Source organism: Schumannella sp. GW821-FHT10F01, assembly GCF_058809295.1.
Genome location: NZ_JBXASM010000008.1, coordinates 56296 through 168388, shown reverse-complemented (window position 1 = coordinate 168388; position 112093 = coordinate 56296). Strand labels below are relative to the sequence as shown.

The following is a 112093-nucleotide window of genomic DNA, read 5'->3' as shown; positions in this document are numbered from 1 at the left end:
GCGGACCTCGGGCGTTTCGGGCTGGGCTTGAAGACCGCGTCGCTGTCTCAGGGGAGATGCGTCACTGTGCTCACTCGGGCCGAGGGCGTGACCACCGGTCTCCAGTGGGACATCGATCACGTCCGCGCTACGCGTAACTGGAGCCTTCAGCGGCTGAGCATCCTTGAGATGCGGGACGTCCCCGGGTGGGAGCGGTTCGATAGCCAGGTGTCCGGGACTCTGGTCGTCTGGCGGCGTCTGGACTTGCTTGTCGGCGATGCTTCAGACCCGGGCGAGTACATCCGGCCGAGGATCGCAGACCTCTCGGCGAGCCTGAGTCTCGTCTTCCACCGTTTTCTTCGAGGAGCCAAAGGCGGCCTCAGCATCACGGTCAATGGGCGCCGTCTGGAGCCGCTCGATCCGTTCCTGGAAGGAAATAGCAGGACCATCGTCTCGCCTACCCAGCTCGTCAAGGTCGGGGTCGCGTCGATTCCCGTGACGGCGTTTGCGCTTCCGCATCCCTCGGGTCTCTCGCCCACGGAACGACAGAGATCGGACCTCGGTCCAGGGATGCGCGATGCTCAAGGCTTCTATGTGTATAGGAACAGGCGCCTGATCGCGTATGGCGACTGGTTCGGGCTTGCGAGGCGCTCGGAGTTGAGCAAGCACACCCGAGTGCGGGTGGATCTCCCGAACACGGTCGACCACTTGTGGCAGCTCGACATCAAGAAGTCGCGAATCGAGCCGCCGGCGTCGTTCAAGCGAGAGATGCGCAGGTTGCTCGAGACCGTGTTGACCCCCGGTCATCGAGTCATCACCTTCCGGGCTCGGCCAGAAGGCCGCAGTGACACGAGCCACGTCTGGAGCAAGATGCGTGATCGCGAAGGCTCGGTCAGGTACGAGATCAATCTTGAGAACCCGATCATCGATTCGCTTCTCGCCAGCGTCGACAGTGCCACCGCGTCGCGCATCACTCGCGCTCTGGCTGTCGTAGCCAACGGGTTTCCCGCGAACGACCTCTACGCGGAGATGGCCGGCAGCGTCGAGGTGGAGAGAACTGGCGGTTCGGCCGAAGTCAGGGCGGTCCTTCGCGACATCCATCAGGCCGGCCTCATCGCTGGCACGCCTGAGCAGGTTGCGAATGCGCTCCGATTTGTCGAGCCGTTCGATCGAGTCGACAACCTCGAACAGCTGGTCGAGGAGATCTGGAAGGAGGCGTCAGATGGCGCTCGATGACACCCAGGTGAGTCTCAAACGGCTGCTGAAGCAGCAGCTGATCAATGGCGACACCGCGTTGACATTCGAGATGCTCGAAGTCCAAGCGACCCAGATCGCTTCTGTGCTCTTCAAGTCGCTCAGTCCGCTCGCCGTGCTGGACGTGGTGGCGGAGCTCACCCGTGAGGAGGAGATCGTGCTCGACGGTGGAGCGACCGTCGTGGACCCGGCGACCTTCACTCCGTGGCTCGACGACCGACGTCCGCACGTCGATCTCCGTCGCTGGAACGCGTACGAGCAGCTGCTGGTCACTCGCGACTGGTCGCATAACGTCATTCGTGAGCTGAATCGCCAGACGGATGACGTTGTAGAGCTTCTCGGAGACCCGACTCGCGAGGGATCCTGGGCGCGGCGCGGCCTGCTCATGGGCGAGGTGCAATCCGGCAAGACCGCGACCTATATCGGCGTCTTGAACAAGGCGATCGACTACGGCTACCGCCTAATCATCGTCATCGGTGGTCACACCAACGACCTCCGCCGACAGACTCAGGTGCGAATCGACTCAGACCTCACGGGAATCGATTCTGCGTACCTCGAAGACAACATCGCCGCGAATTCCATGCGCCGCATCGGAATCTCGGACTTCGACCCCGATTTCAGGCCGAAGGTGCTCACCACGGTCCGTCAGGACTTCAGCGCCAGCAGCAAGCGCGCGCGGGGGATCGACTGGGTGAATACAGAGAATCCGACGATCTTGGTCGTGAAGAAGAATGCGAAGCTGCTCGCGAACGTCGCTGACTACATCCGCAGTCAGGCCGGTCCCTCCGGGCGCGTCGATATTCCGCTTGCGCTCATCGACGATGAGAGCGACTGGGGAACGCCGAACACGCGAGAGGAGTCGGATCCGGCCGCGGTTAATCGCGCGATCCGTGGTCTGCTCGATACGTCCACTCGCAGCTCATACCTTGGCATCACCGCGACGCCGTTCGCGAACATCTTCATCGATCACGAGGCCTCGAACGAAGACGTCGGCGAAGACGTCTTCCCGGCCGACTACATCCGCGTGATGAACAGCCCGAGCAACTATCAGGGCAAGGACCAGTATTTCGGCGCGCTGGACAGTCCAATCGAGCTTAACGTCAAAGACTGTCTGCGCCTCATCCCACCGGCGCACAAGAACGGTCATCCCGTCGCCTCGCTTCCGCCGAGCATGGTCGACGCGATCGCGTCCTTCTACCTCGGTTCTGCCATCCGACGACTCCGTGGCGATGGCGCGAAGCCAGCTTCCATGCTGGTCAACGTGAGCCGTTTCAATTCGGTCCAGGACGCGGTGTCGCGGCTCGTAGGAGATCTCGTTGCCTCACTGAATGCGAGCATCGAGGCGGAGCTGCAACGCACTGGAGCGCGGTCCGTCAGCGACGTGGTCCTCCGTCTCGAGCGAGTGTTCGCGAGCTACTTCTCGCACGTGGAGTTTGATTTCTCGGAGCTGACGGACGCGCTGACGGAGGTCGCGTCCTCTATCCGACTTGAGCTGGTCAACAGCGCGACCTCGAAGGCGCGCGCGGATGCTCGCAAGAGCCTGACAGCCGATCAGCGAGCACTCGAAGACGCCCGTCCCACGATCTACGTCGGAGGGGACGTCCTCTCTCGAGGGCTCACACTCGACGGTCTGCAGGTGAGCTACTTCGTACGCGAGCCTCGCTCGATGGACACTCTGCTGCAGATGGGACGGTGGTTCGGCTATCGACCGAACTACGAGGACCTAGTCCGCATGTGGATGCCGGAGTCCACGTACGCGAACTTCAAGTGGTCTGCGGAGACGACGAATCAGCTCCGAGACAAGCTGCTCGAGATGAAGGCTCTGGAGCTCACTCCACGCGACTTCGGCTTGCTGATTCGGGCTCACCCTGCGGGATTCCAGGTCGTCGCGGCGAATCGGCGCAAGGCCGCCACGCTCGTCGAGGGCGAGCTGTCTATCCACGGCAAGACCTTCGAGTCCTACTTCCTGCCCGCCGAGCCCACCGAGCTCGGTCGCAACCTCGAAAGCGCGAGGACGCTATTCGCGCGCCTGGTCACTGCGACGGCTCGCGGTGAAGCGGTTGAGGAGTCGACCAGCGGCAAGCATCACGCATGGAGGCGGGTTCCGCGTCGCCTCGTCGCCGACTTCTTCGGCGGATTCGCGGGCCATAAGAACGATACGTGGTTCGGCGGTCCGAATGGCGTGCGGGCACCGCAGATCGCCAGCTACCTGGATCAGGCCGTCAACGGTGATTCGTGGGACGTGGTGCTCGTCAGTGGCTCCGGTCGCGTTGCCGAGATCGCCGATGGCCTCGAAGTCAAGACCAGCGTTCGCAACTCTTTGCGGCGGAATAGGGACCTCGCTTCGATCCGGCTTGGAAATCAACGTGTCGCGGCGTCGGGAAGCGTGGCAGGAGCGCTGTCCCCTGCCGAGCGCGACGCCCTTCATGCGCTCGATTCCTCCGAGAAGGAGGCGCTGGTTCCGAACGTGATCGATCGACCGCTCCTTCTGGTGTTTCCCATCACGACCGATCCGGACGTGAAAGACGGATCGAAGGACGAGCGCGGGGAGATCATCCGGATCGACCCTGATTCGCCCCTGATCGCTGTCGTGCTGATCTTCAAGGCGATCGACGCACGAATAGAGGTCGACAATCTGAGAAAAGGACGCGTTCAGCGGTTCTGGGCGAATACGGTTGCCATTGCCCGCCTCCATGGCTACGAGGACGACGGCGACGATGATGACCAGTGGGGCATCGACTCATGAGCGTCCTGAGTGACCTTGAAACCGCGCTCAGCGGTCCGAATCGTCGGGTCGTGATGCTCTCCGTACATCCGTGGATCCGTGTCCTCGCGGAGAACTGGAACGGCCGAGCCGCAGTGCTGTTCAAAGTGACGCTCGACGAGGAGCAGATCCCGCAAGACGGTCGCGGGTTCGAAGTGCACACCGAGCGCAGCGGCGTGGACGACTACGTGCGCGTATCGTCCTCGGACGTCGCGGTCGTGAGCCCTGTCTTCGTCAAGCTCGTGGAGCACCTGGTCGAGCGAACGGCGGCTGTTGAATCTGCGGAACTCGTCGGTCGCGCCCTCCTGGACGCCATCGACGAGTTCAAGCGCTTCAGTGGACGGCGGCCCGGGAGGCTGTCCGAGGAGTCGATCCGGGGTCTGTTCGCTGAGGTGACAATCCTCCTCGACCTCATCGAGGCGGGCGCATCTGTCGATTCTGTCTTCCGCGCGTGGGGCGGACCGCATGGAGCGCCCCACGACCTCGAGTTCTCAGATGGGTACTCCATCGAGGTGAAGTCGTGCCATCAGCCTCCGCGCGAGGTCCGTATCTCCCTGCCGGAGCAGGTGGTGCCGCTCGATCACGGTCTGAGCATGCTGGTACTTCCGATGGAGCAGGTCGCTGTCGGGGACCCGGGCTCGGTCGGCTTCCTCGAGCGTCTCGATGCCGCGCGTGAGACCGCGGATCTTCATGGGCCTGACACCGCATCTATCTGGCGTGACGCAATGGAGAAGCTGCGGGTCGATCTTGACGATGAGCACTATGCCGGATGGGTTTTCGCTGTCGGCGACTGGATGGCGTTTGATGTCCGGGATGACTTCCCAAGGATCCGTCCGGAGGACGTTCCCCCGGGCGTGCGTCGAGTCGGGTTCTCGCTCGACCTCGCAGAGCTCGATCGATTCGCTGCCACCCGGGAGATCGTTCTGGAGCGGGTGAACCCCGATGGACGATGAGCTTCGGAACGCGATCAAGATCCGATCGCAGAGCTCCTCGGCGTTCGAGCTCGTCGCCTTCGCAGAAGAGATCGTCGAGCGACTCGACGACGCGGAGGTGCTGTTCGATCCCGCCGTCGTAGTGCTTCAGTGCAAGGGCCGGCACGGGAAGCTGCTCGGCATGCTCGGATACGCAGAGGAGCCGACGGACGACTCGCTCACCATCATCGTCGGGAAGTACTTCGACGACCCGGCCGGCGTCTTGACCTTGGGTGATGCGAAGGACGTCATCGATCGGGGCGCGGAGTTCCTGGTGCAGTCGGCGAACGGATGGCTGATCGACAATCTCGAGCAGAGCTCTGCCGAATGGGCGCACGCCGATTACTTCCAACGAAAGCTTCGAGACGTCAAGCGGCTTCGGTTCGTCCTGATCACCGACGGCGCAATGAGCGACAAGATCCGCACGATCCCGAATCAATCGATCGCCGGACTCAACGCTTCCTTCGCGATCTGGGACCGGAATCGAATCGTCGCAGCGTCTGAGCCACTTGGAATCGCGGAGAGCACGACGATCGACCTCACGCGCTGGCTTCCGGACGGACTTCCGTGCCTCATGGCGAGTCAAGGCGGCAGCACGAGGAGCTACCTGGCCGTCCTCCCAGGACGAGTGCTGGCGGCGGTATTCGAGGAGTACGGAAGTCAGCTGCTCGAATCCAACGTCCGGACCTTCCTCAGCGCACGAGGATCGATCAATCGCGGCATCCAGCGCACTCTGGCCGACAAGCCCGAGATGTTCCTCGCGTACAACAACGGGCTCACCACCACCGCGACGAGTGTCGACTACGTTCAGACCCGTCGTGGCGATTTCATCCAGTCGATCGACAACTGGCAGATCGTGAACGGCGGCCAGACGACCGCCTCGTTGCTGCATTATCTCCGGGGCGACTCGAAGCGCGTCGTCGATGACGTCTTCGTGCAGATGAAGCTCGTGACCGTGGACTCGCGGAATGCCGCGGACGTCGTCGCTGACGTGTCCAAGTACGCGAACAGCCAGAATCGGGTCAGCCCAGCGGATCTGTTCTCCAATCACGAGTTCCACGTCCGGATGGAGCAGCTCAGTCGTCGGCTCCGGGCGCCTGCGAAGGAGGGCGAGCAGTACCAGACCGGCTGGTACTACGAGCGGTCCCGCGGGCAATGGGAGAACGACAAGGTCGCTCGTGGAACTCCGGCGGAGCAGAAGCGCTTCGAGATGGAGTATCCGAAGGCGCAACGGATAACCAAGACCGACTGGGCCAAATACGCATTCAGCTGGGGTCAGAAGCCGCACGTCGTGAGCAAGGGCGCGCAGTCAAACTTCCTGGAGTACGCACAGGATGTCGTCAAGAACTGGGACACCGACTCCGACCAGTTCGGAGACTCGTATTTCACCAACAACGTCGGCAAGGCGATCCTGTATCAGCAGGTGTACGCCGGCGTGCGCAGGTCGGACTGGTACGGGTCCGGGTATCTCGCGAACATCGTCGCCTACGGGATCGCTCGGTTCTCGGCCGGTCTGCGATCGGCTCATCCGGGTGCGGCATTCGACTTCGGTCGTGTCTGGCAACGACAAGGCCTCGACGATTTCGTGCTGTCCTCGATGGTGGACTTCTGCAGAGCCGCGCAGGAGCATCTGACGGACCCGCGACGTCGCGTCGCGAACGTGACCCAGTGGGCAAAGCAGGAGGAGTGTTGGAGGCAGTTCCAGGCTGTCCGGCTCGATCTGCCGGACCAGGTCACAGAGCTGATGATCGGTCGTGACGCTGTGGCCGCCGCGCGGACCGATGCTCGCCGGCAGCGTCAGATGGACAGCGGCTTCGAGATCGTCGAGCTTGTCATGCGGGTCCGCGCTGACGTGTGGACTTCGATCTACCGGGCCGGCAGGACAGCGAGCATCTCGCCCATGGAGACCGAGCTGATCGCGAAGTTCGGACTACGGCCGGGTCAGGTGCCATCAGAGCGGCAGGCCGGCGTGCTACATCGTCTCCTGGAGCGGATGGCGGACCAAGGAGTGATCAGCAGCTCGGACTTCTGACGGCTCCCCGGACGCGGAGTTCGACAGCCGAAGACACGCTTGCTGGATCCTCGTGCTCCCAGAACCGGAGTACCGTCCACCCCGCGCTTGTCAGCGCCGCATCGGTCGCAAGGTCCCGCTCGACGTTCCTCGCGAGCTTCGGCACCCAGTACTCGGCATTCCGCTTGGGAACGGTCGCATGTTTAGGACAGCTGTGCCAGAAGCAACCGTCGATGAAAACCGCGACTCGCGCGCGCGTGAACACGATGTCCGCGCGCGTCCGAAGCGGCGGTTCAAGACGGTAGTCGACGCGGAATCGGAGTCCGGACGCATGAAGCAGGCGTCGGACGGCGATCTCCGGTGAGGTATCGCGGCGTCGGTTGCCCTGCATGGATCGCCGCGACCCCGGAGTCGACGCCCATGACATGCGACGAGGCTACGTTGCGATCGAGGCTCTTGGAGCGGCTCGAAGAAGCTCAGCGGCTTCATGAACCATTCGCCAACCTGGGGTGAGATTCCACCCACCGCTCGCCCGCTCGTCGCCGCTACTGCGCTCGACCAGCCGATCGCCGGTCCCGCGTTGCGGTTCTGGTCGGGCGGCTACACCTGGGGGCACTCGACGCAGATCTCCACGCGGCCCTGCATCGCCCTACCGGACAGGATCGAGAACGGCGGTAGCCGCCGCAGCGAAGTATCGACCAGATGAATGGGGGCTACGGCGTTGTCAGTGACGTGACCTAACGTCAGGTCCATGGCCAGAATGATCCCCGATGTCGTGGGTGATGACGCACCACCCGGCGAGGTCGCCGTCTTCGAGGCGCTTCGGGACGCGGGAGGAACAGACGACTGGGTCGCCTTCCATTCGCTCGGGCTCGGGCGGCATCCAGATCAGTCCGAGGGCGAGGCCGACTTCGTCGTGATCGCTCCCGGTGTCGGCGTGCTCGTGATCGAGGTCAAGTCGCACGACCGGATCGAGGCCGACGGCGAGGGGCGCTGGAAGCTCGGCGCCAACGAATGGACGATCCGCAGCCCGTTCGGGCAGGCGAGTCGCGCGAAGCACGCCGTCGTGGAATACCTCGAGAACCATGGCGTCCCGCTGATCGGGTTCCCGGTGTGGCATGCGGTCTGGTTTCCGTCGGTGGCGAAGGAGCGTTTTCCGGAGTCCATGGGATGGCAGCGCTGGGAGCTGCTCGACTCCGCGGACGTGCGGACCGCGCCGGCCACGGCGGTGCGTCGCGCGTTGTCGCGAGCGGCCGAACATCTCGCCGTGACGACGGCGTTCCGTTCCGTCGATCACGCACTGGATGCCGCCAAAGTCGAGCAGCTCGTCTCCGCGCTCGAGCCGTGGTTCGTCGCCGAGGTCTCCCCGGCCGAGCTCCGGCGGCGGCGCGGCGATGAGCAGGCGCGCTTCACCGCCGAGCAGGTCAGGATCCTCGACGCCGTCACGCGAGCCGATCGGCTGCTCATCGAGGGGCCGGCGGGCTCCGGGAAGACCTTCGTCGCGATGGAGGCCGCGCGCCGTGCCGCCGGTCGCGGAGAGCGCGTTCTGCTCACTGCCTTCAACCGCCTCATCGAAGAGCACCTCATCGAGGTGCTGGCCGACGACCCGCGGATCCACGTGGCGCGCGTACATCGGCTGATGTCCGAGGTCGCCGGTGTTCCGCTGCCGGCGGCTTCGTCCCAAGGTCAACCCGAGTTCTACGGGACGACCCTGCCCGACGCGGCGCTCGAACTGGTCATGTCGAACGAGTTCGACGCGCCGTTCGACACGCTGATCGTCGACGAGGCGCAGGATCTCGCGGAGGACTCGACGCTCGAGTTCCTCGATTGCATGGTCGTCCGCGGGTTGGCTCACGGCCGTGTCATCGTGTGCGGCGACTTCGAGTGGCAGAACATCTATCGGTCCGGGGACACGCGGGCGGCCTTCGAGCGAGTGCTTGCCGCGCACACTCCGCTGACGCTGAACGTGAACTGCCGCAATACGCCTGAGGTGGGCGGATGGGCGGAGCGTCTCATCAGCGACGGCGACGTCTACTCTGACTTCCGCCGATCCGACGATCCGATCCGGTCAGTCACGGTGCTGCCCTTCAGCGATCGGGCGGAGCAGCAGAGTCTTCTCCGCAACGCTATCGAGTCCGCGTTCGCCGAGGGGCACACAGTCAAAGACATCGTCGTGCTGAGCGCGATCCGGGACAGCGCCGCGCGACGCGCCATCGGCGATCGGACACCCGGGCTCACCGGACGTCTGGGCGACGACATACGGGACCGATCGCGCATCCGCTGGGGCACAATCCACGAGTTCAAGGGAATGGAGGCGCCGTGCGTGGTCCTCACCGATATCGCCGCCGAGAACACTCATCTCGCTCGTGTGCTCTTCGCCGGCGCGTCACGGGCCACCGACCGCGTGTTCGTCCTGACCGACGACGCACGCATCGCCGACGCCGCCGCGCGGTCCCGGTTCGCGTGGGAGGGATGATCACACATGGCCTCACCTGACGAGTTCTACCGCCCATGGGAAGACACGATCTCTTCCTGGGCCGGTGCGCAGAACGCGGTGAACGTCCTCACTGAGAGGTATCCGCAGCAGCGGTTGCTGTGGCGCGGAGCCCGCGATGCCCGTTGGGGAGTCGAGAGCTCGTTGTTCCGTCACCTGAAGTCTGCGTCGGGCGGGCACGCTCCGACTGAGGATCAGATGGTGGCAGCGGAGAGTCGGATCATCCATCTTGCTCGCGAGCGTTGGCGCTTCGACGGAATGGGCGCGCTGGAGACGTTCGCTCGTCTGCAGCACCTCGGCGGCCCCACCCGGTTGCTCGACGTCTCGGAGAGCCCGCTCGTCGCTTTGTGGTTCGCGACCGAGCAGAGGTTGACCGTCGACGAGACCGAGGCGCGGCTGTTCGCCTTCGTGACGCCGGAGCGCGATGTGCGGCTGAACGCGAACTGGGGTGGTCGCTACCCGTATTGGCATGCGCGGACGAATGCAGACGATTCGGCCCGGCGGCGGAACAAGTGGGGGACTGGAACCGGTCGTCGATTCTGGCGACCACCGGCCTACGACTCACGCATCAGCGCGCAGAGCGCGGGATTCCTGATCGACGGAGTCCCGATCGATGTGCCCAGAAGCGAGCATGCGTTCGGCCGACGCGCTCCTGACCAGGAGACGTGGTGGTCTGCGGAGGAGATGCGTGATTTCGGCTCGATCCCACTGAAGCTGACGCATCAACGCGCTGGCACGCTCGCTCCGGAAGCTGCCCCGGTGTTCACCTTCCGGATCTCGATCGATGCGAAAGAGGAGATCCGCAACCAGCTGGAGCGGCGCTACGGCTATGGGGCCTCGTCGATCTACTCGGACCTCTTCGGGCTGGCTCAGTACTTGACGGAGCGCCCGGATCGATGGGCGGCGGCCCACCCGCTCTATTCGGAACGATCCTGACTCTTCGTTGAGTCGGCGGCAGCCAGCTCCGGCACCCGCACCCCGAACGCCTCGATCGCGAACAGGAACTCCGCCGCGAGGTCGAAGTCCGGCTCGTGCAGCCATCGGATCTGCAGCCCCTCGATCGTCGCCAGCAGCACGCGTGTCACCCGCGACGCGTCGAGCGACGCCGGCACGTTCCCGACCGCCTGCTGCCGTTCGACCTCCGCGACGATCGCGGGCGTCAGGTCCCGGTAGCGCTCTGCGTAGAACTCCCGCGCCGGGTGCTCCGGGTCCGTCGCCTCCACCACCGCCGTCATGTAGAGGTGGATGAGGCCCGGCGTCTCCATGTTCAGCCGCGTGCCCTGCAGCCAATCCGCGAAATGGGTGAGGCCCTCGCCACGACGCGCGTGGTCGCGGTCCCACTCCTCGATGACCTCGCGGAGCAGGTCGTCGCGGGTCGAGAAGTAGTACTGCAGCAGTGCAGGGCTCACGCCGACGTGGCGGGCGATCGCCGCCATCGACGCCTTGCCGGAGCCGAGGGTCGCGAACACGTCGAGCGTGCTGCGCAGGATCTCCTGCCGGCGCGCGACGCCCTTTGCGTAGGGACCCCGATCTGCCATGCCCGGACTGTATCCCGGATCCGCCCAAACTTGGTGTACGTTCAGGATTCACCGGCGGCGCGACCGCCCCGTTCACCGTCGAGCAGCCTGTTCACCTCGAACAGAGAGGGAGTCCCCGTGGGATCCATGGTCAGCTTCACCGCCCCGCGCGAGGCGCAGGTCGTCGAGGAGGCGCCGCGCGCGCTCGAGGCGGGGGAGGTGCGCATCCGCACCCTCTTCTCCGGCATCTCGGCCGGCACCGAGCTGACCGCCTACCGCGGCAGCAACCCGTACCTCAACAAGCGATGGGATGAGGGCCGCCGCCTGTTCGTCGACGGCTCGACCTCGTTCGAGTACCCGGTCGACGGCTGGGGCTACGAGGAGGTCGGCCGCGTCGTCGAGGTCGCTCCGGACGTGACCGCGCCCGCGGTCGGCGACGTCATCTGGGGCACCTGGGGACACCGCACGGAGACGATCCAGAAGGCGGAGCGCGCGGCGCGGAAGATCCTGCCGGCGGATGCCGACCCGCGCATCGGCATCTTCAGCCAGATCGGCGCGATCGCCCTCAACGTGACGCTCGACGCCGACATCCACGTCGGCGAGACCGTCGCCGTGTTCGGCCTCGGCGTTCCCGGGCAGCTCGTCGCCCAGATCGCCCGGCTCAACGGCGGCCGGGTCATCGCCGTCGACGGCATCGCCGAGCGCCGGGAGCTCGCGACGCGGCTGGGAGCGCACCACGTGCTCGACGCGTCCGAGGGGAACGTGGCGGAGCGCATCCGCGAGATGACCGACGGACGCGGTGCGGACGTCTGCCTGGAGGTCACCGGCAACTACCGCGCGCTGCACGAGGCGATCCGCTCGGTCGCCTACAGCTCCCGCGTCTGCGCTGCCGGCTTCATGCAGGGCGAGGGCGCGGGGCTGCGGCTCGGCGAGGAGTTCCACCACAACCGGGTCGCCGTGATCGCGTCGCAGATCTCGGGCGTCGCGCCCGTGCTGCGCCACCGCTGGGACGAGTACCGGCTCGCGTCGACCGCGGTGCAGCTCATGGTCGACGGCCGTCTCGACGCGACGTCGCTCATCTCGCACGAGGTGCCGCTGTCCGAGGCGCCGGAGGCGTTCCGGATGCTCGACGAGCGTCCGCAGGAGGCCATGCAGGTCGTGCTCCGGGTGGACGACGAGGACGCGTCGTGACGACGGGAGGCTCGACCGGGGTCCGCTGGAAGCTCGCCGCACAGGAGTCCACGCTCCACGGATCGACGCTCGAGGAGCGGTTCGAGGCGGCGCTCGCGGCCGGGTTCGACGGGATCGAGCTCGGCGCGCAGGGGGACGGGAAGTTCGCGGCGCGGGCATCCGAGCTGGCGCGTGCACGGAATGCCGGTGTCGTGATGCCGAGCGCGGTCGCGCACACGCCCCTGTTCGTCGGCGATTTCGACCCCGACCGGCGCCGCGCGGCGATCGACGAGGTCAAGGTCATCCTCGAGACGCTCCCGATCGCGGGCGCCGCCGGGCTGGTGATGCCGAACGGGTTCGCCGTGTTCAGCACCGCGCTGCCGCCGTTCCGTCCGCCGCGCGAGCGCGCGGCGTCGCGCGCGGCGCTGGTGGATGCGCTGGGCGAGCTCGGCGAGCACGGCGAGCGGGTCGGCGCGAAGGTCTACCTCGAGCCGCTGAATCGCTACGAGGACTACCTGATCAACACGCTCGCGGATGCCGTCTCGGTGGTCGAGGAGGTCGCCTCACCCGCGGTCGCGGTCATCGCCGACACGTACCACATGGGCATCGAGGAGACGTCGATCGGGGCGGCCATCCGGGCCGCCGGGGCGCGGATCGAGCACGTGCAGCTCGGGGACTCCGGGCGGCTCGAGCCCGGCAACGGGCACTACGACTGGGACGACACGCTCGACGCGCTCGAGGGCATCGGGTACGACGGCTGGCTCGCGATGGAGTGCGGGCTGTCGGGACCGGCGGCGGAGGTGCTGCCGGGGGTCGCTCGGCTGCTCCGGCGGGAGGCGTCGGCGCACCCGGTGGCCGAGGAGGCGCGCTAGCGCCACGCCGGCTTCGCGCGGCTTCGAAGCCTCGGGTCTGCGCGCGTGAGGCTTCGAGACGGGCCTGGCGGCCCTCCTCAGCCGGCGGGGTGCGCGGGCCGGGCTTCGACAGGCTCAGCCGGCCGATGAGCACGGGGCTTCGACAGGCTCAGCCATCCGGCGCGGTCCGCTCAGCGATTCGAGGACGACCGGCTTCGACAGGCTCAGCCATCCGGCGCGATCCGCTCGGCGATTCGAGGACGACCGGCTTCGATACGCTCCGTCGTCGCTACTCAGCCAGCGGGCTCTCGTCCAGAGCGCGTCAGGCGCGGAGCGCCAGGGTGAGCGGCAGGACCGCATCCGCTCCGGCCTCCCGCAGGAGACGGCTCGCGACCGTGAGGGTCCAGCGGCTGTCGGCGATGTCGTCCACCAGCAGCACCGGTCCGGACGCCGCCGCCAGCGCCGCCGAGAGCTCCGGACCGACGTGGAAGGCGTCCCACACTCCGGCCAGGCGGAACGCACTCGGTCCGCCCGCACCCGTGGGCGGCCCCTCGCCCGTGCGCGAGATCGTGCCGAGGAGGGGGAGCCGTCCGATGGACGCGAGTCCCGCCGCGATCGACGCGACCAGCTGCGGATGCGTCGTGCTCGGCATCGCGACGACGCCCACTGGGCGCTCGGCCCAGCCCCAGTCCCGGAGGACCGACACCGCGGCGTCGAGGATCGGCTGCGGCACGGGGGCGTCCGGGGTCGTCGGCGCGAAGAGCTCGCGCAGCGGACCGCCCCAGCCGAGGTCGGTGAGCCGGGCGATCGCGCGGCCCTCCTCGGCGCGCTCGGCCGGCTTGAGGTTGCCCTTGACCTGGACGCCGCGGGCGTCCGCGCCGACCGGCCACTGCTTGCGCGCCTCGATCGGCACGCCGACCCTGCGGAGCGCGCCGGCCGCGGCGTCCCGGCCCTCGCCGAGCACCTCCGTCGGGTACCAGGCCTCGGTGCACGCGTCGCAGCGTCCGCACGGCTCGGCGGTCTCGTCGTCGAGCGCGCGCTGGAGGAACGCCATCCGGCACGACTCCGGACCGCTGCCGGCGGCGAGCGCCTCGTAGTCGAGCATCGACTGCTGCTCGGCCCTGCGGGCCTGGGCGATCCGCTCGTAGCGCTCCGCGTCGTAGGTCCAGGGCTCGCCGGTCGCGACCCAGCCGCCGCGCACTCGCCGCACGGCGCCGTCCACGTCGAGCACCTTGAGCAGCAGCTCGAGCCGGCTGCGCTTCACGTCGACGAGCGCCTCGAGCGCGGGCGTCGACGTCGGCTCGTCGCGGGACAGCTCGCGGAGGACGGCCTCCGCCCGATCCTGCGTCGGCATGCTCGCCGTGGCGAAGTACTCCCAGATCGCCTCGTCCTCGGTGCCGGGGAGCAGCAGCACGTCCGCGGAGTCGGTCGCGCGGCCGGCGCGGCCGACCTGCTGGTAGTACGCGACGGGCGAGCTCGGCGCGCCGAGGTGCAGCACGAAGCCGAGGTCCGGCTTGTCGAAGCCCATCCCGAGGGCGCTCGTCGCGACGAGCGCCTTCACCTCGTTGCGCTTGAGGGCGACCTCGGCCGCCTGCCGCTCCGCCGTGTCGGTCTGACCGGTGTAGGCGAGCACGTCGTGGCCCGCCTCGCGGAGCAGCCGGGCCGTGTCCTCGGCGGCCGACACCGTCAGCGTGTAGATGATGCCGGAGCCGGGCAGCTCGCCGACGTGCTCGAGCAGCCAGCCCAGGCGAGTCGCCTGGTCGGGCAGCCGCAGCACGCCGAGGCGGAGCGAGCGGCGCGCGAGCGGGCCCCGGATGGTGAGGACGCCGTCCGCCGTCGCCGCACCGTCGGCCGGCCCGCTGTCCGCGAGCCGGGTGTCGGCGGGTCGGCCGTCGGGGTGCCCGGCCGCATCGAGCTGCTCGGCGACATCCGCGACGACCCGCGCGTTCGCGGTCGCCGTCGTCGCGAGCACCGGGACGGAGGTCGGCAGCCCCGCCACGAGATCGCGCAGCCGCCGGTAGTCGGGGCGGAAGTCGTGGCCCCAGTCGGAGATGCAGTGCGCCTCGTCGATGACGACGAGCCCGGTGCGGCGGATGAGCTCGGGCAGCTGCTCCTCGCGGAACGCGGGGTTGTTGAGCCGCTCCGGCGACACGAGCAGCACGTCGAGGTCGTCGTGCGCGAGGCGGGCGCGGATGTCGTCCCACTCGTGCTGATTGCTGGAGTCGATCGACGCCGCACGCACGCCGGCGCGCGCCGCCGCGGCGACCTGGTCGCGCATGAGGGCGAGGAGCGGCGACACCAGGATCGTCGGACCCGCGCCTGCCCGCCGCAGCAGGAGGGTGGCGACGAAGTAGACGGCGGACTTGCCCCAGCCGGTGCGCTGCACGACGAGCGCGCGGCGCCGGTCGTCGACGAGCGCGGAGATCGCCTCGAACTGGCCTTCGTGGAAGTCGGCGTCGTCGCGGCCGACGAGTGAGCGCAGGGCGTCGAGCGCGGCGGTCCTGGTCGAGGCGGGCGGGGCCGCGGAGTCCGTCATGCCTCCAGGGTGTCAGGCGCGGGCGACAGTCGGCTCGGTGCCCGCCGCATCCGTGCAGAACCGCGGAGGATCCGGGGTCGTGGACGCGATCTGCGGCCTGCTGGCCGGGATCTCCGCCGCTCTGTCCGTCGACCCGAGCACTGCGCCGACCCGATCGGGGTGCGGAGGGAATGCTTCCCCCGGCAAGCCGGATCGGTCGGCGTCGTGCTCGGATCATGCGGAGGGCGCGGGGCTTCGACAGGCTCAGCCATCCGAAGGGCGGCTCAGCCACCCGAGCGGGGCGACCTAGTGCGCGGCGTAGCCGCCGTCGACGAGGTGGTAGCTGCCGGTGATGAACGAGGCGGCGTCGGAGGCGAGGAACGCGACGAGCGCGGCGACCTCGTCCGGCTGGCCGAGGCGTCCGAGGGCGTGCTGCTGCTCGAGGGCCGCCTTGGTCGCGTCGTCGAGGTTCGCGTCGACGAGCGGGGTCTGGATGAAGCCCGGGCCGACCGCGTTGACGCGCACCTTGTCGGCGCCGTACTCGAGCGCGGCGTTCTTCGTGAGTCCGAGCAGGCCGTGCTTGGCGGTGACGTACGCCGAGGAGTTCGGGATGCCGACGCTGCCGAGCACCGACGCCATGTTGATGATGGAGCCGCCGCCGTGGGCGACCATGGCCGGGATCTGGAAGCGGAGGCCGTAGAACACCGCGGTGAGGTTGACGTCGATGACCTTGCGCCAGCTGTCGAGCGGGTACTCGCCGACGGGAGCCGACGCGCCGCCGATGCCGGCGTTGTTCACGGCAATGCGGAGCGGCGCGAGCTGCTCGGCGGCCGCGATCGAGGCCTCGACGACGGCGGGGTCGGAGATGTCGCCGACGAACGCGGCGGCGGTGCCGCCGGCGGCGGTGATCTCGGCGACGACGGCCTCGGCCGACTCGGGCTTGAGGTCGGCGACGAGCACGGCGGCGCCGCTCGCGGCGAGCGTGCGGGCGACGGCGCGGCCGATGCCGGATCCGCCTCCGGTGACGATCGCGGAGCGCTCGGAGACGTCGTAGACGGGCATGGGGTTCTCGATTCGTTCGGGCCCGCGGCGGGGGCGTCGGACGGCGTCGAGGCGGGCAGTGCATAAATCCGACGAGTGCCGGATATCCGCGAGAAGCGTACTCCTGTCCAGCCGCTCGCGCGCACCCCTGGAGCCGACAGGTGCCGTGAGGGCGGCGGCGTCCCTAGACTCGGGGCCACGCGGACGCCGGCCCCACCGGCGGCACGGGGAAGAAGGCGACGATGGACGCGAGGCAGCGACGCACGCGGGCGAGTCTCTACGGCACGATCACGAAGCTCGCGGCCGAGCGGCCGATCGGGCGCGTCACGGCGACCGAGGTCGCGAAGGACGCGGGCGTGCACCGGTCGACCTTCTACGAGTGGGCCCAGTCGCCGGCGGACCTGCTGCGCGACGCGCTGCGCTCCGAGCTCGACGACATCCGCGAGCAGCACCTCGCCGACGAGGGCACGCGCATCGAGGCGGCGGTGCGGATGACGACGCGCGACGTGCTGCGGCACGTCGCCGCCCACGACGGGATCTACCGCCGCGAGCTCAACGGCGACGGGGGAGAGGCGGGCCTCCCCGGCATGCTCGCCGAGCACTTCCGGGTGTCGTCGGCGCAGCTGCTCGACCAGCGCCGCGTGCGCGTGCCGATCCACCTCGACGGCGTCGACCCGGACTTCGCCGCGGATGCCGCGGCCCGCTACGTCGCCCACGGCGCCGTCGGCGCGCTCGCCGCCTGGCTCGAGCTCGCCGCGCCGCGGAACGAGGACGCGTTCCTCGAGCTGTTCGACCAGCTCGTGCCGGCCTGGTGGCCGCGGAGCCCCGCCGGCTGAGCCGAGCCCCGCAGCGATCGGCTCAGGACGTGTAGTACCCCGCGTCGATGTCGGCGATGAGGCCCTGGTGCGTCGGCTCCCAGCCGAGGCGCTCGCGGGTGAGGTCGTTCGAGGCCGGGATGTCCATGCCGAAGAACCGCCCCGCGAACACCGCCCGCTCGGCCGACTCCTCCGCGCTGATGGACTCGACGGGCAGGCCGAGCCGGCGGCTGATCGCCTCGGCGATCTCGCGTCCGGTCACGCCCTGCTCGCCGACGGCGTGGATCGCGGTGCCCGCGGCGCCGTCCTCGAGCGCGAGCGCGACGAGGGCGCCGGCATCCGCGACGTTGACGGCCGACCAGCGGTTCGCGCCGTCGCCGACGTAGCCGACCGTGCCGGCGCGGCGTGCGCCGTCGGCGATCATCCGGATGAAGCCGTGGTCGCCCTCGCCGTGCACGGTCGGCGCGAAGCGGAGCGCGATGCTCCGCACGCCGCGCGCCGCGAAGTCCATCGCGAGCGCCTCGGTGCCGCCGCGCATGGCCTCGGGGCCGCGTGACGGGATCGCCTGGTCCTCGGTCGCGAGGGATCCGGGCGCGATGAGCGCGACGCCGGAGGCGACGAGGAAGCCCTTGCCCGACCCCTCGAGCGCGCCGAGCATCGTCTCGACCGCCGCGCGCTCGGCGCGGTTCATCTCCGCCATGTCGGAGTAGTCGTGCTTGTTGGCCAGGTGGATGACGGCGTCGGCCTCGGCGGCACCGCGACGCAGCACGTCGAGGTCGTCGAGCCCGCCCTCCGCGACCTCGGCGCCGAGCGAGCGGAGTCTGTCGGCCGACGCCGCGGATCGGGCGAGCCCGACCACCTGGTGCCCGCGGGCCAGCACCTCGGGGGTGACGGCGGAGCCGATCCAGCCGGACGCTCCGGTGATGAACACGCGCATGGTTCCTCCTCGTGCCCCGTCGCGATCGGCGGGGCGGATGTCGATGTCAGTGGGTGACATCGGCACGCTAGCACGAGTCATGTCATTCGCTGACATGAATTCTTCACATCCGGGAATGAATCGCTGGACGACCCGCTTGGCCCTCTGCGTGACGGATGGTGTCGGCCTGCGCTCCGAGCGCGGCCCCGTGCTGCTGGCCCTGATGCTCTCGACGGGGCTCATCGCCATCGACGCGACGATCCTCGCCACCGCGGTGCCCTCGATCGTCGACGAGATCGGCGGCTTCTCGCAGTTCCCGTGGCTGTTCTCGATCTACCTGCTCGGCCAGGCCGTGTCGGTGCCGATCTACTCCAAGCTCGCCGACACGATCGGCCGCAAGCCGATCATGCTGGCCGGCATCGCGCTGTTCCTGCTCGGCTCGATCCTCTGCGGCTTCGCCTGGAGCATGCCGGCGCTCATCGCGTTCCGCGCCGTCCAGGGACTCGGCGCCGGCGCCGTGCAGCCCATGGCCATGACGATCGCCGGCGACATCTACACGGTCGCGGAGCGCGCGAAGACCCAGGGCTACCTCGCGAGCGTCTGGGCGATCTCGTCGGTCGTCGGCCCGACGCTCGGCGGCGTGTTCGCGCAGCTGCACCTCTGGCGCGGCATCTTCTTCATCAACATCCCGCTCTGCATCCTCGCGGCCGTGCTGCTGACGCGCGGGTTCTCCGAGTCGGTGGTGCGCCGGCGGCACCGGATCGACTGGGCCGGCGCCTCGCTGCTCACCGCGGGATCGACCCTCGTCATCCTCGGCGTGCTCGAGGGCGGACAGGCCTGGGCCTGGTCGTCGCCGACGAGCATCGCCGTGTTCGCGGCCGGTGCCTTCGCGCTCGTCGCCTTCGTGCTGGTCGAGCGCCGCGCGCCCGAGCCGATCCTGCCGCTCTGGGTGCTCGGCCGCCGCCTGCTGCTGACGACCACACTGCTCTCCCTCGGCGTCGGGGCGATGATCATCGGCCTCACCTCCTACGTGCCGGCCTACCTCGAGCGGACGACCGGGGCCGATCCGCTCGTCGCCGGCCTCGCGCTCGCCGCCCTCACGATCGGCTGGCCGATCGCCGCCACCCTGTCGGGACGGCTGCTCTACCTCCGCTTCGGCTTCCGCCCGACCGTGCTCACGGGGATGGCGCTCGCCGTGATCGGCACGCTCACGCTCGCCGCCGCGTCGTCGACGCCCTCCATCGCGCTCGTCGCGGCGGCGTGCTTCGTGACCGGCGCGGGCATGGGACTTGTCGCGACCCCGAGCCTCATCGCCGCGCAGTCGAGCGTGGAGTGGTCCGACCGCGGCGTCGTCACCGGCGCGAACATGTTCGCCCGCTCCATCGGCAGCGCCGTCGGCGTCGCGATCTTCGGCGCGGTGGCGAACGGCGTGCTGGCCGGACGCCCGGAGTCGAGCGTGCCGGGCATGACCCAGGCCAGCGGCGCGGTCTTCCTCGGCGTGCTCATCGCCGCGCTGCTGACGCTCGCGGCCGGCGTCGCGATGCCGCGCGACCAGCGCGCCACGGCGCCGAGCACCGGCGCGACCCCGACGGCCGACCCGGCCTGAGGCATCCGCCGGCGGTCTCCGCCGCTCCGCTACGCCGGGATGACCCCGGGTCCGGGCGCCGGCAGCACCGCGTCCGCCTCGATCTCGATGAGCATCCGCGGATCCATCAGCGGCACCTGCATCATGGTCGCCGCGGGCCGGATGCCGCCGAGCCAGCGCCGCAGCACGGGCCAGCACTCCTCGAACCGCGAGCCGTCGACGACGAGGTAGCGCACCCGCACGAGGTCGGCCATCGACGACCCGGCCTGCTCGAGCGCCGCCGCGATGTTCCGCAGAGCCTGCTCCGTCTGCTCGGCGAGGTCGTCGGAGATGGTCATGGTGGCGTAGTCGAAGCCGGTCGTGCCGGAGACCGCGACGCGTCCGTCGGCCACCACCGCGCGGGAGTAGCCGATGCGCTCCTCGAACTCGGAGCCGCTGGAGATGAGTCGTCGGGTCATGCCGCCATCCTGCACTGCGGGGCAGGATGGCGGCATGGACTCGCACGCCCCCGACCGGCTCGCCCCGCATCCGCAGCTCGAGGAGCTCATCGCCGTGCTCGCGCTGCTCCGCGCGCCCGGCGGCTGCGCCTGGGATCGGGATCAGACCCACGCGAGCCTGGTGCAGTACCTCGTCGAGGAGTCCGCCGAGCTGGTGGAGGCGATCGAGTCGGGCGACCGCGCGGAGCTCGTCGAGGAGCTCGGCGACGTGCTCTACCAAGTGCTCTTCCACGCGGACATCGCGGCGGAGGCGGGGGAGTTCACGATCGAGGACGTCGCCGCGCACATGACGGCGAAGATGGTCGGCCGGCACCCGCACGTGTTCGGGGAGGGCGTCGTGGCCGACACCCCGGACGCGGTCGCCGCGAACTGGGACGTCTGGAAGGCGCAGCAGAAGCCGGAGCGCACGAGCGTGCTCGACGGGGTCCCGGATGCGATGCCGTCGCTCGCGCTCGCCGACAAGCTGCTCGGGCGGGCGGCGAAGGTCGGCGTCGCGCCGGCCGCGGCCGAGCCGCCCGCGGTGGTGTCGTTCGACTCCGAGGAGCAGCTCGGGCACGCCCTGCTCGCGCTCGTCGTGGGCGCGCGCGGCGCCGGACTGGATGCCGAGCGCGCGCTGCGCGGCGCCATCCGCGGGCTGAAGGCGGAGATCCGCGAGGCCGAGGCCGATCGCGCGGCCGGCTGACCCGGCCCCGGCATCCCGGGGGCCTGGGCGGGAGATCCGCCACACCTCGCGGCATGGCGGACCCCGCTCCCGGAGCGACGCCCCCTGGCATCACCCGCGCCCCCGCGGTCCGCGAGCCCACCCGAAGGGCTGTGCGGCACGGGAGTGGGAGCAGCCTCGCGAGATCGCTCTCGCGGGGCCGCGGACGCATTTCCCAGATACGTCCGCTGAGCGGCTCGAGGCCGGCCGCAGCGCCTAGGGGGAGAGGCGCGGCAGGGGTCACCGCGGAACAGCCACGGCGGTCCCCCGATCCGCTCTGCGACCCATGGTAGAAGGCATGACGACCTTTATCAAAACGAGCGTGCTGGTAATCTGCCGCGAACGGCGCCCGAACGCCGCACCCGATCGCCCTTCCTCCGCACACCTCCGCATTCCCTCAGGAGACCGGATGCCCCGACGCCCCGACCCCGCACGCAAACCCGAGCTGCTCGAGCTGATCCTCGATCACCTCCTCGACAAGCAGCTCGCCACGATCAGCCTGCGCACCGTCGCGGAGGGCATCGGCGTGAGCACGTACAGCCTGAGCTACCACTTCGGCTCCAAGGCCGGGCTGATGGCGGAGATCGTGGCCGCGATCGAGCGGCGTCAGCTCGATGTCGTCGCGCCGCACGGGGTGTGGGCCGGCGACAGCCTCGAGGAGTGGATCGACCTCATCTGCGCGGCATGGACGGCGACCCTGACACCGCGAGCCCGCCAGCTGCAGCGGCTCGAGTTCGAGGCGGCGATGGTCGAGGCGCTCGAGGGCGGCGGGTCGGTGCGGCGGGCCTTCCTCGGCTGGCAGCGGATCGCCGCGGAGGCGCTCGAGTCGTTCGGCATCCCGGACGAGGTCGCCCGCGCCGAGGCGCGCATCATGATCGACCTCGTCTACGGGCTGCAGTTCGATCTGCTGCTCACCGGCGAGGTCGAGCGCGTCGACGCCGCGTTCAGCGGGGTCATCGCGGAGTTCCGGCGGCGGATGGCCGCGTCGCCGTGGGTCAGTCGCCCGCAGCCTGCCGCTCGCGGTACGCGCTGACGTTCATCCGGTTGCCGCAGCGGAGGCTGCAGAACCGCTTCGAGCCGTTGCGCGAGAGGTCGATGAACACCCCGTCGCAGCCGTCCGCCTCGCAGGTGCGCAGCTGGTTCAGCGCGTCGGCGCGGATGACGTCGGAGATCGCGAGCGACGCCTCCACCTCGATCCGCTGCGCCAGCGGGGCGTCCGGCTCGGTGGCGTGGATGTGCCAGTCGAGCTTGTCGTGGCGCACCAGCTGCGGCACGGCCTTCGCGGAGGCGAGCAGCCGGTTGATCTCGTCGACCGCCTCCACCTCGCCCGCGGTCCAGAACCGGCCGAGCCGCGCGCGGGCCGCGCGCACCTGGTCGAGCTCCTTCTCGTCGCCGTCGCGCCGGCCGGAGTAGCTGTGCTCGTCGAGCAGCCAGACGAGCTGGTCGGCGCTCGAGAGCTCGTCGTCGCCGCTCGCCGAGGCCGACGCGCGCGTGTTGACGAGCGCCGCGACGAACGCGAGCGCGTCCTCCGTGTCGTCGGTGAACCGCATCCCGGCCTCCTTCCGATCGCTCCATTATGCGGCGGAGGTCGGGTGTCCGCCGGCGTTCCGGGGGTCGGGACGCGCGACACGCCGTCAGGGTCTACCGCGTGATTGACCCCTGACTCGACGACGCCTTAATGTCAGGGGTGTCGCGCAGTATGGGTCGTGACATCGGACAGCGGAGGGAGCGGGGCATGCTGCGAGCACGGGCGACGACGGGGATGCTGGTCGCGATCGGCGCCGCCCTGACGTTCGGCGCCTCCGGGGCGCTCATCAAGCCGCTGCTCGAGGCCGGCTGGAGCCCCGCCGCCGCGGTCACCCTGCGCGCCCTCATCGGCGGCGTCGTGCTCGCCCCGATCGCGGCCGCGAGCCTGCGCGGACGGTGGTCGGCGCTGTGGCGGGCGCGCTGGCGCGTGCTCGCGATGGGTGTCGTCGGCGTCGCCGGCACGCAGCTGCCGTACTTCGCGGCCGTCGAGCGCATCCCGGTCGGCACCGCGATCCTCGTCGAGTACCTCGCCCCGCTCGCCCTCGTCGCCTGGGCGTGGGCCCGCACCCGCCGAGTGCCGAAGCGCGTCGTGCTCGCCGGGTCCGGCGTCGCGATCGCCGGGCTCCTGCTCGTCGTCGGGCCGAGCGCCCTCGGCGGCGGCGACGTGCTCGGCCTGATCTTCGCCGGCATCGCCATGTTCTGCTGCGCCGGCTACTTCGTGATCGCCGCGAAGCCGAGCGAGGGCCTGCCGCCCGTCGCGCTCGCGTCGTCCGGCCTCCTCGTCGGCGCGGCGGTGCTCGCGCTCGCCGGCGCCATCCGCGTGGTGCCGTTCGCGACGAGCGACGCTTCCGTCCAGCTGCTCGGCTCGACGGTGCCGTGGTTCGTGCCGCTGCTCGTCGTCGGCGTCGTGGCCACCGCGTTCGCCTACGTCGCCTCGATCTCCGCGAGCGAGATGCTCGGCAGCCGCCTCGCGTCGTTCCTCGGCCTGCTCGAGGTCGTCGTCGCCACCGTCTACGCCTGGCTGCTGCTCGGCGAGGCGATGACCCCGGTGCAGCTCGCCGGCGGCGGCCTCATCCTGGCGGGCATCGCGCTCGTGCGCAGCGACCGGTCCGGCGACGCGGTCGAGGAGATCGCGGTGGCGGATGCCGGCGCGCTCGAGCCGGCGGCGGTCACCGCGCCGATCGACCTGCTCGCGACCTCGCCGTCCGTCACGCCGGACGAGCTCGCCGCCGCCGCGCACGCACGCGGCCGCACCCGGAGGCGCCGCGCGTCCGCTTGAATGGTGGGCGATGGCCTCCCAGGTGAACCCTCCCCGCGGGATGCGGGACTTCCTCCCCGTCGACAAGGCGCGCCGCGAGCGGCTGCTCCGCATCGTCAGGGACAGCTACCGCGCGCACGGCTTCGACGAGATCGAGACGCCCGTCGTCGAGGACTGGTCGCGGCTGAACTCCGGGCTCGGCGGCGACAACGAGAAGCTGAGCTACGCGATCCTCAAGCGCGGCGTCGCCGACGAGGAGCTGCGGGCGGCCGCGTCGCCGCTCGATCTCGCGGACCTCGGGCTGCGCTTCGACCTCACCGTGCCGCTGACCCGCTTCTACGCCAGTCACCGCGGCGAGCTGCCGACCGTGTTCCGCGCCATCCAGATCGCGCCGGTCTGGCGCGCCGAGCGCCCGCAGAAGGGGCGCTACCGCCAGTTCATCCAGTGCGACATCGACATCATCGGCGAGGCCGGCCCGATCGCCGAGATGGAGCTCATCACCGCGACCCTCGCAACGCTGCGTGCGCTCGGGCTCGACGGCGCCGGCATCCGCATCAACGACCGGCGGCTGCTGATCGGGATGCTGGACACCCTCGGGTTCCCGGCCGACAGCCACGACTCGGTGCTCATCACGATCGACAAGCTCGACAAGGTCGGCCACGACGGCGTGGTCGCCGAGCTGCGCGAGCGCGGCGTGGAGCCGGTCGCGGTCGACGCGCTCGAGTCGTACTTCCGCACGCCGCGCACGATGGAGTTCCTGCCCTTCGGCGAGAAGGCCATCCGCAAGTTCCTGCCGGGAGAGCCGGATGCCGCCGTCGTCGCCGAGCTCGCCGCGATCGGCGAGGGCGTCGCCCGCGCCGCCGGCACGACCTCCGGCGCCGGGGGCGTCGAGGTGACGACCGTGCCGCTCACGTTCGACCCGTTCCTCGTGCGGGGGATGGGCTACTACACGGGCCCGATCTTCGAGGTCTCGCACCCGTCGTCCACGTCGTCGATCGGCGGCGGCGGGCGCTACGACGGCATGGTCGGCCGCTTCCTCGGCACCGACGTGCCCGCGGCCGGCTTCTCGCTCGGGTTCGAGCGGCTCGTCGATCTCGTCGAGCTGCCCGCCGAGGAGAGCGAGGGCGGCGTCGCGCTCGTCTACGACGCGGAGCTCGATCCGGCCGCGCTGGTCGCGCTCAAGGCCGCGGTCATCGCGACGGATGCGCGCGTCCGGCTCGTCCGCCGAACCAAGAACGTGACCGGGCTGCTCGATCAGCTGAAGGCCGACGGCTTCACGAGGTTCGCGTTCGTCGACGCGGCGACGACCTCCGACAACCTCGGCCTGCGCCCGCTCGACTGAAGCGCCCCGTCTCGTCGGGGTCATCCACCGATGCTGCGCATCGGTGCGGATGCGGCCGAACATCGTGGCGCGGTCGCGACATTCTGCCGCAGTTCCGGGTTTCCGAGCCCCGAGTAGGCTACGGACCGTTCACCACCCCCCTACTGAGGAGCACATCCCGTGTCTGCAATCGAGGCCGTCGGCGCCCGCGAGATCCTGGACTCCCGAGGCAACCCGACCGTCGAGGTCGAGGTCCTGCTCGATGACGGCACCGTCGCGCGTGCCGCAGTCCCGTCCGGTGCGTCCACCGGCGCCTTCGAGGCCTACGAACTTCGCGACGGCGACAAGGACCGCTACCTGGGCAAGGGCGTCGAGAAGGCCGTCGAGGCCGTCATCGACGAGCTCGGCCCCGCCATCGAGGGCTTCGAGGCCTCCGACCAGCGCCTCGTCGACGCCGAGCTGAAGAACGTCGACGGCACCGAGAACAAGTCACGCCTCGGCGCGAACGCGATCCTCGGCGTCTCGCTCGCCGTGGCGAAGGCCGCGTCCGACTCGGCCGACCTGCCGCTGTTCCGCTACCTCGGCGGACCGAACGCCCACACCCTCCCGGTGCCGCTGATGAACATCATCAACGGCGGTGCGCACGCCGACAACGGCATCGACATCCAGGAGTTCATGATCCTGCCGATCGGCGCGCCGACCTTCCGCGAGGCGCTGCGCTGGGGTGCCGAGACCTACCACGCCCTCAAGGGCGAGCTGAAGAAGGCCGGCCAGGCGACCGGCCTCGGCGACGAGGGCGGCTTCGCCCCCGACCTCGGCTCCGCGCGCGAGGCGCTCGACTTCATCGTCGCCTCCATCGAGAAGGCCGGCTTCACGCCGGGCACCGACATCGCGCTCGGCCTCGACGTCGCGTCGACCGAGTTCTTCGAGAACGGCGTCTACAAGTACGAGGGCAAGGAGCTCTCGGGCACCGAGCTCATCGCCTACTACGACGGCCTCGTCGCGGACTACCCGCTCGTCACCATCGAGGACCCGCTGGCCGAGGACGACTGGGACGCCTACGTCGCCATCACCGAGGACCTCGGCTCGAAGGTGCAGCTCGTCGGCGACGACCTGTTCGTCACCAACCCGGAGCGCCTGGCCAAGGGCATCGGCCTCGGCGTCGCGAACAGCATCCTCGTCAAGGTCAACCAGATCGGCACCCTGACCGAGACGCTCGACGCCGTCGCGCTCGCGCAGCGCTCGGGCTACACGGCGATCCTCTCCCACCGCTCCGGCGAGACCGAGGACACAACGATCGCGGACCTCGCGGTCGCGACGGATGCCGGCCAGATCAAGACCGGCGCGCCGGCCCGCTCCGAGCGCGTCGCGAAGTACAACCAGCTGCTCCGCATCGAGGAGGAGCTCGGCGAGGCCGCGGTCTACGCCGGCCGAGCCGCGTTCCCGCGCTTCACGAAGTAGTCCGCGCTTCACGAAGCAGTCCGTCCGAGACGGAGCCGCCGCGCCCGGGCGCGTGCGTTCCGCGGGGTGCCGACACCCCGCCGTGCGCACACGCCCGGGCGCGCGGCGTACCGGGCGTCGTCCTGGTCGGCCACGTACCATCGGACCCGACATGAGCAGACGAGTGCGCACCGTGCGGGTCCCGGTGGTGATGGACGGGGAGACCCGCGCGGCCGCATGGCTGCGCAGCTTCCGGCTCTCCGGCTTCGCGTTCTCGATGCTGCTGCTCGTGGTGGCCGCGCTCGTCATCCTCGCGCCGGGCCTCCGCACGTTCGTCGAGCAGCGCCAGGAGATCGCGCAGCTCGAGAGCCAGGTCTCCGACGCGAAGACCTCGGTCGACGACCTCAAGGGTCAGGTCGCGCGCTGGGACGACCCGGCCTACGTCGAGGCGCAGGCCCGCGGCCGCCTCTACTACGTCTTCCCCGGCGAGGTGAGCTACCTCGTGACCGGGCAGCCGGACACCCCGACCACCTCCGACGGGCAGCCGATCAGCCAGGACATCCAGACCACCCAGGTCGACTGGGTGCGCACGCTGCTCGGCTCGGTGTTTCAGGCCGGCACGACGACGCAGACCCCGGGCGCGATCGACGGCTCGAGCACCACCGGCTCCGGCACGGGCGGCTGAGATGACCCGCCCGCCCTACCCGCCGGCGACCGAGGCGGAGATCGCCGTCGTGTCGTCGCAGCTCGGACGGCCCGCCCGCGGCGTCGTCGGCATCGCCGCGCGCTGCGTGTGCGGCAACCCGACCGTGGTCGCGACCGCGCCGCGGTTGGACGACGGCACGCCGTTCCCGACGTTCTATTACCTCTCGCACCCGGCGGCGACGTCCGCGATCTCGACGCTCGAGGCGGAGGGCGACATGGTCGGCCTCGCGGCGCTGCTCGAGGACGAGGACACCGCGGCCGCGTACGCGGCGGCGCACGAGCAGTACCTCGCCGACCGCGAGAGCGTCGGCGACGTGCCGGAGATCGCCGGGTACTCGGCCGGCGGGATGCCGACCCGTGTGAAGTGCCTGCATGCGCTCGCGGCCCACAGCCTCGCGGCCGGGCCGGGCGTGAACCCGATCGGCGACCTCGCCCTCGAGCGCGCCGACTGGAGCCCGGACCGGTGCCGGTGCGCCGAGCCCGCCGCCGTCTGATCGCGGCCGCCGCGGCTCTCGCCGTGGTGGCGCTCGCCGGCGTGCTCGTGCCCGCCCCCGCCGCGCGGGCGGACAGCATCCGCGACCGGGAGTACTGGCTCGACGAATACGGCATCCGCCAGGCGTGGGCGACCACCCGCGGCGCCGGACAGACGATCGCGGTGATCGACTCGGGCATCGGACGGCACGCCGACCTCGGCTCGGCCGTCGTGGGCGGCAAGGACTTCTCCGGGCTCGGGTCGGCGGACGGGCGCACCCCGGTCGGTGCGACGGAGTCCGATCACGGCACGCTCGTCGCGTCCCTCGCGGCGGCCCGCGGCACCGGCACGAGCGGCGGCGTGATCGGCGCGGCCCCGGCCGCGAACCTGCTGTCGGCGTCGATCGGCTTCGGCGAGGGCACGAGCTCCGACGACGACCAGATCGCGGCCGCCGTGCGCTGGGCGGTCGACTCCGGCGCGACCGTCATCAACATGTCCTTCGGCCGCAGCACCCCCGACTGGCCGACCAGTTGGGACGACGCGTTCGCCTACGCCGAGGAGCAGGACGTCGTGATCGTCGCGGCCGCCGGCAACCGCGGATCCGGCACGGATGTCGTCGGCGCGCCCGCGACCATGCCCGGGGTGCTCACCGTCGGCGGACTCGACCGGAGCGGCGCCGCGTCGCAGGACGCCTCCTCGCAGGGCATCACCATCGGGGTGTCGGCGCCGAGCGAGCAGCTCGTCGGCGACCTGCCGGGCGGCCAGTTCGCGCTGTGGGCCGGCACGAGCGGCGCGGCGCCGATCGTCGCGGGGATCGTGGCCCTGGTGCGCGCCGCGCATCCGGATCTCGACGCCGCGAACGTCATCCAGCGCATCGTCTCGACCGCGCACGACGCGGGCGATCCGGGCCCGGACGTGCTCTACGGCTACGGCCGCGTCGACGCGGCGGCGGCGGTCGCGGCGAGCGTGCCGGCCGTGCGCGAGAACCCGATGGGGAGCCTGAAGGACTGGATCGCGCTGTACCGGCCGGCGGCCGCCGATCCGGCCGTGGCGGGGGAGCCGGGATCGACGCGCGCGCCGGTCGCCGCGCCGAGGCGCATCGCGGCCGGCGGGGTCGGCATCCCGCAGCTGCTCGTCGGCGGGATGCCGTGGGTGGTGGTCGGATCGATCGCGCTGGTCTGGCTCGTGCTGGGTGGAAGCGTTCTCTGGACGGTCAGAAGGGCTCGGCAGACGCGGTAGCGTTAAGCACGTGCAGAGAATCCTGATCGTCGGCGGCGGCTACGCCGGCTTCTACACCGCGTTCAAGCTGGAGCGGCTGCTCCGCTCGGGCGAGGCCGAGGTCACCATGGTCGACCCGCTGCCCTACATGACCTACCAGCCCTTCCTCCCCGAGGTCGCGGCCGGCTCCATCGAGCCGCGCCACGCGGTGGTGCTCCACCGCCGCCACCTCAAGAAGACCCGCGTCATCACGGCGAAGGTCACCGGGATCGACCACGCGGCGAAGACCGCGACGATCACCCCGGAGACCGGCGAGCCGTGGACCGAGTCGTACGACCAGGTGGTCGTGACGGCCGGCGCCGTGTCGCGCACGTTCCCGATCCCGGGCGTCGCCGACGAGGCCATCGGGCTGAAGACCATCGAGGAGGCCACGAGCATCCGCGACCGCCTCGTCGACAACTTCGACAAGGCGTCGAACCTGCCGGCCGGCCCGGAGCGCGACCGCCTCCTGACCGTCGTCGTGGTCGGCGGCGGCTTCGCGGGCATCGAGATCTTCGCGGAGCTGCGCTCGTTCGCCAGCTCGCTGATCGCGCGCTACCCCGCGCTGAAGTTCGACGACGTCAAGTTCCACCTCATCGAGGCGATGGGCCGGATCATGCCGGAGGTGTCGCTGCCGACGAGCCACTGGGTCATCAAGAACCTCGCCCAGCGCGGCGCCGAGATCCACCTCGACACGCAGCTCTCGAGCGCGGTCGGCGGCAAGATCGAGCTGTCGACCGGCGAGAGCTTCGAGTCGGACCTCATCATCTGGACCGCCGGCGTCATGGCGAACCCGGTGCTCAAGGGCACCGACCTCCCGCTCGAGCCGCGCGGCCGCATGACGGTGAAGGCCGACCTCCGCGGCGTCGACGCCGACGGCAACGTCGTGCCCGACCTGTGGGGCGCCGGCGACGCGGCCGCCGTGCCGGACATCTCCGGCGGCAGCCCGCTGCCCGACAAGACCTGCGTGCCGAACGCGCAGCACGCCGTCCGCCAGGGCAAGCGCCTCGCGAAGAACGTCGTCGCGTCGCTCCGCAACGAGGACCCGAAGGACTACTTCCACAAGCCCGCGGGTGCGGTCGCGGGTCTCGGCGTCGGCATCGGCGCGTTCCAGAAGGGCAAGATCGGCATCACCGGCTTCCCGGCCTGGGTCATGCACCGCGGCTACCACGGCCTCGCGATGCCGATGTGGGAGCGCAAGTTCCGCGTCTTCGGCGACTGGGTCGGCGGGTTCTTCCTGGGCCGCGACCAGCTCGGCATCCCGTCGCGCGACTTCCCTCGCGTCGCGTTCGAGACGTTCGCATCCCGCCCGAAGCCCCCGGCTCCGGCCGAGGAGGCCCCGGCCGCCGCGCCGGCGCCCGCCGCCGAGAAGCCGGCCGAGCCGGGTCTCGGCAAGGAGGCCGCGAAGGCCGAGGCGGAGGCCGCCACGGCCGCGCCGAAGGCCCGCGCCCCGCGCAAGACGGCCGCGCAGAAGGCCGCGGAGGCCGCGGAGTCCGACGGCAAGTAGTCGCGCGTCACACGCGTCCGGACGGGCGCCGGAACCGGGGAACCGGATCCGGCGCCCGTTCGGCGTTCATGTGTACGATGTCCACATTCCGGCGGCGTGGTGGCCGTCGGAGTATCCGAGGAGCTCCCGGGCGCCGGTCCGGACCGTCATGACCGGTCCGGACCGGTGGCGCTCCGGAGACGCCGAGCGGAGGATCCATGGGCAGCCTGATCGTCATCCAGTTCGTCACGCTCGACGGCGTCGTCGAGGATCCCGACGGCAGCGACGGCACTGCGTTCGGCGGCTGGGCCATGCGCTTCGGCGTCGAGGCGATCGGCGGAGACAAGTTCCTGCTCGGCGATCGGATGACCACCGGGGTCCTGCTGTTCGGCCGGCGCACCTGGGACCACTTCGGCCCGCTCTGGTCGCCGCGCACGACCCCGTTCGCGCGCGCGATGAACACCGCGGCGAAGGCGGTCGTCACGAGCCGCCCGCTCGACGACCGGCGGTGGGCGAACTCGACGGCCGTCGCGGGACCGCTCGCGGACTGGGTGCGCGAGACGACGCGCGAGCGGGACGTGGTGGTGATCGGGAGCGGGTCCGTGGTCGATGCGCTGCGGGTCGACGGCCTGGTCGATGAGTACAGGCTGCTCGCCTTCCCGACCGCGGTCGGCGTCGGCCGCACGCTGTTCCCCGACGGCGTCGAGCTCGAGCTGGTCTCCGCCGAGGCCTCCGGGCCCGGCACGCTGTCCGTCTACCGGGCGAGGTAGCCGCCGCGGCGGATCCGGCCCGCGCTCCCGCTAGCCTCGACCCGGAGCCTCGAGGCCCCGCCCCCGTAGCCCAATCGGCAGAGGCGGCCGACTTAAAATCGGCGCAGTCCGGGTTCGAATCCCGGCGGGGGCACGGTCGAGCCGCTCCGGCCGGTTTCCCGGAAGCGCGCCGTCCGGCGCGCATCGCGGCTAGCGTCGGAGCGTGTCAGCGACGACTCCCGATCCAGCCTCCGCCTCCGCCTTCGACCGCATCGTCTACGGGCGGCGCCCGCGCGACACGGGGATCGCGCTCGTCGAGGAGCTGCCGCCGCCGACGATCGACGCGGACCCGGATGCCGTGGCGGTCGCCGTGGAGCTCACGACCGCGGCACCGCGGCTCCGCTTCCGGGTCGCGCTCGCGCTGCCGCCGGGCGCGTCGCCCGAGCGGCCGGCGCCCTGCGTGCTCGGGCTGCACTTCCTCGGCGACGACCACGCCTTCGGCCCGGCTGCGGCGGACGCGCCGGAGCCGTGGCCCGTGCGCGAGATCCTGGCGCGCGGCTGGGCGGTCGCGACCGTGCGGGCGTCCGCGGTCGTGCCCGACGATCCGGACGGGGCGCGCGACGTGCTGGCCCGGTTCGACGAGAGCGGCGACCCGGCGTCCGCCACAGCCACGATCGCGGCCTGGGCGTGGGGGCTGTCCTGTGCCATGACCTACCTGAGCGGACGGCCGGACCTCGACGCGGACCGGATCGGGCTCATCGGCCACTCCCGGCTTGGCAAGGCGGCGCTCGTCGCGGCCGCCCGCGACCCGCGGGCCGCGTTCCTGCTCTGCGCCCAGTCGGGCGCCGGGGGAGCGGCGCCGTGGCGGCTGCCGCCGGAGGAGGGCACGCCCGGACCGGACGGCCGCACCCGCGCCGAGACGCTCGAGTCGATCACCGGGCAGTTCCCGCACTGGTTCGCGCGGGCGCTCGACGAGTACCGCGGCCGGGTCGACGAGCTCCCGATCGAGCAGTCGGACCTGCTCGCGCTGTGCGCACCGCGACCCGTGCTGCTGCTCAACGGCGCAGACGACGCGTGGGCCTACCCGGACGGGCAGCTCGCGATGCTCCGTGCGGCGGCGCCGGCGTACGGGGGCGACGCCGCGGCGTCGCTGCCGGCGCGGTACGACGAGCGGATCGGCGAGCTGCTGGGCGGCGACCGCCTCGGCTGGTTCCTCCGGGCGGGCGGCCACGCCCTCACGGCGGAGGACTGGCGCGCCGGCCTGGACTTCGCGGAGCGCGCGACGGCCCGGTGATCCGGGTCGGGGCCCGGATCCGGATCCGGGTCCGGGCCCGGGCCCGGCCGGCCACGGCCGGTCAGGACTCGGCGTCCTCCCCGAACTCGCGCAGCTCCTGGTCGCAGCGGCAGGCCGCCGCGATCCGCGCCGCCCACTCGAGCGCGTCGGCGCGGTCCGGCAGGTCGAGGATCGTGTACCCGCCCTCGATGGTGCGCGTCTCGGGGTAGGTGCCCTCGGTGACGGACCCGTCGGCGGCGACGCGGACCGGCGGCACGCTCCCGTCGATGCCGCCGCCGAACACCCACACGCCCGCGGCCTGCGCCTGGCGCACGACCTCGTGCGACTCGGCGACGACGGTGTCGAACTCGCCGTCGGGGATCACCATCGCGGCGCTCGGGAACGAGATCAGGTACTTGGTCACGGCGGCTCCTCACGGGATGTGGACGATGTTCACATCGAGGATGCCGGACGGCACCGGCCTGGGCAAGCGGTCAGCTGACCGGCGACGCCTGGTTCTTCGCCGGCGGGTTGTGCGCGGCGTCGTGGATGTCGAGTCCGCGGCTCGAGTTCGCGCCCATCATGAGGCTCTCGAGGAAGGTGGGGTCCAGCTCGATCGGGCGGCTGCCGTCCCACTCCCAGGTGAGGTCCGCGTTGTTGTGGATCCACACCGCGCGTCGGCCGGAGCCGCGATCCGACGCCTCCGACCAGCCGAGCGAGAACGACTCGCCCCGGCGGAGCTTCGACGACACGATCGCGTGCAGGTGGGCGAGCAGGCGGTCGTCGATGTCGATCCGCACACCGCGCGCTCCGTAGAACAGCCGACCCATGGACTCCTCCTGTACTCGCCGTGGGCATCTGGCGCAAGGCCGTGACACCTCGCGCCGGTAGAGCGAGAGTAGCCCCATGATGCGCATCTCCTACGCCGGCGGCTCCGTGACGACCGGCGTCGCGATCGCCGACGCCGTGCTCGACCTCGCAGCCGCGCTCGCGAACTCGGGACGCGCGCTGCGGATCGACGTGCCCGTGCTCGATCAGGACGATCGCCGCACCGAAATGTCGCTCGTGATCGGCCCGGCCTCGCAGCTGGCCGGCGAGCGGGTCGACCGCGCCCTGGACGTCACGGACGAGGCCTTCGTCGCCCGGGTGCGGCACCTCATCGCCCAGCTGACCGAGATCATGCCGCTGCCGTTCGCCGCGACGCAGGATCCCGGCGACTTCACCTGAGGCGGGTCCAGAGATCCTCGGCGCGTCGCCCGCGGCGGAAGCCGAGCGCCTCGACCATAGCCATCGCCTCCGGGAACCCCGCGGCGAGCGCGTCGGCGGAGTGCGCGTCGCTGCCGAACGAGATCGCCTCGCCGCCCTCCTCCGCCCACCACTGCGGGATCCACGACCACAGCCGCCGCGTGTTCATCTCGAGCGCGCGTCCCGATCCGGCGATCGCCCGCATGCCCGCCCGGAAGCCCTCCTCGAACTCGCGGGGATCGAACGGGCCGAGCTCCCAGGTCGGCCACGCGCGGACCGCGTAGTCGATGTGCGTGAACACGGCGAACGAGTCCGAGCCCGCGACCATCCGCGGGATCTCCTCGAGGTAGGCGGTCATCACGTCGGCGGCGCGCCGGTGCCGGTAGAGCGTGATCGGCTCGCTGCGGTCACCGTCCGGCTCGTCGGGGTCGATCGGCAGCATGTGCAGCGACCCGTTGACCCGGTCGATCACGCCGCTCGCGAGCAGCGGCGCCGCCAGGTGGTCCCAGAGATGCGGCTGGCCGAACTCCACGCCGGTGAGGATGCGGAGCGCCGGATGCGCATGCCGGGCCTGCTCGATCGCCTCCAGCCAGCCCTCCGCGTCGAAGGTCGGCAGCCGCACGAACCCGTCCGCGTCGACGTAGCGGTGGGCGTGCTCGCCCATGTCGCCGTCGTCGACGTGCCAGCGGTCCTCGAAGTCGAGGTGCTCGGTGAAGACGAGGGCCGGCAGGCCGATCCGCTCGGCGCGGGCGCAGATGCGCTCCATCGAGCCGACCGAGGCGGGATCGGATCCGGCGTCCCACGACCACTCGCTGTGGACGTGGGCGTCGGCGGGGAGCTCGGTCACGAGTCGACGCTAGACCGGCCGTCCGCCGTCGGCATCAGCGGATCGTGACGAGGCGGTCGAGATCGTCCTCCGGCAGGTGCTCCGCCGTGGCGGCGACCTCGAGGTCGACGAGCCGGACGAGACCCGACCGGGTGGTCAGGAACGCCGTGTCGGCGGCGTCCCGACCCGTCGCGATGCGGACGAGCGACGAGCGCGGCGCGAGGGCGGTGGCGTCGACCGCCTGCCAGGCTCCGTCGACGAGCGCCTCGGTCACGGCGTGGAAGTCCATGGGGTCGAGGCCGGGCGCGTACACCGACACGATCCGGGCCGGCACATCGACGGCGCGGAGCAGCGCGGCGGTCAGGTGCGCGAAGTCGCGGCACACCCCGCGACGGGCGAGGAGCGTGGCGACTGCGCCGTCGATCGGGGTGCTCGATCCGGGGACGTACGACAGCCGCGTGCCGACCCAGCTGCTCACCGCGGCGAGCAGGTCGCGTCGCTCCAGCCCCGCGAACTCGGAGCGCGCCACCGGCCGCAGCGTGTCGGCCTCGCAGTAGCGGCTCGGTCGCAGGTAGGTCCAGGCGTCGAGCGGATCGATGGCCACCGGGGCACCGTCGTGCACCTCGGCCGAGTAGCGGATCTCGACGGTCCCGGATCCCGCGCGCACGGCGTGCAGGCGCGAGCCGAGACGATCCGTGAGGACGTCGGCGGCGAGCTCCCGGCCGTGCTGACGGATCTCGAGCCGCTCGTCCCTCGTCTCGTGCGAGTCGGCGACGGCGACGGCGAGCAGGAACTCGGCGTCGCCCTCGCACTCGAGTTCGATCGAGGCGGAGACGCGCCGGACCCCGTGGTCGTCGGCCGGCGTGGTCGAGGAGCGCGAGGAGGCCATCTCGCGACCGTACCCCGGTGCGCGGATCGTCGCGTCCGCGCCGCGGTCCCTCCCAGGCGCCCCCGAGCCGCGGCGCTAGGAGGCGGTGCGGAGGGACCCGCGGGCGACGTCCTCGACCGCCGCCTTGGCGAGCGCCGCGGTCGCGAACAGGCCGAGCGGCTCGGCCGTGCCGTACTGGGCGAACCAGCCGGACACGTGCGAGGTGGCGCGGCCGACCAGCCGGTCGTCGCGGCTCGCGATCCAGAGTCCGTCGTGGATCTCGACCCAGCGCAGCGCGCCGTCGGGCGTCGGCGCGAAGTAGGTGGTGCGCGGGTCGGCGGGCTGGTTCGTCATCGGGTCTCGTCTCGGGTCGCGGACCGGCGCGGCCGATCCTCACCCGGTATTCGGAGCGGAACGGCCGGGGGACGGGACGCCGGCTCCCTCCTGCCCCGGCGCCCCGTCCGGCTCAGTGCGGCAGCGCCCGGTGCGAGCTCGCCCGCACCGAGGGCAGCGCGGTCTCGCGGCGCACGGCGCGGCCCGCGACCGTCATCCGGCGGCGCAGCCCCCACAGGGTCACGCGGAGCAGCGACTCGCGCACGATGCCGCCGCTCATCTTGGAGACGCCGGCGACCCGCTCGGTGAACGTGATCGGCACCTCGACGACGCGGAGGCCGGCCTCGAGCGCCCGCCACAGCAGGTCGACCTGGAAGCAGTAGCCCTGGCTCGCGACGCGGTCGAGGTCGATGCGACGGAGGGCGTCGGCGCTGAACACGCGGTACCCGCCGGTCGCATCCTGCACGTCGATGCCGAGCGCGATGCGCGTGTACACGTTGCCGCCGCGGCTCAGGAGCCTGCGGCGCAGCGGCCAGTTCTCGACCCGCCCGCCCGGGATCCAGCGCGAGCCGAGCACGAGGTCGTGGCCGACGAGCTGCTCGATCATGCCGGGCAGCTGCTCCGGGTGGTGCGAGCCGTCGGCGTCCATCTCCACGAGCGCCCAGTAGCCGCGCTCGAGACCCCAGGCGAACCCGGCGAGGTAGGCGCCGCCGAGGCCGTCCTTCGTCGTGCGGTGCATGACGTGCACCTCGGGGTGCTCGCGCGCGAGCTCATCGGCCAGCTCGCCGGTGCCGTCGGGTGAGGCGTCGTCGACGACGAGGATGTCGGTGTGCGGCGACGCGGCGAGCACGCGCTCCACGATCGGGCGGAGGTTCTCCCGTTCGTCGTAGGTCGGGATGATGACGAGCGTCTCCAGCATCAGGAGCCTCCCTGGTCGGTGATGAGCGTGGCGAACACGATGAGGTTGTCGCGGTAGTGCGACGTGGAGGTGTCGAAGGCGCCGGCGCAGCAGATGAGCCGGAGCTGGCGGTCGGGCACGTTGCCGTAGACCTCGGAGGTCGGGAACTGCGCCTTCGGCGACTCGACGGAGCCGGTGACCCGGAACCGCAGCGTCTGGCCCGTCGACATCGGCACCTGCACCTCGGCACCGGGCTGCAGCTGGTCGAGGTGCTCGAAGATGCCGGGGCCGGCCGAGTAGTCGATGTGCCCCGCGATGATGGCCGGGCCGATCTGCCCGGGCACGACGCCCGCGCTGTACCAGCCGGCCTTGTCGGCGGCGACCGGCGGCTGCAGCTTGCCGGCCTTGTTCGTGCCGAGGTCCTCGAGGGTCGTCGCGGCGATGCCGAGCTGCGGGATGACGAGGCCGGTGGGCGTGCCGGCCGGCCCGACCGTGGGCTCCGCCGCCGGATCCTGGATCCGGCCCGCCGAGTTGGTGTCGGGTGCCGCGGTCTCGGCCGGCGCGGGCTCGGAGCCGACGCCGGTGAGGGCGCCCGCGCCGAGCGCGCCGCCGCCGAGCACCACGACGGCCGCCCCGATGAGGAGCGAGCGCCGCGAGAGCAGCTCGTCGCGGCCGCTCATCGTGCCCCTCCGTCCGGGCCGCAGCCGCCGAGCACGGTGCTGGTGAGCATGGCGTCGCCGAGCGTCGACCAGGCGCGGCCGTAGTAGGTCGGCACCGTGTTGGCGAGCAGGCGGGCGGCGAGCAGGTCGCGCGCGGCGGACTGCTCCTCGCCGGACGCCGTGGCCGCGGCCGCGCGGGCCGCGTAGGCGAGCGGAGAGCGGTCCTCGGTCATCGGGGTCCCGCCGAGGTCGAGCACCGCGGCGGGCGACTTCTCCCGGTCGAGCGGGTCGAGCAGCCGTCCGGCCAGGGCACGGTCGGAGGCCGTGCACGACTCGGCGTAGCGGACCGCGAGCCGGCCGGCGTCGTAGCCGAAGGCGACGTCGCCGCCGCGGCCCTGGGCGCCGGGCATCGCGTCGACCGCGCCGTCGGGGTGGACCTGCGCCCAGTCGGGCGGCAGCGCGCTCTTGGCGAGCAGCGCGGTCGTGGCGGCCGCGCTGCCGACCTGCAGCTCCTGCCAGCGCGGGTCGCCGGTCGACTTCCCGAGCACGTCGAAGGCGGCCGGGGAGGCGTAGCTCGGGTTGTACGCGTACGGCTGCGCCGCGGCCGCCCACAGGCCCGGGAGCAGGATGCGCCCGGCGGTCGTGGTGGCCGTCAGCCGGTCGAGGATCGTGGTGCCGAGGGCGTCGCCGTCGGCCGTGAGGTCGGCGCGCTGGAAGTGGTCGCCGGCGAGCACGAGGGCCCGCGCGGCGTCGAGGTCCGCGTCGGACGCGGGTTCGTCGTCGACCACGGCGCCGGACGCCCAGCGCCAGGCGAGCAGCCCGTCGTCGCGCTGGAGGTGGCGCTGCGTCCAGGTCCAGATGCGGTCGAAGGACTTCTCGTCGTCGGCGACGACCGCGGCGAGCAGCCCGTAGGCCTGGCCTTCGCTCACGGTGTCGCCGCCCTGGTCGCGGCGGACGACGCGGCCGTCGTCCGTCCACTGCGCGAGGAACGCGCGGGCCAGCGAGGCGCTGTCGCCGTGGGCGGCGTCGACGTCGGCGGACCCGGAGGCGGAGGCCGACGCCCGGGGCGCCGACGGGGCCGGGGCCCCGCCGAGCACTCCCGTCGCCGCGAGCGCGACGACGGCCGTGACGGCGATCGCGGCCGTCCCGGTCGCGGCGACGATCGCGGCGCGGCGGCTCATCCGGCCGTTCCCGTCAGCAGCGAGCCGGTGCGATGGGTGGCGAGGTAGCCGCCGCCCGTGTTCACGCCGCCGACCGGCGCCGCGGCGACCGCAGCGGAGTCGAGCACCGAGCGGATGGTGATGCCCGACGGGTCGTCGAGCACCAGCAGGGTCGAGACGCTGCCGGCCGCCAGGTTCACCGACGCGGTGCCGGAGACCTTCTTGGTGCCGGTCAGCTTGAGATCCCACGGGCCGGCGGGCACGGCGGCGTAGCCGGTCGCCGAGCCGGCGGCGGCCTTGTCGGCGATGGGCATGCCGGTCGTGGTGGCGACGCTGACCGTCGAGGTCTTCGTCGACGCCTGGATCAGGCGGATGCGAGCCGTGCCGGCCGCGGGGGCGGTGAGGTCGTCGTCGAAGGACTGCACCTTGAGCTTCTTGTTCTCGCCGAAGGCGGCGACGGTCTTCGCGACGCCCTTCGTGACGTCGAGCGAGGCAGTCAGCACGGGCTTCGCGCCGGCCTTCGCGTTCGACGCGATCATCTCGACCGTGTACACGCCGTCGGCGAGCTCGGCGTAGTCGGAGACGGTGCCGTACGCGACGCCGTCGAGCTTCACGACGGGGGTCGCGGTGCCGAGCGGGGTGACCCGCACGTCGACCGCCTTCGTGTCGGGGGAGAGATGCGCGAGGCGCACCCAGCCGGCGCCGCCGGCGTCGGCCGCCGTGGCGGAGTCGGAGGCGAATCCGGGCGCGGCGGCGGCGATCACCGCCGCGGCGAGCGCGATCGCGCCGGCCATGAGGATGCGTGTGCGGGGAGTCCGGCGTGCGCCGGGGGTGGTGTCGGTCATCTCGATGCTCCTTTCGGGAGCCATAGGGGGGTTCGGAGACGGATCAGCGGAGGACGGGAGTGCCGGGCGCCCAGGTCAGGACGACCGAGCTGCCCTCGATCCGCACGGAGTCGGGTGCGTACGACCCGGCGAGACCCGCCAGCAGCTCGCGGGTGGCGGCCGAGCGGCCTCCGTCGGTCACGGCGGGGGCGCCGTCGACGGACGTGAGCTCGACCTGCCGGAGCGGCCGGCCGTCCTCGCCCGCGACGACCGGGAAGCCGCCGATCGCGAGGTCGTGGGCCGCGACGGCGCTGCCGAGGGCGATGACGGTGCGCGGGTCGACGCGCCCGCCGGTGAGCAGATCGGCGTCGGGCGTGCTGAGACGGAGACCGGAGTCGCCCGCGATCTGCGCGGCCGCCGTGGACGCGATCCGCTTCGCGTCCGCCGACTGCTGCTTCTCGGCGTCGATGCCCTCGGGGGCGATCTGCCGGATGTCGACGCGGCGGGTGCCGGTGCCGAACGACGCGACCGCGACCGAGTTCTGGATGGCCTTCTGCACATCCGGGAACGAGTCGGGGAAGGTGCGCATCGAGTCGGTCGTCACGATGTACGACGAGTCGCGCCAGCCGTTCGGCGACTGCCGCTCGACGGCCGGATCGGTGTCGACCTTGTAGTACCAGACCACGTCGTCGCGATCCCAGCCGGCCTTCACGAGGTCGACCCACATCGCGTCGTCGACGATGATCCGCTGGTCGCGGTCCACGTTGTCGGCGATCCAGGACTGCGCGTCGCGCATCGGCTCGTCGAGATCGGCGAGCAGGAAGCCGCGGAGCTGGATGGCCCAGAGCGGCACGGCGGCGACGACCGCGAGCGAGCCGACGGCTGCGACGGCGATCGCCGCGATCCTGCGGCGGCGGGGCAGCCCGCGGGCGCGGAGTCGTCGCACGGCCGCCTCGCCGACGCCCGCCACGAGCAGCGCCGCGAACGGCAGCAGCATGATCACGTACGGCACGGGCAGGTAGCCGCCGGGCCGGAACATGAACGCGGTCGCGGCGAGCACGAGCACGGCGAACGGGCGGAGGCGCCAGATCGTCAGCGCCACCGCGGCGGCCGCGAGGCCCGCGACGATGAGCACCGGGTCGAGGTCCCACCACATGCCGAGCGTGCGGCGGATGAGGCTCTCGGGATCGAGGAGCGAGCCCGAGCCGGTACGGCTCGACAGCTGGAACATGAGTCCGTCGGCGAGGCTGACGCGGCCTCGGCCGGGCACGAGCTCGCCCTTGACCGCCGCGAGCAGCAGGTAGCTGCCGCCGACGAGCACGAGCACGCTGCCGGCGACCGAGAGGGTGTAGCGCCGGGTGTCGCGGTGCGCGTTCCGCACGGCCAGCCAGACCACGATCGGCAGGGCCAGCAGGTAGGTCTCCTTGCTCAGCACGGCGATGCCGAACGCGAGCGCGGCGCCGCTGAACGCGAGCAGCTGGTTGCGGCGGTTCAGCACGAGCAGAACGGCGGCGAGCAGCCACGGCGTGGCCACGTTGTCGAGGTACACCGTGCGATGGAACTGCACGGCGAGCGGCGAGATCGCGAACACGAGCGTCGCGACCGCGGCTGCCGGACGGGAGAGCCGCAGCCGGCGGGCGAGCGCCCAGACCAGCACTGCGGAGATGAGGGACGCGACCACCATGGCCTCGCGGGCCGCGATCACGGCGATCGAGTACCGCGCGAACGCGCCGGTGAGCTGCGTGTAGGCGGCGATCTGGATCCAGCCGAGCGGCGGGTGGTCGTACCAGAACGTGTAGTGCGCGAGCTCGCCGAGGTTGGCGATGGCCCAGGCCTGCGCGGTGTAGGTGCCCTCGTCGTCGATGCGCTGCGGCGAGCCGGAGAGCCCGACGAACGACACGGTCGCCGAGACGAGCAGCACGGGCAGCAGCCAGACGAGCGAGGCGCGGTGCCGGTTCAGCAGGGCGGTCACGCGGGAGGCGGCGGCGGACAGGTCCGGCATCGCGTGCCGGGTCTCGATGGCGGTCATCGTCGGGCTCCGATCGGCTCGAGGGCGTCGGCGTCCGTCTCCGGCACGGCGACGGCCTCGGCGGCGGCGTCACGATGGACGCCGCTGTGCTCCGTCTTCTCCCAGCCCGTCTGGTTGCGCAGCTGGCGGACGACGGCGCGGACCGCGGCGAGCGCGAGGAACACCTGGAACGGGAACGTGCCGAGCACGAGCCGCACGTAGTCGCGGGCGCGCACCTTCTCGCCGTAGATCCGGCCGAACTCGCCGAGGCCGGCGATCTCGGCGGCCACCGTCACGATGGTCGGGGCGAGCGGGATGAACGTGATGAGCGCGACGACGGTCGGCACCTTCACGAACAGGATGAGCGCGATCGAGAGCGGGATCAGGAGGCCGGTGAAGGCCTGCAGGAACGGCATCGACAGCAGGTAGCGGGCGAACATCCGCTGCCCGAACGTGGGCAGCTTGCGCCATTCGCCCTTCGAGAGCACCTGCAGGAAGCCCTGGTTCCAGCGGGTGCGCTGCTTGAACAGCGACGCGAGGCTGCCAGGGGTCTCCTCGCGCGTCACGTACTCGGGGCTGTAGGCCACGACGACCTTCGCGCCGGCGCTGGAGAGCCGCACGCCGAGCTCGCAGTCCTCGGCGAGGCACTCCGCGTCCCAGCCGTTGAACCGGTCGAGCCAGGTGCGCTCGACGAAGACGGTGTTGCCGCCCAGCGGGATGAACTTGGCGCCGGCGTGGAAGTGCAGCCGCGAGCGGAACCAGAAGTAGTACTCGAGCACGTTGCGCAGCGACCACCAGGTCGTGCGGAAGTTCATGAGCTGCACGCCGCCCTGCACGACGGCGGCACCGGTCTCGCTGAACCGCGAGTCGATGTGCCGCAGCAGGTCGGGGTGCACGTCGTCCTCGGCGTCGAACACGCCGACGACGTCGCCGCGCGCCTCGGGGAGGGCGCGGTTCAGGGCCTTCGGCTTGTTCTTCGGCACGCTGTCGTCCACGATCACGCGCACGAGCCCGGGATGCCGGTCGGCGGCCGCGCGGGCCACCGCCTCGGTGCCCGGGTCGTCGTGGCCGACGATCGCGATGATCTCGAAGTCGGGGTGCGACTGCTGGGCGAGCTGGTCGATCGTGCGGCCCATCACCGCCTCCTCGTGCCGACCGGGCACGAGGAGGGTGAACGATCGGCGCGGCGCGAGCGGCTCCTTGGCGAAGCCGGTGGCGCGGAGGGTGCCGCTCGACTTCCAGGCGTGGAGCATCCACCAGAGCGTCGTCACCGCGATGGCGGTGAGCGCGAGGGCCAGGGTGACCAGGCCGATCTGGGGGAGCAGCTGGAGCCAGTCGACGCCGGTCGCCGCGGCGACCGGGTCGGAGGAGGCGGGGGTGCCCGCGGGGGCGTCGGTGCCGGGCTGCGGCATCGGGGTCAGCAGCGGCGAGGCATCGTCGCCGGTGGCGGAACCGGAGGCGGCCGCGAGGAGCGAGTGGATCACGCGAGTTCTCCCTTCGGGTGGCGGAACACGAGGTGGCGGTACATGACGAAGCGCACGAGGGTGCCGAGCACGAGCCCGACGACGTTGCCCGCGATGTTGTCCGCGAGCACCGAGGTCAGGCCGAGCACGTCGCGCGAGAACAGGAGGCAGCCTGCGGCGACGAGCAGTCCGGCGACGTTCGCGGCGGCGAACATGCCCGCCTCGCGGCCGATGCCGGACTTGTCGCGGCCGCGGTAGGTCACGTAGCGGTGGCCGATCCACGCGACCACCGTGGCGACGGAGACCGAGGCCACCTTCGCCCAGACCACCTGGTCGGTGAGCACCGTGGCGCGGAGGAGGTTGAAGCCGCCGGCGTCGACGACGAAGGCGAGCGCGCCGACACCGCCGAACAGCAGCAGCTCGCGCGCCCAGCGGCGCACTCGGGTCAGGGTGGGGAGGTCGGACACCGTCGGGATCGATGCGGTGCGAGCTCGGGGGAGGATCGTCACGAGGGTGGTCCGGTACGGGACGCGTCCCCCGTTCGGGGGCACAGGTCCTTTTCAGGTCGACGTCACCTCGTGTTCACACGCCGGGTCGGCGTCGGCCGGGTGACGACCGGACGAACTGCTCCGCAACCCCTAGTCGCGGCGGCCGGGTGGCGGCTACTCTGACGGCACCCCGACCTCGGAGGACTGCCCGTGTCCTCGCTCCACCCGAATTCCGACCTGCCCCCGCACCTGCTGCGGGCCCTCGGCGAGCTGTTCGTCGCGATGGTGACCCTCGACCGCCTGCTCATGTCCGGCACCGGGCTCGCCCCCGGCCGCGACGCTGCGGCGGGGAAGTGGCGTCGGCGCGCACTCGCCGCATCGGAGGAGGCGCGCCGCGTCGCGGAGGCCTGCGCGTCGTCCACCGTGGTGAACGGCACCGTGGTCGTCATGTCGACCGACGGCACGACGATCTCGATGTCGTCGGCCAACATCCTCAGGCTGGCGCGATCGGTGGCGACCCTGACGCGGCGCGGCACCCTCCTCGCCGATCCCGACACGGTCGCCGCGACCTCGGCCGGTCAGACGGCCTGACGCCGCCGCGCGGCTCCGGGAGACGGTCCGGCGCCGGGCTGCGCTCAGGCGCCGCTGCCGTCGCCGGCATCGCCGAGATGCAGTGCGCCCTTCACCCGGTCGACCTGCTCCGCGACGAGCGCCTTCGCCGAGTCGGCGACCACGCCGAGGCGGTGCGGCTCTCGACCCAGCAGCGCCCGGGCGGTGTTCAGCGCGTACTCGCGGGTGATGTGCGGCGGCAGCGGGGGCACGTTGCGGCTCACGTGCGCGTCGATGACGGTGACGCCGGGATGCGCGAGCGCGGTCTCGATCGCCCCGACCACCTCGTCGTCGTGCTCGATCCGGATGCCGGAGAAGCCGAGCAGCTGCGCGTAGCCCGCGTAGTCGATCGACTCCACGTCCTGCGACGCCGGCCACACCGGATCCCCGTCCTCCGTGCGCATCTCCCACGACACCTGCGACAGGTCGTCGTTGTGCATCACGAGCACGATGAGCTGCCGGTTGACCCAGCCCCGCTCGTACTTCTTCACGGTGATCAGCTCGTTCATGCCGAGCATCTGGAACGCGCCGTCGCCGATCGTGCAGATGACGGGGCGGTCCGGGTAGGCGAACTTCGCGGCGACCGCGTACGGCATCGAGGCGAGCATGGTCGCCAGTCGGCCGGAGAGGTCGCCGCGCATCCCGCGCCGGAGTCGGATGTGGTGGCCGTACCAGTCGGCCGTGGTGCCGGCGTCGGCCGTCACGATCGCGTCGTCCGGCAGGCGGGCGTTGAGCTCGGCGAAGATGCGCCGCGGGTTCGCGCCGCTGTCGAAGGTCAGTGCGGCCTGCCCGGCCATCTCGCGCTCCCAGCCCTCCATCTCCGCCGCGATCGCGCGCTGCCAGCCGAGATCGGTCTTCCGGGTCAGGAGCGGGATGAGCGCCTCGAGCGTCGCGCCGACGTCGCCCCAGATCGCGCACTCCATCGGGTACCGCACCCCGAGCTGCTCGGGTCGGAGGTCGACCTGGACCGCGCGCGCCTGGCCGGTCGCCGGCAGGAACTCGCCGTACGGGTAGTTCGTGCCGAGCAGCACGAGCGTGTCGCAGCGCTGCATCTGGTGCAGGCTCGGGAGCGAGCCGAGCAGGCCCACCTGCTGCGTGTGGTGGGGCACGTCGGAGGGGATCACGTCCTTCCCGCGCAGCGCCGTCACGATCCCGGCGCCCGCGAGCTCCGCGGCTCGCAGCACGAGGTCGGTGGCCCCGCGGGCGCCCGCGCCGACGAGGAAGGTGACGCGCTCGCCGGCGTCGATGATCTCGGCGGCCCGGCGGAGGTCGTCCGCGGGCGGTGCGACCCGGATCGAGGGCGCCGCGTCGCTCGACCGCGAGACCCAGTGCTCGACGGCCGGCGGCTCGAACGGCATCGCCTGCACGTCGTGGGGCAGGATCACGACGGCCGGCTGCAGGCGCACGCGGGCCGTGCGGAACGCGGTGTCGATGACCGCCTGCACCTGCTGCGGCGACACGACGGTCTGCACGTAGCAGGCGACGTCGGCGAACACCCGCTCGAGGTTCGACTCCTGCATGACCGAGGTGCCGAGCGCGTCGAGGCCCTGCTGGCCGACGATCGCGACGACCGGCTGGTTGTCCATCTGCGCGTCGTACAGGCCGTTGAGCAGGTGGAAGGCGCCGGGGCTCGAGGTCGCGACGCAGACGCCGACCTCGCCGGTGAACTTCGCGTGCGCCGTCGCCATGAGGGCGCAGATCTCCTCGTGGGTCGGGCGGATGTACTGCACGCCCGCGCCGTCCCGCTCGGCGGCCCCGAGGGCGCCGTCGAACGCGCCGATGCCGTCGCCCGGGTACCCGAAGACCCGGGTCACGCCCCAGGCGCGCAGTCGCTGGATGACGAAGTCGCTGACCGTCGTGCCCACGACGCGCGCCTCAGTCCTTCGATCCGTCCTCGTCGTCCGGCTGCTCGGCGTCGCTCTCCGCGGCGGCCGCGCCGTCCTCGGCGATGCCGTCGGGTCCGCCGGAGGTGGGCGTGCCCTCGGGGAGCAGATCGAGGTCCTCGTCCTTCGCGATGTCGGCGTCGCGCTCGTGCTGGTCGCTCATGGGGATCCTCTCGTCGTGCCTCGGCCGGGTCCCGGCCGCGTTCCGGACGCTACGCCGATCGCGACCGCGGCCCGGCGGCACCCGGGAAGCCCCCAGGCGGGCGGTCGCAGTCGATGTCCCGTGGACTCATCCGGCCGCCGGAGCGGGCCAGCCGCCGCCGCGCGCGAGCAGCTCCGCGACGCCGTCGACGACCTCCTCGGCTCCGGCGTCCACCAGCTCCTCCGCGCCGATGCCGCCCGTCCGGACGCCGACGACGCGGACGCCCGCGCGGCCGGCCGCGATCGCGTCCCACACCGCGTCGCCGACGAGCACGGCCTCGGCCGCCGAGACGCCGGCACGCTCGAGGGCGACCTGCACGATGCCGGGGTGCGGCTTGGCCCGGTCGACGTCGTCCGCGTGGGTCGCGATCGGCGGCTCGGGCAGATCGAGCACCGACAGGAGGGTCTCGAGCTGGTCCGCCGGGGCTGACGTCGCCAGGACGACGGTGATGCCGCGACGGGAGAGGTCGACGAGCAGGTCGCGGGCGCCGGGGAGCGGACGCAGCCGGTCGACGTGCTCGGCGTAGTACCGCGAGTGCGCGGCGCTGAGGGCGTCCCGGTCGGCGCCCTCCGGAGCGAGGTCGTCGAGCAGCGCCTCCGAGTCCATGCCGATCGCGCGATGGATGCGCCAGCCCTCCGCCTGCGCACCCGCCTCGGCCAGCGCGCGCTGCCACGCGTCGACGTGGAGGTAGTTCGAGTCGACGAGGGTGCCGTCCACGTCGAACAGCACCGCCCGGACGCGCGGCGCGCTCACACGCGCCGCCAGTCGTGCGACCGGAGGTGCGAGCCGGCCTGCGGGCCCATGAGCAGCATCCCCCCGTCCACCGCCCAGGATGCGCCGGTGACGTAGGAGGCCGCGGGCGATGCGAGGAAGGCGATGACGTCGGCGATCTCGTCCGCCGCGCCCGGGCGGCCGAGCGGCACCCCGGGGCGCTCGGTCGAGTACGGGTCCTGGCCGTCCGACTCGCTCATCTCCGTCGCGATCTCGCCGGGGGCGACGCTGTTGGCGGTGATGCCGTGCTCGCCGAGCTCGAGCGCGAGCGTCTCCATGAGGCCGCCGAGCCCGTGCTTCGCGGCGTCGTACGCGGCCGAGCCGACCCGCGGCTGATGCTCGTGCACGCTCGTGACGGCGATGAGCCGCCCGCCGCGGCCCTGCGCGACCATCCGCCGGGCGGCGCGCTGGAGCACGGTGAACGAGCCGTCGAGGTCGGTGGCGATCGTCATCCGCCACTCGTCCCAGTCCATCTCGAGGAACGGCGTGCCGCCGCCCGCGCCGGCGTTGCTCACGAGCACGTCGAGTCCGCCGAGGTCGTCGGCGAGCCCGTCGATGACGTCGCCCGCGTCCGGCTCGGTGACGTCGAGGCGCGCGACGACCGCGCGCCGCCCGGTCTCGCGCACCCGGCGGGCCGTCTCCTCCGCCCCGTCGGAGTCGCTGCGCCAGGTGACCCCGACGTCGAGGCCGGCCCGGGCCAGGGCGACCGCGGTGGCGGCCCCGATCCCGGAGTCGGAGGCGGTGACGATGGCCGTGGCGGGGGAGAAGTCTCGGGTCGACATGCGGCACGGTAGGCACGCCGTCGCGAGCACCGGCGGGATATCCCGGCGACTCCCAGACCGCGTCGGTCGCCTGCGCCCTGCCTGAGCGGGGGTGCGCGGCACGGTCGGCGGGAGGCCGTCGAGCCTAGGGTCGGAGTCGTGCACGCCCCGATCGAGGACCATGCCGCGATCGGCGACGGCCGCACCGTCGCCCTCATCGACCGCGGCGGCCGCATCGACTGGCTGCCCCTGCCGGCGCTCGACTCGCCGCCGGTGTTCGCGGCGCTGCTCGACGACGCGGACGGCGGCGCCATCGAGCTCGCCCCGGTCGCCGAGCACCGGATGCGCCGCCGCTACCTGCCCGGCACGAACGTGCTCGAGACCACGTACGAGACCGACCACGGGCGCGTCCGGGTGACCGATGCGCTCGTCACCGGCATCGCCGGCCGGCTGCCGTGGTCCGAGCTCGCGCGCGCGGTCGAGGGGCTCGAGGGCGCCGTCACCATGCGCTGGCGCGTCGTGCCCGGCACCGTGCTCGGCACCCGCGCGCCGTGGCTCGAGGGCGGCGACCGCTGCGTCATCCGGGTCGGCGATCTCAGCATCGGCGTCGTCGCGGACGCGCTCGGGCCGGTGCGGCAGACGGAGGACGGCCCGAGCGGCGCGGTCGGCGGCACCTTCCGCACCTCCGCCGGCTCCGTCCACACGCTCGTGCTCTCGGCCACGGACGCCGAGCCGCTGCACCTCCCGGATCCGGCGAAGGCACGGCAGGGGATCGACCGCACCGTCCGCGCCTGGCGGGCGTGGTCGCGGGAGTTCGCGTACGAGGGGCCGTGGCGCCGGCAGGTGCAGCGCAGCGCGCTCGCGCTGAAGCTGCTCATCGACAGCCCGTACGGCTCGGTCGCGGCCGCCGCGACGACGTCGCTGCCCGAGTCCGCCGCGGGCGGCAAGAACTGGGACTACCGGTTCGCGTGGGTGCGCGACCTCGCGTACACGGTCGGCGCGCTCGTGCACTTCGGACTGCGGGAGGAGACCCACGCGGCGCTGTCGTGGCTGCTCCGCACGATCAAGCGGAACGGACCCGACCTCCACGTCATGTACCGGCTCGACGGCGGGCTCGCCGAGGGCGTCGACGAGCTCGACGCGCCGGGCTGGAACGGGATCGGCCCCGTCGTGGTCGGCAACGACGCCCGCGGGCAGACGCAGCTCGGCGTGTTCGGCGACCTCTTCGGCATCGTGCGCGCGTACCTCGCCGAGAAGGCCGTCAACGAGCTGGACGTCGAGACGAGCCGCTACCTCGCCGACGTCGCCGACCGGGTCTGCGACGAGTGGCGCACCGAGGACTCGGGGATGTGGGAGCTGCCGGAGGCGCGGCACCACACCTCGTCGAAGATGGGCTGCTGGCAGGCGCTCGACTCCGCCGTGTGGCTCGCCGAGCACGGCCACATCGTCGACCGCGCCGAGCGCTGGCGCGCCGAGCGGGAGCGGATCGCGGACTGGGTCGGGGAGCACTGCTGGTCGCAGGAGCGCGGCGCCTACACGATGTGGGCCGGCGGCGACGCGCTCGACGCCTCGGTGCTGCTGCACGCGCCGAGCGGCTTCGACCGCGGACCGCGGATGTCGTCGACGATCGACGCGCTCCGCGAGGAGCTCGGCGCCGGACACCGGATGTACCGCTACACCGGCATGCGCGAGGAGGAGCATCCGTTCGCGGCGTGCTCGTTCTGGCTCGCCACGGCGCTCGCCTGCGTCGGCCGTCGAGACGAGGCACGCCGGCAGATGGACGCCGCGGTGCGCGATGTCAACGACGTCGGGCTGCTCGCCGAGATGGTCGGCGAGGACGGCGCGCACTGGGGCAACCTGCCCCAGGCGCTCTCCCACCTGGCCCTCATCGACGCGGCCATCACGATCCGCGACCTGTCGGGCTGACGGGCGTCAGCCGATGCGGCCGTGGAGGTCCGCCGGATGGGACGGCGGGTCCGCCAGCACGGCGCGCGCGGCGTCGGTCGCGTCGGCAACGCGCCAGAGCAGCACGCCGACCGGCCGCCCGCTGTCGAGGTAGTACACGACGCGGCCGTCGTCGCCGACCGCGTCCTCGATCGTCTCGAGCGACGAGTCGAGGGTGCCGACGGCCTCCCATCGGGTGCCGAGCACCTCGGAATAGAGATACGGCGTGTGCGCGTAGGGCTCCGTGCCGCCGGCCATGACGAGTCCGGCGGCACGGCCGGACTCCTGGGCGTGGTCGACGTGCTCCACGCGGGTGCGGCCGAGGATGGCGTCGGGGTAGCGCGCGATGTCTCCGGCGGCGAGGATCCGCCGGTCGGCCGTGCGGAGTCGGTCGTCCACGACGACGCCGTCGTCCACCTCGAGTCCCGCGGACTCGGCGAGGTCGGTGACCGGTGCGACGCCGAGCCCGGCGACGATGAGCTCCGGCCGCACCTCGGACCCGTCGTCGAGGGAGGCGATCAGCGCGCCGCCGTCGGTCTCGACCCGGTCGACGCGCACGCCGTCGCGGAGCTCGACCCCGGCGTCGCGGAACAGGGCGGCGTACTCGGCCGCGAGCGACGCGGGCAGCATGCCGCCGCCGAGCACGGGCTCGGGATGCGCGAGCGTGACGTCGGCGCCCTGCTGCACGAGCGCGGCCGCGAGCTCCGCGCCGATGTACCCGCCGCCGACGACGAGCACCCGGCTGCCCTCGCGGACGGCCGCCCGGAGCCGCAGGTAGTCCTGCGCGCTGCGGAAGTGGATGATGCGGTCGTCGTCGGGCGCGTCGAGGCGGGCCGGCGTCGAGCCGGTCGCCAGCAGTAACGTGCCGTACCCGACCGTCCGGCCGTCCGCGAGCGAGACGGTCGCCGCGTCCCGGTCGATCGAGGTCACGAGCACTCGGAGCTCGAGGTCCGCGCCGGTGTCCTCGGTCGTGCCGAGCGGCACCTGGTCCCAGCCGAAATCGGGATCGGTCCAGAGCTTCTTGCTCAGCGCCGGCCGTGTGTACGGCGGGTCGACGTCCGCGCTGAGGATGCCGATCGTCGCATCGGCGTCGAGCTCGCGGATGCCACGCGCCGCCGCGTCCGCGACCATCCCGCCGCCGACGATGAGGTGGTCGTAGCGGTCGCGGGTCATGCGTCCGGGGTCCGGTTCTCGGCGCCGACCATCCAGGCCAGCTGCTCGAGGCGCACGATCATGCCGTGGAGCAGGTCGGCGGTCGACGCGTCGGCGTCGTCGACGGTGTCGTGCACCTCGCGCATGGTGCCGGCGGTCGCCTCGAGGCGCTCGACCACGAGGTCGACGGTCACGGCCGTGTCGATCTCGCCCATCGGATAGTTCGGCAGGGACGTGGTCGCCGCGACGGTGTCGCTGCGTCCGTCCGGCACGCCGTGCAGCGCGCGCAGCCGCTCCGCGATCGTGTCGCTGAACTCGCGGGCGTCGTCGATGATCTCGTCGAGCTGCAGGTGCAGGTCGCGGAAGTTCTTGCCCACCACGTTCCAGTGGGCCTGCTTGCCCTGCAGGTGCAGCTCGATGAGGTCGACGTGCACCGTCTGCAGGGCGCTGATGAGCTCCGGCGGGGCGGTGAAGCCGCGCTCGGCGTTCTCGCGTCGAGCCGAGCGGGCGCCGGCGTCGGCGGGAGCGGTGGCGGAGTGCGAGAGCGTGTCGGTCATGGGGTCCTCCAGGTGGATCGGGAGACGGCGGTCCTCGGTGCACCGTCCGGCGCGAGCCGGAGTGCGCACGCGGCTACGGTAGGTGCGGCTCCGGCACCCGACCTCGACGGCCAGGTGACCCCCAGCGCGTCCAGGACGCATCCACTCGGTGCTCGGCTGGCGTCCCGGTCGGCGTCACCTGGGAGCCCCGTCCGAGCCGCGCGGCGGTCCGTACCGTCGTGGCATGACCTCCCGCGAGACCGACCAGTACACGATGCAGGACCCGACGGCGATGTACGCCGACATCGACACCGAGGAGCAGTACCAGGAGGGCGCCGGACTCGACTCGCAGATGCGCGACCGCGCCGACCTCGGCGAGGACACCTACCGCGGCTCCGGGCGGCTCGACGGCCGTCGCGCCCTCATCACCGGCGGCGACTCCGGCATCGGCGGCGCCACCGCGATCGCCTACGCGCGCGAGGGCGCCGACGTCGCGATCGTCTACCTGCCGGAGGAGCAGAGCGACGCCGAGCGGATCGCGGGCCTCGTCCGCGAGGCCGGCCGCACCGCCGTGCTGATCGCCGGCGACATCACCGACGCGGCGTTCTGCCGCTCTGCCGTCGAACGGGCCGCCACCGAGCTCGGCGGGCTCGACATCCTCGTCAACAACGCCGGCAAGCAGCAGAACTCCCCGGGCCTCGCCGACATCGACGACGAGCAGTTCGACGAGACCTACAAGACGAACGTCTACGCGATGTTCTGGATCACGAAGGCGGCGCTGCCCCATCTGAAGCCGGGCTCGACGATCATCAACACCACCTCGATCCAGGCGTACGCGCCGTCGGCGATCCTCATCGACTACGCGTCGACGAAGGCCGCGATCAACAACTTCACGAAGGGGCTCGCCGAGCAGCTCGCGCCGGAGGGCGTGCGCGTCAACGCGGTCGCCCCCGGACCGATCTGGACGCCGCTGCAGACCGCCGGCGGTCAGCCGCCGGAGAAGCTCCCGGAGACGGGCTCGCAGACCGGGCTCGGCCGCTGGGGCCAGCCCGCCGAGCTCGCGCCGGCGTACGTGTTCCTCGCCTCCGGGGAGTCCAGCTACGTCGTCGGCGAGACCCTGCACGTCAACGGCGGCATGCCCACCCCGTGACCGCGGGTTGAGCGCGAGGCCGACCCAACCGGTCGGGCTCGCGCTCCGAATACCCGGTATGCAGTGCGATTCAGCCCACCTCGCACTCGACCGGATTCCGATCGAGTGCATGGCATGCTGAGGACGATGGATCGACCGACCGATGGCACCGCGCCGGACAGCACGTCCGACGTGTCCTCCGAGGACCTCCTCGTCCGGGTCGCGTCCGGTGAGCGGGAGGCGTTCGCCGAGCTCTACGACCGCACCGCATCCCGGGTCTTCGGCCTGGTGAAGCGGCTGGTGCGCGATCACGCCCAGTCGGAGGAGGTCACCCAGGAGGTGTTCCTCGAGATCTGGCAGAACGCCGTCAAGTACGAAGGGAGCAGAGGAAGCGCCATGTCGTGGATCCTGACCCTCACGCACCGTCGTGCCGTCGATCGCATCCGTGCCTCGCAGGCCAGCCGCGATCGCGACGAGCGCATCGGCATCCGCGACCTCGACCGGGAGTTCGACAGCGTCTCCGAGGGCGTCGAGATCGTGATCGAGAACGAGCGCGTGAAGACCGCCATGCAGCGGCTCACCGAGCTCCAGCGCCAGGCCGTGAGCCTGGCGTACTACGGCGGCTACTCGCACAGCGAGGTCGCCGCCCTCCTGCACATCCCCGTCGGCACCGTGAAGACGCGCCTGCGCGACGGGATGATCCGACTCCGAGACGAACTGGGGGTGACCTCATGACCCGAGATGAGAGCCGCCGCGATCTGCTCGGTGCCTGGGCGCTGGACGCCGTGTCCGACGCCGAGCGCGCCGACATCGAGGCCTACCTCGCCGGCGACGACGACGCGCGCGCCGAGGCGACCGAGCTGACGGACACCGCGGTCGCGCTCGGCTCCGCCGTCGCGCCCGAGCAGCCGTCCGCCGCCCTCCGCGCCAGCATCCTCGACGCCATCGTCGGGCTGCCGCAGGCGCCGGCGATCGCCCGCGACGCCGCGCCGCAGGCCTCGATCGATGCCGGTGCGGCCGCCGTCGAGACGGCTCCCGCGACGGCGACGCCCGAGCCGGTCGCCGCCGGCGGACGAAGCTACCGGTGGAACGGCCGCACCGCCGCCATGTTCGCGCTCGCCGCCGCCGTGCTCGTCGGCCTCGTGGTCGGCGGCGTCACGGTGCGCGACACGCTCCTCCGCTCGCCGGACGCCGTGAGCATCAGCGCGCTCCGCGATGCCGGCGACGCCCGCACGGCCCGCGCCTCGGTCGACGGGGGCGGCTCCGCCGAGCTCGTCTGGTCGCTCAGCGAGCGTCGATCGGCGTTGACGCTCGACGGCGTCGGTGCGACGGCTGCCGGCTCGGTGTACCAGCTCTGGTATATCGACGCCGATGGCACGGCCACTTCGGCCGGGACGTTTCACCGCGGCTCGGGCGCGCAGACCGTGCTGCTCACCGGGCAGATGCACTCCGGCGACACCGTCGGCATGACCGTCGAGCCCGATGGCGGCTCGACTCGGCCCACGACCGATCCGATTGTGGCGATCACCACCGTCTGACACCGTCCACGCGACTCCGCAGCCCGGCTCCCGACAGGGGAGCCGGGCTGCTGCCGTCTCGCACCCTGAGGAAGCGGTGTCCCCCGTCTGGGGGTCGGCTGGACGCACCCAACCGACCCGACGCCCGTCGCGTATCCCCTGTGCCTTCCGGGATGATCCCGAAGCCCGGGAGGCGATCACCACGGTGCTTCGTCCCAGTCGCACCGGAACCAACAAGGAGAAGTCAGATGACCACCCTGAAGAAGACCGCGTTCGGAACCATCGGCCTGGCTGCGGCCGGTCTGCTCACCGTCGGATTCGCCGCCCCGGCGATGGCCGCGGACAGCACCGACTCGCACGACTCGAGCAGCTACAGCTCGACCACCGACTCGACTCGCGAGTCCGCCACGAGCCTGCTCGACCACGCGTCCATCAACGACCTGCTCGACCGCGGCGACAGCAGCTACACGGGTGGCAGCACCTCCAACTGGTCGCCGATCGTCCTGGCCCCGTCGGTGTCGACGGGTGACCTCGCCTCCGGCAACGAGCTCGGCAACGGCAACGCCGTCGCCTCCGGCAACCCGATCGCGTCGGGCAACGACGTGACCGCGCCGATCGCCTCCGGCAACACCACCCCGATCGCCTCGGGCAACGACACGTCGGTCGACGGCAACGCCGTCGCCAGCCCGACGGGCAACGAGACCGCCGTGGGCAACGCCACCGGCAACGCCGTCGGCAACCTGACGGGCAGCACGCTCGGCAGCGTCGGCGACCTCACCTCCGGCATCGGCACCGACGTGTCCGACGTCGTCGACGGCAGCCTCGGCTCCCTCGGCGTCGGCGCCGGTCACTGATCCGGCACCTCTCGATGCGGCCCCCGCACCCAGGCGGGGGCCGCATCGTGTGATCGGGCCGTCCCGCCCGCTCACGACCACGACCCGTCACCGGCTCCGGCCGGTGGCGGGTCGTGCTGCGTCCGGGGCCGGCTCAGCTGCCGACGTAGGCGGCGAGGTGCTGGCCGGTCAGCGTCGAGCGCGCCGCGACGAGGTCGGCGGGCGTGCCCTCGAACACGATCCGCCCGCCGTCGTGGCCGGCACCCGGGCCGAGATCGATGATCCAGTCGGCGTGGGCCATCACGGCCTGGTGGTGCTCGATCACGATCACCGACCGCCCGGCGTCGACGAGCCGGTCGAGCAGACCGAGCAGGTTCTCGACGTCCGCGAGGTGCAGCCCGGTCGTCGGCTCGTCGAGCACGTAGACGTCGCCCGACTGGCCCATGTTCACCGCGAGCTTGAGCCGCTGGCGCTCGCCGCCGGAGAGCGTCGTCAGGGGCTGGCCGATCGTGAGGTACCCGAGTCCGACGTCGACGAGCCGGGTCAGGATCGCGTGGGCGGCCGGGATGCGCGCCTCGCCCGCGCCGAAGAACGCCTCCGCGTCGGAGACCGGCATCGCAAGCACCTCGCTGATGTTCCGTCCGCCGAGCGTGTACTCGAGCACCGACGCCTGGAAGCCCTTGCCGTCGCACTCCTCGCACGTGGTCGAGACGCCGGCCATCGGGCCGAGGTCGGTGTAGATCACGCCCGCGCCCTTGCAGATCGGGCACGCGCCCTCCGAGTTCGCGCTGAACAGGGCGGGTTTCACCCCGTTCGCCTTCGCGAAGGCGGAGCGGATCGGGTCGAGCAGCCCGGTGTAGGTGGCGGGGTTGCTGCGCCGGGAGCCGCGGATGGCCCCCTGATCGATCGAGACGACGCCGTCGCGGCCGGCCACCGATCCGGAGATGAGGGAGCTCTTGCCGGACCCGGCGACCCCGGTCACCACCACGAGCACCCCGAGCGGCACGTCGACGTCGACCGCGCGGAGGTTGTGCGAGCTCGCGCCGCGCACCTCGAGCGCGCCGCTCGGCGTGCGCACCGCATCCTTGACGGTCGCACGGTCGTCGAGGTGCCGCCCCGTCAGCGTGCCGCTCGCGCGGAGGTCGTCGACGGTGCCCTGGAAGCGGATCTCGCCGCCGGCCGACCCGGCGCCGGGTCCCAGGTCGACGACGTGGTCCGCGATCGCGATCGCCTCCGGCTTGTGCTCGACGACGAGCACGGTGTTGCCCTTGTCGCGGAGGCGGAGCAGCAGCTCGTTCATGCGCTGGATGTCGTGGGGGTGCAGCCCGACCGTCGGCTCGTCGAACACGTACGTGACGTCGGTGAGCGACGAGCCGAGGTGCCGGATCATCTTCGTGCGCTGCGCTTCGCCGCCGGACAGCGTGCCCGACGAGCGGTCGAGCGAGAGGTAGCCGAGCCCGATGCTCACGAACGAGTCGAGCAGCGCCCCGAGCCCGGTCAACAGCGGCGCGACCGACGGGGCGTCGAGCCCGTTCACCCAGGCGGCGAGGTCGCTGATCTGCATCGCGCAGGCGTCGGCGATGCTGACCCCCGCGATCCTCGACGACCGCGCGGCGGCGCTGAGGCGGGTGCCCTCGCACTCCGGGCAGGGCGCGAACGTCACGGCGCGCTCGACGAACGCGCGGATGTGCGGCTGCAGCGCGTCGACGTCCTTCGAGAGCATCGACTTCTGGATCTTCGGCACCAGGCCCTCGTAGGTCATGTTGATGCCGGAGACCTTGACCTTCGTCGGCTCCTTGTAGAGCAGGTCGGCGCGCTGCTCGTCGGTGAGGTCGCGGATCGCGACGTCGCCCGGCACGAATCCGGACTCCGCGTACATGCGCACCGCCCAGCCGTCCGCGGTGTACCCGGGGATGGTGATGGCGCCGTCGAGCAGCGACTTCGACGAGTCGATGAGCTGGTCGATGTCGATGTCGTCGACCCGCCCCATGCCCTCGCAGCGCGGGCACTGGCCGCCGGTGATGCGGAAGTCGCGGCGCTCCCTCTTCGTCTCGCCGCCCTTCTCGAACGTGATCGCGCCGGCGCCCGACACCGAGGCGACGTTGAACGAGAAGGCCTGCGGCGACCCGATCTGCGGATCGCCGAGCCGGGAGAACAGGATTCGCAGCATCGCGTTCGCGTCGGTCGCGGTGCCGACCGTCGAGCGGGCGTTCGCGCCCATCCGCTCCTGGTCGACGATGATCGCAGTGGTGAGGCCCTCGAGCCGGTCGACGTCCGGCCGGTCGAGCGAGGGCATGAAGCCCTGCACGAAAGCCGGGTAGGTCTCGTTGATCATGCGCTGCGACTCGGCGGCGATCGTGCCGAAGACGAGGCTCGACTTGCCCGAGCCGGACACGCCGGTGAACACGGTCAGGCGCCGCTTCGGGATGTCGAGGCTGACGTCCTTGAGGTTGTTCTCGCGAGCGCCCTGCACCCGGATCAGGTCGTGGCGATCGGCCGCGTGGTCGGCGGCGTGGTCGGCGTCGTCGGTCGGGGGCGTCGTCGTCATGGCATCAGGGTAGGGGCGCCCGCCGACGAGCGGAGGTCAGCGGCGGCAGCCGAGTCCATCCGCCCAGCGCCGGGCGCCACGTTGCGATCCGGCCACCGCGAGGTTGTCGCCGTCGCGATAGGCGCGGCCGACGGCGCCGGGCAGCGGCGGATGCACGACCCGCGCTCGCCGGCCGGCTGCCGTGAGCGACGCACGCACCATCGCGTCGGCGTCGAGCACGTCGGGACCGGCGAGGTCCGGCACACGGCCCTGCGGTGGCGCGCCGACCAGCTCGACCAGCCGCGCGGCCACCTCCTCTGCGTCGACGGGCTCGAGGCGCAGCCCGCGCGGCGCGAATGCGATCGGCAGCGCGGTCATCGCCCGCACGGCCAGGTCGGCGAAGCCGTGGAACTGCGCCGCGCGCAGCACCGTCCACGGCACGCCCGCGTCGGCGAGTGCGACCTCGGCCGCGGCCTTCGCGCGGAAGTACCCGATCGGCATCCGGTCCGCGCCGACGACGGAGATCATGACCAGGTGGCCGACCCCGGCGCTCTCCGCGGCGCGGACGAGCCGGGCGGTGCCCGCCTCGTCGCCGCGCGCGCCGCCCGCGAGATGGAGCACCGCGTCGACGCCGCTGACCGCCTCGTCGAGGCCGATGCCGCGGACCGTGTCGCCGACGTGCCAGCGCACGCCGTCCGTCTCGTCGCGGGGCCGCCGGCTCAGCGCGCGGACGCGGATGCGCGCGTCGTCGGCGAGCATCCGGAGCACCCGGCGCCCGAGCCCTCCGCTCGCTCCGGTGATCAGCAGCTCGGTCATGGCGCCCTCCCGTCACATCCGACGGGTCCGTCCCGTCAGCATGGTGACGGAGCACGGCGGGAGGATGTGACATGGCCGACGGCACGCGGAGCGACCGGCTCGCTCGATTCGAGGCGGCGAGGCCCCGCCTGCTCGCGCTCGCATCGCGGATCACGGGGTCCAGAGCGGAGGCCGACGACGTCGTGCAGGACGCCTGGCTGCGGCTCGACCGCACGCCGGCGGACTCCATCGACGACCTCGACGCGTGGCTCACCACCGTCGTGTCGCGGCTCTGCCTCGACGTGCTCGGCTCCGCGCGGCGCCGGCGCGAGCGCCCCTGGCAGGTGGAGGCGTGGCCCACCGAGCCGCCGGCATCCCACCCGGATCCGCTCGACGTCGCGGCGCGCGGTGAGGCCGTGACCGCCGCGCTCGTCGCGGTGCTGGACCTGCTCACCCCGGCGGAGCGCCTCGCGTTCGTGCTGCACGACGTGTTCGGGCATCCGTTCGACGAGGTCGCCGCGGCACTCGACCGCTCGCCGGACGCCGCACGGCAGCTCGCGTCGCGAGCACGACGCCGGGTGCGCGACGGCGCCGCCGACGGGCGGGCGACCCGCCGCCGCGAGCGGGAGCTGGTGGACGCCTGGCTCCGGGCCGCGAGCGGGGGAGACCTCTCCGCGCTGCTCGCGCTGCTCGACGAGGGCGCCGTGCTGGTGGCGGATTACGGCGGCAGTGGCGCCCGGCTCGAGGGGCGCGACGACATCGCGGCCCAGGCGGTGGTCGCCGGCCGGCTGGCGGCGGCCTCCGTCGCGGTGCGGATCGGCGGGCGCCCGGGCGTGCTCGCCCGGCTCGGCGACCGGGTCGTCTCGCTCATGGCCTTCGAGGTCTCGGGCGACCGGATCGTGCGGCTCGACGTGCTCGCGGATCCCGCCCGGCTGCCCTCCGCACCCGGATGATCGACTCCGCGCGACGCGCCGCGCCTGCCCGGCGTCAGCGGCGCGTCGCGCGCAGTCGAAGCGATGCGGCGCTCAGCCCTTCAGCGCCCCCGCCGCGATGTTCGCGATGAAGTGCCGCGAGCCGATGAGGAACACGCCGATCAGCGGGAAGACGCTGATCACCGCGCCCATCATGATCGCGCCGTAGTCGGTCGAGTTGACGCTGATGAGCGACGACAGCGCCACCTGCAGCGTCTGGCCGCCCGGATCGATGAGCACGATCAGCGGCCACACGAAGTCGTTCCAGGCGCCGATGAAGGTGAAGATGCCGAGGAACGCGACGCCGCCGCGCAGCATCGGGATGCCGATGCTCCACCAGGTGCGGAAGAAGCCCGCGCCGTCGACCTTCGCCGAGTCGATGAGCTCGTCGGGGATCGACGCGGTCGCGAACTGCCGCAGCAGGAAGATGCCGAACGCGTTCGCGGCACCGGGCACGATGAGCGCCTGCAGCCCGCCCACCCAGCCGAGCCCGCTCATGAGCACGAAGCTCGGCACGAGCGAGAGGCTGCCCGGCACGAGGAACGTCGCCAGCAGCACGACGAACAGGCCGGTGCGGCCCGGGAAGTCGTACTTCGCGAAGGCGAAGGCGGCGAGCGAGTCGAACAGCATGACGAGCACGGCCGTGAGCCCGGCCACGATCACCGTGTTGAGCAGCGCCCGAAGCATGTCGACGTTGGCGAAGACGCTCGCGATGTTCGCGAAGGCGTGGTCGCTGAACCACAGGCTCGGCGGGAAGCCGAAGATCTGCGCGTTCGAGCTCGTCGACATCACGAGCAGCCAGTAGAACGGGAACACGCTGAGCAGCACGCCCACGACGAGGCAGACGTGCGTGATGAGCCGGCCGGCGAGGCTGCGGCGCTTCGCGCGCTGCCCCTCCGTCGCGGCGCCGGGGCGTCCGAGCGCCCGGGCCGTCGTGGCGACGTCGGCGGTCATGCGCGCACCTCCTCGCGCACGGGGCGGGCGGCGGCGGCCGCATCGTCGCCCGTCGCGGCATCCGGGTCGTCCGGTGCTCCCCGTCCGCGCCGGCGGCCGTCGCCGAGCCCGTCGCGCTCGCGCAGCAGCCGCCAGTTGATGATCGCGAAGATCACACTGAACACGAACAGCGCCCAGGCGATCGCCGACCCGTAGCCGAAGTCGAACTGCGTGAAGGCCTGGTTGTACTGGTAGAGCACGATCGTCATGCCGGCCTCCTGCGGCCCGCCGGTGGACCCCGGGAAGAGCACCTGCGGCTCGGTGAACAGCCCGAGCCCGCCGATCGTCGAGGTGATGACCGTGAACAGGATCACCGGACGCAGCATCGGCACGGTGATGCGGCTGAAGATCTGCCAGGTGTTCGCGCCGTCGACCTTCGCCGCGTCGTACAGCTCGGTCGGGATCGACTGGAGCCCGGCGAGGTAGATGATCGCGTTGTAGCCGGTCCAGCGCCAGATGACCATGACGGCGATGGTGAGCTTGATGCCCCAGTACGTCGACAGGAACCCGAGCTCCGCGCCGCCGAGCGCCTTGATCGCCGCGTTGATGAGCCCGAAGCTGTCGGAGAAGATCGAGCCGAACACGATCGTCATCGCGACCATGCTCGTGACGTTCGGGATGAAGAAGGCGAGCCGGTAGGCGCCCTTCGCCCGGATGTTGGAGTGCAGCAGGAACGCGACGACGAGGGCGATCGCCAGCATCGGCACGGTCGACATGATCCAGATCAGGAACGTGTTCGCGACCGCGTTCCAGAACCGGGTGTCGCCGAGCAGGTACTGGTACTGCGCGAGCCCGACGAACTCGATCGGGCTGACGCCGTCCCAGCGGGTGAACGAGAGCACGATCGAGAACACGATCGGGAACAGCCCGAACACGAGGAACAGGATGTAGAACGGGCCGATCGCGACGTACTGCGGCCAGAAGCGCAGCAGCCCGCGACGCCGGCGCGGGGCGTCGGCGGTGTCGCCGGCGCGGGCGCCGCCCGTGCGGCCGGCATCGCGGGACCCGACGGATCCGATCGCGGCGGTCATGCGGCCACCCCCTTCTTCTCGAGCGAGCGGTACGACTGGGCGACCGCGTCGTCCCAGGCCCGCTGCGGGTCCTTGCCCGCGGCCTCGACGTTCGTGATCTCGGTCGCGAACGCGCCGGTCTGGCTCTCGTAGGTGGAGATGTAGCTGGTGGGCACGTTGTCGGCGATGCCGGCGAAGGTGTCGAGCGGGTTCTGCGAGCCGAAGAAGTCGCCCGGGTTGCGCATGATGCCGCTGTCGAACGACCCCGGCGTCGACGGGAACAGCTGGATGTCGTTGAACGTCGTCGCCTGCCGGTCGGGCGTGGTCATCCACTCCAGGAACGCGTACGCCGCGTCCGGGTCCTTGCTCGAGGTCGGCACCGCGAGGAACGAGCCGCCGCTGTTGCCCGGCCGCTCCGGCTGCTGCGTCACGCGCCACTTGCCGGCCGTGTCGGGTGCGGTGTCCTTGATCACCTGCGACCACCACGCGCCCTCGATGTTGGCGCCGGCCGAGCCGCTCACCCATCCGGCGTTCTTGTCGGTGTCGGTCTGCAGGTTGCCGGTGACCTTCGCCTTGACCGCCTCGACGGCGAGGTCCCAGGCCCTGCGCACGGTGCCGTTGCGGTCCTCGAAGATCGGGCGGTCCTGGTCGTCGAAGAACCGGTCCTTGCTCGCGTTGATGACCTGGTTGAACAGGGTCGTGGCGGTGGACTGCATCGCGGCGCCGCCCGCCCGGAGCTGCTCGCCGACGGCGAGGTAGTCGTCCCAGGTGGCGATCGCGGCGCCCACCTCGTCCGGCTCGGTCGGCAGGCCGGCCTTCTCGAAGACGTCGGCGCGGTAGTAGAACCCGGTCGGGCCGGTGTCGACGGGCCAGAAGCACTGCCGCCCGCTCGGCGTCGTGCCGAGGGCGACCTTCCAGTCGTAGTAGCGCGAGCGCACGGCGTCGCTCGCCTTGTCCTTGAAGTCGGTGAACAGCTCCTCGGCAGGGAAGTACAGCGAGACGTTGGAGTTGATCATCACGATGTCGGGCACGTAGGCGCGGCCGGCCAGCGTGGTCCGCAGCTTCGTGTCCCAGTTCGAGTTGCCGGTGAGGTCGGCGCGGATGCGGAAGCGGTCGTCGCCGGGGATGCCGCCGGACGCCTGCTTGAGGTACCGGGGGTTCAGCGACCGGTTCCAGTACCAGAGCACGAGCTGCCGGGGATCAGCGGACAGGGTGCCGCCGGCACAGGCGCTCAGGGCGCCGGTCAGGGCCAGTGCGCCGAGACCGGCGGCGGCGCCGAGGAACCCCCGGCGCGTCACGGGGGAGGAGGAGTGGACCACGGGACCTGCTCTCGTCGTTGAGATCGGATCATGACCGTGAACGTTCACGGTCGGGGTGCGAACCAGGGTGCGCCTCCTCCACGCTCCTGTCAACCGTTTGCCAAGCCGGGCCCGGGAATCCCGGGTGTCGGACTTGTCGCGCGGCGGCGTGGTCGCTAACGTCGGATGTCCGTGAGGGTTCACGCTGCGGTGCACCGATCCGCAGCGCGTCCCCGCCCCGACCGGATGGGATGACGATGTCCGATACCACTGCCCGCGCCCGCTGGGCCGTCCTCGGGGCCGGCGGCATCGCCCGTCGCTTCGTGTCGCAGCTGCCCCACTCGGGCGGCGACCTCGTCGCCGTCGGCAGCGCCGATCCGGGCCGCGCCGACTCGCTCGCGGCCGACGCCGCCGAGCACGGCTTCACCGAGGTGCGCACCGGCACCCATGCCGAGATCCTCGTCGACCCGGAGATCGACGCGGTCTACGTGTCGACCGTGCACACCGGCCACGCCCGGCTCGTGCTCGAGGCGATCGCCGCCGGCAAGGCCGTGCTGTGCGAGAAGCCGATGGCGCCGAACTGGGGCACCGTCATGACCATGGTCGACGCCGCCCGCGAGGCCGGCGTGACGCTCGTCGAGGCGTTCATGTACCAGTTCCACCCGCAGACGAAGGCCCTGCTCGAGCTGGTGCGCGACGGCGCGATCGGCGAGACCACCCACATCGACGCGTCGTTCGCCTTCCGCAGCACCGAGCGGCGCGGCCGCAACTTCGATCCGGAGCTCGCCGGCGGCGGCATCCTCGACGTCGGCTGCTACCCGCTCAGCATCGCCCGCATCGTGGCCGGCGCCGCGGCGGGGAAGCACGCCGTCGACCCGACGGAGCTCAGCGCCAAGGGCACGATCGGCCCGACCGGCGTCGACGAGTGGACGACCGCCGACCTGGTGTTCCCGGGCGGCATCACGGCCTCCATCCGCACCGGCGTCACGCTGACCGACACGAACGCGGTCACCATCTACGGCTCCCGCGGGCGCATCCACCTCGACGACCCGTGGACGCTGCAGTCCGAGCAGGAGATCCTCGTCAGCGTCGCCGGCGAGGAGCCGCGCACGATCGCGTTCTCCGACGGCTGGCCCTACGCCCGCGAGGCCGATGCGACGATCGCCGCGGCCGGCGGCGAGGCCGCCGAGGTGACGCTCGACGACAGCCTCTCCATCGCGCGGCTGCTCGACCTGTGGCGGGCCGAGATCGGCCTCCGCTACCCGTTCGAGACGGAGGAGTCCGACATCCCGACGGTGTCCGGCCGCCCGCTCGCGGTCCGCGACGACAACCCGATGCGCTTCGGCGAGATCGCGGGCGTCGGCAAGCGGATGTCGCGGCTCGTCATGGGCGTCGACAACCAGCCCGACCTGGCTCAGGCCTCCGCGATCTTCGACCACTTCGTCGAGCAGGGCGGCAACGTCTTCGACACCGGCTACATCTACGGCGGCGGCGTGCTCGAGCCCCGGCTCGGCAAGTGGATCCAGAACCGCGGCGTCCGCGAGGACGTGGTCGTCATCACGAAGGGCGCCCACACGCCGTTCTGCGACCCGGAGTCGCTCACCCGGCAGCTGCTGGAGAGCCTCGACCGCCAGGGCACCGACTACGCGGACATCTACATGATGCACCGCGACAACGAGGACATCCCGGTGGGGGAGTTCGTCGACGTGCTCGACGAGCACTACCGGGCGGGCCGCATCCGCGTCTACGGCGGATCGAACTGGTCGCTCGCGCGCTTCGACGAGGCGAACGAGTACGCCAGGGCCAACGGCCGCCAGGAGTTCTCGGTGCTGAGCAACCACTTCGGCCTCGCCGAGGCCTACGACGTGCCGTGGGCGGGCTGCCGGCACGTCACCGACCCCGAGTCGAAGCGCTGGCTCGAGGAGCGCCAGGTGCCGCTGCTGCCCTGGTCGTCGCAGGCACGCGGCTTCTTCGCCCGCGCCGATCCGGCCGACCGCTCCGACGCGGAGCTCGTGCGCTGCTACTACGGCGACGACAACTTCGAGCGGCTCGCGCGGGCGCGGCAGCTCGGCGCGGAGTACGGCGTGCCGGCCACCGCGATCGCGCTGGCGTACGTGCTGAGCCAGCCGTTCCCGACCTTCCCGCTGTTCGGCCCCCGCTCGATCGCCGAGGCGCGGTCGTCGATGACCGGGCTCGGCGTGGAGCTGAGCCCCGAGCAGGTGGCCTGGCTCGATCTGAGGTCGTAGTGAAGCCGGCCACGATCCTCGACGTCGCCGCGGCGGCCGGGGTCTCGCGGCAGACGGTCACGCGCGCCATGAACGACATGGCGGGCATCAGCTCGGGCACCCGGCAGCGGGTGCTCGACGCGGCGACCCGGCTCTCCTACCGGCCGTCGCGGCATGCCCGCGGGCTCGTGTCGGGCGGCATCCGCCAGGTCGGGCTCGTGGTCGACGACCTCACCAACCCGTACTCGCCGGAGCTCGCCGCGGCCATCGTGCGCGCCGCGGCGGAGCGCGGGTGGGGCGTCGCGGTGGCGGATGTGGCGCCGAGCCGCGACCGCGCGGCCAGCGTTCGCGCCCTCGCCGAGCAGGTCGATGCGATGGTCGGCTACGTCGGCGGCGGTCCCGAGGACTGGGCCGGCGTGCTGTCGTCGATGCCGGTCGTCGAGCTCGATCCGGGCCGCCCGCCGCTCGGCGCGGCCGTGATGCTCGACCCGGCGGCGGCGATCGAGGAGCTCGCCGACCACCTCGTCGACGTCGGCGTGCGGCATCCGGTGCTGCTCGACGCGGACGACGGCGAGGGCGAGCCGGAGGGCCGGCTCGCGACCGCGGCGGAGGCGCTGCGTCGCCGCGGCTTCCTGCCGCGCTTCGTGCACGCGCCGGCGTCGATCGGCGCCGCGGTCGAGGAGCTGCTGGCCGGCGGTCGCCGCGTCGACGCGATCATCGCCTTCAACGACCTCATGGCCCTCGAGGTGCTCGACGCGTGCCGCCGGGTCGGCGCCGCCGTGCCGGAGCGGGTGCGGGTCGTCGGCTTCGACGGGCTCACGCTCGGCACCTACCTGACGCCGCGGCTGACCTCGATCGCCGTCGACCGCGAGCAGGTCGCGGCGACCGTGTTCGACCTGCTCGACGAGCTGCTCGATCCGGACGGCACGGTCGCGCCCGGTGACGTGCGCCGGGTGGAGAGCCGCCTCGTGGTGCGCGAGTCCGCGTAGTCCGGCTGGCGCACCTCCTCAGCCGGCGAGTGCGTGGCGGTGTCGCTCAGGGCGCGAGCTCGTGCAGCAGCTCCGCCGCCGGTCCGGTGCGACCGTCGCGCCAGGCCGTCCCGGCCCAGAGGTGCACGAGGTCGGGCTCGCCGGCTGCCGCGGCGGCCGCACGCAGCGGCCGCGTCAGGTGGTGGATGGCGGGGTAGCCGATCGGCGGACGGCCGAGCGGCCCGGGGTCGAGCAGGCCCGCCAGGCGGTTCCGCAGCGCGCGGGCGGGTCGCCCGGTGAAGCCCGCGGTCACCACGCTCTCGTCGAAGCGCGGGTCGTCGAGCGCGGCTCGGTGGGCGGCCGAGGTGCCGGCCTCGTCCGCTCGGAGCAGGGCGGTGCCGACGGCGACGGCCGCGGCGCCGGCCTCGAGCGCCGCCACGACGGCGGACCGCGAGCCGACCCCGCCGGCGGCGATCACCGGCATCCCGAGCCGCGACGCCGCCGCGACGAGCTCGGCGAGCGACCCGGATGCCGTCGCGTCACCCGGGCTCAGCGTGCCGGAGTGCCCGCCCGCGTCGGCGGTCTGCACGACGAGCAGGTCGACGCCCGCGTCCGCCGCGCGAGCCGCCTCGGCATCCGTCGTGACCGTCTGGCCGAGCACCGCGCCCGCGGCCCGCAGCGCCGCGAGGTCGCGGGCGGGCGGGATGCCGAACGTGAAGGTCACGAGCTCGGGACGCAGCGCCGTGAGGGCCGCGATCTTCGCGTCCCAGCCGTCGTCGTCCTCGATCGGCGCGGCCGGCAGCTCCACGCCGAGCCTCGCGGCCTCGGGCTCGAGCAGCCGGCGCACGGCGTCGTACGCCGTCCGGTCGACCGGCAGCGGGCTCGGCGCGAACAGGTTGACGGCCACCGGCGCGCCGCCGGCCCGCACCTCCTCGGCCTGCGCGACCAGGTCGTCCGCCGTGCGGTAGCCGCCCGCGAGCACGCCGAGCGATCCGGCGCGCGCCGCGGCGAGCACGAGGGAGGGCGTCGTCGGACCGCCGGCCATCGGCGCGGCGAGCACCGGGATCCCCAGCTCGAGCCCGGCGACGACGAGCGCTCCGCCGCGACCGATCATCGCCCCGCCAGCGCCGGCTCGACGTAGCGGATCCACGCCCACACGCCGACGCAGACCGCGGCGACGGCGAGCGCGCCGAGCAGGGCCCCCGCGACCGGGAACGCGCCCTGCGCCAGGGCCACGGTCGCGACCGCGACCGCCGGCACGGCGAGCCCGATCCAGGCCCACCGCGACCACTCGAACACCGCCCGACCGGGCAGCGGGCCGACGGGCACGAGCAGCACGACCACCGAGCCGAGCCCGGCGATCGCGACGGCGGCGAGCACCTCGCTCAGCCCGGCGCCCCAGAACCCCTCGGCGGCGCCGACCGCACCGTGCCCGATCCAGCCGAGCACGCCGAGCGCGAGCAGCGTGCCGAGCTGGGCGAGCTGCACGAGGGCGCCGGTCCGCGTCGCCACGCGCGCACCGGTCGCCGTGCCGGCGGCGGAGGCGAGCACCACTCCGACGAGCAGCGGCGGCTCGATTCCCGCGAGGCGGGAGGCCAGCGCGCCGACGGCGCCGGCGAGGAGGAGCAGGGGCACGGAGCGGAGCGCCGTCAGGACCCCCTCCGATCGCGCCGCGAGCGCCCCCGCGAGCACGACGCCGACGGCGTTGAGGGCGGCGAGGGCGAGCAGGATCGCGAGCAGCAGCCGGGCGTAGCGCGGCTGACCCTGCACGCCGAACGCGAGCGCCGCGATGACCCCGGCGGCGAGCAGCGACAGCGCGAGCGGGGCGAGCCGCGACACCCAGGCGGGCGGGCCGTCGCCGTCGCCGGTCGCGGTGAGACCCGGCGCGAGTCCGGGGACGCGCGGGCGGTTCCGGCCGGTCAGGCTCGGCAGCCGGATGGCGAGCCGGCCGCGCAGCGCGCCGGCGAGCAGGCGGAGCGGCAGGGCGACGAGCAGCACGAACCCCGCGGCGACCGTCAGGCCGAGCAGCCAGGGCGCCGCGGCCGCGACGCCGACCGCGCTCGCGAGCTGCGAGCCGAAGCCGGTGGGAGCGCCCCAGCCCCCGGCCGGGCCTCCGGTGCCGTCGGCACCGCCGCCCCCCAGGCCTCCCGAGCCGTCACCGGATCCGCCGCCCGAGCCGCCGGATCCGGGTCCCGAGCCGCGCGGACCGGGCGTCGGCGAGCCGTCGCCGGGGCTCGGCGCCGTGGTGCCGGGCGCGGAGGGTCTGCCGCTCGGCGGCGCGCTGCCGCCGGCGGCCGCGATCACGACCTCCACGGGCGCGCTCGGCGCGGAGAAGTTGCCGGCCGCGTCGCGGAGCACGGCCTGCACCTGCACCGTGCCGTCGTCGATCGGGGTGGAGCTGCGGCAGCTCCAGGCGCCCCCGGCGACGGTCGTCGAGCAGACCAGCACCCCGTTCGCGTAGACGTCGACGTGCGCGCCCTCCTCCCCGGTGCCGGCCGCGGCGATCGCGCCGTCGGCGATGCGGGTGCCGGCCGCGGGCGAGGTGACGACCGGGGCCGCGGGCAGCGTCCGGTCGATCGACACGCGCCGCGCGGCGCTCTCCGGCGACGCCTGCTCGGGGTGGCCGGGCGCCGACTGCCGTGCCGTGACGAGCCAGTCGCCCTCGCCGAGGTCGGTGCTGCAGCGCCAGCTGCCGTCCGCGCCGACGGCCGGGCAGGCCATGGAGTCGGCCGGGCCGCCGCCGACCGGCGTGTACGAGAGCCGGAGCTCGGCCTGCGGGTAGCCCGTGCCGACGACGTCGCCCGACGAGCGGATCGGGTCGGCTCCGGTGATCGCCGGGGCGCCGAGCACCCGGAGCGTGATCGAGACCGATGACCCCGGCGCGGGGGAGGGCGTCGGGGTCGGAGACGCTGTCGCCCCGGATCCAGAGGTCTGCGTCGCGGTCACCGTGACCGACCCGCTCGGCAGCGTCGCGTCGCAATCCCAGGTGCCGCCGGCGACCGAGGCCGAGCATCCGACGCCGCCCGGCACGTCGACGCGGATCGCCGCGCCTTCCTCGCCCGTTCCGGCGAGGCGCGCGGCGCTGCCGGAGACGAACGCGCCATCGGCGGGGGAGGTGATCGCGAGGTCGGCGGCGGAGGCCGGCGCGGCGACGGCGAGCGCGCCCGCGATCGCGAGCGCGGCGCCCGCGGCGGCGAGGAGCGCGGCGCGCATCCGGGCAGGGGAGGGCACGGCCGTCCCGGTCCGGGACGAGCCCCTCTCTCGCCGGTCGGTATCGATCACCCGGTATCCATCCCACCCGGCCGGGGCCCGGAAGTCCAACCGGACACTCCGTGCTCCCGGTTCTTGATCGGCTGACGCCCATCTGGGACAGTTGTCCCGATCTCGGCATCGGACCGCGCGGCGGCGCTCCCGCCCAGGAAGGAGACGTCGTGCGACTCCCCACCGGGCAGCGCCGCGAGCTCCTCATCGCCGCGGCCCTCCGCGTCATCTCGAGGTCCGGCCTCGCGGCCGCCACGACCCGCGCCATCAGCGCCGAGGCGGGCATGCCGCTCGCCGCCTTCCACCGCGTGTTCGCGTCGCGCGACGAGCTGCTGCGCGAGACGGTCGCGCACGTGGTCGCCGAGGAGGGCGATGCGACGTTCCTGTCGCTGCTCGAGGAGTCGAGCGACCTGCACGCCGCGGTCCGCACGGCGTTCACCGGCTATCTCGACCTGGTGCGGCGCGATCCCGGCCGGGAGCAGGGCATGTTCGAGCTCACGCAGCATGCGCTCCGCACGCCCGGGCTCTCCGATCTCCCGCGCAGCCAGTACGCGAAGTACCACGAGCTCGCGCGCGAGCTGCTGCGCATCGGCGCCCGGCGGTTCGGCGTGGTCTGGGACGCGCCGGAGGACCGGCTGGCCCGGCTGCTGACCGTCCTGTCGGACGGCATCACGCTCGCCTGGCTCGCCGACCGCGACGACGAGCGCGCCGCCGAGAACATCGCCCTGGCGGCGGACGCGATGACCGCCCACGCCCGGATGGCCGATCCGGCAGCGCGCCGCCCCGCGCCGCTCGCCGCCGGTCCGGTCGCCGGATGACCGCGGCGCCTCCCGGGCCGACCGCGCCCGGCGCGGTGCCGGGCTCCACGGCGAGCTCCGCCTCCGGTGCGCCCGCGGGTCCGCCCGACGCGCTCGCCGAGCCGGCGCGCCCGGTCGGCGCCACCTGGCTCGCCGCCTTCGCCGCGGCCTGGCTCGGCGTCTGGATGGCGCAGCTCGGCCCGTACCAGGCGCTGCTCCCGCTGCAGGTCGAGGGCGTCGTCGGGTCGGCGGACTGGACCCGCTCCGTCGTCGCATTCGGCGTGATCTCCGGCGTGGCGGGCGTCTGCGCGGCGATCGCCTTCCCGCTCACCGGGGCGCTGAGCGACCGCACCACCTCGCGCTTCGGCCGCCGGCGGCCGTGGATCGCGGCCGGCGCGCTCGTCTTCGCGGCCGCCCTGCTCTCGCTCGGTCCGCAGACCACGCTGCTCGGCATGGGCATCGCCTGGTCGGCCGCGATCGTCGGGTTCTGCGTGCTCACCTCGGCCCTCACGGCGACGATCTCCGACCGGGTGCCGGTGCGCCAGCGCGGGCTCGTCTCCGGACTGGTGTCCGCGCCGCAGGCCCTCGGCACGATCCTCGCGATCGTGCTCGTGACCGTCCTGATCCCGGGGCGGGTGGGCGGCTATACGGCGCTCGCGGCACTGCTGCTGGTGCTCGTCATCCCGTTCCTCCGGATGCCGGACGCCGTCCTCCGGCTCGAGGACCGGCCGCCGCTGACGCTCCGGTCGATCGTCGCGGGCCTGTGGATCCCGCCGCGCGCGCACCCGGACTTCGCCTGGACCCTCGCCGGCCGGGTGCTCGTCAACGTCGGGAACGCGCTCGGCACCGGCCTGCTGCTCTACTTCCTCGAGTTCGGGCTGCGGCTGCCGGACGCGGAGGACGCGCTGCTGCTGCTGTCGCTCGTCTACATGGTGTTCGTGCTCGCGGCGGCGCTCGTGCTCGGCCGGATAAGCGACCGGGTCGGCCGCCGCAAGCCCTTCGTCGTGCTGTCGTCCGTGCTCGTCGGCGCGGCGGCGCTGCTGCTCGCGGCCGTGCCGACCCTCCCGGCCGCGATCGTCGGCGGCGCGCTGCTCGGCCTCGGCTACGGCTGCTTCCTCGCCGTCGACCAGGCGCTCGCCACCCAGGTGCTGCCCGAGGCGGCGGACCGCGGCAAGGACCTCGGCATCATGAACATCGCGACGGCCGTGCCGCAGGCCCTCGCGCCCCTGATCGGCGCGCTCGTCGTGGCCGCGTTCGGCGGGTTCGCCGGGCTGTTCGTGCTCGCCGCGGTCGCTGCCGTCGCCGGGGCGCTCTGCGTGCTCGGCGTGAAGGGGGTGCGATGACCGTCCCCGTCGTCCGGCTGCCGCTGCCGCGCCCCGATGCCGCCCCCTGGCACGACCCCGCCGCCTGGTGGCCCGCGCTCGACGCTGCCACCGCGCGGCTCGATCCGCCGTTCGGGGTGCTCGCCGCCGACGCGCTCGCCGCGAACGCCCACGGGCTGCTCGACCGCGCCGACGGGCTGCCCATCCGGGTCGCCTCGAAGTCGGTGCGGGTGCGCGGCGTGCTCGAGGCGGTGCTCGCGCTGCCGGGCTACGCGGGCATCCTCGCCTACACGCTGCCGGAGGCGCTCTGGCTCGCGGAGACCTGGGACGACGTGGTCGTCGGCTACCCGACCGCGCACCGCGGCGCGCTCCGCCGGCTCGCGGCGGACGAGGCGCTCGCGTCGCGCGTGACGATCATGGTCGACGACGCCGCGCAGCTGGACCTCGTCGACGCGGTCACCGCGCCCGGCTCGCGAGCGGAGATCCGCGTCGCGATCGAGCTCGACGCGTCGTTCCGGCATCCGCTGCTGGGCCATCTCGGCGTGCGACGCTCGCCGGTGCACGAGCCGGGGCAGGCCGCGGCGCTCGCCGCCGAGGTGGAGCGCCGCCCGGGCTTCCGGCTCGTCGGGATGATGGCGTACGAGGCGCAGATCGCCGGCGTCGTCAACGCCGGCGCGGCGAACGCGCCCGTGCGCGCCATGCAGCGCGCGAGCGCGGCCGAGCTCGCCGACCGGCGCTCGGCGGCCGTCGCGGCGGTGTCCGCCATCCGCCCGCTCGAGTTCGTCAACGGCGGCGGCACCGGCTCGATCGAGTCCACGCACGCGGACGCCTCGGTCACCGAGGTCGCGGCGGGATCGGGGCTGTTCGGCCCGCACCTGTTCGACGGCTACGTGCAGTTCCGCCCGGCGCCGGCCGCGGCGTTCGCGCTGCCGGTCGTCCGTCGTCCCGCCGACGACATCGCCACGCTGCTCGGCGGGGGCTGGATCGCCTCCGGTCCGCCCGCGGCCGACCGGCTGCCGCGCGTGGTCTGGCCGGAGGGGCTGCGGATGCTGCCCCGCGAGGCCGCCGGGGAGGTGCAGACCCCGCTGCAGGGACCCGCGGCCCGCGGCCTCCGCGTCGGCGACCGGGTCTGGCTGCGCCACACCAAGGCGGGCGAGCTCAGCGAGCATCTCGACGCGCTCGCGGTCGTGCGCGATGGGGAGGTCGTGGACGAGCTGCCGACCTACCGCGGCGAGGGGCGGACCTTCCTGTGAGCCGCTGGCGCAACTGGGCGCGCACGGTCGACGCGCGTCCCGCGGTGATCGCCCTCCCGTCGACGACCGCGGGGCTCCAGGACGTGGTTCGCCGCGCGCGGGGACGCGGGCTGCCGGTCAAGGCGGTCGGCGCGGGGCACTCCTTCACCGCGATCGCCGAGGCCCCGGGCGTGCTCGTCGACCTCGAGCGGATGCGCGGGCTGCTCGGCGTCGACGCCGCGACGGGCCGGGCGCGCTTCGCCGCCGGCACGCGGCTCTGGGAGGTGCCGGCGCTGCTCGAGCCGCACGGCCTCGCCATGGAGAACCTCGGCGACATCGACCGGCAGACGCTCGCCGGCGCGACGAGCACCGGCACGCACGGCACCGGCCTGCGCTTCGGCGGGCTCGCGGCGCGCATCACCGGGGTCGTGCTCGTGACCGCGGACGGCGGCGTGCTGCGCGTCGCCGCCGACGAGCGCCCCGAGCTGCTGCCGGCCGTGCGTCTCGGCCTCGGTGCGCTCGGCGTGCTGGCGGAGATCGAGCTGCAGTGCGTGCCCGCGTTCCTGCTCCGCGCCGTCGAGGCGCCCGAGCCCTGGGATCTGGTGCTCGACGAGCTCGACGACCGCGCCCGAGCCGCGGACCACTTCGAGTTCTACTGGTGGCCGCACACCGACCGCGTCATGACGAAGACGAACACGCGGCTGCCGCTCGAGACCGGCGCCCGCCCGCTCGGCCGCGTCGCGGAGTGGCTCGAGGACACGGTGCTCGCGAACGCGGGCCTCGATGCGGCGTGCGCGGTCGGCCGCGTCGCCCCGGCCCTGACGCCGCGCATCAACCGGCTCGCGACGCGCGCGTACGGGCACCGCGAGTACGTCGATGCCGCACACCGCGTGTTCGTGCACCGGCGCACGGCGCGATTCCGGGAGTGCGAGTACGCGGTGCCGCGGGCGGCGCTGCCGGGGGCCCTCCGAGCGCTGCGCGCGCTCATCGACGACCGCGGCTGGCGCGTCTCCTTCCCGGTGGAGGTGCGGGTCGCTGCGGCAGACGAGAACTGGCTCTCGACGGCGTACGGGCGCGAGTCCGGCTACATCGCCGTGCACCGCCACCTGCTCGACGACCCGGAGCCGTACTTCGGCGAGGCCGATGCGCTCCTGCGCTCGTTCGACGGCCGCCCGCACTGGGGCAAGCTGCACCGGCAGGACGCGGCGAGCCTCGCGGAGCGCTACCCGCGGTTCGGCGACTTCCTCGCCGTGCGCGACCGGCTCGATCCGGACCGCGTGTTCGCGAACCCCTACCTCGACCGCGTGCTCGGCGCGTGAGCATCGCCATGACCGCGCCGATCCATCGCGTGGCGGTGCTCGTGCTCGACGGCGCGAAGCCGCTCGATGTGGGCATCCCGACCCAGGTGCTGGCGAACCGCCCGAGCATGCCCTACGCCGTTCGGGTGTGCGGCGCGGCGCCAGGCCTCGTAGCGGGCGGCGACGGGCTGTCGTACTCCGTCGCCGAGGGCCTCGAGGCGGTCGACGAGGCCGACACGGTGTTCGTTCCCGGCTACCGCGAGCCGGCGACCACGCGACCGCCGGAGCCCGTGATCGCCGCGCTGCGCCGTGCGCACGAGCGCGGCGCGCGACTCGCGGCGATCTCGACGGGCGCGTTCGCCCTCGCCGCGACGGGGCTGCTCGACGGGCGGCGCGCCACGACGCACTGGCATTACACGCGTGCCCTGCAGGAGCGGCATCCCTCGATCCGCGTCGACGAGCACGTGCTGTTCGTCGACGAGGGCGACGTGCTCACCTCGGCCGGCGCGGCCTCGGGCATCGACCTCTGCCTCCATCTCGTGCGACGCGATCACGGAGTCGCGCTCTCGAACCACGTCGCACGACGCCTCGTCGCGGCGCCGTACCGCAGCGGCGGCCAGGCGCAGTACGTGCCCCGCACGCTGCCGGAGCCGCTCGGGGACCTCTTCGCCGGCACGCGCGAGTGGGCGCTGGCCCATCTCGGGGAGCCGATCGGGCTCGCGGCGCTCGCACGGGAGGCGCGGGTGTCGCCGCGCACGTTCTCGCGGCGCTTCGCCGACGACACCGGGTACACACCCATGCAGTGGGTGCTGCGCGCCCGGGTCGACGCGGCCCGGGAGCTGCTCGAGCGCTCTGATCTCGGGGTGGAGCAGATCGCCGACCGGGTGGGGCTCGGCAGCGCCGCCAACCTCCGGCTCCACTTCCGGCGGATCCTCGGCACGTCGCCGACGGCGTACCGCAGGACCTTCTCCGCCTGACCGGACCGCTCGACCGGATCGGCCGTTCCCCCGACGATGGCGAGATCCTTGCGCCCGGTGTCGTCCACGCCACTGTCGCGGTCCGACGCGGCGGCCGACCATGGCCGTGAACCGTCGAAAGGACCCACCATGACCCGCATCGCCATCAACGGATTCGGCCGGATCGGCCGCAATACCCTCCGGGCGATCCTCGAGCGCGACGCCGACCTCGAAGTCGTCGCCGTGAACGACCTGACCGCACCCGCGACGCTCGGGCACCTGCTCGCCTACGACAGCTCGCTGGGCCGCCTCGGCCGCACGGTCGAGGTCGACGGCGACGCCCTCGTCGTCGACGGCCGCCGCATCCGGGTGCTCGCCGAGCGCGAGCCCGCCGACCTGCCCTGGGCCGAGCTCGGCATCGACGTCGTGCTCGAATCGACCGGCCGCTTCACGTCGGCGGAGGCCGCGGGCGCGCACCTGACCGCCGGCGCCCGACGGGTGCTGATCAGCGCACCCGCCGACGGGGCCGACGTGACGATCGCCTACGGCGTGAACAGCGACGCCTACGACCCGGCCGTGCACCGCATCGTCTCCAACGCCTCCTGCACCACGAACGCCCTCGCCCCGCTGGCGTCCGTGCTCGACGACCTCGCGGGCATCGAGCACGGCTTCATGACGACGGTGCACGCGTACACGCAGGAGCAGAACCTGCAGGACGGCCCGCACCGCGACCTCCGCCGCGCCCGCGCCGCCGCCGTGAACATCGTGCCCACCACCACGGGCGCCGCCAAGGCGATCGGGCTGGTGCTGCCCCGGCTCGAGGGCCGGCTGTCCGGCGACTCGATCCGCGTGCCCGTGCCGGTCGGCTCGATCGTCGAGCTGAACACGACGGTCGAGCGCGTCGTGACGCGCGAGGAGGTGCTCGCGGCCTATCGGGCGGCGGCCGACGGCCCGCTCCACGGCGTCCTCGCGTACAGCGACGCCCCGCTCGTCTCGAGCGACATCACCGGAGACCCGGCCTCGTCGATCTTCGATGCGGCGCTGACCCGGGTCGACGGACGGCACGTCAAGGTGGTCGCCTGGTACGACAACGAGTGGGGCTTCTCGAACCGCGTCGTCGACTCGCTGCTGCTGCTCGGCCGCTAGGCCGCTCGCGACCTGCCGGTGCGAGCGCTCAGTCGATCGACGTCAGCGCCCGCACAGGCACGTCCGGCAGTCTCGACCGGCCGCCGAGCGCGACGAGCTCGATCGCGACCGCGACGCCGGCGACCTCGAGGCCGGCCTCGCGCAGCAGGTCGATGCTCGCCCGGAGCGTGCCGCCGGTGGCGAGCACGTCGTCGACGAGCAGCACCCGGGTGCCGGCCGGCGCGATGGCGGGGGAGACCTCGAGCGCGGCCGTGCCGTACTCGAGCGAGTACTCGCGGCGCAGCACCGGCGGCGGCAGCTTGCCGGCCTTGCGGATGAGCACCGCACCGCGACCGGTCGCGACGGCCGCCGCGGCCGCGAGCACGAAGCCCCGCGCCTCGACGCCGGCGATCGCGCCGACGCCCTCGTCCGCGTCGCCGACGAGCTCCTCCGCGACCACCCGGAGCGCCTCCGCATCCGCGAAGACGGGCGTCAGATCGCGGAACAGGATGCCCGGCTGGGGGAAGTCCGGGGTGATGGACGTCAGGCGTTCGAGGGCTTCCATGGCGGCAGACATGAGTCGACCGTACAATTCGGACATGGAATGGCTCATCCCCGTCGGCATCGTCGTCGTCCTCGTCGTCATCATCGGGATCTACCTCTGGTCCACCTACAACGGCCTGGTGACGCTGAACGTGCGCGTCGACGAGGCCTGGAGCGACATCACGGTGCAGCTCAAGCGCCGTGCCGACCTCATCCCGAACCTCATCGAGACGGTGAAGGGCTACGCCGCGCACGAGAAGCAGGTCTTCGAGAACGTGACGCAGGCGCGCGCCGAGACGGTCAACGCCTCGACGCCCGCGCAGGCGAGTGCGGCCGAGAACCACATGCAGTCGGCGCTGAAGAGCATCTTCGCCGTGGCCGAGGCGTACCCGCAGCTCCAGGCGAACCAGAACTTCCTGCAGCTGCAGGGCGAGCTGGTCGACACCGAGGACAAGATCCAGGCCTCGCGCCGGTTCTACAACGGCGGCGTGCGCGAGCTCAACACGAAGATCAAGATCTTCCCGAACACCCTCTTCGTGCGCGGGCTCGGCTTCTCCGAGCGCGAGTTCTTCGAGGTGGACGAGCCGGCCGCGATCAGCGAGCCGCCGCGCGTCCAGTTCTAGACGAGCTCCAAGTCAGGCGCCGGTAGGGTCGCGGCATGTACAGCGCGATCGCGAGGAACAAGCGCAACACGGTCCTGATCATCGCGCTGTTCATCATCATCGTCGGGGCGCTCGGCCTGCTCTGGGGATGGCTCGCTGACAGCTGGGCGATCCCGATCGTGGTGGTCGTCGTGGCGGTCGGCTACGCCGTCTTCCAGTACTTCCTCGCGGGGTCGGAGACGATCGCGATGGCCGGTGCTCGGCAGATCGAGAAGGCCGACAATCCGCGGCTGTACCGGATCGTCGAGAACCTCGCGATCACCGAGGGCCTGCCGATGCCGAAGGTGTTCATCATCGACGACCCGGCCCCGAACGCGTTCGCGACCGGGCGCGACCCGCAGCACGCGCTCGTCGCCGCGACGACCGGCATCCTGGAGCTCATGGACGATCGCGAGCTCGAGGGCGTGATGGCCCACGAGATGGGCCACGTCAAGAACTACGACATCCGCGTCTCGCTGATCGTGTTCGGGCTCGTCGTCGCGATCGGCCTCATCGCCGACGTGGCGCTGCGCATCATGTTCTTCACCGGCGGCGGCCGCAACCGCAGCGACAGCAACGGGGGAGGCCCGGCCGCGATCATCATGCTCGTGATCGGCCTGGTCGCCGCGCTGCTCGCCCCGCTCGTCGCCAGCGTCGTGCAGGCCGCGGTGTCGCGGCAGCGCGAGTACCTCGCCGACGCGACGGGCGCGCTCACCACGCGCGACCCCGAGGGCCTCGCGAGCGCGCTCGCGAAGCTCGGCCAGTACGGCCGTCCGGTGCGCCGCACGAACACGTCGATGTCGCACCTGTGGATCAGCGATCCCAACAAGCCCGGCGTCGTCGCGCGGCTGTTCTCCACCCACCCGCCGATCCAGGACCGCATCCAGCGCCTGCTCGAGAGCGCCACGAAGTTCTGACGCCCGGTCGCCGCGGCCGACCGGCTCCCGAAGTGAGCCGGTATCGTCTTCGGTGATGAGCCAGGTGCCTCCGCCTCGACCCGCCGCGTTCGACCCGCGTCCGCTGCTCGCCGACGTGAGCCGCGAGGAGGCACGGCGCTGGGCCGTCGGCTTCCGCGCCGCCCAGGGGCTGCCCGCCGGGGGCGGCGCCGGTCCGATCGTCGCGATCGTGTTCGGCGCCGTCCTGCTGGTCTTCCTGCTCATCGTCGCCGGCGGGGTCGCGCTCGCCTCCCGCGGCGGCGGCCTCGCGATCGCGATCGGCACCCTCGTCATCGCGGGCGGCGCCGTCGCGATCTCGGTGCCGACGTTCATCTCGGCCCGGCGCAACCGGGAGCGGCACTGGTACCGGATGGCCGGCTTCGCCGCCGCGAACGGCCTCGAGTACCGCGCGACCATCCCCGAGCCGCAGCTGCCCGGCATGATCTTCGGCCTCGGCGACAACCGGAAGACGGCGGATGCGCTGCGCGGCACGACTCCGCGCTTCGTCGAGTTCGGCGACTACTCGTACACGACGACGGAGTCGAACGGCGAGACCACCCGCACCGTCACGCACCGCTGGGGGTACGTGGCCATCCGGCTCGACGTGCCGCTGCCGAACATCGTGCTCGACGCGACCGGCAACAACGGCCTGTTCGGCGGCAGCAACCTGCCGGTGCGACCGTCCGGCCGGCAGCGGCTGAGCCTCGAGGGCGACTTCGACAAGTACTTCGCGCTGTACTGCCCGGAGGGCTACGAGACGGATGCGCTGTACCTCTTCACGCCCGACGTGATGGCGCGCTTCATCGACAACGCCGCTCTGCTCGACATCGAGATCGTCGACGACTGGCTGCTGCTCTACCGGCAGGGCGGGCTCGCGACCGAGGACCCGCAGACGTGGGCCTGGCTGTTCGGCGTCGTCGGCGTGCTGCTCGAGAAGCTGAGCCGCTGGGGACGCTGGCGCGACGACCGGCTCGCGGCCGCGGCCGCCGCCTCCGGCTGGACGCCGGGACCGGCCCCCGCCGCCGCGGCCGCACCGGCGCCGATCCCATCCGCGCCGGATCAGCGGCTGCCGTTCGCGGCGCCGACCCCGCCGGCGCCCTCGTCGATCGCGCCGCCGATGCCGCTGTCGCGACGGCCCATCGGCGTCGCCGAGCCCGGACGACGGCTCCGCCGCCGCTTCCCGGTCGCGGTCCTCGTCCTGCTCGGCATCGTCGTGCTCGGGTTCGTGCTCACGATCGGCGGCATCCTCGTCGCGTTCTTCGTGAGCCTGCTCGGCGGCTGACCCGCCTCAGGGTCCGGCGACGGCGGCGCGGTCGAGCAGCGGCGCTCCGAGCGCGCCCGCCAGGCGCGGCGCGAGGTCGCCCCAGCCGACGACCTCGATGCCCGTCTCGAGCCCCTGCCAGGCGGCGATCTCCCGCAGCAGCGGCACCACGCGCTGCTCCACCTCGGCCGGAGCGCCCGGCTCGGTCCAGGCGGACTGCACGCGCAGCACGCCGCGCTGCCGGTCGCTCTTGAGGTCGATGCGGCCGGCGAGCGACTCGTCCACCAGGAGCGGCTGCGTGTAGTAGCCGAAGCGGCGCGCGTGCTGCTTCAGGTAGATCTCGATCGTGTAGTCGAAGCCCCACAGCCGGCGTCCGCGGCTGCGCTCCCAGACGATCGGGTCGAACGGCGAGAGCAGCGCGGCCGTCTCGATGCGCCGCGGCACCACGGCATCCGGATCCGCGTAGGCGGGCTCCGCCCAGCCGTCGACGCGGAGCTCGCGCACCGCGCCGGCGTCGACGAGGTCGCGGAGCGCGGCCTTCGCGTCGGCGAGGTAGGGCAGCCGGTAGTAGTCCCGGATGTCGGCGGCGGTGCCGATCCCGAGGGCGACCACGGACCGGCGCACCAGCTCGCGCTCCGCCTCCTCCTTCGGCACGACGATGTCGAGCGCGCCCGGCGGCAGCACCTGGTCGGCGAGCCCGTAGCGGCGCTCGAAGCGCGTGCGCCCGGCCGAGAACACCTCGCCGCGCACGAACAGCGTCTCGAGGCCGTTCTTCACGTCGGACCAGCCCCACCAGGGGCCGGTGCGGCGGTTGCCCTCGTGCTCGATCTCGCTCGCGGTGGCCGGTCCCTTCTCGGCGAGCTCGGCCAGCAGCCAGTCCATCATCGGCCGGTTCGCGGCCTCCCACTCGGCCCAGTCCCGGCGCAGCGCGAGGCGCTCCATGCGGTGCCGCATGAGGGGCAGCATGCCGATCGGCAGCAGCGTCGCGGCGTGTCCCCAGTACTCGAAGTAGCGCGCCCGCGGTCCGGCGCCCTCGAACGCGAGCCGGTCGAGCAGCCCCTTGTCGTACGACCCGAGCCGGGCGAACACGGGCAGGTAGTGGCTGCGCTCGTAGACGTTGACGCTGTCGAGCTGGAGCAGCCCGAGCCGCTCCAGCAGCAGGTTCAGCTGGCGCGTGCCGACGACGGCCGGACGCGGTGCCGCGAAGCCCTGGGCGCCGAGCGCGAGCCGCCGGGCGCGCGCCAGGGAGATCGAGTCGGCCACGGTGCCGACCCTAGCGACGGGGGCCGACACGGCGTCCGGCCGGCTCAGGCGGTGAGCTCGGGGAGCCCCGGGATCTCGGCGACCGACCCGAGCACGTGGTCGTGCGGCACGGCCTCGAGCTCCGCGCGCGAGAGCGCCCCGCTCGTGACGCCGACGGCGAGGACGCCGGCGTTGCGGGCGGCCTCGAGGTCGACCACGGTGTCGCCCGCCGCGAGCACGCGGCGCACGTCGGCCACGCCCGTGCGCTCCATGGCGCGGTGGATCAGGAACGGCGCCGGCCGCCCGGACGGCACGTCGGAGGTCGTCACGACGGCGTCGAGCAGGCCGCCGTCGCCCACAGTCCAGCCGAGCGAGTCGAGCAGCGGCCGCGCGACGCCGTCGTCGAAGCCGGTGGTGAGGGCGATGCGCACGCCGCGGGCGCGCAGCTCGCGCAGCGCGTCCTCGACGCCCTCGAGCGCGACCGGCGGCTCGGCGGCGTAGGCGTCGGCGAGGATGGCGCGGAACCGCGCGAAGCCGGCGGCGACCTGCTCGGGGGCGGCGTCGCCCCCGCCGAGCCGGAGCAGCGCGGCGATCGCCTGCACCTTGTCGGTGCCCATCCAGGTCTGGAGGTCGGCGTCGGCGACGGTCGCGCCGGTCTCCTCCACGCTGCGGCGGAGCGCCGCGTACACCGAGCCGTGGTCGTCGATGGTGGTGCCGGCCATATCGAGGGCGACGAGGTCGATCATGCGGGGATGCTCGCCCCCGGCGACGACCGGACGGTGAATTCCCGGTGGACGGGATGTGGACTCGGGTCCGCCCGCGCCGCGAGCGCGGCAGAGTTCCGGGGTGGACAGCACGATCGCGGACAGCACCCCCAGGTCGGATCTCGTCATCGTCGGGGCGGGCATCGCGGGGCTCGCGCACGCGGTCGCGGCCGTGCGGCGCGGGCTCGGCGTCACCATCCTCGAGCGCGACAGCCGGGCGGTCGGCGCTTCGGTGCGCAACTTCGGGCACGCCTGCGTGACCGCGCAGAGCGGCGACCTGCTGCTGCTCGCGCAGACCGCCCGCGAGATCTGGCTCGAGACGGCGTCGCGGGCCGGCTTCTGGGCGCGGCCCGCCGGCGGGCTCGCGGTCGCGCGCTCGGCGGCCGAGCTCGCCGTGCTCGAGGAGCTCACGGCCTCGCGGGACGGCGAGCAGGTGCGGATGCTCGACGCCGGCGACGTGCGGACCGCGCTCGGCGGCGATCCCGACCCGGCCATCGTCGGCGGCGCCGCGCTGCGCGACGACCTGCGGGTCGACCCACGGGAGGCGGTCGCCGCGATCGCCGCCTGGCTCGAGACGCTGCCCGGCGTCCGCATCCTCTGGCGCACCGCGTACCTCGGCACGGACGGCGACCGCGTGTCGACGAGCCGGGGCGTGCTCCTCGCCGACCGCACCATCGTGTGCGTCGGGCACGACCTCGACCTGCTGCGCCCCGAGCTCGCCGACGCCGTCGGGATGGAGCGCTGCGCGCTGCAGATGGCGCTCGTCCGCCTGCCCGACGACCGGCGGATCGGGCCGGCAGTGCTCACCGGCACGTCGATGCTGCGCTACCCGGCGTTCGCGGAGACCGCCGCGGCGGCCCTGCTGCGCGAGGAGGTCGAGCGCACCGCCCCCGAGCTGCTCGCGATCGGCGCCAACGTCATGCTCACGCAGCGGCCGGACGGCACGCTGCTCGTCGGCGACAGCCACGCCTACGGCCTCAGCCACGGCCCGTTCCTCGACGAGGAGTGGAGCGGCACGCTGCTGGCCGCCATCGCGCGGCTGCTCGGCGTCCCCGGTGTGACGGTGCTCCAGCGCTGGCAGGGCGTCTACGCCTCGAGCCCGCGCCAGCCGTTCGTCATCCTGCCGGTCGACGACACCACGACCGCGGTCAGCATCACCTCCGGCGTCGGCATGACGATCTCGTTCGGGGTGGCGGAGCGCACCTTCGAGGGGCTGGGTATGCCCCGGTCGGTCACCGGCGGTTCACCGTGACGGCGTCAGCGCGTCACCTGATGCGCGAATCATCCGAGGGTCGCGCCCCCGGCGACATGCCTTCCCACAGCGAGGCGGCCCGGGCGCACGAAGGGAAGAACCCGACATGAAGACCCGTTCGCTCGCCGGCGTCGCGCTGGCCGCGTTCGTCGCCGTCTCCCTCGCCGCGTGCGCGGGGACGAGCGCAGGATCCTCCGACTCCGGATCGACGATCAGCAAGGCCGACGCCGCCAAGGCCACCTCGGCCGAGGACTTCGGCGGCATCGACGGCCTCGTCGAGGCCGCGAAGGCCGAGGGCGAGCTCAACGTCATCACGCTCCCGCCGAGCTGGGCCAACTACGGCAAGATCATCGACGGCTTCGAGAAGAAGTACGGCATCAAGATCAACTCGGCCAACCCGGACGGCTCCAGCGCCGACGAGATCGCCGCCGCGAAGGCTCAGAAGGGCCAGTCGACCGCCCCCGACGTCTTCGACCTCGGCACCGCGGTGCTGCAGGAGAACGTCGACCTCATGGCGCCGTACAAGGTCGCCAACTGGGACGACATCCCCGACGACTACAAGGACGCCGACGGCGCCTGGTACTACGACTACACCGGCGTGATGTCGATCGGCTACGACAGCTCGGTCATCAAGAAGGCCCCCAAGTCGATCGACGACCTGCTCGGCGCCGACTACAAGGGCAAGGTCTCCATCAAGGGCGACCCGACCCAGGCGAACGAGGCCGCGAGCGCCGTCTACTGGGCCGCCCTCCAGAACGGCGGCAGCGCCGACGACATCCAGAAGGGCGTCGACTTCTTCTCCGACCTGAAGAAGGCCGGCAACTACCAGGCCGTCACGCCGACCCAGGCGACCGTCGCCTCCGGCGAGACCCCGGTCGTCATCCAGTGGAGCTACAACAACCTCGCCTGGGGCGGGTCGAACAACTCCAATTACAAGACGGTGATCCTGTCCGGCAGCGCCCTCGGCAGCTACTACAACCAGGCCATCAACGCCGACGCCCCGCACCCGGCCGCCGCCCGCCTCTGGGAGGAGTGGATCTACTCCGCCGAGGTGCAGAACCTCTACCTCGCGTCCGGCGCCTTCCCCGCCACCTTCGACGCGATGCAGGCGGCCGGCACGGTCGACGCCGCGGCGCTGAAGGCCGCCGGCGGCGCGCCGAAGGGCCTCGAGCAGCTGACCGCCGACCAGGCCACGCAGGCCGCCACGCTGCTCGGCAGCAAGTGGGCCTCGGCGATCGCCTGATCCGATGACCGCCCTCGCTGAGCACACCGGTTCGGCCGACGCCGCCGACTCCGGCACCGCACGCGGCGGCACCGCTCGCGGCGCCGGGGGCCCACGCCCCCGGCGCCGCGGCGCGGCCTGGCTCGGACTCGCGCCGTTCGCGGTGTACGTCGTCCTGTTCCTGGCCGTGCCCGCGGCCCTGGCCGTGGCGAGCGGCTTCTTCGACAGCGAGGGCGTGCTCACGTTCGCGAACTTCGCCGCGCTGGGGAATCCGAGCATCCTCGACGACCTCTGGGCCTCGGTCTGGATCTCGCTCGTCACCGCGATCGTCGGCGGGGCGGTCGGCGCGCTCATCTGCTACGCGCTGCTCGGCATGCGCAGCGACGGCTGGCTGCGCACCGTCGTCGACTCCGCGTCGAGTGTGCTCGCCCAGTTCGGCGGCGTCATGCTCGCATTCGCGTTCATCGCGACGATCGGCGCCAAGGGCCTCATCACGACCTGGCTGGTGCAGGCCGGCTGGATCGAGAACCCGTTCAACAGCTTCAACGGCGGCGGGGTGATGATCTACCAGATCCCCGGCCTGCTCGTGATCTACCTCTACTTCCAGATCCCGCTCATGGTGCTGACGTTCCTGCCGGCGCTCGAGGGGCTCAAGTCGACCTGGGCGGAGGCGAACGCCACGCTCGGCGGCACGCGCAGCCAGTACTGGCTGCGCATCGGCTTCCCGGTACTCGCGCCCGCGTTCTTCGGCAGCCTGATCCTGCTGTTCGCGAACTCCTTCTCGTCCTACGCGACGGCGGCCGCGCTCGTGTCGCAGGGCGGCATCCTGCCCCTCGCCATCCGCCAGCAGCTCACCAGCGAGACGATCATCGGCGTCGCGAACGTCGCCGGCGTGCTCGCGCTGGCGATGGTGATCGTGATGATCGTGCTCATGACCGCGTACGCGGCGCTGCAGCGGCGCAGCGCACGCTGGCAGACGGGAGACCGGCGATGACCGTCGCGAACGCCACCACCGCCGATCTGGTCGAGCCGGTCGGCGCCGGCCGCCCGCGGCGCGCCCCGCGCTACTCGGCCGCGCCCTCACGGCCGACGTCCCTGATCATCCTCATCACGGCCGGCGTGCTGTTCCTGGTGCCGATCGCCGCGATGCTCGAGTTCTCGTTCCGCGACGGCCAGCCGATCGACGGCGTGCAGAAGTACGGCGTGCTGCACTACCTCGCCGTGTTCGATCCCGCGAACAGCTACACCTACAGCGAGCTGTTCGAGGGCATCGGCAACTCGCTGCTCATCTGCGTGCTCACGGTCGCGATCGTGCTCGTGCTGCTGCTGCCGGCGATGATCCTGGTCGAGCTCCGCTACCCGCGGCTGCGTCCGGTGCTCGAGTTCGTCTGCATCATCCCGATCACGATCCCGTCGATCGTGCTCGTCGTCGGCTTCGTGCCCGTCTACTCCGTGGTGGCGCAGGTCTTCGGCAGCTACCCCTGGACCATGGCCTTCGCCGTCGGCGTCATCGTGCTGCCGTACGCGTTCAGGCCGATCGCGGCGAACATGGCCGGGGTCGAGCTCGTCGTGCTCAGCGAGGCGAGCCGGTCGCTCGGCGCGAGCTGGGGCGCGACGCTGTTCGCGGTGATCCTGCCGAACCTGCGCCGCGGCATCCTCTCCGCCTGCTTCATCACGATCGCGGTCGTGCTCGGCGAGTACACGATCGCCTCGTTCCTCAGCCAGAACACGTTCCAGACCGCGCTCGTGCTCATCAACCACACCGACGCGTACGTCTCCGTCATCTTCGCCGTGCTGGCGCTGCTGTTCGGCTTCGTGCTCCTGCTCGTCATCGGCCGCGTGGGCGCGGTCGGCACCCGACGCGACTCCCGGAGGACCGCATGACCATCGAGACCCGCACCGCCGCCCCTGCCTCGCTCGCCGCCGGCACTGGCGCCCGCGTCGAGCTGCGCAACGTCATCAAGGACTACGCGGGCCACCGCGCCCTGACCGGCGTGAACCTCACCATGGAGCCGGGGGAGTTCATCGCCCTGCTCGGCCCCTCGGGCTGCGGCAAGACGACCGTGCTGCGCGCGCTCTCCGGACTCGAGACGATCACGGAGGGCCGCATCGTCATCGACGGCGCCGACGTCGCGTCGGTGCCGGTGAACAAGCGCGACATCGGCATGGTGTTCCAGGCCTACTCGCTGTTCCCGCACATGACGGCCCAGCAGAACGTCGAGTACGGGCTGCGGATGCGCAAGGTCGGCGCCGCGGACCGCCGGCGCCGTGCGTCGGAGGCGCTCGACATGGTCGGACTCGGCCACCTCGGCGCCCGCTTCGCGCACCAGATGTCTGGCGGCCAGCAGCAGCGCGTCGCGCTCGCCCGCGCTCTCGTCACCCGCCCCCGCGTGCTGCTCCTCGACGAGCCGCTGTCGGCGCTCGACGCGAAGGTGCGCGTGCAGCTGCGCGACGAGATCCGCCGCATCCAGACCGAGCTCGGCATCACCACCCTGTTCGTCACGCACGACCAGGAGGAGGCGCTCGCCGTCGCCGACCGGGTCGCCGTGATGCGCGAGGGCAACATCGAGCAGATCGGCAGCCCGGAGGACCTCTACACGCGGCCCGCGACGTCGTTCGTCGCCACCTTCGTGGGGCTCTCGAATCCGCTCGAGGCGGAGCTGCGCGGCGAGGTCGTCTCGGTGCTCGGCCACGACCTGCCGCTGCTCGGCACCGGCCCGGCCGACGGCCCGGTGATCGCGTACGTGCGCCCCGAGGACGTGCTGCTCGCCGCCGACGGCATCCCGGCCACGGTCGTCGTGTCGAGCTTCCTCGGCTCGCTCCGCCGCACCCAGGTGCGCCTCGAGGACGGCACCCTGCTGCTCGTGCAGCACGAGGTCGGCACGCTGCTGCAGCCCGGCGACGCCGTGCACCTGGCGCTCGCGCCGCGTGCGGTGAGCACGGCTCCGCGCCCCTGACCCGCCCTCGTCGCATCCGGTCGGGACGCCCGATCCTGCGCGTCGGATCCGGGCGTCCCGCGTCGCGGCGGACGCCCGGATCGCGCCGCCTACACTGATCGCGTGGCCGTATTCCGATCCCGTGATGAGCGGAAGAACGACGCCCTGCGCCGCGAGACCGTCGACTCCGTCCCGCCGGGCATGCGCATCGCCGCGGCCTGGTCGTGGCGCATCCTCGTCGTCGCGGCGGCGCTCGCCCTGCTCGGCTTCGTCGTCGTGCAGCTCAATCTCATCGCCGTGCCGTTCTTCGTGGCCGTCGTGCTCGCCGCGCTGCTCGTGCCGTTCTCGAACTGGCTGCAGCGGCACCGCTGGCCGAAGTGGGCCGCGGTCGCGCTGTGCGAGGTGGGCGTGCTGCTCATCGTCGGCGGCCTCCTCACGCTCGTGGTGCAGCAGATCCGCAGCGCCTACCCGGCGCTGAAGAAGCAGACCGAGACGCGCTACGACGACCTCACCGCCTGGCTGCACGGCCCGCCGTTCTCCCTGACGGACAAGGACATCCAGGGCTACCTCGACAGCCTGTGGTCGAGCCTGCAGTCCGATTCGTCGGGGCTGCTCAGCGGCGCGCTCGGCGTCGGCTCCACCGCCGGGCACGTGCTCGCGGGCGCGCTGCTCGTGCTCTTCTCGACGCTGTTCATCCTCATCGACGGGCGGCGCATCTTCGCCTGGGTCGTGCGGCTGTTCCCGAAGCGGGCGCGCACGGCCGTCTACGGCGCCGGGGAGGCCGGCTGGGCGACGCTCACCTCGTTCGTGAAGGTGCAGATCTTCGTCGCCTTCGTCGATGCGGTCGGCATCGGCCTCGGCGCCTTCATCCTCGGGCTGTTCACCGGCGGCTTCCCGCTCGTGATCCCGATCACCGTGCTCGTGTTCCTCGGCTCGTTCATCCCCGTCGTCGGCGCGGTGCTGTCCGGCGTGCTCGCCGTGTTCGTCGCGCTCGTGTTCCTCGGCCCGATCCCGGCGCTCGTCATGCTCGGCATCGTGATCCTCGTGCAGCAGGTCGAGGGCCATGTGCTGCAGCCCTTCGTCATGGGCAGCGCGGTGAAGATCCACCCGCTCGCCGTCGTGCTCGCCGTGGCGGGCTTCGGCTTCGTCGCGGGCATCCCCGGCGCGTTCTTCGCCGTGCCGCTCATCGCGACGCTCAACGTGATGGTGGGCTACGTCGCCCGGGGCGAGTGGCGCACCAACCCGCATCCCGATGCCGAGGACGTGACGACCCGTGTCTGACCCCGCCGTGACCGCCTCCGCCGGCCGCACCGTCCCCGGTCCGAGCCTGCGCGAGATCGAGGAGGCCGCGGCCCGACTCGCGGACGTCGTCTGGCGCACGCCGATGGAGACCTCGCGCTACCTCGACGCGACCGCGGGGGTGCAGGTGCACCTCAAGGCCGAGAACCTGCAGCGCACCGGCTCGTACAAGATCCGCGGCGCGTTCAACCGGCTCTCGCGCCTGTCGCCGGAGGAGCGCTCGCGCGGCGTCGTGGCGGCCTCCGCCGGCAACCACGCCCAGGGCGTCGCGCTCGCCGCCCGCGAGCTCGGCATCAAGGCCACGATCTTCATGCCGGTCGGCGTCGCCCTGCCGAAGCTGCAGGCGACCCGCGACTACGGCGCGGACGTGGTGCTCGAGGGCACGATCGTCGACGAGACGCTCCGAGCCGCCGCCGAGTTCGCCGAGCGCACCGGCGCGGTGATCATCCCGCCGTTCGACCACCCGGACGTCGTCGCCGGGCAGGGCACGCTCGCCCTCGAGATCCTCGAGCAGGTGCCCGAGGTCGAGAACGTCATCGTGCCGATCGGCGGCGGCGGGCTGATCAGCGGCATCGCCAGCGGATTCGCCCAGCTCGAGCCGCGGATCGGGCGCCCGGTGCGGGTGCTCGGCGTGCAGCCCGCCACCTCGGCCGCGTACCTGCCGTCGCTGCAGGCCGGGCATCCGGTGACGATCAAGACCTCGCCGACCATCTCCGACGGCACGCTCGTCGGACGGCCGGGCGCCCTGAACTTCGAGATCGTGCAGCAGACCGTCGAGCAGATCGTCGCCGTGCACGACGACGACACGGCCCGCGCGCTCGTGGTGCTGCTCGAGCGCGCGAAGCTCGTGGTCGAGCCCTCCGGCGCCATGGGCGTCGCGGCGCTGCTCACCGGCCAGCTGCGGGTCGACGGCCCGACGGTCGTCGTGCTCTCGGGCGGCAACATCGACCCGATGGTGATGGAGCGGGTGATCAGCCGCGGTCTCGCCGCCTCGGCGCGCTACCTGAGGGTGAACATCCCGCTGCCCGACCGGCCCGGGCAGCTCGCGATCATCTCGCGGCTCATCGCCGACGCGAACGCCAACGTCGTCGAGGTGCTGCACACCCGCCACGGCATCGGCCTGCAGATCAGCGAGGTCGAGATCGAGATCCACATGGAGACCCGCGGGGCCGACCACGCCGAGCACGTGCTGCACGTGCTGCGCGAGGCCGGCTACCGCCCCCGCGTCGAGAGCTGAGGCGCCCCGGACGACGACGCGCCCGCCCGGATCCCGGGCGGGCGCGTCACGTCTCGGCGGCGGTCAGCCGTGGAAGGTCTCGACCTGCTCGATCTCGACCGGGATCTCGCGGCCGTTCGGCGCGGTGTAGGTCGTCTTCTGGCCGATCTCGAGGCCGAGGATGGCCTGGCCGAGCGCGCTCGTCGACGGGTAGACCTGCAGGTCGGTGTCGCCGGAGGCGATCTCGCGGCTCGCGAGCAGGAAGCGGGTCGAGTCGCCGGCGATCTTCGCCGTCACGACGGTGCCGTTCTCGACGACGCCGTGGCTCTCCGGGGCCTCGCCGACGGTGGCGTGTCGCAGCAGCTCGGTGAGCTGGCGGATGCGGGCCTCGATCTTGCCCTGCTCGTCCTTCGCGGCGTGGTAGCCGCCGTTCTCCTTGAGGTCGCCCTCCTCGCGCGCCGACTCGATCTTCTTCGCGATGTCGAGGCGCGCGGGACCGCTCAGCTGCTCGAGCTCCGCCGACAGGCGGTCGTAGGACTCCTGGGTCAGCCAGGTGGTGCTCGTGGTGTCGGTCATGGATGCTCCTCACGATCGCCGACGGCTCGGGAAGGATCCGCCTCGATCACAAATATGAAGACCGGCCGCGTCTGCCGGCCGGTCCTGTGCCCGCCCTCGGCGGGGTCGGGTCAGTCTAGGTCAGCCAGCAGCGGTAGATCAATCCGGTGACAGGCGGCTCAGAGGTTCGCACCGTCTCGGTCAGCCGCCGCACGCGGGTCTCGGATGCGGGCACCTCGACGACCTTCCAGCCCACGATCGTCTTGTCCTCGTCGAGCGCCTCGACGGCGCAGCTGACCGGCCGGCCGACGGGGGAGTTGAGCTCCCAGGTGGCGGTCGCGGTGTCCGTCGTGAGGGTGTAGCCGAGGTCGCGGGTCTCGAGCTCCGCGTCCGGCGAGGCGAGCCCCACCCACACGACCCAGGCGACCGTGACGACGAGCACCGCGGCGCCGGCGACGACCGCCCAGACCCGGGCGCGGATGCGGCGGCCGCGCGTGCGGCCGTAGCGCGCGTCCAGCCGCGTGCCGGTCGTCCGCTCGGTCATCGTGCTCCTCGTCGCCGTCTACCCTGGGACCAGGGTATTCGGCCGCAGCTGAGGGGCCGACCCGGAGGAGGCCCCGTGCTCGCGCAGCTCGCCGCGATCGTCGTCGCGAAGACCCCGCCGCCGTCGACCGTGCCGGACGACCAGGTCACGCCGGGTGTCTGGGGCTTCGTCATCACCGCGGCCGTCGCCGTGGCCGTCGTGCTGCTCGTCATCGACATGACGCGCCGCATCCGCCGCGTGCGCTACCGCGAGCAGATCCTCGCCGACATCGCGGCCGAGCAGGCCGTCGACGGCGACGAGCCGCGTCCGTAGACCGCCGCCGACGCGCAACGCCTCGGCGGGCTGGAGGACCGCGCCAACCGAGAAGACTGGCGACCGAGAAGACCGGCGACCTAGAAGACCGGCGGGTTCATCGAGACGAGCAGGATGCCCGTCCACTGGCACAGGAACGCGATCACCGTGCAGGTGTGGAACAGCTCGTGGAAGCCGAACACCCCGGGCACCGGGTTCGGCCGCTTGAAGCCGTAGAACAGCGCCCCGACCGTGTAGGCGAGCCCGCCCACGAGGATGAGGACCATCGTCGCGACGTTCGCGTTGACGAGGTCGACGATGTACAGCATCGCGGCCCAGCCGAGCAGCAGGTACAGCGGCACGTAGAGCCAGCGCGGCGCCGAGAGCCAGAAGATGCGGAAGCCGATGCCGAGCGCCGCGCCGGCCCAGACCACCGAGAGCAGGATCGCCGACTTCGGGAACGGCAGGCAGTTCACCGCGATGGGCGTGTAGGTGCCGGCGATGAGCAGGAAGATGTTCGAGTGGTCGAGGCGGCGGAACACCGCCTTCACCTTCGGCGACCAGTCGATGCGGTGGTACGTGGCGCTGATGCCGAACAGCAGCAGCGAGCTCGCCATGAAGATCGCGGCCGCCGCCTTCGCGGCGCCGCCCTCCGACAGCACGATGAGCACGACGCCGAGGGCGATCGCGAGCGGGAAGGTGCCGGCGTGGATCCAGCCGCGCCAGAGCGGCTTCGTCTCCGCCGGGTGGTGCTGGGCGGCATCCTCCACGAGCGGGACATGGTCCGGTTCGACCCGCTCGGCGCTGTCCATGCTCGGAGCATAGACCGCGTGCTCCCGGGAGCCTGTGAGGGGTCCGTGCACTACCGTGGCACCGTGCGCGAAGCCAGGGATCCCGGCGTGCGCGGCATCCTCTACGGCCTGTACCAGTCGCGCATCCGCCGGCGGCTCCAGGGGCGCAGCGTGCCGCGGCACGTGGCGATGATCATCGACGGCAACCGCCGGTGGGCACGGCAGCGCGCGCTCGAGACCGCGGCGCACGGCCACCGCGCCGGCGCCGCGAAGATGCACGAGTTCCTCGCGTGGTGCGACGGGCTCGGCATCGCCGTCGTGACCCTCTACCTGCTCTCGACCGACAACCTCCGCGGGCGCAGCCCCCAGGAGCTCGTCGAGCTGGTGCAGATCATCGCCGACCTCGCCGACGACGTCTCGCGGCAGGGCAGCTGGCGCATCCAGCACGTGGGCGCCCAGGACGCGGTGCCGGAGTCGCTGCGCGACGCGCTCGTCGCCGCGGAGGCCCGCACGGCCGGCAACACCGGCATGCACGTGAACCTCGCGGTCGGGTACGGCGGCCGCCGGGAGATCGCGGACGCCATGCGCAGCATCGTCGCGGAGCACAGCGCCTCGGGCGGCACGCTCGACGACCTGGCCGGGCTGCTCACGCCGGAGACCATCGGCGAGCACCTCTACACGCAGGGGCAGCCGGATCCCGACCTCATCATCCGCACCTCGGGCGAGCAGCGGCTCAGCGACTTCATGCTCTGGCAGAGCGCGCACAGCGAGTTCTACTTCGTGGAGGCGCTCGGCCCCGACCTCCGCGAGGTCGACTTCCTGCGCGCCCTGCGCGACTTCTCGGACCGGCACCGCCGCTTCGGGAGCTGACCCCGACGGAGATCCGATGCCGCTGACCCTCGACGAGTACGCCGCCGACTTCTCGGAGGAGCCGGGCTACCTCGACTTCGGCTTCGCCGGTCCGGTCGGGCGCGCCGTGGCGGCCGAGGAGGCCGCGCTCCGCGGGGTGCTCGAGCACGCGCGCTTCGGGGCGATGGCCGCCCTGCAGGAGCAGGAGCCGCGCGCCCGCGCGGCCGCCGCGGCGCTGCTCGGCGTCCGCCCCGACCAGGTCGCCGTGCAGCCGAACACGTCCACGGCTCTCATGCACGCGGCGTTCGGCGTGCCCGGCCGGATCGCGCTCTCGCCCGCCGAGTTCCCCGCCGTCACGTTCGCTGCCGCGCGCGCGGCCGCCGCGCTCGGCCGGCCGGCGCCGTTCGAGCTCGACACGGATCACGGCCGCGTGGCTCCCGGCGACCTCCGCGACCGGCTGCCGGGCGACGTCGTGGCCCTCGCGGTCAGCCTCGTCGACTTCCGCACCGGCGCGGTCGCCGATCTCGAGGGCATCCGCGAGGTGATCGGCGACCGGCTCCTCATCGTCGACGCGACCCAGGGCCTCGGCGTGGTGGACGCCGCCTACGGCGCCGCCGACGTCATCGCGGCCGGGGCGCAGAAGTGGCCGCGCGCGGGCTGGGGCACGGGGGTGCTGGCGCTGTCGGACCGCGCCGCCGACCGGCTCGAGCCGGTGCTGTCCGGCTTCGTCGGCACCGACCTCGACGGCATGCCGCTCGACGAGGTGCTGCCGCCCGCCCGCGGGGCCCGTGCGTTCACGATCAGCCACGCCGATCCGACCGCCGCGGCCCGGCTGGCCGTCGCGCTCGAGCGGATGTCGGAGGTCGGCGTCGACGTCGTCGCCGACCGGGTGCGCGAGCTGGCCGGCCGGATCACGGAGGTGCTCGACGCGGCCGGGATGCCCGTCGTGTCGCCGCGCGCCGACGGCGACCGAGCCGGGCTCGTGGTCGCCGCGCCGCCGCCCGAGTCGCTGACCCCGCTCGTCGCGGCACTCCACAACGCGGGCGTCTCGGCGACCAGCCGCGACGGAGCAGTTCGCTTCGGGGCGCACGTGTCGACGACCGACGAGACGATCGACCTGCTGCGCTCCGCGCTCGTGGAGTGGTCGGCCAGCCGGGTGGTCTGACGCCCGCATCGGTGTCCCCAGAACTGGTCGCGAGGATTTCACCGGATCGAAACATGCGGGTGCGTGTCGCGCCGCGCGCCGTCGTCGGCCGGGCTTAGCGTCGCACTTGTCGGACACGGCGTCCGATCGGAGCGGCCACACAAGTTCGCACCGTGAGCCCCACCGGCCGCTCTGCAAGAAGAACCGGATGCCTCATCCGGGCAAGGAGTGGTAGTGCCTGCGCTCGACAAGCCCTCTCAGATCACCACCTCCGCGCCGCGCTCGAGCGGCTCGACCGGGAAGAAGCAGGGGGAGCGCACGTACGTGCTCGACACCTCCGTGCTGCTCAGCGACCCGCGGGCGCTCTTCCGGTTCGCCGAGCACTCGGTGGTCCTCCCGATCGTCGTCGTCACGGAGCTGGAGGCGAAGCGGCACGACCCCGAGATCGGCTACTTCGCGCGCCAGGCGCTGCGGATCCTCGACGAGCTCCGCATCGAGCACGAGCGCCTCGACTTCCCGATCGGCGTCGGCGACGAGGGCGGCTCGCTCCGCGTCGAGCTCAACCACTCCAACCAGTCGGTGCTGCCCTCCGGCATGCAGCTCGGCGACAACGACTCGCGCATCCTCGCGGTCGCGCTGAACCTCAAGAACGACGGGCTGGACGTCACGGTCGTCTCGAAGGACCTCCCGCTCCGCGTGAAGGCCTCCGCGATCGGCCTCACCGCCGAGGAGTACCGCGCCGAGCTCGCCGTCGACTCCGGCTACACCGGCATCGCCGAGATCGACCTCTCGGCCGAGCAGATGTCCGACCTGTACGACGACCAGCTCGTGTCCTCCCGGCAGGTCGCCGACCTGCCGATCAACACGAGCCTCGTCATCCGCTCCGACCGCGGATCGGCCCTCGGGCGCGTGACCGCCAAGGGCGAGCTGCGCGTCGTCCGCGGCGACCGCGACGTGTTCGGGCTCCACGGCCGCAGTGCGGAGCAGCGCCTCGCGATCGACCTGCTGCTCGACCCGGAGGTCGGCATCGTGTCGCTCGGCGGCCGCGCCGGCACCGGCAAGAGCGCACTCGCCCTGTGCGCGGGCCTCGAGGCGGTGCTCGAGAAGCAGCAGCACCGCAAGATCATGGTGTTCCGCCCGCTCTACGCGGTCGGCGGCCAGGAGCTCGGCTACCTGCCCGGCGACAAGGACGAGAAGATGAGCCCGTGGGGCCAGGCGGTCTTCGACACGCTCGGCGCCCTGGTCAGCGACAACGTGCTCGAGGAGATCGTGGAGCGCGGCATGCTCGAGGTGCTGCCGCTCACGCACATCCGCGGCCGCTCGCTGCACGACGCGTTCGTGATCGTCGACGAGGCGCAGTCGCTCGAGCGGAACGTGCTGCTGACCGTGCTCTCGCGCATCGGCCAGAACTCGCGCGTCGTGCTCACGCACGACGTCGCGCAGCGCGACAACCTCCGGGTCGGCCGGCACGACGGCGTCGCAAGCGTGATCGAGACCCTGAAGGGCCACCCGCTGTTCGCCCACATCACGCTGCAGCGCTCCGAGCGCTCGGCCGTGGCGGCGCTCGTGACCGAGCTGCTGGAGTCGAACGAGCTGAACTGATCCGGTCTGCGGACCGGCACCCGGCGGGCCGGGCGGAGCGATCCGCCCGGCCCGCCGTCGTGCCGGGCGCGGGCGGGCTGGGACCTGCTGCCCCGTGGGACGGGGCCCTGTGGAGAGCGGACACGCGGCTGCGGCGCGCGTGGCTACGGTCGGCGCGTGACGGCCGTCCGGATGACTCGCGCGCCGGATGCCGCCGCGGTGCGGCGCACCGTCGTCGAGGTCGGCGCGGCCGTCGCGCTCGCGCTGCTCGTGCTCGCCGCGTCCGAGCCGGTCGCCGCGGCGACCGGCGCGGTCGCGCTGGCGGCCGTCGCGCCGGCGCTCGTCCGGACGGACGTCGTAGAGCACCGGCTGCCGAATCGGATGACCCTGCCCGCGATCGCCGCGGGTGCGTCCGGCAGCGTCCTCGTGGCGGCGACCGGCGGGGACCCGCGGCCCGCGCTGCTCTCGGCCGCGGTCACGGGCGGTCTGCTGCTCCTGCTGTCGCTCGTCGGCGGGGTGGGCATGGGCGACGTCAAGCTCGCGGTCGCGATCGGACTCGCCTCGCCGACGGCCCTGGTCGCGGTGGCGGCGCCGATGCTCGGCATCCTCGCCGGCGGGTTCGCCGGCGCCGTCGGGATCGCGCTGCGCGGCGCACGGCATCGCGTGCCGTACGGCCCGTTCCTGCTGCTCGGCTGGGCCGCCGCGCTCGCGCTGCAGGCCGCGCTCGGCTGACCTGCCGCCGGCGCCTACGGGTGCGTCATCGACGCGACGTCGAGCGCCGAGTCGAGCTGCTCCTCGGTGAGCTCGCCGCGCTCCACGAAGCCGAGGGCGACGGTCGCCTCGCGCACCGTGATCGAGTCGGCCACGGCCTTCTTCGCGATCTTGGCGGCGTTCTCGTAGCCGATGAGCTTGTTCAGCGGCGTCACGATCGAGGGCGACGACTCCGCGAGCGCACGGGCGCGCTCGAGGTTCGCCTCCAGCCCGTCGACGGTCTTGTCGGCGAGCACGCGAGTGGAGTTCGCGAGCAGGCGGATCGACTCCAGCAGGGCGGTGCCCATGACCGGGATCGCGACGTTGAGCTCGAAGGCTCCGGAGGCGCCGGCCCACGCGATGGTGGCGTCGTTGCCGATCACGCGGGCCGACACCATGAGAACGGCCTCCGGGATCACGGGGTTCACCTTGCCGGGCATGATCGACGAGCCGGGCTGGAGGTCCGGGATGTGCAGCTCGCCGAGGCCGGTGTTCGGGCCGGAGCCCATCCAGCGCAGGTCGTTGCAGATCTTCGTGAGCGAGACCGCGATGGTGCGCAGCGCGCCCGACGCCTCGACGAGCCCGTCGCGCGCGCCCTGGGCCTCGAAGTGGTCGAGCGCCTCGGTGATCGGCAGACCGGAGTCGCTCGCGAGCTCGGCGATCACCCGCTGCGGGAAGCCCGCGGGGGTGTTGATGCCGGTGCCGGTCGCGGTGCCGCCGAGCGGCACCTCCGCGACGCGGGGGAGCGCGGTGCGCACGCGCTCGATGCCGAGCCGGATCTGGCGCGCGTAGCCGCCGAACTCCTGGCCGAGCGTGACCGGGGTGGCGTCCATGAGGTGGGTGCGGCCGGACTTGACCGCGTCCTTCCACAGCGTCGCCTTCGCCTCGAGTGAGACGGCGAGGTGCTCGAGCGCCGGGATGAGGTCGGAGAGCAGCGCGCCGGTGACGGCGAGGTGCACCGAGGTCGGGAACACGTCGTTCGACGACTGCGACATGTTGACGTGGTCGTTCGGGTGCACCGGGTTCTCGCTGCGCTGCGAGGCGAGCGTCGCGAGCACCTCGTTCATGTTCATGTTCGAGGAGGTGCCGGAGCCGGTCTGGTAGGTGTCGACCGGGAACTGGTCGTGGTGGTGCCCGGCCGCGATCTCGTCGGCGGCGGACACGATCGCATCGGCCAGGCCGGCGTCGAGGATGCCGAGGTCGCGGTTCACGATCGCGGCGGCGCGCTTGATGCGGGCGAGGGCGACGATCTGCGCCGACTCGAGCCCGCTGCCCGAGATCGGGAAGTTCTCGACGGCCCGCTGCGTCTGGGCGCGGTAGAGCGCCGACGCGGGCACCCGCACCTCGCCCATGGTGTCGTGCTCGATGCGCCAGTTTCCGTCGGGGGTGGTGGCTTCGGTGCTCACGGCGTGCGGACGGCCTTCCTGCTCGGGGAGTGGTTGCTGGGGTTCTTCGGGGCGGGCCGGTCAGGCGGCCACGTCGAGCGAGCCGATGACGGTGTCCGGCATGACGCGGCCCTCGCTGAGGCGGTAGTTCGCGCCGACGATGGCCAGGGTACCGGCGGCGACGGCGTCGCTGACGATCTCGGAGCCGCGCAGCAGCTCGCCGACGGTGTCGCGGAGGTGCTCGCGGCCGACCTCGGCCGGGTCGGCGACGCCTTCGTGCGTGGCCCGCGCGACGGCGGGGGCGATCGGCGCGATGAGGTCGGCGATGTGCGGCGGCAGCGGGGTCGCATCCGGCGCCGCGGAGTCGATGGCCGCCGCGACCGCGCCGCAGGCGTCGTGCCCGAGCACGACGATGAGCGGCACCTTCAGCACGGCGACCGCGTACTCGACCGAGCCGAGCACCGACGGCGACATGACCTGACCGGCGTTGCGCACGACGAAGAGGTCGCCCAGGCCGCGGTCGAAGATGATCTCCGCCGCGAGCCGGCTGTCGCTGCAGCCGAACAGGAGGGTGTCGGGCGTCTGCTGCGCGGCGATGGCGGCGCGGCGTCCGGCGTCCTGGTGCGGATGACGCGGCGCGCCGGCCACGAAGCGGGCGTTGCCGGCCGCCATCTCATCCCAGGCGCTCTGCGGCGTTGCGGTCACGGTCGAAAGCCTCTCGAGTGGATGTGCGGTCGGTGCGGGTCGGTGCGAGGCGGCGGCGCGGGCTCAGTCGGCGTCCGCCGCGACGGCGGTCGCGAGCGTGCGGAACTCGGCGTCGGAGGCCGTGCCCGCGAGCACGACGTCGCTGCCGTCGAGCTCGGCCACGAGCGCGTAGGCGAGGTTGCCGGGGTCGTCGGCCTGCCGGCGGTCGTAGACGATCCAGTGCACGCCGCCGATCGTGATCTCGCCGGTGGCGCGGTGGTCGTCGAGCTGGGTGGCGACCCACGAGTCGTTCGCCCCGATGCCCTGCGTCATGCCGACGTACTGCGTGCCGGGCGTGAGGAACCCGACGCCCCAGGTGGGCACCTTGTCGGCCGTGTCGGCGGCGTACTCGGCGCGGTTCGCGGTCCAGCCGTCGCCGAGGCGCGGCACCACGAGGTGCACGTCGGCGGCGCCCTGCGCCTGCGAGGCGATCTCGACCCAGTCGACGTCGGCGCGGCGCGACCCCTGGTCGGGGCGCACGACGACGAGCACGAGGAACGCGACGATCGCGAGCGACGCGACGAGCGCGATGACGAGGTTGAACCAGGTCTGGTTCGCGCGGCGGGCGGCGCTGGCGACTGCCTTGCGGTCGGCGGTCTCCTGCGGGGTCTCGGGGCGGCCGAGCTCCGCGACGACGCGGGGGGCGTTCCTGCTCATCGGGAGGTCACGCTCCGCTCCCGTCGGCGACGGCGGCCGTGCGGGCGGCGTCGAGTCGCGCCTTCGCGCCGAGCAGCCACTCCTCGCAGCGGCGCGAGAGCGCCTCGCCGCGCTCCCAGAGCGCAAGCGACTGCTCGAGCGTCGCGGAGCCCTGCTCGAGCTCGCCCACGACGCGGATCAGCTCGTCGCGCGCCTGCTCGTACGAGAGCTCGGCCACCTCGGCATCCGCGGCGCCGGTGGCCGGCGTCGCGGCGCCCGAGGACGCGGCGGACGGGCTGTCGGCGGGGGTGCTGGCCACGCTCCGATCCTACCCGCGGCCCCCGGCCGGCTCGCCCGGGCCGTCGACGACGGTGGAGAACGCGCCATCGGCGACGGTGACCCGCAGCACCGTGCCGGGTGCCGCCTCCGCTGCGGCGCGGACCGCGGTGCCGTCCGGCAGCTGCGCGACCGCGTAGCCGCGCTGCAGCGTGCTCTGCGGGCTCAGCGCGCGCAGCCGGCCGGTGAGCTCGCCGACGCGGGCGTGCGCGCGCTCGAGCCGGGTGTCCATGAGCTGGACGCCGGCAGCGACGAGCCGGGTGAGCTCCTCGGCTCGCGAGTCCACCAGCCGGCGCGGGTCGGCGAGCACGGGCCGGGAGCGCAGGTGCCCGAGCAGGTCGATCTGCGCCGACAGCAGCTGCGAGACCCGCCCGGAGAGCCGGGCACGCGCCTGCTGCACGCGAGCGAGCTCCTCGGCGACGTCGGGCACGACGCGCTTGGCGGCGTCCGTCGGCGTGGAGGCGCGGAGGTCGGCCACCTCGTCGAGCAGGGGCCGGTCGTTCTCGTGCCCGATCGCGCTGACCACCGGCGTCGTGCACTCGGCGACCGCGCGGATGAGCCGCTCGTCGCTGAAGGGCAGCAGGTTCTGGAAGTCGCCGCCGCCCCGGGCGACGATGATGACGTCGACCTCCGGATCCTGGTCGAGCGATCGGATGGCGCCGAGGACCTCGGAGGCCGCCCGGTCGCCCTGCACCGCGGCGTGACGGACCCGGAACCGGACGCTCGGCCAGCGCAGCTGCGCGTTGCGGAGCACATCCTTCTCGGCATCCGAGTCCTTGCCGGTGACGAGTCCGATGCAGTGCGGCAGGAACGGGAGGCGCGTCTTGCGGCCCGCGTCGAACAGTCCCTCGCCGGCGAGCTGGCGGCGCAGGCGCTCGAGCCGCTCGAGCAGGTCGCCGAGCCCGACGTGCTTGAGCTGCAGCACGTTCATCGAGAGCGAGCCGGTCTTCGGCCAGTACACCGGCTTGATGAGGGCGATGACGTGGTCGCCCTGTTTCCACTCGCCGGGGATGCGCGCGAGCTGGCTCGACCAGACGTTGAACGAGATCGTCGCGTCCTGGTCGAGGTCCTTCAGGCGGCCGAAGACGTTGCCGCCGGCCCCGCGGCCCCACTGCGTGATCTCGCCCTCGACCCACACGGTGCCGAGTCGGTCGATCCAGCCCTTCACCTTGCTGTTGAGCAGCGCGACGGGCCACGGCGCCTCGGCGGTGGCGGGTGCGTCGGTCACCGGGTCAGGCTACGGGACGCCCCGGACGGCCGCCGCGACGGATCCCCAGCCCCGGCACCGGCATCCGCCCAGCGGCCGTCCGTAGAATCGAGGAGTGCCCGGCATCACCAACGGGGCGCTCGGCATCGAGCTGGCGCCCGCCCGCTCCCCGCGCGTCGGGGGACGCCTCCGCGACGACCCGGTGGCCGCGCCCAAGCGCGTGCTGCTCGCGAGTCCGCGCGGCTACTGCGCGGGCGTCGACCGCGCCGTCGTCGCCGTGGAGAAGGCGCTCGAGCACTTCGGCAGCCCGGTCTACGTGCGCAAGCAGATCGTGCACAACGTCCACGTCGTCAGCGAGCTGGAGCGCCGCGGCGCGATCTTCGTCGACGAGGTCGACGAGGTGCCGGAGGGCTCGCACCTCGTGTTCAGCGCCCACGGCGTGAGCCCGATGGTCGTGCAGGCCGCCGCCGATCGCGGGCTCGCGGCGATCGACGCGACCTGCCCGCTCGTCACGAAGGTGCACCGGGAGGCGACGCGGTTCGCCAAGCAGGACGCCACCATCCTGCTCATCGGCCACGCCGGCCACGAGGAGGTCGAGGGCACGATGGGGCACGCCCCGGACCGCACGATCCTCGTGAACTCGCCGGAGGACGTGCCCGGCCTCGACGTGCCCGACACCGACAACCTGGTCTGGATCTCGCAGACCACGCTGAGCGTCGACGAGACGATGGAGACGGTCCGCCGGCTCCGCGAGCGCTTCCCGCACCTGCAGGATCCGCCCTCCGACGACATCTGCTACGCCACCCAGAACCGCCAGGTCGCCATCAAGAAGGTGGCCCGCGACGCCGAGCTCGTCATCGTGGTCGGCTCCGCGAACAGCTCGAACAGCGTCCGGCTCGTCGAGGTCGCCCTCGAGCACGGCGCCCGCGCCGCCTACCGCGTGGATTACGCCGACGAGATCCGCCAGGAGTGGCTCGACGGCGTCGCCTCGGTCGGCGTCACCAGCGGCGCCTCGGTGCCGGAGGTGCTCGTCGAGGAGGTGCTCGCCGATCTCGCGGATGCCGGCTACGGCTCGGTGCAGGAGGTGCGCACCGCGGAGGAGGATCTCATGTTCTCGCTGCCGAAGGAGCTGCGCCGCACCGCCGCGGGCGACGCCGACAGTCGCGCCCTCGGCGGACGGAACCCGGCGTGAGCCGCCCGGCACCGGAGTACGGCGAGTTCGCCTCGCCCGAGGAGGTCGAGGCCATCACCGGCCGGCGCGCCGAGGAGCCCGCGCCGCCGGTCGACCGCCCGGTCGCCGACGGCGAGCAGGAGGTGCAGGAGGCGGAGGCCGAGGCCAAGCCGGCGCGCCCGCTCTGGGACACGACCCTCACCATCGCGCTGCTCGCCGCCGGCGCGTGGAACGCGATCGGCACCGTCGCCGACCCGACGTCGTTCGGCCGCAGCCTCCAGGAGTCCGCGCGGACGCTCGGCTACACCGGGAACCTCAGTGGGGGCGCGACGCCCGCGATCGGCATCGGCATCGCGATCCTGTCGGCCTCGCTCGTCGTCATCTGCGCCCTGCTGAGCCTGCGGGCGGCGAAGCGGTTCCGGCGCATCTTCTGGATCCCGCTCAGCGGGGCCGTGCTCTCGACGGCCGCGTTCGTGCTCGGGTCGGTGCTCGTGATCCTCGGCCACCCCGGCTTCGCCGACGCCGTCCTGCACGGCTGACCCGGCCGTCCCCTGCGCCGGACGCGCGACGCCCGATCCGCCTGACTCCCGGCGGCGCCGCCGGGTGGCATGATCGCCTCAGCATCCGGGTGGTCCGGGCGGGGAGGTGATCGCGTGCGCGTCGCCGTGCTGCCCCGCGAGGTCGCAGCGTCGGTGATCACCGGCACCGTCTCGCGGATGGCGTGGGCCTACGGCGCCGTGTGCATCGTGCTCGACGTGCCGATCCTGCTCGAGACGTACATCCGCGCCGGCCAGGCCCGCTACCTCGCGCTGCCGCTCGCGCTGCTGGCGGTGCAGCTCGCGGCGCTCGCGCTCGCCGCCTGGGTGGCGCGACCCTGGTCGGTGATCGCGTACCTCGCCGTCGGGGCGCTCTGCTGCGCCGGATTCCAGCTCGAGGTGCTCAACACGATCCCGGCGGCGGGCTCCGACTACGTCTTCCTCCTGAACCGGCCGGCGATCGCGCTCGTCACGGTCGGGGTGACGGCGTCGTCCACGATCACCGGCATCGGCTGGCTCATCGTCGGGTTCGGGGTGTCGAGCGCGACGAGCGCGGCGGTCGCGCTCGTCGCCGGCATCCCGTTCCGCCCGGGCGCCGGTGCGGCGCTCATGGTCGGCATCGGCACCATCGCCTACACGCTGTTCGCGCTCATCCAGCGGCGCTCCCGGGCGCGGGTGCCCGACTTCGACGAGCTCGAGCGCGAGACCCAGGCGCTCGTCGACGGCGTCAACCTGACCCGGCGCACCACGGCCGTCGTGCACGACACCGTGCTCAACGACCTCGCGATCGTGATGAACGGTCCCGACCGCCTCGACGAGCGCGCGCGGAAGCGGCTGCGCACCGATCTCGAGACGCTCACGGGCGCCGATTGGCTCACCGCGGCGACGGAGGTCGTGCCGCCCGACGAGCAGGACGTCGCGGTGCGCAATGCGATCGCGGTGATCGTCAGCGACATGCAGTGGCGCGGGCTCACCGTGCAGGTCTCCGGCGTCGGCGACGGCATCACCCGCACGGCGCCCGAGCTCGTCGACGCGCTCATCGACGGCATCCGCTCGGCGCTCGAGAACGTGCTGCGGCACTCCGGCACGTCGCTGGCCGAGCTCGCGCTGGCCTACGACGGCGAGTCCGTCACGGTCATGGTCATCGACCAGGGGCGCGGCTTCGACCCGCGCCAGGTCGACGGCGATCGGCTCGGCATCCGCGGCTCCATCGTGCGCCGGGTCGAGGCCGCCGGCGGCTCGGTCAACGTCTGGTCGACGCCCGGCGCCGGCACCTCCGTCGTGATGCGCGGGCCGATCCAGCGCGTCGTCGTGCCGAACCCGCCGTCGCGCCACCGCGAGGCGACGCAGGACGGGGCGCTCGATGGCTAGCCGCACCGTGCCGATCTCGCCGCGCCAGATCGATCCGCTGAGCTGGATCACGGGCCCGCTCGTGCCGCTCGCGTTCGCGGGCGTCTCGGTGGCCTACGCCGTCTACGGCATCATCACCACCGCCGAGTTCGGCTTCCCGGCGCTCCAGCTCGCCTCGTCGGCGCTGTTCGTCGTCGCCCAGCTCGTGCTGCACTTCGCCGCCCGGGGACTCCGCGGCCTCGTGCCGACGCGGATCGCGGTCGGGGCGCTCGCGCTCGGCTGCGGTGCGCTGCTGCTCTCCGCTCTCGGCTACTCCCGCCACGGCTTCGCGGTCGAGCTCTGGTGGGCGCCGCTCGCCCTCTCGCTGACGATGGGCAGCCTCGCACCGTACCTGCCGGCCGGTCGGATCGCGGTGCTGACGTCCGTGGCGACCGCAATCGTCGTGCCGCCGGCGGTCGCCCTCATCGCGCCGCACATCGAACGCTGGGGCCCGGCGAGCGTGACGGTCATCATCGCACTGCCGCTCGTGGCGGGCATCGTGCTCGCGTCGCTGTTCTCCGCCTACATCGTGCGGCGCATGCAGGCACTGCTCGAGGCGCGATCGCAGAACGTGATCGTGTCCCGCGACGACGACGAGGGCAGCGAGACGGAGGAGCGGGCCCGGCTCGCGCACCTCACCGCCCGCGCCGTGCCCTTCCTCGAGCGCATCGCGGACACGGGTGTGATCGGGGCCGCGGATCGCGCGCTGGCCGGACAGCTGGCCCGCCGCCTCCGTGACGATCTCGTGACGCAGGCGAACGCGAGCTGGCTCGACCGGCTCGAGGCCGGATCGCGGCTCGTCGTGATCGACCCGGACGAGCGGGCCGACGGCCTCCGCCCCTCGCAGCGGACGGCCTTGCGCGGCCTCATCCGGGCGCTGCTCTCCGCGAAGGGCGCCGGATCGCTGCTCGTGGAGCTGCGCGGCCGCCCGGACGGCGCCACCGCGGTCGGGGTGAGCATGGACGCCGAGCTGCCGGAGGGCCGCCGCATGATGTATCTCGCGCCGTACATCCTCACGCTGCAGATGACCGCGGACGACCTGGTCTGGGAGAACGACCAGGTGCTGCAGGTGACGTTCGAGTTCCCCCGCGACCGGAAGTCCCCCGGAGACGGGTGAGCGCCCGACCGAGCGCGACGGGGTCGCGCTCCGGATACCCTCCGACGGCGCCGAGCGGTGTCGTCGGGGAGGAGCATCGCGCATGAGCCGGCAGTCGTCGACCCGCCGCGCGCTCGGGGTCGTCCGGATCGTCGCGGGCATCGCGCTCGCCGCGACCCTCGGCATCCAGATCGCCGACCTCGCCATCGGCGGCGGACTGGTGCCCGAGCACTACTTCGTCGCGTTCACCATCGACTCCTCGTTCCTCGAGTCGATCGTGCTCGTCGTCGCGGGGATCGCGGCCGTCCGCGGCGTCCGCAGCGGCGCCGTCGACACGATGGCCGCCGCGATCGTGCCGTACGGCGTCATCACCGGCATCGTCTACAACGCCCTGCTGCGCGGGCTGCCGACTCACGGCTACCAGGGCATGGACTGGGAGAACGAGGTCGTGCACGTCGTGCTGCCGCTGTACCTCGCGCTCGACTGGTTCGTGCTGCGGGCGATCGCCGGCGACCGCCTGCCGCTCGGCGGCCGGGCCGTCGGGGTGGCGTCCGTGTTCCCGCTCGCATGGCTCGCGGTGACGCTGCTGCGCGGCGCCGCGGACGGCTGGTACCCGTACCCGTTCCTCGATCCGGCCACGGCCGGATGGGGATCCGTGATCGCCTGGATCGTCGTGCTGACGACCGCGATCGTCGTCATCGCGGCGATCGCCGTGCTCGTGACGCGAGTCGGGCGGCGTCGCGCCGCCTCGGCGGCCGGCGCGTCCTGAGACGACTCGACCCCCGCCGGAGCGGGGGTCGAGCGACGTCGAACGGGTGCGCTACGCGCTGATCGAGTGGCCGTGCGAGCCGAGCTGCCGGGTCGCCTCGACGACGCGGGCGGCCATGGCGGTCTCGGCGATCTTGCCCCAGGAGCGCGGGTCGTAGACCTTCTTGTTGCCGACCTCGCCGTCGATCTTGAGGAAGCCGTCGTAGTTCTTCAGCACGGTGTCGGCGACCGAGCGGCTGAAGGCGTACTGGGTGTCCGTGTCGATGTTCATCTTGATGACGCCGTTCGCGACCGCCTCGGCGATCTCCGCGTCGGTCGAGCCGGAGCCGCCGTGGAAGACGAGGTCGAGCGGCTTCGCGCCGGTGCCGAAGCGCTCGGCGATGCCGGCCTGGATCTCGCCGAGCAGCTCGGGGCGCAGCTTCACGTTGCCGGGCTTGTAGACCCCGTGCACGTTGCCGAAGGTCAGGGCGGCGATGTAGCGGCCCTGCTCGCCGAGGCCGAGCGCCTCGACGGCCTTCGTGACGTCGCCGACGGTCGTGTAGAGGGCGTCGTTCGTGCCCTCGTGCTGCACGCCGTCCTCCTCGCCGCCGACGACGCCGATCTCGACCTCGAGGATGGCGCTGATCGCCTTGAGGCGGGGGAGCAGCTCCGACGCGATCTGGATGTTCTCGTCGAGCGGCACAGCGGAGCCGTCCCACATGTGCGACTGGAAGATCGGGTTGCGGCCGGCCTTGACCTCGGCCTCGGAGGCCTCGAGCAGCGGCAGCACGAAGCCGGGCAGCGCGTCCTTCGGGCAGTGGTCCGTGTGCAGCGCGACGGTCACGGGGTAGCTCTTGGCGACCTCGGTGGCGAACTTCGCGAAGGCGAGCGCGCCGGTGGCGCGAGCCTTGACGGTCTGCCCGGCGAAGTAGTCCGCGCCGCCGGTGGTGACCTGGATGATGCCGTCGGAGCCGGCCTCGGTCAGGCCCTGCAGCACCGAGTTGATGGTGGAGGACGAGGAGACGTTGATGGCCGGGAAGGCGTAGCCGCCTGCCTTGGCCTTGTCGAGCATCTCTGCGTACTGGTCGGGGGTGGCGACGGGCATCTGAAAATCTCCTCGCTGGGGGTCGTCCGCGCGCCAGTCTAGCCAGCGGGGTGGTCCGGTCGGATCGCGCGGATGCCCAGGGGTCAGGTGCTGTGCGCACTCGGGATCGGCACGTCTGTGCAGTCCGGGTCGACGGCGTGCGCGCGTGGCTAGTGTGGCCGACATGGTGACCACGGAGACCGGCGCGCTGTTCCTGCACCCCGACCGCAACCTCGCGCTCGAGCTCGTGCGGGCGACCGAGGCGGCGGCCATCCGCGCGGTGCCGTTCATCGGGCGCGGCGACAAGAACGCGGCCGACGGCGCCGCCGTGGACGCGATGCGCAAGTTCCTCGGCACCGTCAACTTCGACGGCGTCGTCGTGATCGGCGAGGGCGAGAAGGACAAGGCCCCGATGCTCTACAACGGCGAGCACGTCGGCAACGGCCGCGGCCCCGCCTGCGACATCGCGGTCGATCCCATCGACGGCACCTCGCTGACCGCGTCGGGGCGGCGGAACGCGATCTCGATGATCGCTGCCGCCGACCGCGGCGCCATGCTCGACGCGCACACCGTGTTCTACATGGACAAGATCGTCACCGGTCCGGAGGGCATCGGCGTCGTCGACCTGCGGCAGAGCGTCGCGGAGAACATCCGGGCGCTGGCGAAGGCCAAGGGCAAGCCGGTGGGGGAGATGTCGATCGGCGTGCTCGACCGGCCGCGGCACGAGGGGCTGATCCAGGAGATCCGCGAGTCGGGTGCCGGCACACGGCTGCTGCTCGACGGCGACGTCGCCGGCGGCATCGACGCGGCCTCCTACGACGGACGACTGGACATGTGCATCGGCACCGGCGGATCGCCGGAGGGCGTCGCCACGGCGTGCGCGATCAAGGCGCTCGGCGGGCTGATCCAGACCCGGCTCGCGCCGAAGACGGACGAGGAGAAGCAGCACGGCCTCGACGCCGGGCTGCAGTTCGACCACGTTTACACGGCGGACGAGCTCGTGAAGGGCGACAACACCTTCTTCGTCGCGACCGGCGTGACCGACGGAAACCTGGTGTCCGGCGTCCGCCGCAAGGGCCCGGTCATCCGCACCGAGTCGATCGTGCTCCGCGCCCGCTCCGGCACCATCCGCCGCGTCATCGCGGACCACCTCGCCGAGAAGTGGCTCGACGGCGACGACTCGCTCTGACGCCTCCATACCGACGCATGGATGCTTGTGAGTGAGTGCTCACTCAGTCTAAGGTCGCACCCGTGGTGCTGCCGGAGGAGTTCGTGGAGGTGCGCGTCCGAGCGCGCCCGATGGCACCGGAGGAGCGCCGGGAGGCGATCCTCGACGCCGTCATCCCCGTGCTGCTCGAGCACGGGCGCGACGTCGGCAGCCGGCGCCTCGCCGAGGCGGCGGGCGTCGCCGAGGGCACGCTGTTCCGCGCGTTCGGCGACAAGGAGAGCCTGCTGCGGGCGGCCGGCGAGCGGTACTTCGATCCGCTGCCGGTGCGCGCGGCGCTCCGCGGCATCGACGCCGACCTCCCCGTGGAGGAGCGCATCGAGCTGGTGATCGCGCTGCTCCGGGGGCGCATGGACGGCATCATCCGGATGATGTCCGCCCTCCGCCTGCCGCCGGGCCCGCCGCCGATGCGGTCCCGACCGGGCGACCCCGGATGGGACTGGGTCGAGATCCTCGAGGAGCTGTTCGCGGCCGACGCCGACCGGCTCAGCATCCCGATCCGCGACCTCGCCTATGTGCTCCGGCTGCTCGCGTTCGGGGCGTCCATCCCCATGTTCAATGCACCGCACGAGTTCGGCACGCCCGAGCTCGCCCGACTCGTCGCCCACGGCGTGCTCCGCGAGCAGTCCGCGGCCGACGAACCGGTCACCGCCTCAGACCACCGGACGAAGGAGAGCTGACCATGCTCCTGCGGATCCTCGGGCGATTCCTCCGCCCCTCCGTGCCGCTCATCGTCGTCGTCATCGTGCTGCAGTTCGCGCAGTCGATGGCGTCGCTGTATCTGCCGAGCCTCAACGCCGACATCATCGACAACGGGGTGGTGAAGAACGACACCGGCTACATCGTCTCGACCGGCATGGTGATGCTCGGCATCACGCTCCTGCAGGTCGTCTGCTCGATCGCGGCCGTCTACGTCGGCTCCCGGATCGCCATGGGCTTCGGCCGGGACCTGCGCGGTGCGATCTTCGCCCGCGTCGCGGCGTTCTCGGAGCGCGAGGTGTCGCGCTTCGGCGCCCCGTCGCTCATCACCCGCACGACGAACGACGTGCAGCAGGTGCAGATGCTCGTGCTGATGAGCCTGACGATGCTCGTCTCGACGCCGATCCTCGCGATCGGCGGCGTCATCTCGGCGCTGCGGGAGGACACCACGCTGTCGTGGATCCTCGTGGTCGCGGTGCCCGTGCTGCTCATCGCGGTGGGCCTCATCATCACGCGGATGGTGCCGCAGTTCCGCCGGATGCAGGAGCGCATCGACACGGTGAACCGGGTGCTCCGCGAGCAGCTGACCGGCATCCGGGTGGTGCGCGCGTTCGTGCGCGAGCCGGTCGAGCTCGGCCGCTTCGCCTCGGCGAACCGCGACCTGACGGAGACGGCGACGATCGCGGGCCGGTGGTTCTCGCTGATGTTCCCGGTCGTGATGCTCGTGCTCAACGTCTCCAGCGTCGCCGTGCTCTGGTTCGGCGCCTACCGGATCGACGCCGGCGAGATGAAGATCGGCGCGCTCACCGCGTTCCTCACCTACCTCATCCAGATCCTCATGGCCGTGATGATGGCGACCTTCCTCGCCTTCCTGCTCCCGCGCGCCGCGGTCTCCTCCGACCGCATCGGCGAGGTGCTCGACACGGAGTCGACGGTGGGCCCGCCCGCCTCGCCCGTGACCGAGACCACGGGCGAGGGCACGGTCGAGCTGCGGGCGGCGACGTTCGCCTACCCGGGCGCGGACCAGCCCGTGCTGCGCGAGGTGTCGTTCACCGCGGCGCCCGGACGCACCACCGCGATCATCGGCTCGACCGGATCGGGCAAGACCACGCTCGTGAACCTGCTGCCGCGGCTGTTCGACGTGACCGGCGGCGCGGTGCTCATCGACGGCGTCGACGTGCGGGAGCTCGATCCCGACCTGCTCTGGGGGCGGATCGGGCTCGTGCCGCAGCGCGCCTACCTGTTCCGCGGCACGGTCGCGTCGAACCTGCGCTACGGCAACCCGGACGCCACGGACGAGCAGCTCTGGCGGGCGCTCGAGGTCGCGCAGGCCCGGGACTTCGTCGAGGAGATGGCGGACGGACTCGAGTCCGAGATCGCCCAGGGCGGCACGAACGTGTCGGGCGGGCAGCGGCAACGGCTCGCGATCGCCCGGGCGCTCGTGAAGCGGCCGGAGATCTACGTGTTCGACGACGCGTTCAGCGCGCTGGATACGGCGACGGATGCGCGGCTGCGCGCGGCGCTCGCGCGCGAGGCGTCCGGGGCGACCCTCATCGTCGTCGCCCAGCGCGTGTCGACCATCGTCGACGCGGACGAGATCCTCGTGCTCGAGGACGGCGAGGTCGTCGGACGCGGAACCCATGAGGAGCTGCTGGAGAGCTCGGCGGAGTACGCCGAGATCGTCTCGAGCCAGCTCTCGATCGAGGAGGCGGCATGAGCTTCGGAGGACCGCAGCGTCCCGCGCAGAAGAGCCTGGACTTCGGGCCGTCGTTCCGCCGCCTGCTCGGGCGGCTCCTCCCCGAGCGCGGACCGCTCGTGCTGGTCGTGCTGCTCGGCGTGCTCGGCGTGCTGCTGTCGGTCGTCGGGCCGAAGGTGCTCGGCCAGGCGACCAACCTCATCCTCGGCGGCGCGGTCGGCTCGACCATGCCGGCCGGCGCCACGAAGCAGCAGGTGATCGACGGGCTGCGTGCGAGCGGCGACGGCGCGCAGGCGGACTTCCTCCGCGGGCTCGACTTCACGCCGGGCCAGGGCATCGACTTCGCGGCGCTCCAGCTCGTGCTCGGCATCGTGCTCGCGCTCTACGTGCTCTCGAGCATCTTCATGTGGCTGCAGGGCTACGTGCTCAACGGCGTGACGCAGCGCACCGTGTACCGCCTGCGCGAGGACGTCGAGGAGAAGATCCACCGCCTTCCGCTGTCGTACTTCGACCGGATGCCGCGCGGCGACCTGCTCAGCCGGGTCACGAACGACATCGACAACGTCTCGCAGAGCCTGCAGCAGACCCTGAGCCAGGCGCTGACCTCGATCCTCACGGTCGTCGGCGTGCTCGTGATGATGTTCGTCATCTCGCCGCTGCTCGCGGTGATCGCGCTGGTCACGGTGCCGCTGAGCATCCTCGTGACGACGCTGATCGCGAAGCGGTCGCAGAAGCTGTTCGTGGCGCAGTGGCAGCACACGGGCGAGCTCAATGCGCAGATCGAGGAGGCCTACTCCGGTCACGCGCTGGTGAAGGTCTTCGGCCGGCACCGCGAGGTGGAGGCGGATTTCGGCGCGAAGAACGACGAGCTGTTCCGCGCCAGCTTCGGCGCCCAGTTCATCAGCGGCATCATCATGCCCGCGATGATGTTCATCGGGAACCTCGTCTACGTCGCGATCGCGGTCGTCGGCGGCATCCTGGTGGGCGGCGGATCGATGACGCTCGGCGACGTGCAGGCCTTCATCCAGTACTCGCGGCAGTTCACCCAGCCGCTGACCCAGCTCGGCTCGATGGCGAACCTGCTGCAGTCGGGTGTGGCGAGCGCGGAGCGCGTGTTCGAGCTGCTCGACGCGGATGAGCAGACCGAGGACCCGGCCTCGCCGTCGACGCCCGCGGCCCGCGGCGGCCGGCTCGCGTTCGAGGACGTCTCGTTCAGCTACACCCCCGAGAAGCCCCTCATCGAGCACCTCGACCTCGTCGCCGAGCCGGGACAGACGGTCGCGATCGTCGGGCCGACCGGCGCCGGCAAGACCACGCTCGTGAACCTCGTCATGCGCTTCTACGAGCCGCAGTCCGGGCGCATCACACTCGACGGCGTCGACATCGCCGACATGACCCGCGACGACCTCCGCGGCCGCACCGGCATGGTGCTGCAGGACACCTGGCTGTTCGCGGGCACCATCCGCGCGAACATCGCCTACGGACGACCGGACGCGACGGAGGGGGAGATCCTCGCCGCGGCGGAGGCCGCGTTCGTCGACCGGTTCGTGCACTCGCTGCCGGACGGCTACGACACCCTGCTCGACGACGACGCCTCGAACATCAGCGCCGGCGAGAAGCAGCTGCTCACGATCGCGCGGGCGTTCCTCGCCCGGCCGAGCGTGCTCATCCTCGACGAGGCGACGAGCTCGGTCGACACCCGCACCGAGCTGCTCGTGCAGCGCGCGATGGGCGAGTTGCGCAAGGACCGCACCAGCTTCGTGATCGCCCACCGGCTCTCGACGATCCGGGATGCCGACCTGATCCTCGTGATGGAGTCGGGCTCGATCGTGGAGCAGGGGACGCACGAGCAGCTGCTCACCTCGGGCGGGGCGTACGCCCGGCTCTACCAGGCGCAGTTCGCCGCGCCGGTCGATGGCGAGGAGGCCGGAGTCACGGCCGGTGCCGGTGTTCCTGGCGGGACCGGTGTTCCGGGCGGTGCCGGGGCTGCCGCCGGCGGCGGTTCCCGTCCCGCGAAGGACTCGGCGCGGCGGCGCTCCTAGGCGCGGCGGCGCTCGTCGCGCCCGGCGGGCTCGTCGAGGTCGAGCTCGAGGCCGGCGAGTCCGAGGTCGAGCTCGTCGCGCTCGGTGCCGGCGAGCGCCAGCCGGCGCTCCGCCGCGATGCGTGCGGCGCGATCCGGCTCGGCCGCGGGCGCGGACTCTGCCGGCTCGGCATCGATCGCCTCGGGTGCGGCGGCCGGCGTCGCTGCGGGAACGGGCTCGGCGGCGGTGTCGTCGTCCGACGCTGCGTCGCGCTCGGTCAGCTCGGGGGCGGTCAGCTGCTTCGGCTGGGTCTCGATCGCCTTGGGTGCGGCCAGGACCTTGCTCTCGTCGAGCTGGTCGAGCTTGCGCGCGGTGACGAGCACCCGGTTCTCGAGGGAGCTGGCGAACTCGTTGTAGCGCTTGACGCTCGTCTCGAGCGAGCGGCCGAGCTTGTCCGCATGCTCCGACAGGGTGCCGAGGCGGGAGTAGAGCTCCTTCGCGAGGTCGAACAGCTTCTTCGCGTCCTCGGTGAGCACGTCCTGCTGCCACGTGAACGCGACGGTCTTCAGCACCGCCCAGAGGTTCACAGGGCTGGCCAGCGCGATCCGCTTGCCGAAGGCGTAGTCGAGCAGGGTCGGGTCCTGCTCGAGCGCCGCCGAGAGCAGCGACTCGCTCGGGATGAACGCGACCGTGAACTCCGGGCTCGCGTCGAGACCGGCCCAGTACGTCTTGCTCGAGAGCGCGTCGACGTGCGCCTTGACCTGCTTCGCGTGCGCGGCCAGCAGACTGCGCCGGCGCGCCTCCTCCTCGCCGGTGGCCGTCGCCGGGATGGCGCTCGCCTCGAGGTAGG

105 protein-coding genes, 1 tRNA gene and 1 pseudogene (2 of these 107 running past the window's edge) are annotated in these 112093 nt (G+C 72.4%); 62 read left to right on the top strand and 45 right to left on the bottom strand.

What is annotated here, in order from left to right; translation table 11 throughout:
* The 4 genes in view from AC1RSJ_RS11115 to AC1RSJ_RS11100 are tightly spaced (each overlapping or abutting the next) and all read left to right on the top strand, a layout consistent with a single transcriptional unit that may run on beyond the window.
* Positions 1-1215: the 3' portion of an ATP-binding protein gene (locus tag AC1RSJ_RS11115; protein WP_493118444.1), read on the top strand. It extends 249 nt beyond the left edge of the window; 1215 of the gene's 1464 nt are visible here — the last part of the coding sequence; its start codon lies off the left edge, out of view; it ends in the stop codon at positions 1213-1215.
* Complete coding sequence (locus AC1RSJ_RS11110; RefSeq protein ID WP_493118443.1) at positions 1202-3979, top strand: Z1 domain-containing protein; 2778 nt, start codon at positions 1202-1204, stop codon at positions 3977-3979. Before AC1RSJ_RS11115 ends, AC1RSJ_RS11110 begins: the two co-directional genes overlap by 14 nt.
* On the top strand, positions 3976-4950 hold the full coding sequence (locus tag AC1RSJ_RS11105) for a PD-(D/E)XK motif protein (protein WP_493118442.1): 975 nt from the start codon (positions 3976-3978) through the stop codon (positions 4948-4950). Before AC1RSJ_RS11110 ends, AC1RSJ_RS11105 begins: the two co-directional genes overlap by 4 nt.
* Positions 4940-7000 carry an AIPR family protein gene (locus AC1RSJ_RS11100; RefSeq protein ID WP_493118441.1) on the top strand — a complete coding sequence of 687 codons (2061 nt, stop codon included), beginning with the start codon at positions 4940-4942 and terminating at the stop codon, positions 6998-7000. The genes AC1RSJ_RS11105 and AC1RSJ_RS11100 overlap by 11 nt, the downstream gene beginning before the upstream one ends.
* Here the strand turns inward: AC1RSJ_RS11100 and AC1RSJ_RS11095 are convergent.
* On the bottom strand, positions 6981-7406 hold the full coding sequence (locus AC1RSJ_RS11095) for a very short patch repair endonuclease (RefSeq protein WP_493118440.1): 426 nt from the start codon (positions 7404-7406) through the stop codon (positions 6981-6983). The two genes, AC1RSJ_RS11100 and AC1RSJ_RS11095, sit on opposite strands and share 20 nt — an antisense overlap.
* 324 nt (positions 7407-7730) lie before the next feature.
* Here AC1RSJ_RS11095 and AC1RSJ_RS11090 point away from each other — a divergent pair, with 324 nt between their 5' ends.
* Both AC1RSJ_RS11090 and AC1RSJ_RS11085 read left to right on the top strand, forming a co-directional pair.
* Positions 7731-9455 carry a nuclease-related domain-containing DEAD/DEAH box helicase gene (locus AC1RSJ_RS11090; RefSeq protein WP_493118439.1) on the top strand — a complete coding sequence of 575 codons (1725 nt, stop codon included), beginning with the start codon at positions 7731-7733 and terminating at the stop codon, positions 9453-9455.
* 6 nt (positions 9456-9461) lie between these two features.
* Positions 9462-10409: an FRG domain-containing protein gene (locus AC1RSJ_RS11085; protein WP_493118438.1), complete on the top strand. Its 948-nt coding sequence runs from the start codon at positions 9462-9464 to the stop codon at positions 10407-10409.
* Here the strand turns inward: AC1RSJ_RS11085 and AC1RSJ_RS11080 are convergent.
* Positions 10391-11011 carry a TetR/AcrR family transcriptional regulator gene (locus AC1RSJ_RS11080; protein WP_493118437.1) on the bottom strand — a complete coding sequence of 207 codons (621 nt, stop codon included), beginning with the start codon at positions 11009-11011 and terminating at the stop codon, positions 10391-10393. The two genes, AC1RSJ_RS11085 and AC1RSJ_RS11080, sit on opposite strands and share 19 nt — an antisense overlap.
* A gap of 126 nt (positions 11012-11137) precedes the next feature.
* Between AC1RSJ_RS11080 and AC1RSJ_RS11075 the strand changes: the two genes are divergently transcribed.
* Together AC1RSJ_RS11075 and AC1RSJ_RS11070 are read left to right on the top strand one after the other, a co-directional pair.
* Positions 11138-12181, top strand: coding sequence for a zinc-binding dehydrogenase (locus AC1RSJ_RS11075; protein ID WP_493118466.1), 1044 nt, complete (start codon positions 11138-11140; stop codon positions 12179-12181).
* A complete protein-coding gene (locus AC1RSJ_RS11070) occupies positions 12178-13032 on the top strand; it encodes a sugar phosphate isomerase/epimerase family protein (RefSeq protein WP_493118436.1) in 855 nt (284 codons plus the stop codon). The genes AC1RSJ_RS11075 and AC1RSJ_RS11070 overlap by 4 nt, the downstream gene beginning before the upstream one ends.
* 301 nt (positions 13033-13333) lie before the next feature.
* Here AC1RSJ_RS11070 and AC1RSJ_RS11065 read toward each other — a convergent pair whose 3' ends face one another.
* Together AC1RSJ_RS11065 and AC1RSJ_RS11060 are read right to left on the bottom strand one after the other, a co-directional pair.
* Positions 13334-15547 carry a RecQ family ATP-dependent DNA helicase gene (locus tag AC1RSJ_RS11065; protein WP_493118435.1) on the bottom strand — a complete coding sequence of 738 codons (2214 nt, stop codon included), beginning with the start codon at positions 15545-15547 and terminating at the stop codon, positions 13334-13336.
* A gap of 285 nt (positions 15548-15832) precedes the next feature.
* Entirely contained in the window at positions 15833-16588 is a 756-nt protein-coding gene (locus AC1RSJ_RS11060) for an SDR family NAD(P)-dependent oxidoreductase (RefSeq protein ID WP_493118434.1), read from the bottom strand.
* Positions 16589-16809: 221 nt separating this feature from the next.
* Here AC1RSJ_RS11060 and AC1RSJ_RS11055 point away from each other — a divergent pair, with 221 nt between their 5' ends.
* Positions 16810-17403 carry a TetR/AcrR family transcriptional regulator gene (locus AC1RSJ_RS11055; RefSeq protein WP_493118433.1) on the top strand — a complete coding sequence of 198 codons (594 nt, stop codon included), beginning with the start codon at positions 16810-16812 and terminating at the stop codon, positions 17401-17403.
* Positions 17404-17425: 22 nt separating this feature from the next.
* Here AC1RSJ_RS11055 and AC1RSJ_RS11050 read toward each other — a convergent pair whose 3' ends face one another.
* Entirely contained in the window at positions 17426-18319 is an 894-nt protein-coding gene (locus tag AC1RSJ_RS11050) for an SDR family oxidoreductase (protein ID WP_493118432.1), read from the bottom strand.
* 115 nt (positions 18320-18434) lie between these two features.
* Here AC1RSJ_RS11050 and AC1RSJ_RS11045 point away from each other — a divergent pair, with 115 nt between their 5' ends.
* A complete protein-coding gene (locus tag AC1RSJ_RS11045; protein ID WP_493118431.1) occupies positions 18435-19904 on the top strand; it encodes an MFS transporter in 1470 nt (489 codons plus the stop codon).
* 29 nt (positions 19905-19933) lie between these two features.
* On the opposite strand, the gene AC1RSJ_RS11040 is transcribed toward AC1RSJ_RS11045, so the two are convergent.
* Complete coding sequence (locus AC1RSJ_RS11040) at positions 19934-20341, bottom strand: RidA family protein (RefSeq protein ID WP_493118430.1); 408 nt, start codon at positions 20339-20341, stop codon at positions 19934-19936.
* A gap of 34 nt (positions 20342-20375) precedes the next feature.
* Here AC1RSJ_RS11040 and AC1RSJ_RS11035 point away from each other — a divergent pair, with 34 nt between their 5' ends.
* Both AC1RSJ_RS11035 and AC1RSJ_RS11030 read left to right on the top strand, forming a co-directional pair.
* Positions 20376-21062: a MazG family protein gene (locus tag AC1RSJ_RS11035; RefSeq protein WP_493118429.1), complete on the top strand. Its 687-nt coding sequence runs from the start codon at positions 20376-20378 to the stop codon at positions 21060-21062.
* A 427-nt stretch (positions 21063-21489) separates the two neighbouring features.
* Entirely contained in the window at positions 21490-22113 is a 624-nt protein-coding gene (locus AC1RSJ_RS11030; protein WP_493118428.1) for a TetR/AcrR family transcriptional regulator, read from the top strand.
* On the opposite strand, the gene AC1RSJ_RS11025 is transcribed toward AC1RSJ_RS11030, so the two are convergent.
* Entirely contained in the window at positions 22076-22630 is a 555-nt protein-coding gene (locus AC1RSJ_RS11025) for a CGNR zinc finger domain-containing protein (protein WP_493118427.1), read from the bottom strand. The two genes, AC1RSJ_RS11030 and AC1RSJ_RS11025, sit on opposite strands and share 38 nt — an antisense overlap.
* A 185-nt stretch (positions 22631-22815) precedes the next feature.
* Here AC1RSJ_RS11025 and AC1RSJ_RS11020 point away from each other — a divergent pair, with 185 nt between their 5' ends.
* The 10 genes from AC1RSJ_RS11020 to AC1RSJ_RS10975 all read left to right on the top strand — a co-directional run bounded on the left by AC1RSJ_RS11020 (position 22816) and on the right by AC1RSJ_RS10975 (position 32589).
* Positions 22816-23886: an EamA family transporter gene (locus AC1RSJ_RS11020; protein WP_493118426.1), complete on the top strand. Its 1071-nt coding sequence runs from the start codon at positions 22816-22818 to the stop codon at positions 23884-23886.
* A 40-nt stretch (positions 23887-23926) separates the two neighbouring features.
* Complete coding sequence (locus tag AC1RSJ_RS11015) at positions 23927-25207, top strand: histidine--tRNA ligase (RefSeq protein WP_493118425.1); 1281 nt, start codon at positions 23927-23929, stop codon at positions 25205-25207.
* A 159-nt stretch (positions 25208-25366) separates the two neighbouring features.
* Complete coding sequence (gene eno, locus AC1RSJ_RS11010) at positions 25367-26647, top strand: phosphopyruvate hydratase (RefSeq protein WP_493118424.1); 1281 nt, start codon at positions 25367-25369, stop codon at positions 26645-26647.
* 151 nt (positions 26648-26798) lie between these two features.
* On the top strand, positions 26799-27311 hold the full coding sequence (locus AC1RSJ_RS11005) for an FtsB family cell division protein (RefSeq protein ID WP_493118423.1): 513 nt from the start codon (positions 26799-26801) through the stop codon (positions 27309-27311).
* A gap of 1 nt (position 27312) precedes the next feature.
* The gene (locus AC1RSJ_RS11000) at positions 27313-27825 is read left to right on the top strand and encodes a DUF501 domain-containing protein (RefSeq protein ID WP_493118422.1); all 513 of its coding nucleotides are present in this window, start codon (positions 27313-27315) and stop codon (positions 27823-27825) included.
* Complete coding sequence (locus AC1RSJ_RS10995; RefSeq protein WP_493118465.1) at positions 27801-29042, top strand: S8 family serine peptidase; 1242 nt, start codon at positions 27801-27803, stop codon at positions 29040-29042. The genes AC1RSJ_RS11000 and AC1RSJ_RS10995 overlap by 25 nt, the downstream gene beginning before the upstream one ends.
* 10 nt (positions 29043-29052) lie before the next feature.
* Complete coding sequence (locus tag AC1RSJ_RS10990) at positions 29053-30567, top strand: NAD(P)/FAD-dependent oxidoreductase (protein ID WP_493118421.1); 1515 nt, start codon at positions 29053-29055, stop codon at positions 30565-30567.
* 197 nt (positions 30568-30764) lie between these two features.
* Positions 30765-31316 (top strand): dihydrofolate reductase family protein, encoded by a 552-nt coding sequence (locus AC1RSJ_RS10985; protein WP_493118420.1) that lies wholly within the window; start codon positions 30765-30767, stop codon positions 31314-31316.
* A gap of 59 nt (positions 31317-31375) precedes the next feature.
* A tRNA-Leu gene (locus AC1RSJ_RS10980) sits at positions 31376-31449 on the top strand.
* Positions 31450-31518: 69 nt separating this feature from the next.
* On the top strand, positions 31519-32589 hold the full coding sequence (locus AC1RSJ_RS10975) for an alpha/beta hydrolase family protein (protein ID WP_493118419.1): 1071 nt from the start codon (positions 31519-31521) through the stop codon (positions 32587-32589).
* A 61-nt stretch (positions 32590-32650) separates the two neighbouring features.
* Here AC1RSJ_RS10975 and AC1RSJ_RS10970 read toward each other — a convergent pair whose 3' ends face one another.
* Positions 32651-32992, bottom strand: a complete 342-nt coding sequence (locus tag AC1RSJ_RS10970) for a YciI family protein (RefSeq protein ID WP_493118418.1) — start codon at positions 32990-32992, stop codon at positions 32651-32653.
* Positions 32993-33062: 70 nt separating this feature from the next.
* Positions 33063-33398, bottom strand: coding sequence for a DUF7882 family protein (locus AC1RSJ_RS10965; RefSeq protein WP_493118417.1), 336 nt, complete (start codon positions 33396-33398; stop codon positions 33063-33065).
* Between the two features lie 76 nt (positions 33399-33474).
* Between AC1RSJ_RS10965 and AC1RSJ_RS10960 the strand changes: the two genes are divergently transcribed.
* On the top strand, positions 33475-33795 hold the full coding sequence (locus AC1RSJ_RS10960) for a hypothetical protein (protein ID WP_493118416.1): 321 nt from the start codon (positions 33475-33477) through the stop codon (positions 33793-33795).
* On the opposite strand, the gene AC1RSJ_RS10955 is transcribed toward AC1RSJ_RS10960, so the two are convergent.
* The 10 genes from AC1RSJ_RS10955 to AC1RSJ_RS10910 all read right to left on the bottom strand — a co-directional run bounded on the left by AC1RSJ_RS10955 (position 33788) and on the right by AC1RSJ_RS10910 (position 43319).
* Positions 33788-34660, bottom strand: coding sequence for a PHP domain-containing protein (locus AC1RSJ_RS10955; RefSeq protein ID WP_493118415.1), 873 nt, complete (start codon positions 34658-34660; stop codon positions 33788-33790). The genes AC1RSJ_RS10960 and AC1RSJ_RS10955 overlap by 8 nt on opposite strands.
* Before the next feature lie 34 nt (positions 34661-34694).
* A complete protein-coding gene (locus AC1RSJ_RS10950) occupies positions 34695-35528 on the bottom strand; it encodes a transglutaminase-like domain-containing protein (protein ID WP_493118414.1) in 834 nt (277 codons plus the stop codon).
* Between the two features lie 75 nt (positions 35529-35603).
* Positions 35604-35861 (bottom strand): hypothetical protein, encoded by a 258-nt coding sequence (locus AC1RSJ_RS10945; protein WP_493118413.1) that lies wholly within the window; start codon positions 35859-35861, stop codon positions 35604-35606.
* A 112-nt stretch (positions 35862-35973) separates the two neighbouring features.
* Positions 35974-36759: a polyprenol monophosphomannose synthase gene (locus AC1RSJ_RS10940; protein ID WP_493118412.1), complete on the bottom strand. Its 786-nt coding sequence runs from the start codon at positions 36757-36759 to the stop codon at positions 35974-35976.
* Positions 36759-37418 carry a class F sortase gene (locus AC1RSJ_RS10935; protein WP_493118411.1) on the bottom strand — a complete coding sequence of 220 codons (660 nt, stop codon included), beginning with the start codon at positions 37416-37418 and terminating at the stop codon, positions 36759-36761. The genes AC1RSJ_RS10940 and AC1RSJ_RS10935 overlap by 1 nt, the downstream gene beginning before the upstream one ends.
* On the bottom strand, positions 37415-38578 hold the full coding sequence (locus tag AC1RSJ_RS10930) for a glycosyl hydrolase family 8 (protein ID WP_493118410.1): 1164 nt from the start codon (positions 38576-38578) through the stop codon (positions 37415-37417). Before AC1RSJ_RS10930 ends, AC1RSJ_RS10935 begins: the two co-directional genes overlap by 4 nt.
* Positions 38575-39402: a DUF4397 domain-containing protein gene (locus tag AC1RSJ_RS10925; RefSeq protein WP_493118409.1), complete on the bottom strand. Its 828-nt coding sequence runs from the start codon at positions 39400-39402 to the stop codon at positions 38575-38577. Before AC1RSJ_RS10925 ends, AC1RSJ_RS10930 begins: the two co-directional genes overlap by 4 nt.
* Before the next feature lie 43 nt (positions 39403-39445).
* A complete protein-coding gene (locus AC1RSJ_RS10920; protein ID WP_493118408.1) occupies positions 39446-41410 on the bottom strand; it encodes an ArnT family glycosyltransferase in 1965 nt (654 codons plus the stop codon).
* On the bottom strand, positions 41407-42873 hold the full coding sequence (locus AC1RSJ_RS10915; RefSeq protein WP_493118407.1) for a glycosyltransferase family 2 protein: 1467 nt from the start codon (positions 42871-42873) through the stop codon (positions 41407-41409). Before AC1RSJ_RS10915 ends, AC1RSJ_RS10920 begins: the two co-directional genes overlap by 4 nt.
* Positions 42870-43319 (bottom strand): GtrA family protein, encoded by a 450-nt coding sequence (locus tag AC1RSJ_RS10910; RefSeq protein WP_493118406.1) that lies wholly within the window; start codon positions 43317-43319, stop codon positions 42870-42872. Before AC1RSJ_RS10910 ends, AC1RSJ_RS10915 begins: the two co-directional genes overlap by 4 nt.
* A 231-nt stretch (positions 43320-43550) precedes the next feature.
* On the opposite strand from AC1RSJ_RS10910, the gene AC1RSJ_RS10905 reads away from it, so the two are divergent.
* On the top strand, positions 43551-43931 hold the full coding sequence (locus AC1RSJ_RS10905; protein ID WP_493118405.1) for a hypothetical protein: 381 nt from the start codon (positions 43551-43553) through the stop codon (positions 43929-43931).
* Between the two features lie 44 nt (positions 43932-43975).
* On the opposite strand, the gene AC1RSJ_RS10900 is transcribed toward AC1RSJ_RS10905, so the two are convergent.
* From AC1RSJ_RS10900 to AC1RSJ_RS10885, 4 genes are all read right to left on the bottom strand, one after another.
* Entirely contained in the window at positions 43976-45814 is a 1839-nt protein-coding gene (locus AC1RSJ_RS10900) for a thiamine pyrophosphate-requiring protein (RefSeq protein WP_493118404.1), read from the bottom strand.
* 10 nt (positions 45815-45824) lie between these two features.
* Positions 45825-45995, bottom strand: coding sequence for a hypothetical protein (locus tag AC1RSJ_RS10895; protein WP_493118403.1), 171 nt, complete (start codon positions 45993-45995; stop codon positions 45825-45827).
* Between the two features lie 126 nt (positions 45996-46121).
* Complete coding sequence (locus tag AC1RSJ_RS10890) at positions 46122-46787, bottom strand: HAD family hydrolase (RefSeq protein WP_493118402.1); 666 nt, start codon at positions 46785-46787, stop codon at positions 46122-46124.
* Entirely contained in the window at positions 46784-47587 is an 804-nt protein-coding gene (locus AC1RSJ_RS10885) for an SDR family oxidoreductase (RefSeq protein WP_493118401.1), read from the bottom strand. Before AC1RSJ_RS10885 ends, AC1RSJ_RS10890 begins: the two co-directional genes overlap by 4 nt.
* A 138-nt stretch (positions 47588-47725) precedes the next feature.
* Here AC1RSJ_RS10885 and AC1RSJ_RS10880 point away from each other — a divergent pair, with 138 nt between their 5' ends.
* A complete protein-coding gene (locus AC1RSJ_RS10880) occupies positions 47726-49492 on the top strand; it encodes a glycoside hydrolase family 15 protein (RefSeq protein ID WP_493118400.1) in 1767 nt (588 codons plus the stop codon).
* Positions 49493-49498: 6 nt separating this feature from the next.
* On the opposite strand, the gene AC1RSJ_RS10875 is transcribed toward AC1RSJ_RS10880, so the two are convergent.
* Both AC1RSJ_RS10875 and AC1RSJ_RS10870 read right to left on the bottom strand, forming a co-directional pair.
* Positions 49499-50683, bottom strand: coding sequence for an NAD(P)/FAD-dependent oxidoreductase (locus AC1RSJ_RS10875; RefSeq protein WP_493118399.1), 1185 nt, complete (start codon positions 50681-50683; stop codon positions 49499-49501).
* Positions 50680-51219 carry a Dps family protein gene (locus AC1RSJ_RS10870; RefSeq protein WP_493118398.1) on the bottom strand — a complete coding sequence of 180 codons (540 nt, stop codon included), beginning with the start codon at positions 51217-51219 and terminating at the stop codon, positions 50680-50682. The genes AC1RSJ_RS10875 and AC1RSJ_RS10870 overlap by 4 nt, the downstream gene beginning before the upstream one ends.
* Before the next feature lie 223 nt (positions 51220-51442).
* Here AC1RSJ_RS10870 and AC1RSJ_RS10865 point away from each other — a divergent pair, with 223 nt between their 5' ends.
* The 4 genes from AC1RSJ_RS10865 (at position 51443) to AC1RSJ_RS10850 (ending at position 54698) form a co-directional block, all read left to right on the top strand.
* Positions 51443-52348 carry an SDR family oxidoreductase gene (locus AC1RSJ_RS10865; RefSeq protein WP_493118397.1) on the top strand — a complete coding sequence of 302 codons (906 nt, stop codon included), beginning with the start codon at positions 51443-51445 and terminating at the stop codon, positions 52346-52348.
* 126 nt (positions 52349-52474) lie between these two features.
* Positions 52475-53062, top strand: a complete 588-nt coding sequence (sigK, locus tag AC1RSJ_RS10860) for an ECF RNA polymerase sigma factor SigK (protein ID WP_493118396.1) — start codon at positions 52475-52477, stop codon at positions 53060-53062.
* Entirely contained in the window at positions 53059-53865 is an 807-nt protein-coding gene (locus AC1RSJ_RS10855; protein ID WP_493118395.1) for an anti-sigma factor, read from the top strand. Before sigK ends, AC1RSJ_RS10855 begins: the two co-directional genes overlap by 4 nt.
* Before the next feature lie 227 nt (positions 53866-54092).
* On the top strand, positions 54093-54698 hold the full coding sequence (locus AC1RSJ_RS10850) for a hypothetical protein (protein WP_493118394.1): 606 nt from the start codon (positions 54093-54095) through the stop codon (positions 54696-54698).
* A gap of 133 nt (positions 54699-54831) precedes the next feature.
* On the opposite strand, the gene AC1RSJ_RS10845 is transcribed toward AC1RSJ_RS10850, so the two are convergent.
* Together AC1RSJ_RS10845 and AC1RSJ_RS10840 are read right to left on the bottom strand one after the other, a co-directional pair.
* A complete protein-coding gene (locus tag AC1RSJ_RS10845; RefSeq protein ID WP_493118393.1) occupies positions 54832-57225 on the bottom strand; it encodes an ATP-binding cassette domain-containing protein in 2394 nt (797 codons plus the stop codon).
* Positions 57226-57261: 36 nt separating this feature from the next.
* A complete protein-coding gene (locus AC1RSJ_RS10840; protein WP_493118392.1) occupies positions 57262-58020 on the bottom strand; it encodes an SDR family oxidoreductase in 759 nt (252 codons plus the stop codon).
* A gap of 71 nt (positions 58021-58091) precedes the next feature.
* Between AC1RSJ_RS10840 and AC1RSJ_RS10835 the strand changes: the two genes are divergently transcribed.
* Complete coding sequence (locus AC1RSJ_RS10835) at positions 58092-58952, top strand: sigma-70 family RNA polymerase sigma factor (protein WP_493118391.1); 861 nt, start codon at positions 58092-58094, stop codon at positions 58950-58952.
* 72 nt (positions 58953-59024) lie between these two features.
* Here AC1RSJ_RS10835 and AC1RSJ_RS10830 read toward each other — a convergent pair whose 3' ends face one another.
* From AC1RSJ_RS10830 to AC1RSJ_RS10820, 3 genes are read right to left on the bottom strand one after another with little or no spacing between them, the layout of a single operon-like run.
* A complete protein-coding gene (locus AC1RSJ_RS10830) occupies positions 59025-59924 on the bottom strand; it encodes a carbohydrate ABC transporter permease (protein WP_493118390.1) in 900 nt (299 codons plus the stop codon).
* The gene (locus AC1RSJ_RS10825; RefSeq protein ID WP_493118389.1) at positions 59921-60994 is read right to left on the bottom strand and encodes a carbohydrate ABC transporter permease; all 1074 of its coding nucleotides are present in this window, start codon (positions 60992-60994) and stop codon (positions 59921-59923) included. The genes AC1RSJ_RS10830 and AC1RSJ_RS10825 overlap by 4 nt, the downstream gene beginning before the upstream one ends.
* On the bottom strand, positions 60991-62292 hold the full coding sequence (locus AC1RSJ_RS10820; protein WP_493118388.1) for an ABC transporter substrate-binding protein: 1302 nt from the start codon (positions 62290-62292) through the stop codon (positions 60991-60993). Before AC1RSJ_RS10820 ends, AC1RSJ_RS10825 begins: the two co-directional genes overlap by 4 nt.
* 236 nt (positions 62293-62528) lie before the next feature.
* Here AC1RSJ_RS10820 and AC1RSJ_RS10815 point away from each other — a divergent pair, with 236 nt between their 5' ends.
* Both AC1RSJ_RS10815 and AC1RSJ_RS10810 read left to right on the top strand, forming a co-directional pair.
* Complete coding sequence (locus tag AC1RSJ_RS10815; protein WP_493118387.1) at positions 62529-64517, top strand: aldo/keto reductase; 1989 nt, start codon at positions 62529-62531, stop codon at positions 64515-64517.
* The gene (locus AC1RSJ_RS10810) at positions 64517-65485 is read left to right on the top strand and encodes a LacI family DNA-binding transcriptional regulator (protein ID WP_493118386.1); all 969 of its coding nucleotides are present in this window, start codon (positions 64517-64519) and stop codon (positions 65483-65485) included. Before AC1RSJ_RS10815 ends, AC1RSJ_RS10810 begins: the two co-directional genes overlap by 1 nt.
* A 46-nt stretch (positions 65486-65531) precedes the next feature.
* Here the strand turns inward: AC1RSJ_RS10810 and AC1RSJ_RS10805 are convergent, their stop codons facing one another.
* Both AC1RSJ_RS10805 and AC1RSJ_RS10800 read right to left on the bottom strand, forming a co-directional pair.
* Complete coding sequence (locus AC1RSJ_RS10805) at positions 65532-66578, bottom strand: nitronate monooxygenase (protein ID WP_493118385.1); 1047 nt, start codon at positions 66576-66578, stop codon at positions 65532-65534.
* Positions 66575-68677: a hypothetical protein gene (locus AC1RSJ_RS10800; RefSeq protein ID WP_493118384.1), complete on the bottom strand. Its 2103-nt coding sequence runs from the start codon at positions 68675-68677 to the stop codon at positions 66575-66577. Before AC1RSJ_RS10800 ends, AC1RSJ_RS10805 begins: the two co-directional genes overlap by 4 nt.
* Positions 68678-68895: 218 nt before the next feature.
* Between AC1RSJ_RS10800 and AC1RSJ_RS10795 the strand changes: the two genes are divergently transcribed.
* The 6 genes from AC1RSJ_RS10795 (at position 68896) to gap (ending at position 75476) form a co-directional block, all read left to right on the top strand.
* Positions 68896-69543: a TetR/AcrR family transcriptional regulator gene (locus tag AC1RSJ_RS10795; protein WP_493118383.1), complete on the top strand. Its 648-nt coding sequence runs from the start codon at positions 68896-68898 to the stop codon at positions 69541-69543.
* On the top strand, positions 69540-70865 hold the full coding sequence (locus AC1RSJ_RS10790) for an MFS transporter (RefSeq protein WP_493118382.1): 1326 nt from the start codon (positions 69540-69542) through the stop codon (positions 70863-70865). The genes AC1RSJ_RS10795 and AC1RSJ_RS10790 overlap by 4 nt, the downstream gene beginning before the upstream one ends.
* Positions 70862-72097 (top strand): alanine racemase, encoded by a 1236-nt coding sequence (locus tag AC1RSJ_RS10785; RefSeq protein WP_493118381.1) that lies wholly within the window; start codon positions 70862-70864, stop codon positions 72095-72097. Before AC1RSJ_RS10790 ends, AC1RSJ_RS10785 begins: the two co-directional genes overlap by 4 nt.
* Positions 72094-73395, top strand: a complete 1302-nt coding sequence (locus AC1RSJ_RS10780; protein WP_493118380.1) for a D-arabinono-1,4-lactone oxidase — start codon at positions 72094-72096, stop codon at positions 73393-73395. Before AC1RSJ_RS10785 ends, AC1RSJ_RS10780 begins: the two co-directional genes overlap by 4 nt.
* Positions 73396-73403: 8 nt before the next feature.
* Positions 73404-74351, top strand: coding sequence for a GlxA family transcriptional regulator (locus AC1RSJ_RS10775; RefSeq protein WP_493118379.1), 948 nt, complete (start codon positions 73404-73406; stop codon positions 74349-74351).
* Positions 74352-74480: 129 nt separating this feature from the next.
* On the top strand, positions 74481-75476 hold the full coding sequence (gene gap, locus AC1RSJ_RS10770; RefSeq protein ID WP_493118378.1) for a type I glyceraldehyde-3-phosphate dehydrogenase: 996 nt from the start codon (positions 74481-74483) through the stop codon (positions 75474-75476).
* A 28-nt stretch (positions 75477-75504) separates the two neighbouring features.
* On the opposite strand, the gene AC1RSJ_RS10765 is transcribed toward gap, so the two are convergent.
* Positions 75505-76032 (bottom strand): adenine phosphoribosyltransferase, encoded by a 528-nt coding sequence (locus AC1RSJ_RS10765; protein WP_493118377.1) that lies wholly within the window; start codon positions 76030-76032, stop codon positions 75505-75507.
* A 22-nt stretch (positions 76033-76054) separates the two neighbouring features.
* Between AC1RSJ_RS10765 and AC1RSJ_RS10760 the strand changes: the two genes are divergently transcribed.
* The 3 genes from AC1RSJ_RS10760 to AC1RSJ_RS10750 are packed head-to-tail and all read left to right on the top strand — an operon-like array spanning position 76055 to position 78856.
* A complete protein-coding gene (locus AC1RSJ_RS10760) occupies positions 76055-76621 on the top strand; it encodes a LemA family protein (protein WP_493118376.1) in 567 nt (188 codons plus the stop codon).
* 35 nt (positions 76622-76656) lie between these two features.
* A complete protein-coding gene (locus tag AC1RSJ_RS10755) occupies positions 76657-77556 on the top strand; it encodes a M48 family metalloprotease (RefSeq protein ID WP_493118375.1) in 900 nt (299 codons plus the stop codon).
* A gap of 55 nt (positions 77557-77611) precedes the next feature.
* Positions 77612-78856 (top strand): hypothetical protein, encoded by a 1245-nt coding sequence (locus tag AC1RSJ_RS10750; RefSeq protein ID WP_493118374.1) that lies wholly within the window; start codon positions 77612-77614, stop codon positions 78854-78856.
* A 6-nt stretch (positions 78857-78862) separates the two neighbouring features.
* On the opposite strand, the gene AC1RSJ_RS10745 is transcribed toward AC1RSJ_RS10750, so the two are convergent.
* Positions 78863-80098 (bottom strand): winged helix-turn-helix domain-containing protein, encoded by a 1236-nt coding sequence (locus AC1RSJ_RS10745; RefSeq protein WP_493118373.1) that lies wholly within the window; start codon positions 80096-80098, stop codon positions 78863-78865.
* A 44-nt stretch (positions 80099-80142) separates the two neighbouring features.
* Positions 80143-80823: a phosphonatase-like hydrolase gene (locus AC1RSJ_RS10740; protein WP_493118372.1), complete on the bottom strand. Its 681-nt coding sequence runs from the start codon at positions 80821-80823 to the stop codon at positions 80143-80145.
* Positions 80824-80923: 100 nt separating this feature from the next.
* Between AC1RSJ_RS10740 and AC1RSJ_RS10735 the strand changes: the two genes are divergently transcribed.
* The 7 genes from AC1RSJ_RS10735 (at position 80924) to ilvA (ending at position 88787) form a co-directional block, all read left to right on the top strand.
* Positions 80924-82093, top strand: coding sequence for a TIGR03364 family FAD-dependent oxidoreductase (locus AC1RSJ_RS10735; protein WP_493118371.1), 1170 nt, complete (start codon positions 80924-80926; stop codon positions 82091-82093).
* 106 nt (positions 82094-82199) lie between these two features.
* Positions 82200-83336 carry an ABC transporter substrate-binding protein gene (locus AC1RSJ_RS10730; RefSeq protein ID WP_493118370.1) on the top strand — a complete coding sequence of 379 codons (1137 nt, stop codon included), beginning with the start codon at positions 82200-82202 and terminating at the stop codon, positions 83334-83336.
* Positions 83337-83340: 4 nt separating this feature from the next.
* Entirely contained in the window at positions 83341-84309 is a 969-nt protein-coding gene (locus AC1RSJ_RS10725; RefSeq protein ID WP_493118369.1) for an ABC transporter permease, read from the top strand.
* Positions 84306-85199, top strand: coding sequence for an ABC transporter permease (locus tag AC1RSJ_RS10720; RefSeq protein ID WP_493118368.1), 894 nt, complete (start codon positions 84306-84308; stop codon positions 85197-85199). The genes AC1RSJ_RS10725 and AC1RSJ_RS10720 overlap by 4 nt, the downstream gene beginning before the upstream one ends.
* Positions 85196-86272: an ABC transporter ATP-binding protein gene (locus AC1RSJ_RS10715; protein ID WP_493118367.1), complete on the top strand. Its 1077-nt coding sequence runs from the start codon at positions 85196-85198 to the stop codon at positions 86270-86272. Before AC1RSJ_RS10720 ends, AC1RSJ_RS10715 begins: the two co-directional genes overlap by 4 nt.
* 102 nt (positions 86273-86374) lie before the next feature.
* Positions 86375-87532, top strand: a complete 1158-nt coding sequence (locus AC1RSJ_RS10710) for an AI-2E family transporter (protein ID WP_493118366.1) — start codon at positions 86375-86377, stop codon at positions 87530-87532.
* On the top strand, positions 87525-88787 hold the full coding sequence (gene ilvA, locus AC1RSJ_RS10705) for a threonine ammonia-lyase (protein ID WP_493118365.1): 1263 nt from the start codon (positions 87525-87527) through the stop codon (positions 88785-88787). The genes AC1RSJ_RS10710 and ilvA overlap by 8 nt, the downstream gene beginning before the upstream one ends.
* A 63-nt stretch (positions 88788-88850) precedes the next feature.
* On the opposite strand, the gene greA is transcribed toward ilvA, so the two are convergent.
* Together greA and AC1RSJ_RS10695 are read right to left on the bottom strand one after the other, a co-directional pair.
* Positions 88851-89342, bottom strand: coding sequence for a transcription elongation factor GreA (gene greA / locus AC1RSJ_RS10700; RefSeq protein ID WP_493118364.1), 492 nt, complete (start codon positions 89340-89342; stop codon positions 88851-88853).
* Between the two features lie 115 nt (positions 89343-89457).
* Positions 89458-89865 (bottom strand): DUF4307 domain-containing protein, encoded by a 408-nt coding sequence (locus tag AC1RSJ_RS10695; RefSeq protein ID WP_493118363.1) that lies wholly within the window; start codon positions 89863-89865, stop codon positions 89458-89460.
* 75 nt (positions 89866-89940) lie between these two features.
* Between AC1RSJ_RS10695 and AC1RSJ_RS10690 the strand changes: the two genes are divergently transcribed.
* Positions 89941-90177, top strand: coding sequence for a hypothetical protein (locus AC1RSJ_RS10690; protein ID WP_493118362.1), 237 nt, complete (start codon positions 89941-89943; stop codon positions 90175-90177).
* 80 nt (positions 90178-90257) lie between these two features.
* On the opposite strand, the gene trhA is transcribed toward AC1RSJ_RS10690, so the two are convergent.
* Entirely contained in the window at positions 90258-90968 is a 711-nt protein-coding gene (gene trhA / locus AC1RSJ_RS10685; RefSeq protein WP_493118361.1) for a PAQR family membrane homeostasis protein TrhA, read from the bottom strand.
* A 63-nt stretch (positions 90969-91031) separates the two neighbouring features.
* Between trhA and AC1RSJ_RS10680 the strand changes: the two genes are divergently transcribed.
* The 4 genes from AC1RSJ_RS10680 (at position 91032) to AC1RSJ_RS10665 (ending at position 95253) form a co-directional block, all read left to right on the top strand.
* Positions 91032-91817: an isoprenyl transferase gene (locus AC1RSJ_RS10680; protein WP_493118360.1), complete on the top strand. Its 786-nt coding sequence runs from the start codon at positions 91032-91034 to the stop codon at positions 91815-91817.
* Between the two features lie 16 nt (positions 91818-91833).
* Positions 91834-92961, top strand: coding sequence for an aminotransferase class V-fold PLP-dependent enzyme (locus AC1RSJ_RS10675; protein ID WP_493118359.1), 1128 nt, complete (start codon positions 91834-91836; stop codon positions 92959-92961).
* A 240-nt stretch (positions 92962-93201) separates the two neighbouring features.
* Positions 93202-94542 carry an RNA 5'-3' helicase PhoH2 gene (phoH2, locus tag AC1RSJ_RS10670; protein WP_493118464.1) on the top strand — a complete coding sequence of 447 codons (1341 nt, stop codon included), beginning with the start codon at positions 93202-93204 and terminating at the stop codon, positions 94540-94542.
* A 156-nt stretch (positions 94543-94698) separates the two neighbouring features.
* On the top strand, positions 94699-95253 hold the full coding sequence (locus AC1RSJ_RS10665; RefSeq protein ID WP_493118358.1) for a prepilin peptidase: 555 nt from the start codon (positions 94699-94701) through the stop codon (positions 95251-95253).
* Positions 95254-95267: 14 nt separating this feature from the next.
* Here the strand turns inward: AC1RSJ_RS10665 and AC1RSJ_RS10660 are convergent, their stop codons facing one another.
* The 5 genes and pseudogenes from AC1RSJ_RS10660 to xseA all read right to left on the bottom strand — a co-directional run.
* On the bottom strand, positions 95268-96677 hold the full coding sequence (locus tag AC1RSJ_RS10660; RefSeq protein ID WP_493118357.1) for a class II fumarate hydratase: 1410 nt from the start codon (positions 96675-96677) through the stop codon (positions 95268-95270).
* Positions 96678-96737: 60 nt separating this feature from the next.
* A complete protein-coding gene (locus tag AC1RSJ_RS10655; protein WP_493118463.1) occupies positions 96738-97328 on the bottom strand; it encodes a carbonic anhydrase in 591 nt (196 codons plus the stop codon).
* Positions 97329-97424: 96 nt separating this feature from the next.
* Positions 97425-98057, bottom strand: coding sequence for a DUF4245 domain-containing protein (locus AC1RSJ_RS10650; RefSeq protein ID WP_493118356.1), 633 nt, complete (start codon positions 98055-98057; stop codon positions 97425-97427).
* Between the two features lie 7 nt (positions 98058-98064).
* Entirely contained in the window at positions 98065-98355 is a 291-nt protein-coding gene (locus AC1RSJ_RS10645; protein WP_493118355.1) for an exodeoxyribonuclease VII small subunit, read from the bottom strand.
* Positions 98325-99600, bottom strand: a pseudogene (gene xseA, locus AC1RSJ_RS10640) (exodeoxyribonuclease VII large subunit); the annotation flags it as partial. The gene AC1RSJ_RS10645 and the pseudogene xseA, both read right to left, overlap by 31 nt.
* Before the next feature lie 103 nt (positions 99601-99703).
* Between xseA and AC1RSJ_RS10635 the strand changes: the two are divergent.
* The 5 genes from AC1RSJ_RS10635 (at position 99704) to AC1RSJ_RS10615 (ending at position 104540) form a co-directional block, all read left to right on the top strand.
* Positions 99704-100771, top strand: a complete 1068-nt coding sequence (locus tag AC1RSJ_RS10635) for a 4-hydroxy-3-methylbut-2-enyl diphosphate reductase (protein WP_493118462.1) — start codon at positions 99704-99706, stop codon at positions 100769-100771.
* Complete coding sequence (locus AC1RSJ_RS10630) at positions 100768-101289, top strand: DUF6264 family protein (protein ID WP_493118354.1); 522 nt, start codon at positions 100768-100770, stop codon at positions 101287-101289. Before AC1RSJ_RS10635 ends, AC1RSJ_RS10630 begins: the two co-directional genes overlap by 4 nt.
* Before the next feature lie 114 nt (positions 101290-101403).
* Entirely contained in the window at positions 101404-102657 is a 1254-nt protein-coding gene (locus AC1RSJ_RS10625; protein ID WP_493118353.1) for a sensor histidine kinase, read from the top strand.
* Positions 102650-103792, top strand: coding sequence for a hypothetical protein (locus AC1RSJ_RS10620; protein WP_493118352.1), 1143 nt, complete (start codon positions 102650-102652; stop codon positions 103790-103792). Before AC1RSJ_RS10625 ends, AC1RSJ_RS10620 begins: the two co-directional genes overlap by 8 nt.
* A gap of 82 nt (positions 103793-103874) precedes the next feature.
* Positions 103875-104540, top strand: a complete 666-nt coding sequence (locus tag AC1RSJ_RS10615; protein ID WP_493118351.1) for a Pr6Pr family membrane protein — start codon at positions 103875-103877, stop codon at positions 104538-104540.
* Between the two features lie 51 nt (positions 104541-104591).
* On the opposite strand, the gene fbaA is transcribed toward AC1RSJ_RS10615, so the two are convergent.
* On the bottom strand, positions 104592-105623 hold the full coding sequence (gene fbaA, locus AC1RSJ_RS10610) for a class II fructose-bisphosphate aldolase (protein WP_493118350.1): 1032 nt from the start codon (positions 105621-105623) through the stop codon (positions 104592-104594).
* A gap of 163 nt (positions 105624-105786) precedes the next feature.
* Between fbaA and glpX the strand changes: the two genes are divergently transcribed.
* Genes glpX through AC1RSJ_RS10590 form a run of 4 tightly spaced genes read left to right on the top strand, consistent with a single transcriptional unit; the run spans position 105787 to position 111264 of the window.
* Positions 105787-106791 (top strand): class II fructose-bisphosphatase, encoded by a 1005-nt coding sequence (gene glpX, locus AC1RSJ_RS10605; protein ID WP_493118349.1) that lies wholly within the window; start codon positions 105787-105789, stop codon positions 106789-106791.
* 35 nt (positions 106792-106826) lie between these two features.
* Entirely contained in the window at positions 106827-107507 is a 681-nt protein-coding gene (locus AC1RSJ_RS10600; protein ID WP_493118348.1) for a TetR/AcrR family transcriptional regulator, read from the top strand.
* A gap of 2 nt (positions 107508-107509) precedes the next feature.
* Positions 107510-109243 carry an ABC transporter ATP-binding protein gene (locus AC1RSJ_RS10595; protein ID WP_493118347.1) on the top strand — a complete coding sequence of 578 codons (1734 nt, stop codon included), beginning with the start codon at positions 107510-107512 and terminating at the stop codon, positions 109241-109243.
* Positions 109240-111264, top strand: a complete 2025-nt coding sequence (locus AC1RSJ_RS10590) for an ABC transporter ATP-binding protein (protein ID WP_493118346.1) — start codon at positions 109240-109242, stop codon at positions 111262-111264. The genes AC1RSJ_RS10595 and AC1RSJ_RS10590 overlap by 4 nt, the downstream gene beginning before the upstream one ends.
* On the opposite strand, the gene AC1RSJ_RS10585 is transcribed toward AC1RSJ_RS10590, so the two are convergent.
* Positions 111261-112093: the 3' portion of a DNA recombination protein RmuC gene (locus AC1RSJ_RS10585; RefSeq protein WP_493118345.1), read on the bottom strand. 718 nt of this gene lie beyond the right edge of the window; the window shows 833 of its 1551 coding nt (coding positions 719-1551); its start codon lies beyond the right edge, outside the window; the stop codon is at positions 111261-111263. The two genes, AC1RSJ_RS10590 and AC1RSJ_RS10585, sit on opposite strands and share 4 nt — an antisense overlap.

Coding starts and splice junctions, on each gene's coding strand:
- AC1RSJ_RS11110 (WP_493118443.1), top strand. CDS start 1,202: ATGGCGCTCGATGACACCCAGGTGAGTCTCAAACGGCTGCTGAAGCAG.
- AC1RSJ_RS11105 (WP_493118442.1), top strand. CDS start 3,976: ATGAGCGTCCTGAGTGACCTTGAAACCGCGCTCAGCGGTCCGAATCGT.
- AC1RSJ_RS11100 (WP_493118441.1), top strand. CDS start 4,940: ATGGACGATGAGCTTCGGAACGCGATCAAGATCCGATCGCAGAGCTCC.
- AC1RSJ_RS11095 (WP_493118440.1), bottom strand. CDS start 7,406: ATGTCATGGGCGTCGACTCCGGGGTCGCGGCGATCCATGCAGGGCAAC.
- AC1RSJ_RS11090 (WP_493118439.1), top strand. CDS start 7,731: ATGGCCAGAATGATCCCCGATGTCGTGGGTGATGACGCACCACCCGGC.
- AC1RSJ_RS11085 (WP_493118438.1), top strand. CDS start 9,462: ATGGCCTCACCTGACGAGTTCTACCGCCCATGGGAAGACACGATCTCT.
- AC1RSJ_RS11080 (WP_493118437.1), bottom strand. CDS start 11,011: ATGGCAGATCGGGGTCCCTACGCAAAGGGCGTCGCGCGCCGGCAGGAG.
- AC1RSJ_RS11075 (WP_493118466.1), top strand. CDS start 11,138: ATGGTCAGCTTCACCGCCCCGCGCGAGGCGCAGGTCGTCGAGGAGGCG.
- AC1RSJ_RS11065 (WP_493118435.1), bottom strand. CDS start 15,547: ATGACGGACTCCGCGGCCCCGCCCGCCTCGACCAGGACCGCCGCGCTC.
- AC1RSJ_RS11060 (WP_493118434.1), bottom strand. CDS start 16,588: ATGCCCGTCTACGACGTCTCCGAGCGCTCCGCGATCGTCACCGGAGGC.
- AC1RSJ_RS11055 (WP_493118433.1), top strand. CDS start 16,810: ATGGACGCGAGGCAGCGACGCACGCGGGCGAGTCTCTACGGCACGATC.
- AC1RSJ_RS11050 (WP_493118432.1), bottom strand. CDS start 18,319: ATGCGCGTGTTCATCACCGGAGCGTCCGGCTGGATCGGCTCCGCCGTC.
- AC1RSJ_RS11045 (WP_493118431.1), top strand. CDS start 18,435: ATGAATCGCTGGACGACCCGCTTGGCCCTCTGCGTGACGGATGGTGTC.
- AC1RSJ_RS11040 (WP_493118430.1), bottom strand. CDS start 20,341: ATGACCCGACGACTCATCTCCAGCGGCTCCGAGTTCGAGGAGCGCATC.
- AC1RSJ_RS11035 (WP_493118429.1), top strand. CDS start 20,376: ATGGACTCGCACGCCCCCGACCGGCTCGCCCCGCATCCGCAGCTCGAG.
- AC1RSJ_RS11030 (WP_493118428.1), top strand. CDS start 21,490: ATGCCCCGACGCCCCGACCCCGCACGCAAACCCGAGCTGCTCGAGCTG.
- AC1RSJ_RS11025 (WP_493118427.1), bottom strand. CDS start 22,630: ATGCGGTTCACCGACGACACGGAGGACGCGCTCGCGTTCGTCGCGGCG.
- AC1RSJ_RS11020 (WP_493118426.1), top strand. CDS start 22,816: ATGCTGCGAGCACGGGCGACGACGGGGATGCTGGTCGCGATCGGCGCC.
- AC1RSJ_RS11015 (WP_493118425.1), top strand. CDS start 23,927: ATGCGGGACTTCCTCCCCGTCGACAAGGCGCGCCGCGAGCGGCTGCTC.
- AC1RSJ_RS11005 (WP_493118423.1), top strand. CDS start 26,799: ATGAGCAGACGAGTGCGCACCGTGCGGGTCCCGGTGGTGATGGACGGG.
- AC1RSJ_RS11000 (WP_493118422.1), top strand. CDS start 27,313: ATGACCCGCCCGCCCTACCCGCCGGCGACCGAGGCGGAGATCGCCGTC.
- AC1RSJ_RS10985 (WP_493118420.1), top strand. CDS start 30,765: ATGGGCAGCCTGATCGTCATCCAGTTCGTCACGCTCGACGGCGTCGTC.
- AC1RSJ_RS10965 (WP_493118417.1), bottom strand. CDS start 33,398: ATGGGTCGGCTGTTCTACGGAGCGCGCGGTGTGCGGATCGACATCGAC.
- AC1RSJ_RS10960 (WP_493118416.1), top strand. CDS start 33,475: ATGATGCGCATCTCCTACGCCGGCGGCTCCGTGACGACCGGCGTCGCG.
- AC1RSJ_RS10950 (WP_493118414.1), bottom strand. CDS start 35,528: ATGGCCTCCTCGCGCTCCTCGACCACGCCGGCCGACGACCACGGGGTC.
- AC1RSJ_RS10945 (WP_493118413.1), bottom strand. CDS start 35,861: ATGACGAACCAGCCCGCCGACCCGCGCACCACCTACTTCGCGCCGACG.
- AC1RSJ_RS10940 (WP_493118412.1), bottom strand. CDS start 36,759: ATGCTGGAGACGCTCGTCATCATCCCGACCTACGACGAACGGGAGAAC.
- AC1RSJ_RS10935 (WP_493118411.1), bottom strand. CDS start 37,418: ATGAGCGGCCGCGACGAGCTGCTCTCGCGGCGCTCGCTCCTCATCGGG.
- AC1RSJ_RS10930 (WP_493118410.1), bottom strand. CDS start 38,578: ATGAGCCGCCGCGCCGCGATCGTCGCCGCGACCGGGACGGCCGCGATC.
- AC1RSJ_RS10925 (WP_493118409.1), bottom strand. CDS start 39,402: ATGACCGACACCACCCCCGGCGCACGCCGGACTCCCCGCACACGCATC.
- AC1RSJ_RS10920 (WP_493118408.1), bottom strand. CDS start 41,410: ATGACCGCCATCGAGACCCGGCACGCGATGCCGGACCTGTCCGCCGCC.
- AC1RSJ_RS10895 (WP_493118403.1), bottom strand. CDS start 45,995: ATGAGCGACCAGCACGAGCGCGACGCCGACATCGCGAAGGACGAGGAC.
- AC1RSJ_RS10885 (WP_493118401.1), bottom strand. CDS start 47,587: ATGTCGACCCGAGACTTCTCCCCCGCCACGGCCATCGTCACCGCCTCC.
- AC1RSJ_RS10875 (WP_493118399.1), bottom strand. CDS start 50,683: ATGACCCGCGACCGCTACGACCACCTCATCGTCGGCGGCGGGATGGTC.
- AC1RSJ_RS10870 (WP_493118398.1), bottom strand. CDS start 51,219: ATGACCGACACGCTCTCGCACTCCGCCACCGCTCCCGCCGACGCCGGC.
- AC1RSJ_RS10865 (WP_493118397.1), top strand. CDS start 51,443: ATGACCTCCCGCGAGACCGACCAGTACACGATGCAGGACCCGACGGCG.
- sigK (WP_493118396.1), top strand. CDS start 52,475: ATGGATCGACCGACCGATGGCACCGCGCCGGACAGCACGTCCGACGTG.
- AC1RSJ_RS10855 (WP_493118395.1), top strand. CDS start 53,059: ATGACCCGAGATGAGAGCCGCCGCGATCTGCTCGGTGCCTGGGCGCTG.
- AC1RSJ_RS10850 (WP_493118394.1), top strand. CDS start 54,093: ATGACCACCCTGAAGAAGACCGCGTTCGGAACCATCGGCCTGGCTGCG.
- AC1RSJ_RS10845 (WP_493118393.1), bottom strand. CDS start 57,225: ATGACGACGACGCCCCCGACCGACGACGCCGACCACGCCGCCGACCAC.
- AC1RSJ_RS10840 (WP_493118392.1), bottom strand. CDS start 58,020: ATGACCGAGCTGCTGATCACCGGAGCGAGCGGAGGGCTCGGGCGCCGG.
- AC1RSJ_RS10835 (WP_493118391.1), top strand. CDS start 58,092: ATGGCCGACGGCACGCGGAGCGACCGGCTCGCTCGATTCGAGGCGGCG.
- AC1RSJ_RS10830 (WP_493118390.1), bottom strand. CDS start 59,924: ATGACCGCCGACGTCGCCACGACGGCCCGGGCGCTCGGACGCCCCGGC.
- AC1RSJ_RS10825 (WP_493118389.1), bottom strand. CDS start 60,994: ATGACCGCCGCGATCGGATCCGTCGGGTCCCGCGATGCCGGCCGCACG.
- AC1RSJ_RS10815 (WP_493118387.1), top strand. CDS start 62,529: ATGTCCGATACCACTGCCCGCGCCCGCTGGGCCGTCCTCGGGGCCGGC.
- AC1RSJ_RS10805 (WP_493118385.1), bottom strand. CDS start 66,578: ATGATCGGTCGCGGCGGAGCGCTCGTCGTCGCCGGGCTCGAGCTGGGG.
- AC1RSJ_RS10800 (WP_493118384.1), bottom strand. CDS start 68,677: ATGCGCGCCGCGCTCCTCGCCGCCGCGGGCGCCGCGCTCGCGATCGCG.
- AC1RSJ_RS10790 (WP_493118382.1), top strand. CDS start 69,540: ATGACCGCGGCGCCTCCCGGGCCGACCGCGCCCGGCGCGGTGCCGGGC.
- AC1RSJ_RS10785 (WP_493118381.1), top strand. CDS start 70,862: ATGACCGTCCCCGTCGTCCGGCTGCCGCTGCCGCGCCCCGATGCCGCC.
- AC1RSJ_RS10775 (WP_493118379.1), top strand. CDS start 73,404: ATGACCGCGCCGATCCATCGCGTGGCGGTGCTCGTGCTCGACGGCGCG.
- gap (WP_493118378.1), top strand. CDS start 74,481: ATGACCCGCATCGCCATCAACGGATTCGGCCGGATCGGCCGCAATACC.
- AC1RSJ_RS10765 (WP_493118377.1), bottom strand. CDS start 76,032: ATGTCTGCCGCCATGGAAGCCCTCGAACGCCTGACGTCCATCACCCCG.
- AC1RSJ_RS10760 (WP_493118376.1), top strand. CDS start 76,055: ATGGAATGGCTCATCCCCGTCGGCATCGTCGTCGTCCTCGTCGTCATC.
- AC1RSJ_RS10755 (WP_493118375.1), top strand. CDS start 76,657: ATGTACAGCGCGATCGCGAGGAACAAGCGCAACACGGTCCTGATCATC.
- AC1RSJ_RS10750 (WP_493118374.1), top strand. CDS start 77,612: ATGAGCCAGGTGCCTCCGCCTCGACCCGCCGCGTTCGACCCGCGTCCG.
- AC1RSJ_RS10740 (WP_493118372.1), bottom strand. CDS start 80,823: ATGATCGACCTCGTCGCCCTCGATATGGCCGGCACCACCATCGACGAC.
- AC1RSJ_RS10730 (WP_493118370.1), top strand. CDS start 82,200: ATGAAGACCCGTTCGCTCGCCGGCGTCGCGCTGGCCGCGTTCGTCGCC.
- AC1RSJ_RS10725 (WP_493118369.1), top strand. CDS start 83,341: ATGACCGCCCTCGCTGAGCACACCGGTTCGGCCGACGCCGCCGACTCC.
- AC1RSJ_RS10720 (WP_493118368.1), top strand. CDS start 84,306: ATGACCGTCGCGAACGCCACCACCGCCGATCTGGTCGAGCCGGTCGGC.
- AC1RSJ_RS10715 (WP_493118367.1), top strand. CDS start 85,196: ATGACCATCGAGACCCGCACCGCCGCCCCTGCCTCGCTCGCCGCCGGC.
- greA (WP_493118364.1), bottom strand. CDS start 89,342: ATGACCGACACCACGAGCACCACCTGGCTGACCCAGGAGTCCTACGAC.
- AC1RSJ_RS10695 (WP_493118363.1), bottom strand. CDS start 89,865: ATGACCGAGCGGACGACCGGCACGCGGCTGGACGCGCGCTACGGCCGC.
- trhA (WP_493118361.1), bottom strand. CDS start 90,968: ATGGACAGCGCCGAGCGGGTCGAACCGGACCATGTCCCGCTCGTGGAG.
- AC1RSJ_RS10675 (WP_493118359.1), top strand. CDS start 91,834: ATGCCGCTGACCCTCGACGAGTACGCCGCCGACTTCTCGGAGGAGCCG.
- AC1RSJ_RS10655 (WP_493118463.1), bottom strand. CDS start 97,328: ATGGCGGCCGGCAACGCCCGCTTCGTGGCCGGCGCGCCGCGTCATCCG.
- AC1RSJ_RS10650 (WP_493118356.1), bottom strand. CDS start 98,057: ATGAGCAGGAACGCCCCCCGCGTCGTCGCGGAGCTCGGCCGCCCCGAG.
- AC1RSJ_RS10620 (WP_493118352.1), top strand. CDS start 102,650: ATGGCTAGCCGCACCGTGCCGATCTCGCCGCGCCAGATCGATCCGCTG.
- AC1RSJ_RS10615 (WP_493118351.1), top strand. CDS start 103,875: ATGAGCCGGCAGTCGTCGACCCGCCGCGCGCTCGGGGTCGTCCGGATC.
- fbaA (WP_493118350.1), bottom strand. CDS start 105,623: ATGCCCGTCGCCACCCCCGACCAGTACGCAGAGATGCTCGACAAGGCC.
- glpX (WP_493118349.1), top strand. CDS start 105,787: ATGGTGACCACGGAGACCGGCGCGCTGTTCCTGCACCCCGACCGCAAC.
- AC1RSJ_RS10595 (WP_493118347.1), top strand. CDS start 107,510: ATGCTCCTGCGGATCCTCGGGCGATTCCTCCGCCCCTCCGTGCCGCTC.
- AC1RSJ_RS10590 (WP_493118346.1), top strand. CDS start 109,240: ATGAGCTTCGGAGGACCGCAGCGTCCCGCGCAGAAGAGCCTGGACTTC.